A 115,343-nucleotide genomic window follows, 5' to 3' on the forward strand; every position below is an offset into this window, starting at 1 on the left:
AACAAGGCTCATTGCCGATAAACTCTTCGCCGATAATAAATGCCTGTGCCAGACCATCTGGACTCGGTTGTGCCGCATAGCTCAGATTAATACCAAACTCGTCGCCATTACCCAGCAAGCGCTGGAACGACGGCAAATCTTCGGGTGTAGAGATGATCAAGACATCGCGGATCCCGGCCAACATCAGCACTGACAACGGATAATAGATCATCGGCTTATCATAAACCGGAAGCAGTTGCTTAGAGACACCACGGGTGATGGGATGCAGCCTTGTACCGGAGCCACCTGCCAGAATTATGCCTTTCATACGATCTCCTAAGACATACAATGTCTTGAAAACATCATGCAAAATATTGAATGATGCCATCCCAATGATTAATAAACTTCGAACCTATCGTCAATCACCCAGCGAAATACTCTATAGATCTCAAGGTGCAGGAAGGCGGCAAGCAAGGAAATCCCGATGAGCTGACATAAGTCAGTGATTCGGGTGACCGAGCGCAGCCAACACATCTGCAACTTGAAAGATGAAGAGTATCAGTCGCTCAAGCCCAGACGCTCACCCGCGTAGGAACCATCCTGAACACGACGCCACCAAGATTCGTTGTTCAAATACCACAATACGGTTTTGCGAATGCCGCTTTCGAAAGTCTCCTGTGGCCGCCAGCCCAACTCCCGCTCAATTTTACCGGCGTCAATGGCATAGCGCATATCATGGCCCGGCCGATCTTTGACAAAGGTAATCAAGTCACGGTACTGAGCAATGCCCGCCGGTTTTGCTGGCACCAATTCGTCCAGTAGCGTGCAGATGGTTTCAACCACTTCAATATTTTTGCGCTCGTTATGACCGCCAATATTGTAAGTTTCACCCACCACACCTTCGGTCACGACCTGATACAGCGCTCGCGCGTGGTCTTCAACATACAACCAGTCACGGACTTGCGCACCATTGCCATACACTGGCAGCGGTTTGCCCGCCAACGCATTCAAAATCACCAGCGGGATCAATTTCTCAGGGAAATGATACGGGCCGTAGTTATTCGAACAGTTGGTCACCAATGTCGGAAAACCATAGGTCCGCAACCAAGCGCGAACTAAATGGTCACTGGATGCCTTAGAGGCCGAATAGGGGCTGCTTGGCGCATAGGGCGTGGTTTCGGTAAACAGATCCTCAGTGCCATGCAGATCGCCATACACTTCATCCGTCGAGATATGGTGGAAGCGAAATGCCAATTTGGCCTCAGCACTCAGTTGCTGCCAATAGTGACGCGCCGCCTCTAACATCAGGTAAGTGCCCACAATATTGGTTTCGATAAAGGCCGCTGGCCCATCAATAGAGCGGTCAACGTGGCTTTCTGCCGCCAGATGCATCACCACATCCGGCTGATATTGTGCAAAAACGCGGTCTAATGCAGCGCGGTCACAAATATCGACCTGCTCAAACGCATAGCGCTCATTTTTTGCGACCACCGCCAGTGACTCCAGATTGCCGGCGTAGGTGAGTTTATCCACCACCACCACGCTATCCGAAGTGCCATCGATAATATGCCTTACCACCGCAGAGCCGATAAAACCGGCCCCGCCTGTGACTAGAATACGTCTCAACGCCAGACTCCTTTGGTGTCCACTATCCACGTTTGCTTCACCTCTTCAGGTTTAATGGCCTTGAATTGGCTGTGATCGACGAGCATCACCAGCACATCAGCCTGCTGCAATGCCGTGGCGGTATCTTTCAGGGTGACATGGCCTGCCAGTGATTTTGGCAATTGCTCAACATTAGGTTCAACCACCAATGTTTCACCCGCGTGCCATTCCGCGATCAAATGGGCGATCTCAACGGCCGGGCTTTCGCGCAGATCGTCGATGTTTGGCTTAAAGGCCAAACCAAAGCAGGCAATTTTCACTTCAGACGCCCGTTTGTCCGTCGCGGCCAGACAGTCAGCCACGGCGGCTTTCACGCGGTCAACCACCCACAGCGGTTTGCCGTCATTCACCAGACGGGCCGTGTGAATCAAGCGCGCCAGCTCTGGGTTCTGCGAAACGATAAACCACGGGTCAACGGCGATACAGTGACCGCCCACGCCCGGGCCGGGTTGCAGAATATTCACGCGCGGATGACGATTCGCCAGACGAATCAGTTCCCACACATTGATGCCCTGTGCATCACAAATCAGTGACAGCTCATTCGCGAAAGCGATGTTCACGTCGCGGAAGCTGTTTTCAGTCAGCTTACACATTTCAGCGGTGCGGGAGTTGGTCACCACACATTCGCCTTCCAAAAAGATTTTGTACAGCTCACTGGCGCGAGCAGAACATTTTGGCGTCATGCCACCAATAACGCGGTCGTTCTGAATCAGCTCAACCATCACCTGACCCGGCAGCACGCGCTCAGGACAATAGGCAACATTGATATCAGCCTCTTCGCCCGCATTTTGCGGGAAACTCAAATCGGGGCGAGCTTCAGCCAGCCATTGTGCCATTTGCTCAGTGGCACCCACTGGCGACGTGGATTCCAGAATGACCAAGTCGCCTTTTTTCAGTACCGGGGCGATCGATCTCGCGGCGGATTCAACATAGACCATATCGGGGTCATGATCGCCTTTAAAGGGAGTAGGCACGGCAATAAGAAACGCATCTGCGGCCAATGGCTTAGTCACTGCCTGAAGGTAGCCCCCTTCAACCGCAATTTTCACCACTTTGTCTAAGTCAGGTTCGACAATATGGATCGCGCCGCGATTAATGGTTTCAACAGCATGGGCGTTGACATCAACACCAATCACTTTCTTCTTGCGCGAGGCGAAAGCCGCCGCCGTTGGCAGACCAATATACCCAAGACCGATAACAGAAATAGTTTCAAAACTCATAGCGTCACCTGATGATTCTTTAAAGCTTCAAGGATGCGTTGACAGGCATGCCCGTCACCGTAAGGATTATGTGCCCGGGTCATCTGATGATAGGCAGATTCATCAGTCAGCAAGCGGGTCACTGCATCGACTATCTTATTAATATTAGTGCCCACCAACAGAACCGTACCTGAATCGACAGCTTCCGGACGTTCGGTGGTGTCCCGCATAACCAGTACCGGCTTACCTAATGAAGGTGCCTCCTCCTGAATACCGCCGGAATCCGTCAAGATCAGGTAGGCGTGGTTCATCAGATAAACGAATGGCAGGTAATCTTGCGGGTCGATCAGAATGATATTATCGATGCCTTTCAAGATGCGGTTGACCGGCTCACTGACGTTAGGGTTGAGATGCACCGGATAGACCACCTGCACTTCAGGGTGTTTACGGGCAATTTCCGCTAACGCGCTGCAAATCCGCTCAAAACCACCACCAAAACTCTCGCGGCGATGGCCGGTGACCAAGATCATCTTTTTACTGGTATCGAGGAACGGATAACGTTGCGCCAAGCTCGATCGCAGTTCCGGGTTATTCATCACCCGATCACGAACCCAGAACAGCGCGTCGATCACCGTATTGCCGGTCACGAAAATGCGGCTATCTGGCACCATCTCACGTAACAAATTTTGCCGAGAGTTCTCGGTCGGCGCAAAATGGTACATCGCAAGATGGCCCGTCAGTTGACGGTTGGCCTCTTCCGGCCAAGGGGAGTAGAGATTCCCGGTGCGCAAACCCGCTTCGACATGGCCGACCGGAATGCGGTGGTAAAAAGCCGCGAGACTGGTCGAGAGTGTCGTGGTGGTATCACCGTGAACTAAGATCACATCTGGCTTAAATTCCGCCAGAACCGGTTTTAACCCCTCCAAAATACGGCAGGTTATCTCCGTCAATCCCTGTCCCGGCTTCATGATATTCAAATCATAGTCCGGCTGAATCTCAAATAAACGCAATACTTGGTCCAACATCTCACGATGCTGAGCCGTCACGCAAACTCGCGATTCAAAGGCTTCATCCTGAGCCAAAGCATGCACCAGAGGAGCCATTTTAATGGCTTCAGGCCGGGTGCCAAAAACAGTCAACACTTTCACAGTGAATCTCTTTAAGGTCAGTTAGCCGCAGACAATGCCTGCAAGTTGGGCGCACAATGCGCCCATTAGCGATTTATTCGCTTCTTACCCAACGCCGCAGCATGACTTTTCTGTCTGGCTGCCACGTCAATTTATCTAGGTATCAATGCGTTATTATGATTGTATGCTGGTGCGACGAACCAAAACCACACCTGCCCCGACCAATGCCCCAATCGCGCCCCACATAATCAACAGGAACACTCGACGCGGACTGTCACGGGTCACTGGATCTTCCGGCGTACGCAAGTAACGGTACGTTTGGAAGGTTTTATCCAGTGTCGGGCCGACGTTCAAGGTTGCCAGCATGGCGCGGTTCTGATCGTAATCGATATCAAAACTTGGGCCGGTCGCCTCTAATGTCTCTAGGCGAGCTTCGAGCATCGGCTTGCCTAACATAAACATTTTGGAGTCTGGCAACTGCTCAGCCGGCGTATCCGTTTGATTACGGTTAATCCCTTGTTGATCAGCGACTTTCAATGCTTGCCTCACCGCAGCGACTTCACGATTGAACACCGCCTGCGCGACGGCTTCCTGCCGTTTGACTTGGGCTTTCATGGATTGAGTACGCACAGCCCATGCCCCTTCAATCTCATCATTCAGGTGGCTGGCTGCTCGCTGGCTGGCAAAATCAATATAACCACGCAGTAATTGATTGGCGTCCGTCGCGGTTTCTGCCGTCAGCTTAATGCTGTCGTTGAGCATTTTTTTGTCATCACGCGGGGTGAAAACAATATTATTCACCAGCTCATCCAGTAATGCCGCGTCTGCTTTGGCATCACCCTCCAACCGCTGCTTGTAGTAATCACTTTGCAGCCAGAAGTCACGACGGGTGTCGTAGGCCGCTAACTGGGTAATAAACTCGCTGTAGGCTTCGTCAGAAATCCCCGGCTGCTCACTGGCAACACCGCTATTAATCCGGGTATCCAGATTACGCAAAAATTGCTGCTGAGAATAAAAACCGCCCAGATTATTGACTGTGGGTCTATCAGTAATTGCCGTTGCGCTCCACTGCTGTTTCACCAAATAGGAAACACCCACCGCGAGTGCAGCGAAAAGAATGGCCATACCGATAATCCACACTTTGCCACGCCAAAGCGTGCGGCACAGACTACGGATATCTAATTCGTTATCCACAGTAGGCTCATTATGGGTAGATCCTGTTTTATCCGACGACATAGATTCTGATTTCATCACTGCCTAAAAGCCTCTGATTAAGATTCATGCTTATTTTGCGATGCACGACGCATCCGGCGCTTCATACGCTTGATAAAACGCGCCACTCGCCATGCCCGTTTGATGCAGTAGTCGTACAATAGAAATGCAAGCAAGAATAATGCCAACATGACCCATTCAGGGATAAATGTTAGCCGTTCGCCGATAACACCTACCGCCGCTAATAATGCCGCAGCCAGAGTAATTAAGACAAAAGCCTGCCGTGAGGTAAAACCCGCACGCATAATTAAGTGATGGATATGCTGACGGTCGGGGGAGAAAGGGCTCATCCCTTTACGTAAACGCCGATACATGATGGCGATCATATCCATCAATGGAATGGCGATAATCCATAATGCGGTCACCGGATTGATAGGATGCGAATTCCCTTGCGTGGTTTGCAGCAGCATCCAAATCGCTGTGAAACCAATCAACGTGCTGCCCGCATCACCCATAAAGACTTTATAGCGACGCCCTAACAGCCCGAGGTTAAGCAAGATATAGGGTAGAATTGCGGCAATCATGGCGAAACACCATAAAGCCAATGCCATCTGCCCGCTTTGATATAGCAAAATCCCCATCGCGCCGAAAGAGACGCAGGAGAGGCCACCGAGCAAGCCATCGATGCCATCCACCATATTGAAGGCATTGATGGCCGCCCATACCGCGAATAACGTGACGACATAACCAAACGGCCCTAATACCATTTCCCATGGGCCAAAAGTATGCCCTAGGCTGCGTAAATAAAGCCCTGCCACCGCCATCATGGCGATGCCGACCAGTGCTTGAACAAAGGCTCGAATTTTTACGCTGATATCAAAACGATCATCTAGCGCACCGACGAATACCAATAAACCGGCGCAGCCAAGATATAAACGGAAATGGGGGATTTGCTGATTGGTGATCAGAAAAGTAAAGCAAATACCCGCAAACACGGATATTCCACCCACTAATGGGATCAACCCTTGATGGCGTTTGCGATAATTAGGTTTATCGACTAATCCAATTCTCTTGGCAACTTTGCGAGCAACAAATAAAAATGCCAGAGAAAACAGGAATATAACAAATATTTCAGTACTCATAGTGAGTAAGTTCACGTTTAACCGCTCTCTGCAAATAGATACAACAGCTTAGCATGTGGGTTGGCGCAAACCATGCCTTCGCCACGCTTTCAGTTATTTCTGAATATGATGACAGCCTTGCTTGTTATTCCCAACTCTAATTTTGGTATTTTCTCGCGAGTAGTGAGAATAAAGACCAAAATAACCGTGAGTTCGTTCTTGTCACCCACTCAGTGAATAGCAAACCCGACTATCGTATATTCCAAAAGCAAAAAACGCCACGACTGAGCGTGGCGTTTTGACTAATTCCGAGAAACTTACGAACGTCTCATATTATCGAAGAACTGATCGTTAGTTTTCGCTGTTGCCAGTTTGCTGATGAGGAACTCCATCGCATCGATTTCACCCATTGGATGAAGGATACGGCGCAAGATCCACATTTTTTGCAGCTCTTCAGTGGTCGTCAGCAGCTCTTCTTTACGTGTACCAGAGCGGTTGAAATCAATGGCTGGGAAGACACGCTTTTCCGCAATTTTGCGGGACAGGTGCAGTTCCATGTTGCCGGTACCTTTAAATTCTTCATAGATAACTTCATCCATTTTAGAACCGGTATCCACCAACGCGGTAGCAATGATGGTCAGGCTACCGCCCTCTTCAACATTACGTGCCGCACCAAAGAAACGTTTAGGACGATGTAAGGCATTCGCATCCACACCACCGGTCAATACTTTGCCTGAGGCAGGTACAACGGTGTTATAGGCACGCGCTAAACGGGTAATGGAGTCCAGCAGAATGATAACGTCTTTTTTGTGCTCAACCAGACGTTTTGCTTTTTCAATCACCATTTCAGCGACTTGGACGTGACGAGACGCTGGCTCATCAAAGGTAGAAGCAATGACTTCACCTTTAACTAGACGTTGCATCTCGGTCACTTCTTCCGGACGCTCGTCAATCAGCAGTACCATCAATACGCAATCAGGGTGGTTGTAAGCGATGCTGGTAGCAATATTCTGCAACAGCATGGTTTTACCCGCTTTAGGCGGTGCCACAATCAGACCACGTTGACCGCGACCGATTGGCGATGCCAAATCCAGCACACGGGCAGTTAAATCTTCCGTCGAACCATTACCACGTTCCATGCGCAGACGAGAGTTGGCATGTAATGGGGTTAAGTTTTCGAACAGGATTTTGTTACGGGCGTTTTCCGGTTTGTCATAGTTAACTTCGTTAACTTTCAACAATGCAAAATAACGCTCACCCTCTTTAGGCGGACGAATCTTACCGGCGACGGTATCACCAGTACGGAGGTTGAAACGGCGAATTTGGCTTGGGGATACATAGATGTCGTCGGGACCGGCGAGGTAGGAGCTGTCTGCAGAGCGGAGGAAACCAAATCCATCCTGCAATATCTCCAACACACCGTCACCGAAGATATCTTCTCCACTTTTCGCGTGCTGCTTAAGAATAGAGAAAATAATATCTTGTTTACGCATCCGGGCTAGGTTTTCCAGCCCCATATTTTCGCCAAGTGTTATCAGATCAGAAACCGGCGTGTTCTTTAATTCGGTAAGATTCATAATGGTGGGTTCTTAAACTCGGGGTATGTCTCGAACTATGGTCGTGAATGGTATGGCAGCGTCATCCGTGCCTGTTTAATGGGACATTCAATCACCGGCCTTAGGCAAACTACGTAAGTCATCACTTACGCGAGTTTTGCGCGACACAACGGTAAAAAGATTGAAGGTGCCTTCGACTGATTTTGTAAAGCCGTTAGACTGTCAAAAAACTGATTGAGTTCATAATCATTCTCAACACACATTGTTTCGACATAGAGTAAAACTTTAGATTTAAACTTTTTAGGTGCTACAGACTATTCATTAGATACGACAGACTATTTATTAGATACTAAAGAATAAGCTAGATGCTACAAACCCGGACTCAGTACACAGGAATGTTTTATGCGCAGTGGGGTAAACTTAACACGCTTCTTTGCAGGCGTCTAGCGGTCAGTGTGAGAAATCACCGCTGCCACTAAACTCCCCTGCGCCCTTGACACCACAGCTAGGCTGGCGGCGCTAACTGACCCGAATCACTGACCTGAGTCAGCTCATCGGGCTTTGTTCGTTTGCTACCTAGCCGTAGACTACAAACGGCTCATGCCGCTTACAGATTAGCATCCAAGAAGGCTTTTAGCTGACCTTTAGACAATGCACCCACCTTGGTGGCAACCACTTCACCGTCACGGAATAACAACAATGTTGGGATACCACGGATACCATACTTAGGTGCCGTGCCCTGATTGTCATCAATATTCAGTTTAGTGATAGTCAGTCTGCCTTCGTACTCTTCAGCAATTTCATCCAAAATCGGAGCAATCATCTTGCACGGACCACACCATTCAGCCCAGAAATCGACCAGAACCAGGCCGCTGGCTTTTAGCACGTCAGTGTCGAAACTTTCGTCACTCAGGTGAATAATTTTATCGCTCATGTTCTACTCCAAAGGATTGTGTCTACCTCGTTGGTGTAGCATTAACCAACAATAGGATGACTTTATTTCACCGGATACGCTTTCGTAAAGCAATAGTTAGCTGATATTCTACCACACTATGAGCAAAACACACTTGACCGAACAGAAGTTTTCCGACTTCGCCCTGCACCCGCTAGTTACTCAAGCCCTTGAAAGCAAAGGTTTTGAGTATTGCACGCCGATTCAGGCGTTAGCATTGCCACTCACCCTATCCGGGCGTGATGTAGCGGGTCAGGCGCAAACAGGAACCGGCAAGACGCTGGCTTTCTTAGCGTCTACTTTCCATTATTTGCTTTCTAACCCCGCAGAAGAGGGTCGCCAGACTAATCAGCCACGCGCTTTGATTATGGCACCAACGCGTGAATTAGCGGTGCAAATCCACTCCGATGCAGAATCACTTTCCCAGACCACCGGGCTGAAATTAGGCTTGGCTTATGGGGGTGATGGCTACGACAAACAGCTTAAAGTGCTGGAAAGTGGCGTCGACATTCTGATCGGGACCACGGGTCGTTTAATCGATTACGCTAAGCAAAATTACATTAACCTCGGGGCGATTCAGGTGGTGGTCTTGGATGAAGCCGATCGTATGTACGATTTGGGCTTTATCAAAGATATCCGCTGGCTGTTCCGCCGTATGCCTTCCGTTGATAAGCGCTTAAACATGCTGTTCTCTGCCACTCTCTCGTACCGGGTACGCGAATTGGCCTTCGAACAGATGAATAATGCTGAATATGTTGAAGTGGAACCGTTACAAAAAACCGGCCACCGCATTCAGGAAGAGCTGTTCTACCCTTCAAATGAAGAAAAAATGCGTCTGCTTCAGACGTTGATTGAAGAAGAGTGGCCAGACCGCTGCATTATTTTTGCCAATACCAAGCATCGTTGCGAAGAGATCTGGGGCCATCTGGCTGCGGATGGTCATCGTGTCGGTTTGCTGACCGGTGACGTCGCGCAGAAAAAACGCCTGCGGATTCTGGAAGATTTCACCAAAGGTGATTTGGACATTCTGGTCGCGACTGACGTTGCCGCCCGTGGTCTGCACATTCCACTGGTCACCCACGTCTTCAACTATGACCTGCCTGACGATTGCGAAGACTATGTTCACCGCATTGGCCGTACCGGTCGTGCTGGCGAAAGTGGTCACTCCATCAGCTTGGCCTGTGAAGAGTACGCGTTAAACTTACCGGCGATCGAGACCTACACTGGTCATAGCATTCCGGTCAGTAAATATAATAGCGATGCGCTATTAACTGATTTGCCAGCACCAAAACGTCTGGCTCGCACCCGTACTGGGAATGGTCCACGCCGTAACTCTGCCCCACGTCGTAGTGGTGCACCACGGAATAATAACCGTAAGCGACCGAGCTGATAAAACGATGCTAAGTTCCACCTCACTTTATGCTGCCATCGATCTTGGCTCCAACAGTTTCCATATGTTGGTGGTACGTGAGGTGGCAGGGAGTATCCAGACACTGGCCAGAATCAAACGGAAAGTCCGTCTGGCGGCAGGTCTGGATAGCCAGAATCACTTATCACAAGACGCGATGGAACGCGGCTGGCAATGTTTGAAGCTTTTCTCAGAGCGTTTACAGGACATTCCTCGGGATCAGATCCGCGTGGTCGCCACGGCAACCCTGCGTTTGGCCTCTAACGCTGAGGAGTTCCTGCAAACAGCCACCGAGATCCTCGGCTGTCCGATTCAAGTCATCAGCGGCGAAGAAGAAGCTCGGCTGATTTATCACGGGGTAGCCCATACCACCGGGGGGCCGGATCAGCGTCTAGTGGTCGATATTGGCGGTGGCAGCACAGAGCTGGTGACAGGCAATGGCGCTCAGGCTAATATTTTAGTTAGTTTATCAATGGGTTGTGTCACTTGGCTTGAGCGTTATTTTGGCGACCGCACTCTGGAAAAAGAGAATTTTGAACGCGCTGAACTGGCCGCACGTGAGATGATCAAACCGGTCGCGGCGCGTTTTCGTGAGCACGGCTGGCAAATCTGTGTCGGTGCTTCGGGCACAGTACAGGCCCTGCAAGAGATCATGGTCGCCCAAGGTATGGATGAGCTGATCACCCTACCCAAATTGCAGCAACTCAAGCAAAGAGCCATTCAGTGCGGCAAATTGGAAGAGTTGGAAATCCCCGGTTTAACACTGGAACGGGCGCTGGTTTTCCCCAGTGGCTTGTCTATCTTGATTGCAATATTCCAAGAATTGGCGATTGAAAGTATGACACTGGCTGGCGGCGCACTGCGCGAAGGGCTGGTCTACGGCATGCTTCACTTACCGGTTGAGCAGGATATTCGCGGCCGCACCATCCGAAATTTGCAGCGTCGCTATTTACTCGATACCGAGCAAGCCAAGCGTGTGAGCAAACTGGCGGATAACTTTTTACTACAGGTAGAAAAAGAGTGGCATCTCGACCGTCGATGTCGGGAGTTATTGCAAAATACCTGTTTGATTCATGAAATTGGCCTTAGTGTCGATTTTAAGCGCGCTCCCCAACATGCAGCTTACCTGATTCGAAATCTGGATCTCCCCGGTTTTACCCCCGCGCAAAAGTTACTGCTCTCTGCGCTGCTACAAAATCAGTGCGATACCCTCGATCTGACATTATTGAATCAGCAAAATGCCTTGCCAGTCGATATGGCGCAGCATCTGTGCCGTTTGCTGCGCTTGGCGATTATTTTCGCCAGTCGTCGGCGGGACGATACACTGCCTGCGGTCAGATTGTCGGCCAAAGGAGAAGCGCTCTATGTGCTGTTACCTCATGGCTGGCTGCAACAGCACCCTTATCGCGCGGAAGCCTTGGAACAAGAAAGTCACTGGCAGAGCTATGTCCAGTGGCCCCTCTTCCTCGAAGAGTTTAACTAATTTTTTTGCTGTTGGGCGGCTCCGGTCGCCCCTCTCACTCTTTTCTCTCTCACTCTCTCCTCCCACTCTCTTTTTAGTCACCTCCCCATAAAACCATCAGATTGTGATCACCTTCAGTTTTAAAAAGAAACATTGTGTGTATTTTTATAAAACATCGTTTCTAATTATAATAAGGGATCACAATGCGATTACAGTTTCAAACCGGTATGCTGGTGATGATGACCAGTCTGATGGTCAGCGCACCGCTAGCCATGGCGGCTAAATCAAGTCACCACGACGCCCCTCAGCAGCTACAAGTCCCTACTCTCGCTTATGACGAGAGCACGATTGTTCTGGTGTGGAAAGCCCCGGAAGATACTCGGAAAATTGTCGATTATCACATTTATTCTGCGGGTAAATTGCTGGGTAAAGCCAGTGATAACAATGATAAATTCTCACCTGCCAAGCCCTATATCGACAACTTCTATGCTAACGATAAAGAAGATTTCCAGCATAAAATTGTGCTACAGAACTTCACCGTTGATGGCCTGAAACCCAATACCCGCTATCAATTTACGGTCAAAGCCCAATACGCCGATGGCTCGTTATCTGCGGCCAGTCATCCGATTAATGCCAAAACCAGTGTTAAGCCACAGATTGTGAATGTGCGTGACTTTGGTGCCATCGCTGATGGCAAGACATTGAACACCCAAGCTATCCAGCAAGCCATTGATAGCTGCAAGCCGGGTTGTCGGGTCGAGATCCCCTCCGGCACTTACAAAAGTGGCGCATTGTGGCTGAAAAGTGATATGACCCTCCATCTACAAGCGGGGGCGACACTGCTCGGTTCAGAAAATCCTGATGATTATCCCGCAGGTTACCGCCTCTATCCCTACTCCACGATTGAGCGCCCAGCGTCACTGATCAATGCCATCGACCCCAATAACAGCAAGCCCGGCACATTCCGCAATATTCGCATCACGGGTTCGGGGATCATTGATGGCAATGGCTGGCAACGAGCCAAAACCGCTGAAATAACCGATGAGTTAGGCCGCCCACTGCCGCAATATGTGGCCAGCAAAAACAGTAAAGTGCATGAAGATGGCATTCTGGCGAAGAATCAGGTTGAGAAGGCCGTTTCTGCCGGTATGGATCTGAAAAATGCCTATGGTCAACGGCGCTCGAGCCTGATGACACTGCGCGGGGTAGAAAATGTCTATCTGGCCGGTTTCACCGTCCGTAACCCCGCTTTCCACGGCATTATGAATCTGGAAAACCACAATGTGGTGGCGAACGGTTTAATCCATCAAACCTATGACGCCAATAACGGCGATGGCATTGAGTTCGGCAATAGCCAGAATGTGATGGTGTTTAATAACTTTTTTGACACCGGTGATGATTGCATCAACTTTGCCGCCGGCACTGGGGAGAAAGCGCAGCAACAAGAGCCGATGAAAGGGGCATGGCTGTTCAATAACTACTTCCGGATGGGGCACGGGGCCATTGTCACGGGCAGCCATACCGGCGCTTGGATTGAAGATATTCTGGCTGAGAATAATGTGATGTACCTGACGGACATCGGCCTGCGCGCCAAGAGCACCAGCACCATTGGCGGCGGGGCGCGCAATGTCACATTCCGCAATAATGCGATGCGTGATCTGGCGAAACAAGTGATGGTGATGACACTGGATTATGCCGACAGCAATGCCAACATTGATTACCCCCCCGCCAAGGTCCCTGCTCAATTCTATGATTTCACACTAAAAAATGTGACAGTGGATAGCACCACGGGCAAAAGTGCCTCCATTGAGATCAAAGGAGATACGGCGAATCAAGCCTGGCACCGCTTAGTCCACGTCAATAATGTGCAGCTAAAACAGGTCGCCCCAACAGCTATCAGCGACTTACGCGACAGTGAATTTAACCATGTGACCTTCACGGAGCTGCGCGGTGAGACGCCGTGGCACTTCAGCGACGTGAAAAACGTCACAGTGGATGGCAAACCGGTCGCCCCTTAATCAGCAACACTGGGCAGCACACCGCCCATTACTGCTTTTTGGCGTTCGCTAACTGAGCACGAATATTGGCCAGATGACTCTGGCCTTTTTGCATCCGCTCTTGGGGGCTAACCACTGCAATGACTCCAGCCCCCCGCTTCGATACAACAGGTTACGCGGCTCTCAGGTCTGCCGGATTCAAGCGCTGTACCGGCATGAGCATCCTGAAACAAGGGAAATTTGGGTTAAGTTGTGATTCATGTATGATGCGTGAGTGAACATAACGATCATAAACAAATTATGCCCCTCCACCGGTTTCGCGGTGAACTTAGGGTGAACGGACACATCTAACCCCATCATTATGTTGTAAAATTTCAGCCCCACTCTTTTCTTGGGCTGCAAATTACGTTGAGAGTCTCAGTGGCGGTTTTATCAAGTGTTTTACGGAGGATAATCTTATCAAATGCAAGGAGTTAGCATGGAAACCATTGGTGACAACACCTGTATAACCAGCATAAACCCCAAAGGAAAGGTGGTTTACTGTCGTAGAGAGCAGCGTAAATACTGGCTGGAATTGCAGTTTGTCGATGAGAACAACACACCCGTCACCGGGCTGAATATCCTGCTGGAGTATCACCCGCTTGCCTCTGCGCAGGAGGTGGCCGTGATGAGGCGAACCGGCTACGACTTCAATCCCACCCCGCCTCTCAATCCCCCTGCTGGTGTCACCGACAGTCAGGGATTGGTTCGGTTCGACGATCTGTACTGGGTGGCGGTCAGTGTGAAAACCGACGGCCAGCGACTGGCCGACGAGATGGAAACCCGTCCGTTGGGTATCAAACGTAATCCGAACAGCCAGCCAGTGAGTAAAAACGCCTTCCGGCGGGAAACGCGCGACAAAAGTTGGCGCTCAGAGGTGCAGGAAAAAGCCGAAGCGGCTGGCCACATCCATCACTATGTGACTATCGGCGAGCTGTGCGACCGCCTTCCGCAAATGGAGGGCTGGGATGAACCGGAGCCACCTGAGTTTCACTTTCCTCCCGGTCGTTCACTGAAAGGCACGGAGGTTACGCGAGAGGCGCTAGATAAGCGGCACGTCATCGAAATCTGCCCCTTCCGGGCGTGGGTGCTGGCGCTGCATGACACCAAAGAATACGACCTTGCCAACGGGCTTAACCTCGGCATTATGGCGGATCTGGCCTATGCAAATGAAAAAGAAGATCAAACCGTTGCCTATTTCTTCCAGAAAAAGTGCCAGGATCTGTCCGCTATCCCGCAGTTTGCCGAATATCCGTCTTACTTTCACACGCTGGCAGTGGATGTGCCTTTTCGTGAGCGCTACCGCGATTCGGTATACATGAATACTCAGGAAAGTGAACCACCGGAAGGCGATACCCGCCTGTTCAGCGTGGAATGTGCCCAACACATTATCGTGGCGTGGTGTGGCACCGACAGTATGCTCAATATCCTGACTGATGTCTCCTTTGCACCTAAAAAGGCTCCTCCGCAACTTGTCGAAACAGGCAATATTCATGGTGGTTTTTGGGGAGCCTATAATCTGGCAAAACAAAGATTTACTGATAAATTTGATGTAATTGAAGCATCTTTAGCCGAAGCTAAAGGCAAGAAAAAACTCTTTATCTGCGGCCACAGCCTCGGTGGAGCGCTCGCGCTGACCTATGCTGCTGAGATGAAAAGCAGTCACCCAGTACTTTACACTTATGGTATGCCACGCACTTTCACTCGCACCGCAGTACAGTGCCTGAATACCGTCACCCACTATCGCCACGTCAATGATAACGACACGGTAACTCAGGTTCCCCCGGATGCTGACCTCGACAATACGTTCTACCAGAAGTGGGGGCCGCTGGGCGACAAACTGGGGTTTGACTGGTCAATCACAACACTTTCGGGGCTTGGCGTTTCCGCTGCGCAGACCGTCTGGCAGTCCGTAGGAGTGCAAGATAAAAAAGACCCCTACTGGCATCACGGTAACACGGTGATATTTTTTCAGGCACAGCAGTGTGTCATGAAGGCGCGGCCTCAGAACGTGCCGTGGATAGGCGGTGGCGGTCATGATAATCCGGCCCCCGGTGTGATTTACTCCCGCAGCACGGTGGCGGTGAAGCTTTTTTTGGTGCCATCGCTCAACAATGAATGCCTGCAAGCCACCGGAGAACATCAGGCGAAGTTTATTCAGTGTCTGGATACGACTAGCTTGGAAAAAACCTTCCCGAGGAATACCAACCCCTCTTTGGATAGTATTTTCTCCAATCCTTTCAGTCATTCAATGGCGCATCGCTATCTGCCCTATATTCACAATCAGTTGCTGGAACTGGCAGACCCAGCCCGTCCCATGAGAAGAAAAGAGATGCGGGGGGGGGTCCAACGGGAAATCGAGCTGTCAGCAACCTCTGGTAGGGGCAATAAGGACGAAATCCAGCGGAACAGAGAGTTCATTTCGCTGCAGAATATGCTCTCTGTCACTCTAAATCAGACAATGGCAGAGGAAATCAGTAAGAACGCCCTTATACGCTTTGCTGAAATCACGGAGGAAGAAGTTGAACTGTCTAAATAAGGTTGTTGTACTGCTTCTCCCCGTCATTGTGCTGCTTTCCGCGTGCGGTGACCGTACGGATCAGACACTGTCTCCACCGGAGAATGCACATCGGGTGACGGTGGAATTTAAGGTTCCCAACGGCACCACACTGCTGCCCATGCAGGTGCTGTACCGTTCTGATATCTGTAAGAGCAAGAGCTATAACTCGAGTAACGAAGCCTATGAGGTTCGCGGGTATAACGGTTTTAAGCAGGCTTTTAGTCAGCAGGGTAACAGTAATATCTGGCAAACCCGTATTGCTGTTGACGGAGGCGGCTCTTGCAAATGGCATCTCAATTCTATCAAAGTCAGCTTTACGCTGGCGGATGATAACCCTCTGGTGCAAGGGAAAAATCTCATCGAGACCAATTATATTTTTGATTTTGATGATTACGGGTTCAGCGATGGCTATGGAACTGGAAAAGCGAAGGAAACCAGTGGTGACCTTGATTTAAAAACAAACTTTTTCCCGATGGTATTCATCAATCACCTTTTCAATAAAACTTCTCTGAAGTTTTTTGGCGGGGATACTGATGATGAGAAATGGAGCAGGCGTTACAGGTTACATGATACCAAAAAGATAGCCATAGAGCCGATATTACATCTCGGCAAGGTTGTCACACTTGAAAGCCCTAAATCTCAATCTGATAGTATGGCTACAACCTACCCTGATGGGAGTGTTGAACATGAAAGCAAAATCAAGCCTGATTATGAAAAGCTGCTTTCGATGAAATAATGATGTATTCGTTGAACTCAAAGGATCTTCTTGAGATCCTTTTTTTGCATGAAATTTCGTTGGTGAAGAAACCATACCTCGAACATCAATAGGATTAAAATTCACTCTTAACGAGGTTCAGCAGAACTGCGGGCCCATCGCGCTGCAGAATATGCTGCCGGTGGTGCTGCAACGAACGGAGGCAAAAGAGACCGGGAAAAATACGCTGCTCCGCTTTGCAGCGGTCACGGAGGAAGAAGTTGAACTGTCTAAATAAGGTTGTTGTACTGCTTCTCCCCGTCATTGTGCTGCTTTCCGCGTGCGGTGACCGTACGGATCAGACACTGTCTCCACCGGAGAATGCACATCGGGTGACGGTGGAATTTAAGGTTCCCAACGGCACCACACTGCTGCCAATGCAGGTGCTGTACCGTTCTGATATCTGTAAGAGCAAGAGCTATAACTCGAGTAACGAAGCCTATGAGGTTCGCGGGTATAACGGTTTTAAGCAGGCTTTTAGTCAGCAGGGTAACAGTAATATCTGGCAGCAGCGTATTGCTATTGACGGCGGTGGTCCCTGCCAGTGGCAGCTTAATTCCCTCAAAGTCAGCTTTAAGATTGCCGATGACCATCCTTTGCTTCAGGGAAAAGAAGTTATTGAAACTAATTATATTTTTGATTTTGATGATTACGGGTTCAGCGATGGCTACGGTACCGGAAGGGCGAAAGAGGCCAGCGGCGATCTTGATTTAAAAACGGATTTTTTCCCAGAGGTATATATAAGCCACTTGTTTAATAAAACGACAGTGAAATTATTCGGTGGTAATACTAATTATAAGAAATGGAGTCGGCGTTACAAGCTTAGTGAAACTCAAAAAATAGTCATAGAGCCTGTCGTACATATAAATAAGGTGGTGATTCTTGAAGGTCCCAATCCTCCACCAGGGAAGATTACAGGAACCTATCCTGATGGTAGCAGTGAAGAAATCCCACGCATCTATCCGGATTATGAAAAACTGCTTTCGATGAAATGACTCTATAAAGCCATTTGATGGCAAGCCGCTACCTGCCCTATATCCATAATCAGAAAGACGGCGGCGGCCAGCAGGATAATCCTGATGAGGTTCAGCGCAACCGGGAGTTTCTGGCGCTACAGAATATGCTGCCAGTCGCACTGCAACGAACGCAGGCAGAGGAGACAGGGAAGAATGCTTTGATCCGTTTTGCAGCGGTCACGGAGGAAGAAATTGAACTTTCTAACTAAAACGACTGTACTTGTGCCCCTTATCGCGCTGCTTTACGGGTGTGGTGACCACACCGATCGCGCGTTGGATCCGCCACCCGATGCGAAATGGGTGAATGTGGCTTTCCGGGTACCGGAGGGAACCACGCTTTTGCCAATGGAGGTGTTGTATCGTTCAGAACGGTGCAAAACAGTCCGCTATAATTCGAGCAATGAGCCTCATGATATTCTGGGCTATAACAATTTTGAGAAGCCATACAGCCAACAGGGAAGCAGCAATATCTGGCAAACCCGTATCGCTGTTGACGGAGGCGGCTCTTGCAAATGGCAGCTTAACTCCCTCAAAGTCAGCTTTAAGATTGCCGATGACAATCCTTTGGTGCAGGGAAAAGAGGTTATCGAAACCAATTATATTTTTGATTTTGGTGATTATGGGTTCAGCGATGGCTACGGTACCGGAAGGGCGAAAGAGGCCAGCGGCGATCTTGACTTAAAAACGGATTTTTTCCCGAGAATTTTTATAAATCATGTGCTCAAAAAAACGTCGTTGAAATTTTTTGGTGGTGATACAAAATACGAAAAATGGAGTCGGCGTTACAGGCTTTATGATACTCAAAAGATAGTCATCGAGCCGGTAGTCCATCTGAATAAGCTGGTTGTTCTTGAAAGTCCTAACCCGCCATCAGGAGATATTATGGCAACCTATCCAGACGGGAGTAGTGGAAAAGTCCAACATATTGATCCAAATTATGAAAAGCTGCTTTCGATGAAATAATGATGTATTCGTTGAACTCAAAGGATCCTCTGGAGGTCCTTCAGACTGATGACAAAGTCAAATTAAGGGGAATCGCGCCGTTGGGGCCACTCTTAGTTTCAAATACCAGTGGCGTGCGCCACCGGAGTGCTCCTAGGTGCGGTAAACCCTTCACTCACTGAGCTATCAGCCGCTTTGTCAACAAACTCACTGGGCAGCGCACCGCCCATTACTGCTTTTTGGCGTTCGCTAACTGAGCACGAATATTGGCCAGATGACTCTGGCCTTTTTGCATCCGCTCTTGAGGGCTAACCACTTGGCGCTCATTGTCCCATTTCAAATCATCCTGTGGTAACTCCATCAGGAAACGGCTCGGTTCCGGGCGAATCAGCTCACCATACTGCCGCCGCTCTTTGCACAGGGTAAAGAACAGCTCCCGCTGGGCGCGGGTGATCCCCACATACGCCAACCGCCGCTCTTCATCGACATTATCTTCGTCGATGCTACTTTGGTGCGGCAGCAACCCCTCCTCCATGCCGACTAAGAACACATAAGGGAACTCCAACCCTTTGGAGGCGTGCAGTGTCATTAATTGCACTTGATCCAGCTCGCCATCACTCTCCCCCCGCTCCATCATGTCGCGCAGGGTAAAGCGTGTCACCACCTGCGTCAGCGACATCGGCTCATTCAGCTCAGACCCCTCCAACATTTCCGTCATCCAACTGAAGAGCAGATTGACGTTCTTCATCCGCATTTCAGCCGCTTTTGGGCTAGGCGAGGTTTCGAACAGCCAGCTCTCGTAGTCGATACCGTGGATCAGATCCCGCACCGCCGCCACCGGCTCCCGCTCGACCAGCCGAATAATGGCCTCCATCCAGTGGGTAAACCGCTGCAATGACTCCAGCCCCCGGCCTTTGAGATGCTCGCCCAATCCCAGATCGAAGCTGGCACGAAACAGGCTTTTATTGCGCACGTTAGCCCACTCCCCCAGCTTCTGAATGGTCGTCGACCCGATCTCGCGCTTTGGTGTATTCACGATGCGCATAAATGCGCTGTCATCATCCTGATTGGTCAAGACGCGCAAATAGGCCAGTAAGTCTTTGATCTCGGGCCGCGAGAAAAACGAATCGCCACCGGAGATACGATAAGGGATGCGGTTTTGCATCAGCAGCTTTTCAAACAGCCGCGACTGGTGGTTGCCGCGATACAAAATGGCATAGTCACTGTACTGCGTCTTTTTGACAAAGTGATGGGCGATCAGCTCACCGACGACGCGTTCGGCCTCATGATCTTCATTATTAGCCGTGATGACTTTTAACTCATCACCATACTCCAGCTCAGAAAAAAGCTTTTTTTCAAAAACATGGGGATTGTTGGCGATCAGGATATTCGCGGCTTTCAGAATCCGGCCCGAGGAGCGGTAATTCTGCTCCAGCTTAATCACCTGCAACTGTGGGAAATCTTCATTCAGCAGCACCAAATTCTGTGGCCGCGCACCACGCCATGAATAGATCGATTGGTCATCATCACCCACCACGGTAAAGCGCGCCCGACTCCCCACCAGCAATTTCACCATATGATATTGGCTAGTGTTAGTATCTTGGTATTCATCAACCAACAAGTAACGCAGGCGATTTTGCCAACGCTCTCGCACTTCCAGATTATTTTGCAGCAGTAACGTCGGCAGGGAGATGAGGTCATCGAAGTCCAGCACATTACAGGCTTTCAAATGGGCGTCATATAAGCCATAACAATGTACGAACAACTTATCGCGTTCGGATCGAGCCTGTGCGGCAGCGGCGGCGGGATCAAGCAGATCATTCTTCCAGTTGGAGATCGCCGAGATCAGTTGTTGCAGTAATGTCTTATCGTCCTCCAACCACTTGTGGGTCAGATCTTTCAATAACCCCAGTTGGTCCTGCGCATCAAACAGTGAGAAGTTCGATTTCATTCCCAATGCCGCATACTCTTTTTTGATGATTTCCAGCCCCAAGGTATGGAAGGTGGCAATCATCAAACCCCGCGACTCCTTGCGCCCCAGCGTCTGAGCCACGCGCTCTTTCATCTCACGCGCGGCTTTATTGGTAAAGGTCACCGCCGCAATGTGTTTTGGCTGATAACCGCACTGGCGGATCAAATGGGCGATCTTGTTGGTGATCACGCGGGTTTTACCTGATCCCGCTCCGGCCAGCACCAGGCAGGGTCCGGTGACAAATTCGACGGCTTGTTGTTGGCTGGGATTTAATCGCATGGGCGCAGAGTCGCTCTGTGGGTTATCAGGGGAACAGGATTGTAGCAGAAAGCGGCCGCTGACAAAAAATCACCTGTGCTTTTGAATTGTAAAACACGCGCCACGGTGGCCCCATCGCCAGAAAAATAGGCTACACTGGCGCGCTTCTAGACCCTATTGAAGATAATCTTCGTTCAAATAACATTGTGGTGATTGTGACTATGGCAAACAAAGCTTCTGCGCTGCACATTCTGGTAGATGATGAAAAGCAGGCAAACGATATTCTGGCACAGTTGAATAACGGTGCAGATTTCCAAGAGTTGGCGAAGAAATTCTCCAACTGCCCGTCGAAACGTAATGGCGGCGATCTGGGTGAATTCAATAAAGGGGATATGGTCCCAGCATTCGATAAAGCGGTATTCAGCTGCGAACTGCTGCAACCTTATGGCCCGGTAAAAACTCAGTTCGGTTATCACATTATTAAAGTGCTCTATCGTAACTAAGTTAGACATGCGCCACCTTAATCGGTGGCGCAAATAACACCCTATCAGAATCACGATTAACAAAATCACTCAATATTAATAACATAATAATATTCCTACGCTAAATCCCTCTCCTGAATTTTCTATACAAAGCCTTTACTTAACTCTATATAAGAGCAGGTAGATTAATACCGAAATACCCTGCTTTTATGTGTCGCAAACAGCGATAAACGCAGCATTTTCAACATAACAACAAGAAAGATCTCATTCATCGCTTTTTTCATTACTAAAAAAATACTTTAAATACAATATGTTAATCTTTTTTTACCCCTAAATGGATTTAGGTAGGAATTTTCCCACATAAATTGGTTCTCTTATCTCATGTGCAATGAGTACTGCCTTCTATATTATTGTCGTCATCAAGTAAGGGATGCAGCGGAAATAATAAATACCGAATTCCTTTAAATGAAAACCCCAGTGGAACGCTGACGAATATAATCGAATACCCTTCGCCATATAGTCATTAACCACTTCATCTTTATTAAGTTAAGTTCTCAGCGGTAATTAGATACTCATGAGAGTCTTACCTATTTTAAATTATCATATTGGAGTTTCAAATGAATAAGATTACTTTGGCTATGGCATTATTCGCGGCATCTACTACTGCTTCAATGGCAGCTAGCAATAATACAATTACTTTCCAAGGTGAAGTCACAGGGCAAACATGTTCTGTTACCGTAAATGGCCTTGAAGCTAACCCAATGGTTTTATTGCCGACAGTATCAAGCACGGATCTGGATGCTTCAGGTAAAACAGCAGGTAAAACAACCTTCACTCTGGGTGTTTCTGGTTGTACTGCCGATGCCGCTGATGTTGATATCAAAACTGTTTTCGTTGGTAACCAAGTCTCTGCTTCTGGTAACTTAAAAAATACCGGCACCGCAGCCAATGTTGAGCTTCAATTATTGAAAGATGCGACAACAACAACCGGTATCGATTTAAATAGTGGTTTGGCGCAAGATGGTATTGTATTGGAAGCAGGCAAAACTTCAGCAGAGCATGATTTTGCCGTTCAGTACTTTGCTACTGGGCAAACAGCACCAGGTACTGTAGTGGCATCTGTACAATATGCGGTTTCTTACCTGTAATATCTGTACTATCGGGTGGGAGATCCCACCCGATAAATTTCTACAGAGGATATACCCATCATGTTTAATACACACAGCCACAGCTATCGTTATCTGTTCGCCACTCTATTCATGTTTATGGGTATATCTTTTGCCAACGCCAGTGTCGTCATGGGCGGCAGCCGTATTATCTATTCGGCAGGTGAAAAAGAGCACACGGTACAATTAACCAATAATGACAACTTTCCTAATGCTGTTCAGGTTTGGTTAGACAGTGGGGATGCTAAATCCACCCCTGACACGGGCAAAGCGCCGTTTCTCGTCACGCCTCCCTTCTTTCGTATGGAAGCCAACGCTGGCCAAACATTACGACTGAAATATACCGGCAGTGGCCTACCGACAAATAAAGAATCCATATTTTATTTGAATTTTTTGCAGGTGCCCCCCGTCAATAAAGCAGAGAAAAACAATAAAATGTTAGTCCTGCTGCGTAACCGTATTAAAGTATTTTATCGTCCAGAAGGTATTGCAGGTCGAGTTGACCAAGTTCCCAGCGCACTGACGTTCAGTGTCCGTCAACAAGGCAGCAATGTGGTTGTTACCGGGAAAAACCCAACCGGTTTCTTTGCCACCATTGCCAGCGGTGAAGTGGTTGGCAGTGGTAAAAATCTTAAAATGAAATCAGAGATGATCCCACCGATGTCTCAGGTTGAATGGGTTATTCCAAATTCATCAGCACCTTCTAATCCAGTGATTAATTTTCGGCTAGTGAATGACTTCGGCGGGCAAGATTCCGGTAGTTACCGGACTTAATAACCAATTTCCGGTAAAGGAATATTTATGGGTTTTGCACACGCCACGCTGAAAAATAAATTTTCTGGTCGTAAAAAAACGTTAGCACTCTGTATCACTTTAATCCTACATGTCGATACTGTTTTAGCTCAGGACGATTCAAAAAACTTGGAGTTTGATGAATCGCTCTTTTTAGGCACTAACTTTGCCTCTGGGTTGAATCAACTGAATAAAGAGAATTCGGTTACAGAAGGGAATTACGATGCTGTCGATGTCTTAATCAATAACAAACAGTACAAACGCACCACCATTAAATTTGTTAAAGATGCTGACTCTTCAGAGGTTTACCCCTGTCTGAGCGATGAGTTCTTAACCGCCGCTGGCATTGAATTAACCCGTCAAGATGGCTCTGTGGCGAAAGAACCTACGGCTGCCGAAACAGAATCATTACCTTCAGAGACCGCAACTCACTCCCCAGCAGAGCAATGTGTGCCGCTGGCGACACGGGTCAAAGGGGCTTCGTTCCACTTTGATCAGGCTAAACTGCGTCTGGAACTCTCTATTCCACAAGCCGTATTAAAAAAGCGCCCTCGGGGCTATATCGAGCGGACGGAGTGGGAAGAGGGAGAGAAACTCGCCTTTATTAACTACAGCACCAACTTTTATCGTAGCGAAACCAGTGGCCAACAGAGTAATACCTCTGATTACGGCTTTATTGGCCTAAAGGGCGGCTTGAACTTAGGGTTGTGGCAATTACGTCAACAATCAAACGTGCGCTATGCCAGTAATACCAATACCAGCGATACGCAATGGAATAATATCCGTACCTATTTGCAGCGCCCTATCCCACAATTGGATAGTCAATTAACGCTGGGCGAAACCTTCACCGACAGCACCTTATTCGGCACCATGTCATTTCGTGGCGCGAAAATGGCGACTGACCAACGTATGTGGCCAGAGTCAATGCGCGGCTTTGCACCCGAAGTTCGTGGTGTTGCCAGCACCAATGCCCGCGTGGTTATTCGCCAGAATGGGCAGGAAATATATGAAACCAACGTCGCCCCCGGCCCCTTTGTTATTAATGATCTCTACAGCACCACCAGCCAAGGCGATCTCAATGTTGAGGTTATAGAAGCAAACGGTAGCCGCTCAACATTTACCGTGCCCTTTAGCGCCGTGCCAGATTCAATGCGCCCTGGGGTGAGTCGTTATAATGCCGTTATTGGGGAATCACGTGATTTCACCGATATTGATAATTATTTCACCGACTTTACCTATGAGCGCGGTATTACCAATCAGTTAACGGCGAATAGTGGTGTGCGGTTAGCGCAAGATTATACGGCACTCCTCGTCGGCGGTGTTATTGGCACCTCGGTCGGCGCTTTTGGCCTGAACACCACTTATTCCCATGCCAAAGTTGAAGATAATAAAACCCAAGATGGCTGGCGGATGCAAGCGACCTATAGCCAGACCTTCAGTGAGACGGGAACCACATTTTCATTGGCGGGATATCGCTATTCCACCAAAGGCTATCGCGATTTAAATGATGTTTTCGGCGTGCGTTCAATGGAAAAGAGTGGCGGGAGTTGGGATTCATCAACTTATCAACAGCGCAGCCAATTTACCACCACGGTTAATCAGAATTTAGGTAATTTTGGTCAATTGTATGCCTCGGCCTCAACCAATGATTATTATAACGATACGCAGCGCGATACACAGTTACAGTTGGGCTACTCAAATAACTACCGAGATATCAGTTATAATGTGGCAATTAGTCGCCAGCGCACGGTTTATACCTCAACACTCTATAATTGGGATACCGACGAGACTAATCCAACCACCACCGCCACGCGCTACGGCAATACCGAGAATATCGCGACATTAACCGTCTCTATTCCGCTGAATATTGGCAGCAAGAATCAATATTTATCCATGTCAGCCAGCCGTAATCCGAAAAGTGGTAATAGTTATCAGTCGGCGTTATCAGGCACTTTGGGTGAACGGAATAACTTTAACTACTCCGTCAATGCGGGTTATGACGATAGTAATTTCGGTGGCAGCTCCAATACTTGGGGGGTGAATATGCAGCAGCAATTCCCTAATGCGACCGTTAATGGGAACTATTCTCGCGGCAATAATTACACCCAATATGGGGCAGGCGCTCGCGGCGCGGCAGTTATTCATAGCCAAGGTCTGACACTGGGTCCGTATTTGGGTGAAACCTTTGGTTTAATTGAGGCGGATGGTGCTCAGGGCGCAGCAGTGCGTAATGCGCAAGGGGCGAGAATTGACAGTAATGGCTTTGCCTTGGTGCCTTCGTTAACACCGTATAATTACAATACCATTGGTTTGGATACTAAAGGCATTAACCGCAATACTGAGCTGAAAGAGAATCAGGGCCGGGTCGTCCCTTATGCTGGGGCTGCCGTGAAAGTGAAATTTGAAACGCTAACCGGTTATGCGGTGCTGATTCAAACTCAAACCAGCGGGGATGAGGGCTTGCCGCTCGGTGCTGATGTCTATAACAGCAAAGACGAACTGGTCGGCATGGTGGGTCAGGGGAATCAGATCTATGCACGAGTCAAAGACAAAAAAGGTTCGCTTTATGTTCGCTGGGGTGAAAACAGCAGTGACCAGTGCGAATTACCTTATGCTTTTGATACTCAAGAGACTGAGCAAGATATTATCCATTTAACAGGCAGTTGCCGCCGTTAACGATGTGAGAAAAATAATGTTAAGACCAACAGAACCATTAATCTCTTACGACGTTTCGCGGCCATCAATCGCTGCCTGTTATCGTCGTCCGCGTCTGCTGTCCGGGATGCTATTGCTGATAGGATTTTGCAGCACCTCGGCGTGGTCCGCCTGTACCAAAATTACGGCACAAAGCCAGTTGACTGCGGGTGATGGTACGGCAGGCGCTTGGGCTGGCTCAACGGATACCAACAATGGGTCACTCGGCCTACCGGGTATTATTGACCTCAGCACCAATGCCAACTTTCAACCGGATGGCACGTTATTAGCCGCCGCCACCTCTAACTTTACCACCTTTGCCCTGAATACCGGATATGACCCCGATAGAGTCCTGTTTCGCTGTGCGGCGGCGGATGTTGATCAACTCTTCGAGATGTATGCCACTAACGGCGATAATGATTTTGGTGGCAAGAATGAAGATGGTGCCATTGCCGGTAATGTCCCCTCAGGTTTTGCCACCTATGTACGCAATGTTGTGATCAGACTGACCAACCTCTCCACTGGTGAGTATTACTCTCGCCTATGGAAAGGGCGGCGCTTAACTGATTTGGATACCGACAGCACTGGCCGTATTTTAGTCAAAGCCAAAAACTTCAGTAATCTGTATACCGAACTGTTTCGTGTTGATTATGCCCGTACCAGCACCAATAATGCGGCATCCTATACTTATGCTTACACCCAACCGAATGCCTATATCGCTTTTAAAGGACCGGGCATCACTGGCCCTGTCGAAGGTACGGATTCACTCTCCAACTGGCCCGGTTGGTATGGCACTTGGCCAGCCTCGATTGGGTTGTACAACTATGTGACTTTCCGTCGAACCACCATTTGTGCGGTCACTAATTTTACCCCGACCGTGGTATTACCCCGGATTTCGGTAGCAGAACTGAACACCGGGCATACCAGCTCCGCTGATTTTAATGTCGATTTTCAGTGTCAGACTGGCGTGACCTCAGGTGTCACTGCGGGCACAGTGGCGATGGGCTTTTTGGTGCCCGCCGCCAATGCCGCAAAAGCGCAGGCGTTGGGGTTAATGAACGGCAGCGGAGGCATCAGCCATTTAGTGTCTGATAATTATGGCGCTCCCGGTATGGCGAGCGGTGTGGGTATTCGCATCTACCGTAATAATAATCCCATTTATTTGCTGTCAAAAAATGTCACTCAAACGGGGAATAGTGGTGGCTGGTATGGTATTTTCCAAGGCGCACAACAACAGACGGGCAGTGTGACGGGGGGGAATAGCTACACGGAGAATTTTCGGGCTGAGTTAAGTAAGATCAGCGGGCAAACTGTGACGGCGGGAGCAGTGAATGCACATGCGCAAGTGGTTATTCGTGTCCAATAATGTGCTTTTAAGATGGGTCAATAGCAGGATCAGCACCTTGCTATTGTTGCTTATGATGGCCAGTAGCACATCGGCGATAGCCAGTGTGATTGCGGAGAGAACACGGGTTATCTTCAGCGAAGGTAGCACGGAGGAGTCGTTGCAACTGGTGAACAGCAATAAATATCCGGTCGCGGTGCAGGTCTGGGTGGATGATGGCGATTTGATGGCGACGCCGGAGAAAGCAATTTCGCCTGTCTTAGTGTTGCCGCCCGTATTTCGGCTGCAACCACAGGCACAGCGCAGTTTGCGGTTAATCCTATCGGGTGCCAGTAAATTGCCGGTGGATAGAGAGTCTGCATTTTGGCTCAATGTTTACGAAATTCCGCCAAAATCGACCACTAAAGTGGAGGATGAATCATTCGTCACTTTGGGTTTGCGGATGCAATATAAAGTTTTTTACCGCCCGAAAAGTATACCCGCGCCGGGAGAGACTCTGGGTAAAGCGCTCACCTTTACTTTAGTGCGTAGCGGCGATAGCGCCCTGATTAAAGTGAATAACCCGACACCCTATTATGCCTCATTAGCCTCGCTGACATTAGGCTCAGCAGAAGCATTGCCGGATATGGTCGCTCCTTTTTCGACACTCGACTTTCCACTCAATCACTCGCCAACCGCTGGCAATCCCACTCTCAATTTTGTCTTAATCGATGATTTAGGTAACAGTAAGGCTCTGAGCAGCAATCTGAAATAAGGCGAAGAGTTTGGAATCAATAAGATAATATAACCGCCATAAAAGACGGTTATATTATTGGCTAGTTATTTAAACTACGCTTTTATGCGACAGCACCTCATAACTATCCCATGACAATATCGGCGTTTGTCCTGAAGAATAAATCATAGCATCATTGAGTATATACTCTACATCCTTGCCAATAATTGCTGCATTATGGTGACTTTCATTGCCCCCTTGTCCTAGTGATACTAACCAATGAGAAATGACCTGAGATAGCGCTGTTGCATCCATGGTTTCAAGAGCCGCGATTAAATCTAATGTCATTTGTGGTGTTGCATATAGCCCGGAGAGATCTAATGAATACTCACCGAGGACAATATAATTACCATGATTCTGACTATCAGATAGTTTGGTAAGATATTTTCTGTATATTAGATAATTAATATCAAGGTCTGAGAATTTCAGCATATCATTCATTAAATAAAGAGGGCCATGCTGTGAACGACGTGTTAATCGCAACTCAGTTTTTTTATTAAATACAGATTGATTATTAACAGTTCTGATGACGGCCGGAATATAATTAAAAAACTGTCTCTCGGGGAAAACAAAAGACGTATTTCCTTGGTAACCGATAATAACAAAAACATAAGCCATTTTTTGGGGGAATTCGAAAGGACGCATTTCATAGCATAGGCCAGATAGGCCGGTAAAACTAATGACGCCATCCTCCCGTTTTAACGCGCTGACGACATCATCTAGCTTAAAGTACTGATTTATTGTATTAATGATAGCTTCGCTGTCAATGATTGCACTAATAATAATGTCATTAACAGTCACAGCCTGCTTGTTAGTAAAATTCATCAGTAATTGTAGGTTGGGATTGATTGCATTAGCGATTTTAATAATGCTGCTTTTGCCATACTGGATCACTAAGTCAGCATCTACCTGCTGAAAACGCTCTTTAAAGAAATCAGTCTCATTGAGTGTTAAGGTCAATGAGCCACTTTCAGATGTCTGTATAAAGACGGTTGAATAGCGACTTGCTTGTATCGGCAGTGTGACTGATGCTGAAGGGTGGTTAATATTCATAATCATTTCAGTTTTTACATCACACCAGCGACAGTCAATATCTTCGGCACTCAGATTAAGTTCAGGTATATTATTGGCATTAGCAATAAGCACCGGTGAGCCGAATTGGCGTGTGTATTCAAAAATACAGTTTTTTGCTGACCAGTTGGCACTGTTGAGAATAAAATGGCCTGTCGTGGTGGTGTCACTGTGATAAACAAAGGTGAATTGTTTGTTGGCATGCGTTTTTATTGACAAAACAGTGCTATTGCTAAGCTGCATTACTGCGGCAGCATATAAATGCTGAGCATAGCTGTTCAACCAGTTGATTAACTTATTAGTCTCAAACGTCATATCCAGCAATGGCTCGAGGGCATTAACTGCAGCGTTATCATCGCAATACAGTTGTTGCAATTCATGGCTAAAACCTGAAGCTTGATAAGAGGGTTGAGTAATAAATTTAATTATACCTTGAGGGAGATTAATACTGCCTGCCAGTAAAATATGCTGCTCATTTGCCAGGATCTGTACAGTGCTAGGCAGCGTGAAAACACAGGATAAGGTGCCTTGACTTAACCTAAACGTATTTTTGGTCGGATCTTCTTGCCAAACAGCCATATCACCCTGACTATCAAGGAGCCCCTGCTGACCATTGATAGACAGTGGAACAATACCCGATAACTGTAATGAATGGGCTAACCCGGTTAAGGTTGTCGCTTTCAGTGAATCCCCATTATCATGATAGCTGATAAGAAAACTTTGTTGCTTACCACTTTCTAAATTAACATTGACACCTAAACTTACGCCAGACTCATCCAATTTGGCGATGAGTAATACCTGCTTTGGCGGATTGCTGGTGAACGCAATAGTTTGTGCTCCGATAGTTATCCCTGTTCGCGTAATGGTCATACCACGCAATACCTGCGGTTGCACAGCGCCCAAGATAACATTATCGTGCTCAATCGTGCTGCTTTTGAGCACAGATTCAATATCAATGGTCCAATGCTCATCGGAAGCAGTGCTGCCCGCTATCTCTAGTCTTAATGCTTTACTGGGTAGTACGAGTGTGTATTTTCCGCCATTCCCAGCAATAGAATAAGATAGATGATTACGTGAACTTTCTTCGGTTATGGTGGGAATAACCAGAGTACGATCATGATTATCTAACAGCACCTGCACCTGTGTTGAAAATAAGGTGGCGGTCAAATGGCTCACAGCATAGTCGGAGACAAAGGCATTAAAGTGCCAGAGAAATTCTCTTTTATAGTATTCACTCAATTTTCGCAGGGCAGGCGCTTTTGCCCCACGGTGGAATGAATAAAAGTCATAATCGAAGCTGTAGTGTTTATTGATGCCTGAGGGTAAATAAAATAATTGGGCTTGGCTCAACTCGACGGGCTGTTGCTTCCTGCTCAATCCTAATCCCAAATAGATATCCAGTTTCATTTTTGTATCAAGGTTTGGCCCAGAGAAAAAGCTATCAAAACCACCGACACGGGTATGACCAGAGCCAGAATTAGGATCGGTGCCAATCATTGTCACGTTGCCATAGGTGACGCTGTTCTGTTGAAAATCCACAATAGAGACCACTGCCCCAGAGCCAAGGCTGAGTAAGGGATTATTTGTCTCTTTTGGCGTCAAATTTTGTAATTGTGTTGGATTTTCAATCCCTTTCTGCACAAAATCGAATGCTTTAAAAGTCGATTCGCACGACTGCGCAATAGTACTAAACCCTTCAACTAATGCGGGCAATCCCGCAGCGATACCGGCTAAGGGAACTGCAACTAGGCCAAGAACAGCACTGGCACCCGCTGCTGCGGGGATAAAACTGGTGACTAACGCTGCAACATTGACACCCGTCGTTAACGTAGCCATGGTCAAATTGGTGCTGGCAACAGCAATTTCAATAGGATTATCAGTGGTCGCCAATTGAGCAATAATACCCGTAAGATTGGCGGCATCCAGTAGCAGCCCAGGCAATGCTGGCATCACAGACCCTAAAGTGGGGGAAGCATGTAAGGCTGAGAGTGTTTGTGCCAGAGGCTTTAACTCTACACCCGCGATGGCTTGGGTGACCAATCCCCCTAAGTGAACAGCATCTTCTGCCAGCCCAATGGTCGGTTGTATTAGCCCCACATAGTTTTGTAATTGCATTGGCCAGCTTAGCGCATCGGAAGAGCCTTGCTGTTGTGGGCGTTGCCCCATTAACGCTTGCAGTAAAAATGCGGCATTAAGTGTATGTACTGCATCACCCTCAAACACATTGGGTTTCGCTGTGGCCTCGCCAGTATGTGGGTCAAAAGAGAGTGTGTTACTCAGTTGTGTCGTGAGTGTCTGATACTGCTCACCGAAGGTATGAAAGATCTCTTTTTCAGTGTTTATCCATTTTTTCTCACCCGTACTTTCATGGATAAACAGTACCTCATGGCCTTGTTCGAGTGGTCGGGTAGTAAAACTGGTATGCCAATGCTCATCCAAGCCACTGCTGGCATGTAGCTCTAGAGCGGCAGTGTTCCACTCTTGGCTGAGATTGGTCAGCTTTAACGCCTGTATGACTTTTTGTTCTATTTCTATACTGTGTTCCGTGGGACGTTTTTGTTGATAGAGCGCTTCTCGTAATTGCTGACTGGTTTGTTCATGCAGTTCGAGCAATTGTTGTTGTGATAGTGTGCCCAACTGACCATAGGATTTCATAGCACTATCGATAGTTTGAGCTGCGCTGGTGATTTCTGGTAGGCTGAGCTTGCGTTTCACCAGCGTATTGCTCTCATTATCCCAACCCAACACTGTTTTATTGAGTTGATTATTGATGGCAGCGATTTCTTTATTAATCCATTCACCCTTAACGAAAATCTCTTTCTTACCATTCTCGACAGCACGCAATGGATATTCGTAAGCCACTACGGATAATTGCTCAGGCTTAAGACCCCAGAAATCAGCTCTCTCATTCATCCAAATAGCGAGCTGCCCTGGGAACGTTTGCTCTAGCGGTAAATAGGTATCGAATAACGAACAGCCCGCCATATTCAGTTTAATGTTGTTAAATTTTGTAGCGCCTTGCTTGCTAATTTTATCAAACACTTTACCAAGCGTAGCACCCACTTGTACTGCACTCATGCCGGCAAATTGTTTGCTGTCGCCATGTCCAACCAGAATAATACGTACAGCACCAGATTTTTCGAGTGCTAATGGTTTGTCGGTATATTGATAATGATTGTCGGATGTTGACCAAGTGAAAACATCATTTATGTTGCCATCAGTTAATTGCAACCATTCACTCTGTTTTGGGTGTTTAGCAAAAAACGCTTGTGCGGATTTGAAACAGGTCTCGTCCCCTTGTAATTGTATAATAAGTTGTTTTTCGTAACCAAAACTGCTCTCTACATGACCTTCATCTAATAATGTCAAAAAGTGTTCTTTCGACGGTTTTTCCCAGAGTTCAATACCCAATTGCTTATCTGCCAGTGTTGCAAGCGTTTTGTATTGATCAGAAAATTCAGATGCTTTTATTAGCAACTCAAGCTGTTTCCATGTGAAATTATTAAGGCTTTCAAGAAACTTTATGGCTATATCCGGCAAATGTGTGGCTTGCTCTTTGCTTTGTTGAATTACATCGAAGCAACTATCACGTAATATTCCCTCCTCAGCACTATTTAAGGATATGTCAAACTTGACTTTATCTAAATAGAATGCTGCTTTATCATAAAATTGACTAATAGACCATGAACTAAAGGTTTCCTCAACTGTGTATAAACTGGCAATCGCCTCCTTTTTGACAATACCTCGTCTAACAGCTTCCTCAACTCTTATCACCGTGTCTAGTACTGTGGGTCCTGTCATAAAGAGAGTCGCCGTTGCCTGTGGCGAATTAGGCACAATTGAGTCTTTATAATAATTTGCTAAGCTTGGGATGAAACTCCCTTCATGCTCTGCATTCAGTCCGAATTGGGCTGACATTTTTTCTGTGAAATTTAACATCTCACCATCTGTCACTATATTTGATATTATGAACTCATCAAGGATTGTATAGTTTAGAATTATCCTGTCCATTAACGCGTTCATAAAGCCATTGTTTTCATTACAGGCAAGCATCGCATTGGTCCAGCCACGCACTGAATTATCACTATAAAAACAATTCTTTTCTAATTCATTGAGGTGTTTGAATAAATTATTTTCTTCAGTCAGCCTTTGGATTTCATTTATTTGACTTTTAGTCAAACCGCTGCGTATTTTGTTAGTTTTTGATCCTGTGAGTTGTTTGTATTTTTCAATCTCAAGATAAATTTCTTTGCTATAAACTCGTTCAACAGAGTTATTGTCATTCATTAAAAAAAGCTTTGTACTTTCAATAAGATCCCAGTCGATGTGTGGAAGCAAATCTGTATCAATATAGACACCCCCCTGAGTTTGTAAGGCAACCAACCTGAGTATATCCGAGGCAGCGGCTAAATTACCTCTATCATTAATTTCTCTTTCATATATTTGTTTTAGCGCAGTGGCTCTTAGATTATCCATTTCACTAAATTGTTCAAATAATGCTGAAACATGCTGGTAATGGCCTTGTTGACCATCAATCATTTCTACAAAACTACTTTCAATAGTCTCTATTTTTGTACGGTATTCCTGGACTTTATTATCGCCTAAAGAACCGGCAATTTTTTTTATTGTTTTAATTCTTTCAATATCATTGCCATGAGGCAAGTAAACATTTTCTCTTACACCACGTTCAATCTGGACTGCCTGATCATAATAATCATTTGCTGTGGCATTAGAATCACCAACAAGATACTGCTTAAGTGTATATTCGCGTAATTCTTTAACCGCATTGTTATATAATGCAACAAACTTATTATCAGTGTCTATCCAGGTGATATGAGTATAATCTGGATTGATATCACGCCATACCTTCAGATATGATTTTGTGATATCAGGGAGAGGGCCACCTATCCATACAGTATGAAGGTTGTGCGTAATAAAATTATTGTTTTTGTTCGATTTAGGTAGATCAGTGCTCATTTTAAATGCCTTGTAAAAGATAAGTATTATGTAATGATGAATTAGTTGGCGGCCTAAAAAAACGGTAATGCTTCTCTAGCTGATCTCACCTCGTTAATGCGACAAAACTGTATATTTATCACTCTAGTTCAATAATAGGTTGGACGTCAAATCTAATCCCTTTCACAAATAGATTTCGGCGCAGCATGACATTTGTCATACATTATAATAATGATGGATTTTGATTTCTTTAAATTGATTGAACATTGAATATAATATAAATTGCCTCTATTTACATAGTCTCCCACTCAGTTTCAATAAAAGGGTGATGATATAGAATGCATTGGAAGTATAAAAATGGAATGCTTTAAAAATAGATATTCTCAATTGAAGAAAAACTTCAAGCTAGGTCATATTATATATGGCCTTTCGGTTGACACTTCCTCAGCCTTGGAGGCACTCTCAAATATTGGTTTTCATCGTAGAGAGAATCGTAAGGATAATATACTTGTACAGAATTCATTAACAAATGCAGTATTCGGCCTTGTTCCTTCCCCAGGCGTATGGAGGTCAGATGATGAGATTCAAAGAGATCTGAACGATGGACAACGTGGTTTAGATTTTAAAGCTAATGCATTTAATGCTGGAATTTTTTCTAGAATTGAGTGGAAAGATAAAAATCCTGAAGAGTTTACAAACAAACTTTGGGGGCGAACGAGTAAACAAGGAATTTCTTTTCAAATTTTTGAAAGAGATTTGCCCGTACATCTTATTGTGGATACGTCATTTTCAGCTTTACTGCATATTGTAAGAAAAGACGGCATAGAAGGACGATGTGTTACTGCGTCAGAAATCCGCTATATCTATAGAAGAAAACATTTATTTAGAGTTCGGAAAAATATAAAAATCTATACAGCTGATCGTGAAGTTAGGTTTGAAGAATTCTTCGAACATGAGTACTGGAGTCAATATAACCAAAAATCTTCGTGGTTTTAGACTGTATATCAATAAGTCGGATCGATTGAGTTTACGTTGGCAGTATATTTAAATAAGATAATATAACCGCCATAAAAGACGGTTATATTATTGCTCAGCTATTTAAACTACGCTTTAAAACCGGGCTTGCCGTTTTCGGCCCGCCATTTTTTAATGGTTTCAAGTATTTTTTCTGGCGTACATTCAGAATCAGAAGGAGCATAGTATATTATATCTGTTCCTTCTGGATGTTCAGTAATACGCTCAAAATGCTCTAACAACTCATCCAAATAATCATCTGTATCAGCAATATTTTCCTCAAAAATCAATTTTATAAAGTCAATAAACTCATCTTCTGTATATTCAGTTATACTGTTTTTCAATTCCATTATTTGCCTCCCTTCTTTGAGTGAATTTCTATATGCCGCCTTGGTGTTACTACTCGTAAGTTATCTATATTGTAAACCTCACCCCCATCCTTAATAAACTTAATGTGATGAATTTCAAAGGATGTGCGCAGGTCCATAGAATCAATTTTCCTAGCTTTTGGGGCTTTACTCGCCCTCATTCGCTCGCGATTACTAATAATAAACTGCTCAGACAGCTCAGGATCATGCCCAACCATGACCCAAAATGCCTCTCTAAATGTATCAAAAGTACTGAACCGTCTGCCACGCAATTGATCCGCAATATGTGCGGGTATCGGTGCGCCTAAATCCTTACCCGCCCCCGCCAGTGCAGCGCTCAATTTTATCTTAATCGATGATTTAGGTAACAGTAAGGCTCTGAGCCGCAATCTTAAATAAGGCGAAGAGTTTGGAATTAAAAAATAATATAACCGCCATAAAAGACGGTTATATTATTGGTTAGAAAAAAATGACTATTTCAATCTAAAGTTACCATTCATCTCGATAATCGAAAGATATCTGATAATCATATTTCGATATATCTATATGATGAGAGAAATATTTTTGTAATATCGGTATCCAATGATCCTCAATATCAAACCCACCATTATTAATGTTATCTTCTAATGGTAAGCCTAGTTGTTCAATAACTGAACCATCAGTTTGTAGATCTACAGAGTACTCCTCCCCTTTACATAATTCTGTTTTTTTATCAAACCAATCTAAATGTAGTTTTAGTCCCATAAATTACCTCATAAATACTTTTTAATGTTACGGTTGGCATCGGCAGGTTTAAGTTGAGTACCTGTTTTATAATCGAACGCGCCTAAATGTTGGCCATCACTAACTCTATAACCCTCTAACTCACCATGCTGTGAATCCCATTCATATATTTTACGGCCTTTTTGATCAATCCAGCGCTCTCTTTTCCCTGAACCACCCTGTTTAGGAGTTTTTCGTTTACTTCTATTAAGATTTATAAAACCAGTAATATCTTCAGTCTTAGGCGCAGGATGATAATCATGGCCAGCCTCCGCCACCCCTTTCCTCGGTTTATTAAAATAAACATACACCGGCTCCAGCCCTGAGTCTGCTGGGAACCAGATAACGTAGTCGTGGAAATCCTGCTCCTCCAGCGCGGGCTGGGGGAATACCGTATGGATCACCGCATGTCGGATTACAATCTCACCGGTATGCAGCGGGGTGACGGGTACACTGATGGGCTGTGGCAACACCGGGCTAATATCTGTTCCCGGCGGAGTCACTGGCGTAAACATAAATGTGCGGGGTGGCACGTTATCCGTGGTGAAAGTATAAGCCCCCTTAGCGGCATCATATTGTGCGCCAACCAGTTTTACCTTGGCGGACACCCCGCCGACTCCGGTTTTTACTGCATGGGCCTCCATCAATCCATCAGTGTCAGTGATTAACATTCGAACCGGGAGTTCAATATCAGCACGCCTTGCTGACCAGCTCCCATGTGATAACCACATACTATGAAGAGGAATAGCCCCGGCTAACCGTGGGCGATCCCAATCCGAGGGGCGCGTTGACCCCTCCCCCGCCATCAGCGGATTGAAAGCGGCAGTAACAACCGCAGAAACAGCTGCTGCCGCTATTGGATCGGCAACCAGATAGTTAATCAGACGAAGAGTGCTGGCTAAGGGTAGGCGATCCCAGCCCAACGGTCGAAATGACTCGCCCTCCTCCTTCAGCGGATTGAAAGCAGCGGCAACAGTCACTGCCATTGGGCCTGCTACTGGGGTGGCTGCAACAGCATCGAGTCTGACCAGTGCCATTCGCAGTGAATCAATCAATCCCTGTGTGACCTCTTGCCCTAGCGTGATAGACCCCTTTCCAGCGACGGCAAGACCCGGCGGGTAGTAACTCCCCATAGAATAAGCGGGTAAAGAGTAAGTATCCTGACGAGTCGCTTCCTGCTGTCTGGCGTGTGCTTTTACTGCTTCTGCTGCTAGCCGTTCATTTTCAATACGTTGCCGCTCAGCCATTTCTGCCGCCAGCCGTTCGTTTTCAATACGTTGCCTTTCAGCCACTTCGGCCGCCTCTCGCTCCCTCCGCGCCTCCTCCCTAAGTTCATGAGTACTGACTATTCGAATCATCGAAATATACAGCGGCTCAATGCCTGATGTTTCGGGAAAGACAATGATGGCATCGTGGGTATGACGACCCGAAGGGGAGGTCACTGCTTTAATCGGGGCATTTTCAACTGGCGTCGCCGTGGGTTTTCCCGCCACTGTCGGCTGCGTTTGATGGCTGGGTTCGATACTCTCAACCACATTGATATGTATCGGCGTGACACCGGGAACAGGCGCGGTATAGACATTCGGTGTCGCCGTGGGCACCGCCTTAACCACCGGAACCCGCTGTGTCACTGTCGGATTTTTGATGAGCACCGCCTGTTGCACCCCCTCTTGCGTTACATCACTGATGCGGACATTAACCGCAACCTCATCAACCGTTTTTAACGTCTCTTTCGGTATATCGGTGACTCTGTCAGCGGGCAACACCGGGGTGGTAAAGTAATTTCCCATCGGGGGATCCGGAGCAATCGAGGAGGGCATCATGCCCATCACCACCACCCCAATGGGGCTGGTGCGCATCGCCCATGACCCGATGCGGGCTAAGTTACTTTCGACAAATGCCGCCACCACCGACAGTCGGCTTAAGGTGATCCCCCAGCCCCCATCAATTAAGGTAATCACCGCCGGCACACCGCCCACCGCCATATAAGCCTGCATATCGGGCCGCTGTGCCAGACTCGGCGCATGACCGACATTTTGTGACGGGTTATTTCCTCCCCGGCCCCCGCCACGATTGCTATTACCAAACTGGCTTGGGCTATAGTGATGAACCTTGCCGTAGGGCGTATTTGAAGTGCCCCAGCCACTGCCGCGATTCGAATTGTGACTACTCCCCCCGGTTGGCCCACCTTTAACGCCACCGGTGGGGCCTCGGCTACCGTGGCCCGTCACATTACTGTGTCCTTCACCCATAATTAATTTCCTTATTTAGAGTTGAGTTTCACCATTAATAAAAATATTTATTAGTCTATTTTCCTTTCCTACCTCCTGATATTGATCCGCCATTGAATTTATTTCTTGTGCATCTCCAGCACGATATTGGATTGCGTCATACACCCATCAATAAAACTCTCGGCGATTTGCAATTGACGCCTAATTTCTCGCTCATTACATTTTTTCAGTCGGGCAATTGAGGCTTTAGATTGCCCATAGACATAATGACGAATAATAAGCTCCAGCTCTTTTTCTCTGGCCGCCCGTTGTAAATTCCCGACTGTCATATCAATTGCCAAACCATCATTATCACTACAGGACTCAAGCTGTTTCCCTCTCAGGGATATTCCTCTAAATCCACTGGCGATATGGGGATAGTCGAGACGACTATTATCTCTGGCCCACACGCCCCATCGAGCGAGAACAGTTTGTATATCAGCCATAACATCTCTCCTTGTTATACCCACCATGTTTAAATTTGCAGGCAGGCGGCAACTTGAAATCTATTGGGTGTATATTTAAAATCCTTTTTATTTGTTTCTAATATAGACAGCAGCAACACCCATAAATAAAAAGACCTCACTAATTAGCAAGGTCTTTTATTATGAGAGAAATTATTTTATGACTGCGGGAATTAAAAGAGTCGGTTCTTCGCGATGAACTTAACCACGATTAACACCTTACAGGAGTTTTTTCGGGCCGTGATAGCATTAATTGAATCATCTTTACGACTCTGGACACAGAATTGTGTACAGAGTCTATAACCGCCATAAAAGACAGTTATATTATTGCTCAGCTATTTAAACTACGCTTTAAAACCGGGCTTGCCGTTTTCGGCACGCCATTTTTTTACAGTTTGAAGTATTCCTTCAGGACTCTCATCGGCTCCAGCGTCTGGATAGTAAATCAAATCAGAGCCATCAGGATGCTCAATGACTTTGGTGAAGTTTCTGACCCAAATATTGTGTAACGCTTCACTTTCAGTATTGGCATCGCAAATATTCAGAATAAGATCTAAAAATTCAGATTCGGTATAATCTTCATACTTATCTTTAAGTTCCATTTATTCACCTTTGTTCCTGGATTGAATTTTAATATAGCGCTTCGGCGTGGCGATACGCAGATTATCCATGTCGTAAACCGCCCCTCCTTCTTTCATCGTATTAACATGATGGCACTCGAATTTATCGCGCCCGTTAATTTTTTCTGATGCTGGAGTGAATGGGGAGAACCTTTTTTTCATCAATGAAATGTTGTGTCGTTTGAACTGCCGGGATAATTCAGGGTCATGCCCGACAACGGCCCAGAACGCCTCACTGAATTTATCAAAAGTACTGAACCGCCTGCCGCGTAATTGGTCTGCAATAGCAGTGGGAATAGCGGCACCTAATCCCCTTGCCGCCCCCGCGAACCAAAGACCAGACACCGTTTTCCCCTGCCCAGAGACAGTACCCGACTCATATCGTGGGTTTTTAAAATAAACATAAACCGGCTCTAATCCCGAATTGGCGGGGAACCCGATGATGTAATCGTGGAAATCCCGATCTTCCCATGTGGGCTGGGGGAGCACAGTATGAATGACGGCATGTCGAATCACCACGCCACCGGTATGTCGCGAGGCGGGTGCTGTACTTGCCGCTGCTGGCACCCCCATGCTGATATCCGCGCCTGACGAGGTGAAGGTAAAAGTACGGGGCAGCCGATGATCCGTGGTGAAAGTATAGGTCTCTTGGTGTGCATCATATTGTGCAGCAACCACTTTGACCTTGGCGGAGATACCAGCAACCCCCGTTTTTACTGCATGGATCTCCATAAAGCCATCCGCATCAGCGATTAACATTCGAATCGGGAGTTCAATGTCATCTTGCTTTGCTGACCCCGTTGCAGGTGAAATCCCTAGGTTGCTGAGGGGGATACTGCCCGCTAAAGGGGGGCGATCCCAGCAGGGTGATTGATGTAAGCCTTTATCTACCTTTACGGGGTAGAAAGCCGCAGCCACTGTCACCGCCAGCGGGCCTGCCATCGAAGCGGCAGTCCCCGTGCTGAGTTTGAACAGTGCCATTCGCAATGAGGCACCTAATCCCTGCGTCACCTCTGGCTCAAGCGCGATAGCCCCCTTTCCGGCAACGGCAAAACCCGGCGGATACAAATTCCCCACCGGGTGCGCGGATAGAGAGTAGGTATTTTGACGAATCGCTTCCTGCTGTTCAGCCTGTGCTTTCGACGCCTCGACAACCAACCTTTGGTGTTCAACACGTTGCCGCTCTGCTGTTTCTGCGACCCATCGCTCATAGGTAATACGATGTTGCTCTGCGGTTTCATCAATCTGTCGTGCGCTTTCATCAACCTGTAGTTCGGTTTCATCAACCTGTCGTGCGCTTTCAACAAGTGGTGTCTTGACTGCCTCAACAGCCATATCGGCGCTCAATGTCACCTCTGTGGGTAAATTGTCGGCAACGACGACCGCCTCCTCCTCCGCAGCAGCGGGATTAGGGCTATCCGTCCCAGCGGGGATAGGCTCCCATACCCAGCGTCCTTTGCGGTGGTTGCGATGACCGCGCCCCTCTCCCGCCGAATTTTTCCCCCGATGACGACGACCCAATCCGGTTAACTCTCGGCGGCCATAAATGACTTCACGGTGGAGTATCTCACTCATACTTAATTTCCTTATTTAGAGTTGAATTCTATAATTAATGAGAATGGTTATTACGCTATTGTGTTTCACACCTCCTAATATTGCTGCTCTATCGGAGTTTGTTTTTATGCATTTCCAATGTGATATGGGATTGTGTGAAGCACCCATCAATAAAACTCTCGGCGATTTGTAATTGACGCCGAATCTCCCGTTCATTGCATTTTTTTAATCGGGCAATTGAGGCTTTAGATTGCCCATAGACATAATGACGAATAATAAGATCCAGCTCTTTCTCTCTGGCCGCGCGCTTTAAATACCCGACGGTAGTATCAATCGCCAAACCATCATTATCACTACAGGACTCAAGCTGCTTCCCTCCTGAGGTTATCCCCCTAAATCCACTGGCGATATGGGGATAGTCCAGATGTGCATTATCTCTGGCCCAGACTCCCCAACGTGTGAGAACAGTTTGTATATCAGCCATAACATCTCTCCTTGTTATATTTGAGTCCTTTTGATTTACTTTTAATATAAGTAGCAACCCTACCCACAAACAGAAAGACCTCACTAATTAGCGAGGTCTTTTATTATTGGGAATAATTCTTTATCACTGAGGGAATAAAAAGAATAGGTTCTTCGCGATGGACTTAATCACGATTAACACCTTACAAGAGTTTTTTCGGGCCGTGATAGCATTAATTTAAAATTTTTTTCGGCAAGAAATAGATAAAATATGAGATAAAAAAAACCGCTGCCATTCATTAATGGCAGCGGTCTCAAAGATGAAGAGCGATTATTATCCAGCGACAGCAATACGTTTCATATCGGTCATATACCCACGCAGCTTATGGCCTACCGCTTCGATCGGATGATTACGGATAGCTTCATTGGCATCACGCAGTTGGGCATTATCTACCGCAGTACCGGCAACACTTTTACCCAAATCACCCGCTTGCAGTGAATCCATAAATTTACCTTTCAACAACGGAACAGCGGCGTTAGCGAACAGGTAGTTACCATATTCTGCGGTATCAGAGATCACCACGTTCATTTCATACAGGCGCTTACGAGCAATGGTATTCGCAATCAGTGGCAGTTCATGCAGAGATTCGTAATAAGCTGACTCTTCGATAATGCCGGAATCAACCATAGTTTCGAATGCCAACTCAACCCCAGCTTTTACCATAGCAATCATCAATACACCGTGGTCGAAATACTCTTGCTCAGAGATTTTACCTTCAAACTGTGGCGCATTCTCAAAGGCTGTTCTGCCCGTCTCTTCACGCCAGCCCAGCAATTTCGCATCATCGTTAGCCCAGTCAGCCATCATGCCACTAGAGAACTCACCGGAAATGATGTCATCCATGTGCTTCTGGAACAGCGGTGCCATGATCTCTTTCAGTTGCTCAGACAAAGCATAAGCACGCAGTTTCGCTGGGTTAGATAAGCGATCCATCATCAGCGTGATGCCACCTTGTTTCAGTGCTTCGGTGATGGTTTCCCAGCCGAATTGAACCAGTTTTTCAGCGTATGCCGCGTCGGTACCTTCAGAAACCAGCTTGTCGAAACACAGCAGTGAACCGGCCTGCAACATACCACAGAGGATAGTTTGCTCGCCCATCAAGTCAGATTTTACTTCCGCAACAAAAGAAGATTCCAGAACACCAGCACGGTGGCCGCCCGTGGCTGCCGCCCAAGCTTTAGCGATTGCCATGCCTTCGCCTTTAGGGTCGTTTTCTGGGTGAACCGCGATCAGTGTCGGCACACCAAAACCCCGTTTGTACTCTTCGCGAACTTCAGTCCCGGGGCATTTTGGCGCAACCATCACCACGGTGATGTCTTTACGCACTTGCTCGCCCACTTCAACAATGTTGAAACCATGGGAGTAACCCAGCGCTGCGCCATCCTTCATCAGTGGCTGAACCGCCTGAACCACTGCGGAGTGCTGTTTGTCTGGAGTCAAGTTAACCACCAAATCTGCCTGTGGGATCAACTCTTCGTAAGTGCCGACTTTGAAGCCATTTTCAGTCGCTTTGCGCCATGAAGCCCGCTTCTCGGCAATGGCTTCTTTACGCAGAGCGTAAGCTACGTCCAGACCGGAGTCGCGCATGTTTAAGCCCTGATTCAGCCCTTGTGCGCCACAGCCCACGATCACCACTTTTTTCCCTTTCAGGTAGCCCGCTTCATCGGCGAATTCGTCACGTGCCATAAAACGACACTTACCTAATTGTGCCAACTGCTGACGCAGGTTCAATGTGTTGAAATAGTTAGCCATGGTATTACTCCGTTCAGATTCTGTTTTGTGGGTGTAGGGGATAACCTTGGATTCACTATATGACAGGAAACACATTGCTGAAATTGATATATTAACAATGTCATATTGCAGATTCTGCAATACAGCCTATTCCTGATGCAATACAATGGATATTCTCCCCCAAGAGGCTGTCTGTGATGGATTTACGTGATCTAAAATTATTCCTGCATTTGGCTGAAAGCCGCCATTTTGGCCGTACCGCCAAAGCCATGCACGTCAGCCCATCCACCCTTTCGCGCCAGATCCAGCGGCTGGAAGAGACGATCGGCCAGCCACTCTTTTTACGTGATAATCGCACCGTCCAACTGACGGATGCGGGAAACCAACTGAAATCCTTTGCGCAGCAGACCTTGCTGCAATATCAGCAATTGCGCCATGCTTTAGGCCAACACGGGCCATCACTGAGTGGCGAACTGCGGCTATTTTGCTCAGTGACGGCCGCTTATAGCCATCTACCCCCGATTTTGGATCGCTTCCGGGCGCGACATCCACTGGTTGAAATCAAACTCACTACCGGTGATGCGGCCGATGCGGTCGATAAAGTGCAATCTAATGAGGCTGATCTCGGGATTGCGGGCCGCCCTGAAGTGCTCCCCAACAGCGTGGCCTTTACCCAGATTGGCGAAATCCCGTTGGTGCTCATTGCGCCTGCACTCCCTTGCGCGGTACGGTCGCAGATCTCGGTTGATCAGCCCGATTGGGCCACGATCCCGTTTATTTTGCCGGAGCACGGGCCATCACGAAAACGCATTGATTTGTGGTTCCGCCGCCAACGCATCTCTAACCCATTAATTTACGCTACGGTTTCCGGTCATGAGGCGATTGTGTCGATGGTCGCATTGGGCTGTGGAGTGGCACTGATTCCGTCAGTGGTGGTGGATAACAGCCCAGAACCGGTGCGCAACCGTATCTCCCTGCTGGATGATGTCTCACTGGTGGAGCCGTTTGAATTGGGGGTTTGTGTCACCAAAAAACGGCTCAATGAGCCGTTGATTGAAGCCTTTTGGGGGCTGCTGTAATGCTAAATCCGGCCATGACTGGCTGGGCAATAGTTTATAGCGGGGTCACCAGCGTATCCGACGCCATATTTGGAATGATCATTTTACTCACAAGAGTAGGAATACAGGACTCAATATTGAAACCACCCATCGCACTGACCAGTTGATCTGATGTCACATAATTGTGGTCATGGGGACCCGTTAAACTCTCAATGAGGTTTCCGCTAGCATCATACTTATGGCTAGCGCAGGAAGTCAGCTCGCCTTCGGCATTAAATTTTTGAGATATTTCAACGAAATCAATAATATTACCGTTAATATCAACATCGTAAGTGCTTTCAGTTCTATTCTTTAGTACACGATGGGAATAGTCAAAATCCAGCGAGATTTCAACGGCACGAATAAGTGCTCCATTAGCACCATAAATACTCATATTGTCTTCATACATCAGTCCATCGTGAAACCGTCTATTTTCTTCAACCTTTGATTGTAACTTACCAGAAGAATCAAACTTTTGGCGCACTGTGGTCATTTCACGACCATCAGCACTACTTTCATGATTAAAAATGACATTACCGGCAGAGTCAAAGCTCTTATCCACTGTTTTAATGGGTTTTTCATTCCTTAACTCCTCTTCCGAGTCGTATACCTCTTCTGTGAGTTCACTCACATCCCCATTATCATCAAGATATTGGGATATATCAGCAATATCAATTAGCTCATTATTACTGTTATAACTTCTTTCTTCAAAAGCAATCCATCGATTTCCATTACCATAACGGAAATTACTTTTTTCTGATCTAATAATTAACTGGCCTAAATCATCATGACGCTCTTTAGTACTGAGAGTCAGTTTTCGATTAGAATCAAAAATATTTCTTAATTCTTCCCTCTCAGTTAATCTATTATCGTCATAGATCGATTTCGTGCTTAAAACAACATCCCCATGAGAGCTAAATAGCTGTTCCACTTTATTCACTATTTTATGACGGAAATTTAATGTGGTTTCAAATTTCGAATAAAAACGTCCATCTTGGTATTCATACTCAGATTTATTGGTCATGGCAGATTTACCACGCCCTGTCCTGATAAGCTCATTACACTTAACTAACTCTCCAGATGTGTTATAAGTTGCATCATGGCGGTTAATGATTCGCCCCGTTTCGGTACGACCAAACGTCGTTATCACCGTTGAGGTCAATTCACCTTTTTTATTATGCACCATCCGTTCACGCCAAATGACCTTGCCATTATCATCCAGTTTATCCAACAACATATCACCATTGACACCTTGATGTTTTTTAAGCAGCGGGTCATTCACATTAACGTCATTATCGTTAACCGTATGCTGATCATAAGAGTTTTTATTATTCATATAGGTACCTATATTATTTGCCAGATTAACCCAATAATAATTATTGGCATATCTTATCTAAAGGCATAATAAGTAAAAATGATTATCACTTTAGCAATACAGAGAGCTATTGATTGCATTTAGATGATAGTAATTTTATCTTGAAATATCTCATGGTGTGATAGTCAATAAGCAAACATACGAATAACGTATGGAACAAGTAAAATAAATAATAATGAATATGAAATTAATCTCTTATCTTCAGGCAATACTGATATATGCGTTACTCATTTATAGATTAAGATTATTTGATTGGAGGGCAATGTTGAGCGGCTGGTGATTACTCCGCTGACCCCACGGCCATTTCGTCGATTGAAGCGGTGATGGAATCTAACAGTGATTTCCGGCGGCGTGTCCGGTGCAACGGCTAATCAATTTCGACTAGAGTCGCAAATTTCAGCAGGGCGTCATTGATTACAACTTCATCAAGCGGTTCCACGAAGCGGGCATTTCGCGCCATAAGATCGATCATTCGGGCTTGATTAAGTAAAACTACACCTTGCGTTGCACATCCTGTGCCCGATAGCGACACTGTAAAACCAGCATGACGCGCATAATTACCCCCCTGAGTTATTGGGGCAACAAGAGCCATACCGAGGTTATTAAATAGTTTTTTTGTCAATACCAGCGCCGGGCGGGCATCTCGCTGCTCACTCCCAATTGCTGGGTTAAAGTCTACTAAAACGATATCGCCACGATCCCATCCCTGCTTACGCTTCACCATATTTCATTCCCTGTCGGTGCGTCGTTACCCCAAACATCTTCTTCTGCCATCATTGGCGCATTTTTATCACACTGTGCGACCAACTCTTCAAGCGTATAACGGCGTTGTGTTGGAGTCAGAATTAATGACCCATTTTTTATTTCTGCATCAAGATGTTGCCCGGTGGTAACACCTAGTTTTTTCAACAATAATGAAGGCAAGACAACGCCACTACTGTTACCCCATTTTTTGATTGCTATAGTCATAATATTATCTCCCGCAAGAAATTATACAAAGTATAAACTTAAGTGCGAAAGAGAACAATGGGAAATTATACATTGTATATACGCGATTGCCCTTTTTATCTACGTCGCAAGGGAACCATCACCATCTTGGCGGGACTGTTCTTCCAACTGCACACAACATTCTGCTAGAAGATACCTCTGATATTGAAGTGAATGATCAATAAACTTCACCCGCTTCCGGTAAAATTGCCTTTAGCAGAAGTGGTACAAATACCTCTCAATGAAAAATGTAACTCATTGCTTTAACAAGAAAAAAATTTGTCCTAAAGTAGCTGTGAGTAATTGCTCACACTAATACCCCTGACTATCATCGCCCGATGAAAACGACCCCGACACCCCATGATGCTATTTTTAAACAATTTCTAACCCATCAACAAACTGCCCGTGACTTTTTGGAGATCCATTTACCGTCTGAATTCCGAAAAATTTGTGACCTCAATACCCTGCAACTGGAATCCGGTAGTTTTATCGAGAATGACCTGCGGGCTTACTATTCTGACGTACTTTACTCGCTAAAAACGCAGACCCATGATGGGTATGTTTACGCGCTGATCGAGCATCAAAGCTCACCCGATAAGCATATGGCCTTTCGGTTAATGCGCTATGCCATCGCTGCGATGCAGCGTCATCTGGATGCGGGCAACGACCAGCTTCCTCTGGTCATCCCCATCCTGTTCTATCATGGAATGGTCACGCCATACCCTTATCCCATGTGCTGGCTGCACGCGTTCAGCGAACCCAAACTTGCCGGACAACTGTATGGCGGCAACTTTCCGTTGATTGATGTGACCGTTATCCCCGATGACGAAATCATGACACACAGGCATATCGCCGTGTTGGAGCTGTTGCAGAAGCACATCCGCCGACGAGACGTGTCCGAACTGTTGAAACCCATGGTGACTCAGATCTCAAAAGGTTACATGACCAAAGATCAGCTCATTTCTGTGATACATTACATACTACAGAATGGTGAAACGGCCGAGCCGGAAAGGTTTATCCTAGATCTGGTCCACTACCTGCCACAGTACGAGGAGGAACTTATGACGATTGCACAGAAATTGGAACAAAATGGCGAAGCTAGAGGCGAAAAGAAAGCAACCCTTAAAATTGCCCGCTCCTTACTGGCTAAAGGTGTTGATCGTATTACGGTAATGGAATCAACGGGCCTGAGTGATAAAGATTTGGCCCAAATTTGCCATTGATACACCCGCTAAATTCATTCTTCTAACAGTCGATGTGGCCCTAAACATCGTCTATTTACGCTATTCCTCACACCTTTCTCCTTGCTGACTTATCATTTATCTCCTTTCTTTTTCTGTAAGTTATCATTTTGATAAATAGATTCTTTTTATCAAAAAAGGTTTATCCTAAAGTGGCTGTGAGTAATTGCTCACACTGATACCCCTGACTATCATCGCCCGATGAAAACGACCCCGACACCCCATGATGCTATTTTTAAACAATTTCTAACCCATCAACAGACTGCCCGTGACTTTTTGGAGATCCATTTACCGTCTGAATTCCGAAAAATTTGTGACCTCAATACCCTGCAACTGGAATCCGGTAGTTTTATCGAGAATGACCTGCGGGCTTACTATTCTGACGTACTTTACTCGCTAAAAACGCAGACCCATGATGGGTATGTTTACGCGCTGATCGAGCATCAAAGCTCACCCGATAAGCATATGGCCTTTCGGTTAATGCGCTATGCCATCGCCGCAATGCAGCGTCATCTCGATGCGGGCAACGACCAGCTTCCTCTGGTCATCCCCATCCTGTTCTATCATGGGATGGTCACGCCATACCCTTACCCCATGTGCTGGCTGCACGCATTCAGTGAACCCAAACTTGCCGGACAACTGTATGGCGGCAACTTTCCGTTGATTGATGTGACCGTTATCCCCGATGACGAAATCATGACACACAAGCATATCGCCGTGTTGGAGCTGTTGCAGAAGCACATCCGCCGACGAGACGTGTCCGAACTGCTGAAACCGATGGTGACTCAGATCTCGAAAGGTTACATGACCAAAGTTCAGCTCATTTCTGTGATACATTACATACTACAGAATGGTGAAACGGCCGAGCCGGAAAGGTTTATCCTAGATCTGGTCCACTACCTGCCACAGTACGAGGAGGAACTTATGACGATTGCACAGAAACTGGAACAAAATGGCGAGAAGAAAGCTACCCTTAAAATTGCCTGTACTATGCTAACCAATGGTCTTGACCGTGCCACTGTAATGAAAATGACGGGTCTAAGTGAAAAAGAACTGACTCAAATCCAGCATTAATCAATCAGCTAGGTCCATAATTTTAACACCGGAAAGGTTTATCCTAGATCTGGTCCACCACCTGCCACAGTACGAGGAGGAACTCATGACAATTGCTCAAAAACTGGAACAAAATGGCCTCCAAAAAGGTATTCAAAAAGGAATACTGATCGGCGAGGCTAATGGGCTTAAGAAAGCGGCTCTTAAAATTGCCTGTACTATGCTAGCCAATGGTCTTGACCGTGCCACTGTAATGAAAATGACGGGCCTGAGCGACAAAGATTTGGCCCAAATTTGCCATTGAAACACCCGCTAAATTCATTCTTCTAACACTCGATGCGCCCTTACCGACATGAAAGCACTCCTCAGTGCGCAGTCTGTTACTGGCGTGTGTCCGCGTATTTTCGGCGTACCGTTGGATAATTTGGTGGTATCTACTGCATTGGCAACGACTTGCCAGCAATGAGCAAAAACGGCTCAATGAGCCGTTGATTGAAGTCTTTTGGGACTGCGGTAAAGGTGATGAGTCATCCGCTGCCAATGGTTTTTTGTACCTGATCTTATTAAGGCATACAGATAACGGCGCTCACGAGTGCTGCTCCCGCCATGATATTGCTTGCAAGAAGAACACTCACGACGTCCTCGCCATAGAGAGGGAAGCTATTGATAGATTCAATTAACTGGTTCTCTTTCCCTGCTGAAGGATCAGTCACCGTCTGAGGCACTATTTCGCCTTCAGAAGGATCAGTCACCGTCTGAGGCACTATTTCGCCTTCAGAAGGATTAGTCACAACCTTAGGCACTATTTCGCCTTCAGGAGGATTAGTCACAACCTGAGGCGCTACTTCGCCTTCAGGAGGATTAGTGACAACCTGAGGTGCGACTTCGCCTTCAGGAGGATTAGTCACAACCTGAGGCACCACTTCGCTTTCAGTCTTATTGAGGCCAACTGCTGGGTCATCATTAGGGAGGTCGATAGTCGTGCCATCTGCATCCAATTTGCTCTCTACACTCCCCAATATATTTCCTGTCATATCGGACTCAGTATATTTGATCGTGTAACCACTAATGTTACCTGCGCTATATTCCGCCTCAACATAGATTTTCATCTTATTAGTGCTACCGACTTTCATCTCTTCGATAGAATAGGAGTGAAAAGTCCCATCGCTATTTTCTTGATAACTCCCCGGCAACTGACCGATAACCGATTTATCATTCCCTCTGATTTTATTTAGATCAGAAAGAATACGTTCTAATTGCCCTTCATTCATTTTTATAGCAGGAATTTCAATGGGTAATGTTATTGAACCTATATCAGGATTAACATTCTCAACGTGATCATTTATTATGTTCATAAATAGCCTCCATCGTTAATCATCAGTTTTACTGCTCGATTTTTACTGCTCGCGTGAGCACTGAAATGAATAACACAAAGCCGTTATTACTCAATAAACAGCAATAAAGTAAAATGAAAATAAGATTATTCAGGTGATGAGGAGGATTGATGGAGTGGCTGCCGAACAAAGTGGCTAGAGCCGCTATCAATAATACGATAGCGGCTCAAATATGAGGGCGTTACTTAGCCTGCAAGGAAAAACTTAAATGCTGGGTTGTTGGTTTCATCGTGGCAATCGTAGCCCAGCGCGGTCAGATGCTGTTCAAATTCCGGCTCGGTGGCCGATAACTCAAACCCTGCCAAAACTCGGCCAAAATCAGTGCCGTGGCTACGGTAGTGGAACAGCGAAATATTCCAGTGTGTGCCTAAGGTATGCAGGAACTTCAGCAATGCGCCCGGTGACTCTGGGAATTCAAAACTGTAGAGGCGCTCACGTAGCGGTTTCGACGGACGTCCCCCCACCATATAACGCACATGGAGTTTAGCCATTTCGTCATCGGAGAGATCCACCACCTGATAGCCTTTCTCCTGTAGCTCGGACAAGATCTCAGCCCGCTCAGCATAACCGCGCGTCAAACGTACCCCGACAAAAATACAGGCGTTTTTCTCATCGGCATAGCGGTAGTTAAACTCCGTCACGGAACGGCCGCCTAGCAGCTCGCAGAAACGCAAGAAGCTGCCTTTTTGCTCAGGAATAGTGACCGCCAACAGAGCTTCGCGCTGCTCGCCCAGCTCACAACGCTCTGATACATAACGTAAACCATGAAAGTTGACGTTAGCACCAGAGAGCACATGGGCCAGTCGTTCACCCTGAATATTATGCTGCTGCACATATTTTTTTAGCCCTGCCAGCGCTAAAGCGCCTGAAGGTTCAGCAATCGCGCGCACATCTTCAAATAGGTCTTTGACTGCCGCGCAGATGGCATCACTGTCAACAGTGATCACCTCGTCCAGATACTCTTGGCACAGGCGGAAAGGCTCATCGCCAATGCGTTTCACCGCCACGCCCTCGGCAAACAGGCCGACACGGGCCAGATCCACCGGCTGGCCCGCATCCAACGCCGCACGTAAACAGGCCGAATCTTCCGCCTCAACCCCGATCACTTTAATCTGCGGCATCAATTGCTTGATCAGCACCGCTACCCCCGCCACCAGCCCGCCGCCGCCGACCGGCACAAATATCCGGTCCAGATGCGCGTCTTGCTGGAGCAGTTCCATTGCCAATGTTCCCTGCCCGGCAATCACTGCGGGGTGGTCAAAAGGGGGAACGAAGGTATAACCCTGCTGCTGGGAGAGTGCGATAGCTTTGCCTTTGGCTTCATCGAAATTGGCACCAAACAGCAGCACCTCGCCACCAAAACCCCGCACGGCATCCACTTTGATGTCAGCGGTGGCCACGGGCATCACAATCAGCGCTTTAATCCCCAGTTTACTGGCCGACAGCGCCACGCCTTGTGCATGGTTGCCCGCAGACGCGGTGATCACGCCACAGGCTTTCTGCTCTTCTGTCAGACCCGCCAGCATGGCGTAAGCCCCACGCAGTTTAAAGCTGTGTACCGGTTGCCGATCTTCTCGCTTCACCAAAATCGTGTTACCCAAACGGGCAGAGATTTTTTCCATCACTTGCAGCGGGGTGACTTGCGCCACCTCATACACTGGCGCGCGGAGTATCGCACGCAGGTATTCTGCCCCACAGGGGGCAGCGGATAAGGGTTGTGATACCGCCATGGAGATTAGCCTCCCAGCTTACTTTTGTCGCGCACCGCACCTTTGTCAGCGCTGGTTGCCAATAGGGCATAAGCGCGCAGTGCATAAGAGACCTGACGTTCGCGGGCTTTCGGCGACCAGGCAGCAGCGCCACGGGCCTCTTCCGTTTCACGACGGGCAGCCAGTTCAGACTCACTCACATCCAATACGATGCCACGATTCGGAATATCGATATTGATGAAATCGCCATCCTGTACCAAACCAATCAAGCCACCACTGGCAGCTTCTGGCGAGACATGACCAATCGACAAGCCCGAGGTGCCGCCGGAGAAACGGCCATCCGTCAACAAGGCGCAGCTCTTGCCCAATCCCATGGATTTCAGGTAGGTGGTCGGGTAGAGCATCTCCTGCATCCCCGGCCCGCCTTTCGGCCCTTCGTAGCGGATAACCACTACGTCACCGGCCACCACTTTGCCGCCAAGAATCGCGGCGACCGCATCATCCTGACTCTCATAAACTTTGGCCGGGCCACGGAAGATCAGACTCTCTTTATCCACGCCCGCCGTTTTTACGATACTGCCATTCTCGGCGATATTGCCGTATAACACCGCCAAACCGCCGTCTTGGCTGTAGGCGTGTTCACGGGTGCGGATACAACCCTCTTCGCGATCAGTATCCAGTGACGGGAAACGGCAATCTTGCGAGAACGCTTTGGTGGTGCGAATACCGGCCGGACCTGCGGCGTACATCTGCTTCACGCCCTCATCTTGGGTCAGCATCACGTCATAGGCTGACAACGTTTGGGTCAGATTCAGCCCCAAGACGTTTTTTACTTCGCGATTCAGCAGGTTAGCACGGTCCAACTCACCTAAAATACCCATCACCCCACCCGCGCGGTGTACATCTTCCATATGATATTTTTGTGTGCTCGGCGCGACTTTGCACAAATGCGGCACTTGGCGAGATAGACGGTCAATATCGCTAATATCGAAATCAACATCCCCTTCCTGCGCCGCCGCCAGCAAGTGCAGTACGGTGTTGGTCGAGCCGCCCATCGCGATATCCAGCGTCATGGCGTTTTCAAATGCCGCTTTGTTGGCGATGCTGCGCGGCAAGGCCGTGACATCATCCTGCTCGTAATAGCGTTTGGTCAGCTCAACGATATGCTTACCGGCATCAAGGAACAGCTGTTTGCGGTCAGCATGAGTCGCCAGCAGAGAACCATTGCCCGGCAAGGCCAAGCCCAGCGCCTCATTCAGGCAGTTCATCGAGTTGGCGGTAAACATCCCTGAGCAGGAGCCGCAGGTTGGGCACGCTGAGCGCTCAATTTGCTCACTGTCGGCATCGCTGACATTGGGGTTGGCCCCCTGAATCATGGCATCCACCAGATCCAGTTTGATGATTTTATCGGACAGCTTGGTTTTACCCGCTTCCATCGGGCCACCGGAGACAAAGATCACCGGAATATTCAGTCGCAGAGAGGCCATCAGCATCCCTGGGGTAATTTTGTCGCAGTTAGAGATACAGACCATGGCATCCGCGCAGTGGGCGTTCACCATGTACTCAACCGAGTCGGCAATCAATTCGCGCGAAGGCAGAGAGTAGAGCATACCGCCGTGCCCCATAGCGATACCATCATCCACCGCAATGGTGTTGAACTCTTTCGCCACACCACCCGAGGCTTCAATTTGCTCCGCGACCAGTTTGCCTAAGTCGCGCAAATGAACGTGGCCCGGTACAAACTGGGTAAATGAGTTAACCACGGCAATAATCGGTTTGCCGAAGTCATCATCGGTCATACCGGTAGCGCGCCACAGTGCGCGGGCGCCGGCCATATTGCGGCCATGAGTGGTGGTATGGGAACGGTACTTAGGCATTGTCTCTTCACTCCAGATTTTTGTATTGCAAATCAATTTGTTGTTGCGGATATAATCTGTTGCAGGTGGCGAACGAACCACCTGCTGATCCTGTCTGTCAGTTTCTATTTATTATTGATTGATCGGGTCCAACCAGCCCCACTTGTCTTCGGTTTCACCGGTGAACAGGCCGAAGAAGGCTTGCTGAATTTTGGCCGTAATCGGGCCACGTTTACCAATGCCGACCTGAATGCCATCAACACTGCGCACTGGCGTGATCTCTGCCGCAGTCCCAGACATAAACACTTCATCCGCCAGATAGAGCGACTCACGCGACAGCACTTGCTCACGCACTTCCAGCCCCATATCTTTCGCCAGTTTGATAATGGCGTCGCGGGTAATACCCGGCAGCGCGGAAGAGGTAAATGGCGGCGTGAACAGGATGCCATCTTTCACTTCAAACAGGTTCTCGCCGGCACCTTCAGACAGGAAGCCGTGGATATCCAGCGCAATCCCTTCCTGATAGCCATGGCGGCGTGCTTCACTGCCCACCAGCAAGGAAGAGAGATAGTTGCCCCCAGCTTTAGCCGCTGTTGGGATGGTGTTAGGAGCAACACGGTTCCATGAGGAGACCATCGCATCAATACCTTGCTCCAGCGCTTCTGGGCCAAGGTACGCACCCCAAGGGAAGGCCGCGATAATCACATCTGTCTTATAGCCATCTGGCGGGTTCACACCCATGCCAACATCACCGATAAACACTAATGGGCGGATATAGGCGCTGGTCAGCTTATTGGTCCGCAGTGTCTCGCGACAAGCTTCCATCAACTCATCAACCGACTGAGATACTGGCATACGGTAAATTTTGGCCGAGTCATGCAAACGCTGCATGTGTTCGCGGTGACGGAAGACCACTGGCCCTTTATGGGAGTCGTAGCAACGAACACCTTCGAAGACTGACGTGCCGTAGTGTAACGCGTGAGACATTACGTGAACTTTGGCCTCTGCCCACGGAACCATTTCACCGTTAAACCAAATAAAATCAGCTTTCTTCGTCATTCTTTTCTTTCCTTGTGGCGCATCAGGCGCGTATCTGTAATGAATTAGGTTGTAGGATCTCGACGCAGGCGACATCCATAAGCTTACTCAGCTGAGAAGACAGTAAATCGACAGGGCGTTGGCTGGCAACGGTCAATTCAATATTAATATTCTCAGCATTAATCATTGGTGACATATTCATAGCACAAACCTGAAAGCCACGGTGCCGCACCACCCGCAATACGCGCTCTAACATCTCAGGGCGGAAGCGGGCTTGAATAGAGAGTTGATGTTGTATCATGAGACTTTCTCCAGCATGGTTTCATTACCTGCACCTGGCGGCACTAACGGCCAAACGTTTTCGAGTTCGTCGATAGAAACATGAAGCAAATAAGGGCCTTCGCTGTTAAACAGCGCATCCAGTGCGGCATCGACTTGGTCTTTTCGAGTGATACGTTGGCCGGGGATATTGAAAGCACTGGCCAGAGTGATAAAGTCGGGGTTATCAGAAAGATTGGTTTCGCTATAACGGCCATCAAAAAAGAGCTGCTGCCACTGTCGAACCATGCCCAATCGCTGGTTATCCAACAGCACGATCTTCAGCGGTAACTGTTTTCGTTTTATCGTGCCCAGCTCCTGCACATTCATCATAAACGAGCCATCACCAGAGACACAGATAACCATGTCATCAGGGCGGGCCATTTGTGCCCCCACTGCGGCTGGCACGCCGAAACCCATGGTGCCCAAGCCGCTGGAGGTGATGAAATTCTCAGGGCGGGTAAAGCTCATATGTTGCGCCGTCCACATCTGATGCTGGCCCACATCTGTGGTCACCACGGTTTGCGGCGCTTTACGCTCAGAGATCTGCTTCAGTAACAACGGGGCATAAATCGCCTGCCCAGGGTGGTCGTAACGCCAGCTATACCGCTGTTTTAACGCCATAACCTCATCGCGCCACGGTTGGATATTCAGCGGCTGCTGTAAGGCGGGTAACAATACGTTCAAATTACCCTGCAAGGCCACGTGCACCTGACGTAATTTACCCAGTTCCGCCGGGTCGATATCCATATGGATAACTTTTGCTTTCGGGGCGAATGTATTCAGCTTGCCGGTTACGCGGTCATCAAAACGTGCGCCCACCGCGATCAATAAATCACAATCCTGTACCGCAAAGTTCGCCGCTTTGGTGCCATGCATCCCCAACATCCCCAGATAGCAAGGGTGCTCAGTATCCGGTGCGCCCAAGCCTTTCAGGGTCGCCACCGCAGGCATACCTGTGGCCTCAATAAAATCACGCAGCGCGGGAACCGCTTGCGCCATACCGACGCCACCGCCGACATACAGCATCGGTTTTTTCGCGGTCGCCAGCATATCCCAAGCTTGTTGCAACTCAGCGGCTGAATCAACCAAGTGCTCTTCAACCGGCATCAGGTGCGGGGTCAACTCTCCCACTGCCAACTGAATATCTTTCGGAATATCAATTAAAACCGGCCCGGGGCGGCCACTGGTGGCGATGGCAAAGGCTTCAGCCATAATACCCGGCAGCGCATCCAGTGATTCAACGAGGAAACTGTGTTTGGTGCAGGCCAGTGACAAGCCCAGTACGTCGATCTCCTGAAAAGCATCAGTGCCGATCAGCGCGGAACCCACTTGACCGGTGATCGCGATGACAGGAACAGAGTCCAGCAAGGCATCAGCCAAACCGGTGATCAGATTAGTGGCCCCCGGACCGGAAGTGGCGATACACACCCCGACTTTGCCGGTAGCACGTGCATAACCAATCGCGGCAATCGCTGCGCCCTGCTCATGGCGGCAGAGCAGATGCTCGACACCCCCATCATACAGTGCGTCGTACACTGGCATAATCGCCCCACCCGGGTAGCCGAATACCGTATCAACACCCTGTGCACGCAACGCTTGAACCACCCACTGAGCACCATTCATAGTTATTTCCCCGACCTTTTGCGGGAGGCACAGGATTTTATTCTGTTGTGCATTTTATGTTCCTCGCGTCTTTAACGGACCAATAAAAAAACCCCCGGACCTTTCGGTGCGGGGGTTCTCTTGAGATTAAGGCTTGATTTTTATGCCTTTCTTCGTCCAAGTGCAGCCCCGCACGGTGGGATAATAATCACCACCACGCTAATTAGGACTAGGTTAATCACTTGGACAATCGCTTTCATAATTAGGTTGTTCATCTGTCTAGTGTCGAACGAATACCTACAGAGTTATCACAGTTATTGGTTATCTGACAATATTTATTTAATTTATTATTTTGTGAGCCTACACACGAAACGCCACAAACATATTATTTATCAATCAGTAAAACCCTCATCGGCGAGCGGGTCTTTTTTTGCAGGCCGGGCCGCAATTTTTACTTTTAGTGCAGCCATTGCACCGAAACTTTTCGCGATATTTCGCAACTCCGCTCTTTTCCTGTGTACAGAAAAAAAACTTGAGGCACTCTCTGGCTGGCGGCAATGACAGCAAAGGAGTGCATTATGTCACTGGCAACAATTCACACTCGCGCCACTCTGGGTATCCAAGCCCCCAATGTCACGGTAGAAGTCCACATCAGTAATGGGCTACCCGGACTCGTCTTGGTTGGCTTACCAGAGACCACAGTAAAAGAGGCACGGGATAGGGTTCGGAGCGCATTAATCAACAGCGGTTTTAGTTTTCCCGCTAAACGGATCACCGTCAGTCTGGCTCCGGCAGACTTACCCAAAGAGGGCGGTCGTTATGATCTGCCGATTGCATTAGCGATACTGGCGGCGTCAGAACAGATTCCTGCGGATAAGTTAACGCAGTATGAGTTCTTGGGTGAACTCGCCCTGTCAGGGGCGCTAAGGCGGGTTAGCGGCGCAATTCCGGCCGCACTTGCCAGCCGGGCGGCCCAGCGGCAACTTATCCTCCCGACCGCCAACCATCTTGAGATAGGCTTGATCCCGCAAGGTAACAGTTGGGTCGCCGATCACTTATTAGCGGTGTGTGGCTTTTTGCAGGGTGAAAACAGCCTCGCTCAGGGCCAGCCCCTTGAGTCGGCCCCCTCTTGGGATAGCGACCTCGATCTGCAAGATATCATCGGCCAGTCACAGGCTAAACGCGCCTTGGAAATTGCCGCCGCGGGCGGCCATAACCTGTTGCTGCTCGGGCCACCGGGGACCGGCAAAACCATGCTAGCTAATCGGTTAACCGGATTACTGCCGCCGCTCACCGATCAAGAGGCACTGGAGGCCGCCGCCATCAACGGCCTGCTGCACAGTAACGAACTGCCTGCCCAGTGGCGCTGCCGCGCTTTTCGCGCACCGCATCACAGCGCATCCATGGCGGCACTGATTGGCGGCGGCTCCATCCCCCGCCCCGGTGAGATATCACTGGCCCACAACGGGGTGCTGTTTCTGGATGAACTGCCGGAGTTTGAGCGTCGGGTACTGGATTCTCTGCGCGAGCCGCTGGAGTCAGGCGAAATAATTATCTCCCGCGCAGCAGCCAAAGTGTGCTTCCCGGCAAAAGTGCAACTGATCGCCGCGATGAATCCTAGCCCCAGTGGCCATTATCAGGGTATTCATAACCGGACACCGCCACAGCAAATTCTGCGCTATTTAGCAAAACTGTCTGGCCCGTTTCTGGACCGATTTGATCTCTCGATAGAAGTGCCACTGCTCCCCGCAGGTATGCTCGGCACACAGAAAAATCAGGGGGAGCGCAGTGAAACCGTCAGGCGGCGGGTATTACAGGCGAGACAGAGGCAACTGGATAGAGCGGGAAAGATAAATACCCAACTGAGTAGCCAAGAAGTGGCCGAACATTGCTATTTAGCACCAGAGAACGCCGCCTTTCTGGAGCAAGTTCTGCTGACATTGGGGTTGTCGGTGCGCGCTTGGCACCATATTTTGAAAGTCGCCCGCACGATCGCGGATCTGGCTCAGGAAGAGAGCATCCAAAAAAGTCATCTTTCAGAAGCTTTAAGCTATCGTTGCATGGATCGATTGCTGTTACAGCTACATAAGAGCCTAATGTGAAATAGGGAGCAAAGCCCCCTATTATCAAGTGTCGCAGCTAACAACCTTGCGGCGTCAAGGCCGAAGGGAATACCCAAAGCCATTGGCGTCACAATTAGTCGTCGCTATCGGTATAATCTTCCACCGCATCCATCTGCGGCTTACCGCCGGACAGCGTATGGAAACGTTTAGGACGACGAGTTCGGGTCACATATTTTGACCAGACTTTCTCCTCGGCACTGACCGGTTCACGTTCGCCACGACAAACAGCCACAAACTGCTGCTCTTCTTCTGTTGCAGGCTCGCGCTTGCCAAGGTCGAGTTCGTTGAAAGCGTAGCCAAAGCGCTCTAGTAATTGCGCCTCTTTAATGGTGAAATCGCCGTGACGCGAGAACCCGCGAGGATAATGTTTATTATCAAAAAAACGATTGGTCGTGATGAAGCTATCCGCCATCTGACACGCTCCTAATTCTCTCATGGTCGTGCTGTTTATGGCGCGGAGTATTAGATAGGCTTGACATCGTGTAAAACAAAACATTTAAATCTTAACGATAAAAAAAATTGGAGATGGGTGTGGATACTGAATTACTGAAAACCTTTTTGGAAGTCAGTAGAACTCGCCACTTTGGTCGCGCGGCTGAATCTTTGTACTTAACGCAGTCGGCGGTGAGTTTTCGTATCCGTCAGTTGGAAAATCAATTAGGTGCAAATTTATTCACTCGTCACCGCAATAATATTCGTCTAACACCCGCAGGTGAGCGGCTGGTTCCCTATGCTGAAACATTGATGAGCACTTGGCAGTTGGCTAAAAAAGAGGTTGCCCACTCGCTGCAACATACTGAATTGTCTATTGGTGCAACCGCGTCCCTGTGGGAGGCTTACCTCACCCCATGGTTGCAACAATTATACAAACAACGAGGCTCATTGCGCCTTGAGGCACGTATTGCCCTGCGACAATCGCTGGTGAAACAGCTGCACGAACGGCAACTGGATTTGCTGATTACCACCGAGCCACCGAAGATGGACGAGTTAGCCAGCCAGTTGTTAGGGCATTTTTCGCTGCGGCTTTTCTCGGCAATGGCCCTTGATTCGTCGAAAGAAACTGACGTCGAGAATGAGCATGAAAATGCAAACGAAGTGCCCTACATCAAACTTGAGTGGGGGGCTGATTTTCATCTGCAAGAGAACCGACTGCTGGATAGCGAGCAGATGCCGGTATTAACCACCACCTCAGCCCATTTGACCCGGCAGCTATTGGAAACCACTGGGGGCTGCGCATTCCTGCCGGAACATTGGCAAAAAGAGTACCCTCAGTTGGTGATTAGCACTGATATACCCGCGATCGTGCGGCCACTGTATGCCGTTTGGTTGCAAAACAGTGACCAGCAACCCTTGATCCGACAACTGTTAAAAACCCCGATGAATAACGCCACCCAGAGCGCTATACCGGATTAAGAGGTGGTGACTGAGGGCGAGCCCGGCGATTCAAATAAAAGGCACTCATCATCTTCTGAATCGCAATAAAGCTAAACAGCAGAATTCCGATAACTATCTTGGTCCACCATGAGCTGAGCGTACCATCGAATGTGATGTAACTCTGTATCAGCCCCTGAATCAACACCCCAAACAGAGTCCCGAAGACAGTTCCGATACCGCCAGTGAGTAGTGTGCCGCCGATAACGACAGCCGCAATCGCATCTAACTCGACACCACTGGCCGCCAACGCATAACCCGCAGAGGTGTAGAGTGAGAAGACAATACCCGACAGCGCCGCGAGTGTGCTCGATAACATGTAGATTTTAATGGTGGTTTTTCTAACAGGAACGCCCATCAACGCAGCAGAAACACTGTTGCCTCCGATGGCATAGACGTTATGACCGAAACGGGTACGGTGGGCCAGCAGTACACCAAACACCACCACCATCAGCATGATGAAGGCAAGTAGCGTAAATCGCCCCCCGCCGGGGACTTTCCAGGCATAATTGGCTAGCGTGGCATAAATAGGGTGGTCGATGGGAATGGACTCTTCAGAGACGATAAAACTCATGCCCCGCACAAAGAACATCCCGGCCAGAGTGATGATGAACGCCGGGAGTTTCAGGGAATCAATAATCCATCCCATTAATGCACCAAACATCGCCCCCATAAATAAGACTATGGCAAAGGCGTAGACTGGATGAATCCCATAAGTGCCGATTAATTTCGCCAGCAGTACGCCCGTAAAAGCAATGACTGAGCCGACAGAGAGGTCGATCCCACCCGAGAGAATGACGAAAGTCATGCCCACGGCAACAATGCCTAGAAAGGCATTATCCGTCAGTAAATCACACCATACGCGAGTGGATGAAAAGCTAGGGAACTGGCTGAGACAAAAAGCATATCCCAGAATAAAAACGGCGATAGTAATCAGCAAAGGAATATTACGCTTTAACATTATTTTCGCCTCTGGAAGATATGGCTCAATGAGATCATCGGTGACTGCACCACCAAGACGGCTAAGACCACCACGGCTTTAAGCACCAGATTAAATTCCGGCTGATAACCTGAGAGTAAGATCCCAGTATTCATCCCTTGGATAATCAAAGCGCCGATCACTGAGAGCAGAAGATTAAAACGCCCCCCCATCAAGGATGCACCCCCAATCACCACCGCCAGAATCGCATCCAACTCCAGCCATAAACCGGCGTTGTTTGCATCCGCACCACGGATATCTGCGGTCACAATAATGCCCGCGACGGCGGCACAGATACCACAAATCACATAGACCGCAATCAGTACTAATCGCGTGCTCACCCCCGCATTGCGCGCTGAACGTAAGTTAATACCCACTGACTCAATAAATAACCCCAGTGCTGTTTTGCGGGTCAATAACCACACAATAATCAGCATACTCAATGCGATGACGATCGACATCGGCAAGTACATCAGCGTACTGCTGCCTAACTCCGCCAGCCCCCCACTATCAAAGGTAACAATTTGCCCTTCCGTAATAAGCTGGGCAATGCCTCGCCCAGCCACCATTAACATCAACGTGGCAACAATGGGCTGGATTTGTAATACCGCGACCAAGAAGCCGTTCCATAATCCGCATAACGCACCCACCGCGAGCGCAGCGGCTAATACCGTCGGTAAAGGGTGCCCGGCACTGGTTAATGTCGCCGCTGTTGCTCCGGCGATGGCCATCACCGCCCCGACCGACAGATCAATGCCGCCAGTGGCAATCACTAAGGTCATTCCCAGAGCCAATAATGCGACAGGCGCACCTCGGTTTAAAATATCAATGACACTGCCAAACAGTCGTCCATCCTGAATATGAATCGAGAAAAAGTGTGGGGCGACCAAACTATCAATGAATAAAATGACCGCCAGAGCCCCAAATTGAGTGGCCCCTTTCGGTAAGACCCAGTTAACTTTGCGCGGTCGCTGCGGCATTGATAGGCTCCTATTGACCATGAGGTAACTCCTTATTACTCCGCAATCGCCTGCATAATGGCAGGAACGGAAATCTCACCGTGCTCAAGTTGTGCAATATGCCGACGATCACGCAGCACAATGACGCGATCGGCATAGCCAGCCAACTCTTCTAATTCGGATGAGATAATTAACAGTGCCAAACCTTCGTCGCACAGTTTCTCAATCAATCGAATAATCTCAGCATGCGCCCCCACGTCAATTCCGCGCGTTGGCTCATCCAAAATTAAAAATCGTGGTTTTGTGGCCAGCCAGCGGGCGAGTAGCACCTTTTGCTGGTTTCCACCGGAGAGATACTGAATTTGCTGTTCGGGGCCGGGGGTACGAATACCCAGTTGCTGAATAAACGCTTCCGCGATTTGAGTTTGTTCGCGCATCGGGAGGGGGCGGAGCCAGCCGCGTTGTGCTTGTAAGGCCAGAATAATATTTTCGCGCACCGTTGCCGCACCGACGATACCATCCGTTTTGCGATCTTCGGGGCAATAGCCAAAACCGAGTTTTGATGCTTTACGGGGGGTTCTGATTTTGACGGGCTTACCCTGAATTTTGGCTTCGCCGGTATCCGGGGTGGTGACACCAAAAATTAACTGTGCGGTTTCGGTGCGCCCTGAGCCTAGCAGTCCCGCCAGTCCGACAATTTCACCGGGAGAAACCGATAAATCAAAACTCTCGACAACACCCCGCCGACCATAGTTTTTAAACTCAACCAGTGGGTGACTTGCCGCAATATTATGTTCACCGCGCTTCAGTAATTGCTCATCAAAACTGTGGCCCAACATCATCTGTACCAACTCAATGCGGGGGAGTTCTGCGGTGGTTTTTGTGCCGACGAGTTTGCCATTACGAAAAACAGTAATGCGATCACTGATCCGATAGACCTGATCGAGGAAGTGAGTCACAAATACCATGCCGATACCTTGGTCTCGTAACTGGCGTAAAATATCCAGTAGCATACTGACTTCTTTGGCATCCAGACTGGCGGTCGGCTCATCCAAAATCAGCACTTTTGCTGAGAGATCGACGGCTCGGGCAATCGCGACAATTTGTTGTATCGCAATAGAAAAGTTTGCTAAGGGATGCTGCACATCTAATACTAAGCCATAACCCGTCAGTAGTTTTTCCGCTTGCTGGTTCATCGTCCGGTGATCAATCATTCCCCAGCGTAATGGCTCACGACCAATAAAGAGATTTGCTGCAACCGATATGTTAGGCAGTAAATTCACCTCTTGATAAACAGTACCGATACCCATTTTTTGAGCATCAGCTGTATCAATCGGACAAATAGCCTTGCCGTCCAAATAAACTTCACCGGCGCTGCGTTTATAGACCCCGGTTAATGCTTTGATTAATGTCGATTTCCCTGCGCCATTCTCTCCCAGCAAAGCGACGACCTCACCGCGATGCAGAGAAAAATCCACAGAATCCAATGCCTTAACACCCGGAAATTCAACTGACAAGCCACGGACTTCTAGCAGTGTTTCCATCAGATGTACCTATGCTCAAAAACGACTCAGATATTGCCCAAATACAGGTGACGAAAGTAGGCGGAGCAAGCCCCGCCTTTTGAATCAATAACCTAGGCTTTTCTTGGACTCATATTCCTGTTTAGCCGTATCTGGCTGTAACAGGCGGGATTCTGTCTGGATAAATTTAGGTGGTTGAGTGCCGTCTTTTTTCAGCGCAATTAAGGCGTCGAAAGCCGGGCCAGCCATATTGGGGGTTAACTCAACGGTAGCGTTTGCTTCACCACTACTCATTGCTTTGAATATGTCAGGAACGCCGTCGATAGAGACGATTTTAATTTCTGTGCCGGGTTTCAGACCCGCTTCTTTAATGGCTTGAATGGCACCAATCGCCATGTCATCGTTATGTGCATAAACGGCGCAGATATTCTTGCCATTTTGTTCAGCCTTAATGAAGCTCTCCATAACTTCTTTACCTTTACTACGCGTGAAATCCCCTGATTGAGAACGGATAATTTTCACGTTAGGTGCCGAAGCTATTCCATCAGCGAAGCCTTTTTTGCGGTTAATTGCCACACTGGAACCGACGGTGCCTTGCAGCTCAACGACGTTACACGGTTTTCCTGCCACATCTTTCAGGAGCCATTCCCCCGCAACCTTGCCTTCATAAACACTATCTGAAGCCACCGCTGCGGTGTATAGAGAAGGGTCATTCACTTCAATCATACGATCGAGCAGGAATACCGGAATTTTAGCTTCTTTCGCTTCCTGTAAAACTGGCGTCCAACCCGTTGCAACCACTGGCGCGATAAAAATGGCATCAACACCCTGAGCGATAAACGATCTCACTGCTTTTATTTGGTTTTCTTGTTTTTGTTGAGCATCCGCTATTTTTAAGGTTATCCCGCGCTTTTCCGCTTCTTGTTTAGAAACCTTTGTTTCCGCAGAGCGCCAACCGGATTCTGAACCAATTTGAGAGAAACCCACGACTAACGGAGCCGCCTGAACTGCACTACACATTGCTGCTGTTACAGCTGCTGCTAACAGTAAACGCCTGTACATATTTATCTCCTCACTTGCCATCGTCGGGCCGTTGATTCACTACCATTCTCAGGAACAGTTAAGATCATCATTCAGGTTATTCACTGCCCTGAAGTTCGGCCAATTTGCAGATAATGTCGTTCGAAAAACAGATGATGTTTTTTAAGGTGAGCTTCCTGATAGCTAAAATGTTAATTAGTTTTAGTACATTTTGTAAAAGTAATAATGAGCAACGTCACACCACAGAATAACAATCATTTTGTACATAAATTCAGCTAAATAGGTATGCATTGGGAACGTTACCTTTTGCAATTTCGTGAGGGCTAAAAAAGAAATGGGGTCAATAAGAGGAATATTTGTACAGAAGATATTGGTTGGATTAACAGAGTAACGGAGGAGATTAGACAAAAAGAGAAGAATGGATGCTATTGCAGTGACGGGGAAATAAGTAAAAACACTGAGAAGGTATGACCAGCGATGAAACAACCGTTTTTGTGTCTATGCCGAAATTGATGTCATTAACTGGTGTCAAAGAGTCTAATTAAGCATCAAAAACAGGTGTAATTTTGGACGAAGAAACTGAAGATTCATGTTTCTAGCCGTTAATTTGGAACAGGCGATGGTGAAATACTGCATATTGACTCTGATTTTTTAACATAAAAAAACCCCTCGCTTTCGCGAAGGGTTATTTATATGGCAGGGGCGGAGAGACTCGAACTCGCGACACCCGGTTTTGGAGACCGGTGCTCTACCAACTGAGCTACGCCCCTAAATTACGCTTAACATTATGCCTGCTAAGATAAGCAGGCATAATTTAAATAAGTGGCGGAACGGACGGGGCTCGAACCCGCGACCCCCTGCGTGACAGGCAGGTATTCTAACCAACTGAACTACCGCTCCACCGATTCTTTTACGTGTATCTTCCCGATACTTACCCCTAAGGGCCAGCGCTCCGCGCTGTGCAAAACCGCCTTTGGCGATTTTTCAGTTATCAGATGTCACTCTGATAACTCGTGTTTGATGCCTGGCAGTGTCCTACTCTCGCATGGGGAGACCCCACACTACCATCGGCGCTACGGCGTTTCACTTCTGAGTTCGGCATGGGATCAGGTGGGACCACCGCGCTAAGGCCGCCAGGCAAATTCTGTTTCAATTAACTCGCTCACGATAAACTCTCGTCAGCCAGCCAATCCAATCTCGGAACATTCGCTGAAAATCTACTCTCAAATCACCAAAACACCTTTGGTGTTGTAAGGTTAAGCCTCACGGATCATTAGTACTGGTTAGCTCAATGCATCGCTGCACTTACACACCCAGCCTATCAACGTCATAGTCTTTAACGTTCCTTCAGGGGGCTTAAAGCCCCAGGGAAGACTCATCTCGAGGCAAGTTTCCCGCTTAGATGCTTTCAGCGGTTATCTCTTCCGAATTTAGCTACCGGGCAATGCCATTGGCATGACAACCCGAACACCAGTGATTCGTCCACTCCGGTCCTCTCGTACTAGGAGCAGCCCCTCTCAATCTTCCAACGCCCACGGCAGATAGGGACCGAACTGTCTCACGACGTTCTAAACCCAGCTCGCGTACCACTTTAAATGGCGAACAGCCATACCCTTGGGACCTACTTCAGCCCCAGGATGTGATGAGCCGACATCGAGGTGCCAAACACCGCCGTCGATATGAACTCTTGGGCGGTATCAGCCTGTTATCCCCGGAGTACCTTTTATCCGTTGAGCGATGGCCCTTCCATTCAGAACCACCGGATCACTAAGACCTACTTTCGTACCTGCTCGAGCCGTCACTCTCGCAGTCAAGCTAGCTTATGCCTTTGCACTAACCTCACGATGTCCGACCGTGATTAGCTAACCTTCGTGCTCCTCCGTTACTCTTTGGGAGGAGACCGCCCCAGTCAAACTACCCACCAGACACTGTCCTCACCCCAGATTATGGGGCCGAGTTAGAACATCAAACATTAAAGGGTGGTATTTCAAGGTTGGCTCCATGCAGACTGGCGTCCACACTTCGATGCCTCCCACCTATCCTACACATCAAGGCTCAATGTTCAGTGTCAAGCTATAGTAAAGGTTCACGGGGTCTTTCCGTCTTGCCGCGGGTACACTGCATCTTCACAGCGAGTTCAATTTCACTGAGTCTCGGGTGGAGACAGCCTGGCCATCATTACGCCATTCGTGCAGGTCGGAACTTACCCGACAAGGAATTTCGCTACCTTAGGACCGTTATAGTTACGGCCGCCGTTTACTGGGGCTTCGATCAAGAGCTTCGCCTTGCGGCTGACCCCATCAATTAACCTTCCAGCACCGGGCAGGCGTCACACCGTATACGTCCACTTTCGTGTTTGCACAGTGCTGTGTTTTTATTAAACAGTTGCAGCCAGCTGGTATCTGCGACTGGCTTCGGCGCCGAGAGCAAGTCTCTTTACCTAATGCCAGCGTGCCTTCTCCCGAAGTTACGGCACCATTTTGCCTAGTTCCTTCACCCGAGTTCTCTCAAGCGCCTGAGTATTCTCTACCTGACCACCTGTGTCGGTTTGGGGTACGATTCAATGTTACCTGATGCTTAGAGGCTTTTCCTGGAAGCTTGGCATCAACTACTTCTGCACCGTAGTGCATCGTCATCACACCTCAGCGTTGATAAGCAACCGGATTTACCAAGTCGCTCCGCCTACATGCTTAAACCGGGACAACCGTCGCCCGGCTAGCCTAGCCTTCTCCGTCCCCCCTTCGCAGTAACACCAAGTACAGGAATATTAACCTGTTTCCCATCGACTACGCTTTTCAGCCTCGCCTTAGGGGTCGACTCACCCTGCCCCGATTAACGTTGGACAGGAACCCTTGGTCTTCCGGCGTGCGGGTTTTTCACCCGCATTATCGTTACTTATGTCAGCATTCGCACTTCTGATACCTCCAGCAGCCCTCACAGGCCACCTTCAACGGCTTACAGAACGCTCCCCTACCCAACAACGCCTAAGCGTCGCTGCCGCAGCTTCGGTGCATGGTTTAGCCCCGTTACATCTTCCGCGCAGGCCGACTCGACCAGTGAGCTATTACGCTTTCTTTAAATGATGGCTGCTTCTAAGCCAACATCCTGGCTGTCTATGCCTTCCCACATCGTTTCCCACTTAACCATGACTTTGGGACCTTAGCTGGCGGTCTGGGTTGTTTCCCTCTTCACGACGGACGTTAGCACCCGCCGTGTGTCTCCCGTGATAACATTCTTCGGTATTCGGAGTTTGCATCGGTTTGGTAAGTCGGGATGACCCCCTAGCCGAAACAGTGCTCTACCCCCGAAGATGAGTTCACGAGGCGCTACCTAAATAGCTTTCGGGGAGAACCAGCTATCTCCCGGTTTGATTGGCCTTTCACCCCCAGCCACAAGTCATCCGCTAATTTTTCAACATTAGTCGGTTCGGTCCTCCAGTTAGTGTTACCCAACCTTCAACCTGCCCATGGCTAGATCACCGGGTTTCGGGTCTATACCTTGCAACTAGACGCCCAGTTAAGACTCGGTTTCCCTACGGCTCCCCTATTCGGTTAACCTTGCTACAAAATATAAGTCGCTGACCCATTATACAAAAGGTACGCAGTCACACCACGAAGGTGCTCCCACTGCTTGTACGTACACGGTTTCAGGTTCTATTTCACTCCCCTCGCCGGGGTTCTTTTCGCCTTTCCCTCACGGTACTGGTTCACTATCGGTCAGTCAGGAGTATTTAGCCTTGGAGGATGGTCCCCCCATATTCAGACAGGATGTCACGTGTCCCGCCCTACTCATCGAGTTCACAGAAGGTGTATTTTTGTGTACGGGACTATCACCCTGTACCGTGCGACTTTCCAGACGCTTCCACTAACACACAAACTGATTCAGACTCTGGGCTCTTCCCCGTTCGCTCGCCGCTACTGGGGGAATCTCGGTTGATTTCTTTTCCTCGGGGTACTTAGATGTTTCAGTTCCCCCGGTTCGCCTTGCATGGCTATGTATTCACCATGCAATAGTGCAACGAATTGCACTGGGTTTCCCCATTCGGGTATCGTCGGTTGTAACGGTTCATATCACCTTACCGACGCTTATCGCAGATTAGCACGCCCTTCATCGCCTCTGACTGCCTAGGCATCCACCGTGTACGCTTAGTCGCTTAACCTCACAACCCGAAGGTGTTTCTGTGCTCAAAGTGGTTGCGCGTTCACAAATGCGGTGTTGTTCCGTGCGCGCAATCCTCATGAACGTTAAGTTCACTCCGGTTGCTGTGCGCGGTACGCCTTGCCTTTGCGTCGCTCACTCACTTTTTGACATCGAAAACCTGTCGCATTGCGATTATTTGAGAGACTCTAATACAGGTTACTTCTTATCTCAGTACTGCTACGGAGAGATAAGTTTCAGCTGTATTGTTTCAATTTTCAGCTTGTTCCAGATTGTTAAAGAGCAATATTTCACAACCCACTGTGTCTTGCGACCGCAGTACGTTTTGAAATAGTTTTTTATATGGTGGAGCTAAGCGGGATCGAACCGCTGACCTCCTGCGTGCAAGGCAGGCGCTCTCCCAGCTGAGCTATAGCCCCATATAAAAAGCAAATCACCTTATTGCTGCAACTCAACAGGGAATGGTGAGTTGGTGGGTCTGAGTGGACTTGAACCACCGACCTCACCCTTATCAGGGGTGCGCTCTAACCACCTGAGCTACAGACCCAACAAGGTACTAAAGCCCGACTAATTTCTCAGTCCGGCCTTATTTGCTCGTTACTTTCTATCAGACAATCTGTGTGGACACTGCGCAATGCGTATCGTTAGGTAAGGAGGTGATCCAACCGCAGGTTCCCCTACGGTTACCTTGTTACGACTTCACCCCAGTCATGAATCACAAAGTGGTAAGCGCCCTCCCGAAGGTTAAGCTACCTACTTCTTTTGCAACCCACTCCCATGGTGTGACGGGCGGTGTGTACAAGGCCCGGGAACGTATTCACCGTAGCATTCTGATCTACGATTACTAGCGATTCCGACTTCATGGAGTCGAGTTGCAGACTCCAATCCGGACTACGACAGACTTTATGTGGTCCGCTGGCTCTCGCGAGTTCGCTTCACTTTGTATCTGCCATTGTAGCACGTGTGTAGCCCTACTCGTAAGGGCCATGATGACTTGACGTCATCCCCACCTTCCTCCGGTTTGTCACCGGCAGTCTCCCTTGAGTTCCCACCATTACGTGCTGGCAACAAAGGATAAGGGTTGCGCTCGTTGCGGGACTTAACCCAACATTTCACAACACGAGCTGACGACAGCCATGCAGCACCTGTCTCACAGTTCCCGAAGGCACCGAAGCATCTCTGCTAAGTTCTGTGGATGTCAAGAGTAGGTAAGGTTCTTCGCGTTGCATCGAATTAAACCACATGCTCCACCGCTTGTGCGGGCCCCCGTCAATTCATTTGAGTTTTAACCTTGCGGCCGTACTCCCCAGGCGGTCGACTTAACGCGTTAGCTCCGGAAGCCACGCCTCAAGGGCACAACCTCCAAGTCGACATCGTTTACAGCGTGGACTACCAGGGTATCTAATCCTGTTTGCTCCCCACGCTTTCGCACCTGAGCGTCAGTCTTTGTCCAGGGGGCCGCCTTCGCCACCGGTATTCCTCCAGATCTCTACGCATTTCACCGCTACACCTGGAATTCTACCCCCCTCTACAAGACTCTAGCTTGCCAGTTTCAAATGCAGTTCCCACGTTAAGCGCGGGGATTTCACATCTGACTTAACAAACCGCCTGCGTGCGCTTTACGCCCAGTAATTCCGATTAACGCTTGCACCCTCCGTATTACCGCGGCTGCTGGCACGGAGTTAGCCGGTGCTTCTTCTGCGAGTAACGTCAATCAATCGTGCTATTAACACGACTGCCTTCCTCCTCGCTGAAAGTGCTTTACAACCCGAAGGCCTTCTTCACACACGCGGCATGGCTGCATCAGGCTTGCGCCCATTGTGCAATATTCCCCACTGCTGCCTCCCGTAGGAGTCTGGACCGTGTCTCAGTTCCAGTGTGGCTGGTCATCCTCTCAGACCAGCTAGGGATCGTCGCCTAGGTGAGCCATTACCTCACCTACTAGCTAATCCCATCTGGGCACATCCGATGGCGTGAGGCCCGAAGGTCCCCCACTTTGCTCTTGCGAGGTCATGCGGTATTAGCTACCGTTTCCAGTAGTTATCCCCCTCCATCAGGCAGTTTCCCAGACATTACTCACCCGTCCGCCGCTCGCCGGCAAAGTAGCAAGCTACTTTCCGCTGCCGCTCGACTTGCATGTGTTAGGCCTGCCGCCAGCGTTCAATCTGAGCCATGATCAAACTCTTCAATTTAAGATTTGTTTGATTTGCTACTAATGAAAGTAGCGATGCTCAAAGATTACTTTCTGCAAATATGCATTCGAACCGAAGTTCAAATGTGTACTGCTTTGGTCACTCTTCAAGACTTTGATATTGCTTCTGCCTGCCGAAACAGGCTTCGATATCGTCTTGCGAGTGCCCACACAGATTGTCTGATAAATTGTTAAAGAGCGTTCGTTACCCGTTTGCCTTGCGGCGAATCTTACGGTAACGCGGGAGGCAGATAATACGCTTTCCCGCTGAAGAGTCAAGGTTTTATTTGGTTTCTTTCGAACTCAAACGTCTTCTTTTCTCTTCCTGACCCGGCGAAGTGTGTTTCGTTGTTCCCGGTCAGTGGAGGCGCATTATAGGGAGTTCCTGACAGGCTGCAACCCCTAATTTGAAAAAACTTTTCAACCGCTGTTTCTTTAGTCAAAACGCCGTTAAATTGGCAGTTTTTGCAGCGTTGGGAAGCCATAACCCTGTAAAACGGGCAATAAAGCGTCAGTGTCCACGTTCAGCGCCATGCAATACGCCATGTTTTCATCTTGAGAAGAAACCACATTTTCCTGAGAAGAGATCAGCCAAGCGGTGCGGCGAGCAATTGCGGCTCCGGAATCGACCATGCGGGTGCCTTCCGGCAAGACTTGCGCTAACTCTTCTGTTAATAGAGGGAAATGAGTGCAACCCAATACGATGGTGTCGGGTGGTTCACGCATTGCCAACCATGGATGAAGGATTTTCTTTAATGCTTCGACTGGAACGACGCCACCGTGCAACTTGGTTTCTGCCAGTTCCACCAGCTCAGATGAACCCAATAGCTCAATTTTGCAATCTGTGGCAAAGCGCGCAATGAGGTCCAGAGTATAAGAGGCATGAACGGTACCGCGAGTCGCCAGTAAGCCAACAACCCCATTGCGGGTGAGCCGCACCGCAGGTTTGATAGCCGGAACCACGCCAACGACCGGGAAGGCGAAGCGCTCACGTAAGGCAGGAAGAGAGACAGTGCTGGCGGTGTTACATGCAATGACCACAATCGCCAGTGGGTGGCGTTGTTGTACGGCGGTGACAATATCCAAGACACGTTCAACGATGAATTCGCCGGACTTCTCTCCATAAGGGAAGGCAACGTTGTCGAAAGCATAGATATAGTGGAGATCCGGCAGTAACTGCCGAATCTCTTGATAGACAGACAGCCCGCCAACACCTGAGTCGAAAATCAGCGCTGTCGGGCGAGGAGCCGTATTAGCCTTAGAAGTTATAGCTTCCTGTGAGGTAATACTCTCGTCCAGCGGTTTTATAGCCATAAGCCGTTTCGTAATCTTTATCAAACAGGTTAGCAATTCTACCACGAACTGTTAGATGAGAAGTAACGGGATAAGCAATCGACGTGTCTACTGTGCTGTAACTCGGCAATTCACGCTGAGTAACACTATATAGAGAGGTGTTATTGTCGTAGCGCTTGCCGTAATACTGGTAAGAGATATCTATATCAAAATTGAACATTGTCCAGTCCAACTGATACTTGGCTTGATGTTTAGAGCGGCGGGCTAAGACTTCGTTATTGAGATCATTGCGCGGGTCAATATATTGCAATGTGACCTGATGGGTGAAGATGCCCGTATCGAGGTTGCCGGTCCACTCCAGACCTTTAATTGTTGCGGAGTTAACATTGTAATACTGCCCAATGCCGGTCATTGGGTCAGAGTCGTAGTCGATTAGGTTTTCAATTTTGTTGTGATAAGCAGACAAACGCCAGTCAAGCGGCCCGGTCACCCCTTCTAACCCAGCTTCCCATTGGCGAGACTCCTCTGGCTTAAGGTTGCTGTTTGACTCAATCGGAGGACTGAAGCGCTGTGCGCCATACTGTTGACCTAATGACGGTGCCAGGAAACCTGTGCCGTAAGATAAGGTTACGCGATAGTCAGGGACGAATTCCCAGCCCGCCGCCGTTTGCCATGTCTCATGCCAACCAAATTGCTCATCTTTGTCTGCACGGCCAGAGGCTTCTAGCGTCACAGAATCAAATTTCTGCTGCCCGCTGAGATATAAGCCGGTGTTATCCCGCTTATACGAGTCAGAAATCGTGGTGTTGGATGAGGTCAAACGTTGCTGCTGCCAGTCAATCCCTGCGCTCAGGGTCGCACTTTCGAAGCTATAGGTGTTGCCCCATTGCAGATTACGCTGTTCCATATCATCCAGCGTGGTCGCCACCCCATAGCGGCCATATTGGCTGCTGTAGTTATAATCTTTATATTTCTGGTAGCTAGCAATTAATTGGGAGGAGTAAGCGCCCGCTGCATAGCGCAGGCCGGTATCATAAGTGTGGTTGTATAACCGCTCTTTATCACCACTGTATTCAGGGAGGTAAGGTGTGCTGCCGACATCGTAATCCGTGCTGTTGGTATATCCGTAACCTCGCACAAATCCGGAGAAGGCTTGGTTGAACTGATGATCCAGCCCTGCCCAGAAATTTTTATTGCGGAAGCCGTCGCGGTCACTGTCTACCGAGTAATTTGATCCCGGTTTGATATTAAAGCCGTTCGTGGTTTGATACCCCCCGGCGACCGTCGCCAATGTATCGCCAAAGCGCTGACGGACACTGCCATCATATTGCTGATAGCCTTTGGAACCGACACCCGCATTAATCTGTGCCCCCTCTTTATCTGATTGCGTAATCACGTTAATGACGCCGCCAATCGCACCGGACCCATACACCGCAGAGCGCGGCCCACGAATATATTCAACGCGTTGTACCAAGGAGATCGGTATTTGATTGAAGTCAACGCTGTTGACGATACCCGTACGCGCAAGGGGAATCCCATCAACCAACACCAGTACATGCCGGGCTTCGGTGCCACGGATATAGAGAGAAGAGCCTTGTCCTAAACCACCAAATTGCGAGATATCCACGCCCGGTAATCGGCGCATCACTTCATTGAGGCTTTTGGCCTGCCAGCGATCGATATCATCCCGAGTCACGACGTCAGTGGGGGCTAACACAGTGGAAACGGGCTGTTTAAAACGGCTGGCCGTCACCACCATTTCGTCATTATTACCGGTGGTGGAGTTGCCCTGCGCCCAGCCAGAAAATGCCGTCACAGAGAGTGCCGTGAGCAGCGTGTATTTTTTTATTGTGATTGTATTTTTAGTGATCATTAGGAAAGCATCCAAACTCAAATAGCGGATGCCGCAGTGCCATGGTCGGTAGTACGCGACGACCACGAATATTGCGACGTAATACCGGCAGGTCTTCGGGCTTGGGATCTCTGAGAACAGAGCGGGCGATGACTTCCCATCCTTGCGGACAGTGTCTGGTTGAAACCTATCGCCGTAACTTCCCCTTACCGCTGCGCGTCAGCTCCGGATTTACACCGGATTCCCTTTTAACTCTTAGGTGTTTAAGTACAGCTTGAGGCCGGACCGCAATGTTACGATTAAGTAAAATGGATGTCTAGACTTCCATTACTGTAACAAGGGATAATGACGACAAAACTGGACATCAGAACCACTTTCCCTACAATCCGCAGGAATAACCCTCTTTTATTATGCCCAGACGAGAAGAAACATGACTCCCAACATCCTGCCGACTGACGGCTATGAAAACCAATTGGCGGAGAAATCTGCCCGTCTTCAGGCCATGATGTTGCCGTTTCAGGCCCCCGCGCCGGAAATATTCCGCTCTCCGGCTGAGCACTACCGGATGCGCGCGGAGTTCCGTGTTTGGCACGATGAGGACGATCTGTATCACATCATGTTTGACCAACAGACCAAGCAGCGTATTCGGGTCGAGCAATTCCCGGTAGCCAGTCTGTTAATCAATCGCCTAATGAGCGCCCTGATGACCGCCATCCGGGCCGAGCCAATCTTGCGCCGTAAGCTGTTCCAGATTGATTATTTATCGACGCTGAGCGGTAAACTGATCGCCTCTTTGCTGTATCACCGCCCATTAGATGAAGAGTGGCAGCAGAAGGCGCGGGAATTACGTGATCAGTTGCGCGAGCAAGGTTTTGATCTGCAATTGATTGGGCGGGCATCGAAAACCAAAATCATGCTGGATCACGACTACATTGATGAAGTGTTGCCGGTCGCCGGTCGCGAGATGATTTATCGTCAGGTTGAGAATAGCTTCACCCAACCGAATGCGGCGGTGAATATTCATATGTTGGAGTGGGCGATTGATGTCACCCAACAGGCGAGTGGGGATTTACTGGAGCTGTATTGCGGTAATGGTAACTTCTCATTGGCACTGGCGCGTAATTTTGATCGCGTGCTGGCAACGGAAATCGCCAAACCGTCAGTAGCGGCGGCGCAATACAATATTGCCGCGAATAATATCGATAACGTGCAGATCATTCGGATGTCGGCGGAAGAGTTCACTCAGGCCATGCAGGGTGCTCGTGAGTTTAATCGCCTGAAGGGCATTGATTTGAGCAGCTATAACTGTGAGACGATTTTTGTCGATCCGCCGCGCAGTGGGCTGGATGACGAAACCGTCAAGCTGGTGCAGGCTTATCCGCGCATCCTTTATATCTCTTGCAACCCAGAGACGCTGTGCGCCAATCTGGAACAGTTGCAGCACACTCATAAAATCAGCCGATTAGCACTCTTCGATCAGTTCCCGTACACCCATCATATGGAGTGTGGAGTGTGGCTGGAAAAGCGGGAGTGACGGCTCGCTTGAATTACAGATAACGACTTGAATTGCAGATAAATAAAAGGGCAACGCTATGTTGCCCTGAAGTTATTGACAGAGTGCCAGCGGCGGAGAGAACAGGCGGATCGTAAAGACGCCGTAAACCCCTCCATGGGGGCTCGAGCCGCGCCCTCCCTGGCGCGGACGCTTTACTCTTCCGACTGTCCTCACCGTTCCAGATCGAGTCATCTCCTCTAGAAAGCTACTGTGTCTGTTGGTTATCGCTATTATCCGATTCCAGTTCTTCGTTCGCTTGCGCCGATTTACGCGCTTTCAGCTTGAACAAGATCCAGAACACCAGCGCCACGCTAAGAATAGAGGGAACAAAGTTCGAACCAATCGCCGGATGCTCAACTCGCACAATCGCGCTGTAGAGCAAAATGCCCAGCAAGAAACAGGCTGAAGCCAGCACTGGCAAGCCCTGTGGCATGGCAAAATTGAGGTAGCGTTGGTGCAGACAATAAACCGCCAATATTAATGCCAGCAGCGGAAAAATTGAAAAAGGGACGAACGCGCTAAAGAGTGCGTTAAATGAACCATTTACGGCCAACCCTGTTATCAACGCCAGTAGCAGAGTGCCGATTTCACGGCGAGGCTGTTTTTCAGCGTGAGACGGTTTTTCAGAGTAAGACTGCTTTTCAGCGTGAGACGGTTTCTCTGGATTCATTGGCGTTTCAGGATCAGCGTGTTTTTCTGGGTTAGAGTGTTCCATCATTTTCCTTTCCTTATGACGTGCGGGAAACGGCGAGCTTCTCCTGCTCGCGACGATACCAATAATAAGCGCCCTTGGAGATCATCCGCAGTTGCAAGACCAAGCGTTCTTCTAACTGTCGCCGCTGTTCAATATCCACGTCCAGCACTTCTGCACCGGCACTGAAGACAATTGTGACCATGGCCTCAGCTTGCGCTTCGGTGAAGCTGCGCGGCATGTGATTTTCCAGCTCAAGGTAATCGGCCAGCTCGGCAATAAAATGCTGAATTTCACGCGCAACCGCTGCACGGAAAGCCGCAGAGGTGCCGGAACGCTCCCGCAGCAATAAGCGGAAAGCATTGGGGTTATTGCCGATAAATTCCATAAATGTAGAAACTGACGTGCGGATAACACTGCCGCCCTTGGCAATTCGCTGGCGTGCCTGACGCATCAGTTGGCGTAACATCAGGCCGCTTTCATCGACCATCGTCAAGCCAAGCTCGTCAACATCACGGAAATGCCGATAAAAAGAAGTCGGCGCAATGCCAGCTTCACGAGAGACCTCCCGCAAACTTAAGCTGGCAAAACTCCGCTCAGCACTTAGCTGACTGAACGCCGCTTCGATAAGGGAACGACGAGTCCGCTCTTTTTGTTGTGCTCTGACGCCCATAATCGTGCCCAAGGGATATCCAAATTCTCAATCTAAGACATATAGTCAGCAATATACCAAACTTTATAGTAACAACCGTTATACAAACGCATCATCCCAAGACGGAATTGCTGCTTTACAGCATCCATCACAATGATTTACCCATTGTTGATTGGGTTATACCGGGAATGATGTTAATATCTCGTTGTAATTTTGTATAATAATAGGTCTCTCCTACATGCAACAGCACTTCCATTTTGATGCCATTGTGATTGGCTCGGGTCCTGGCGGTGAAGGTGCCGCTATGGGGTTGGTCAAGCAAGGCGCCCGCGTTGCCGTGATTGAGCGGTACAATAATGTGGGCGGTGGATGTACCCATTGGGGCACCATCCCGTCCAAAGCATTGCGCCACGCCGTTAGCCGTATTATCGAATTCAACCAAAACCCACTCTACAGCGACAATGCCCGAACCATCAGCTCCTCTTTCGCTGATATTTTAAGCCATGCGGATCGCGTGATTAACCAGCAAACCCGTATGCGCCAAGGCTTTTACGATCGCAACCACTGCCAGATGTTCTCCGGCGATGCCAGCTTCATTGATGCCAATACAATCAATGTCCGTTATGCCGATGGCACCAACGATACACTGCGCGCCGATAATATCGTCATTGCGACCGGTTCACGCCCCTATCGCCCGGCAGGCGTTGATTTCACCCATGAACGTATTTATGACAGTGATACTATTTTGCAGCTCAGCCATGAGCCACAACACGTCATTATTTATGGCGCGGGGGTGATTGGCTGTGAATATGCGTCAATCTTCCGTGGCCTGAGTGTCAAAGTGGATTTGATTAATACCCGTGACCGCTTGCTGGCTTTCCTTGATCAGGAGATGTCAGATGCCCTCTCTTACCACTTCTGGAATAACGGCGTGGTTATCCGCCACAACGAAGAGTTTGAGCAGATTGAAGGGACGGTTGATGGGGTTATCGTTCATTTGAAATCAGGCAAGAAAGTCAAAGCGGACTGTTTGTTGTACGCCAATGGCCGCACGGGGAATACCAGCGGCTTAGGGCTGGAAAAAATTGGTTTGGAAGCGGATAGCCGTGGCCTGCTGAAGGTCAACAGCATGTACCAGACCGCGCTACCCCATGTGTATGCCGTCGGCGACGTGATTGGTTATCCGAGTCTGGCCTCTGCGGCCTATGATCAGGGGCGGATTGCCGCACAAGCAATGATCAAAGGTGAAGCCAATGTTCACTTGATCGAAGATATCCCGACTGGCATTTATACCATTCCTGAGATCAGTTCTGTCGGTAAAACCGAGCAGGATCTGACCGCAATGAAAGTGCCTTACGAGGTGGGCCGGGCGCAGTTTAAACACTTGGCGCGCGCACAAATTGTTGGGATGAATACCGGCAGCTTGAAAATCCTATTCCATCGGGAGACCAAACAGATCCTCGGCATTCACTGCTTTGGTGAACGCGCGGCTGAGATTATCCACATTGGACAGGCCATCATGGAGCAAAAAGGCGAAGGTAATACCATCGAGTATTTCGTCAATACTACCTTCAACTATCCCACCATGGCTGAAGCCTATCGTGTGGCGGCGCTCAATGGTTTAAACCGCCTGTTTTAGTTCTTCGCTCATGCGTGGTTGCATGTGCTCACGTATCGCCTCGGCAAGTTGCTCATAGCGGCCACGTAATGGGGAGCCGGGGCGGTAGACCAAAGCAATGGTGCGCTTGGGGACGGGCTTGTAGCATTCCAGATAGCATACGCCGTCACGCTTTCTTTCATTCGGCACCGCCAATGAAGGCAACAGCGTGATGCCGCTGCCTGCGGCGACCATGTTGCGCAAGGTCTCTAAACTGGTGGCACGGAAATGCGTGTCCTCTTCAGCGCCCGCTTGGAAGCAAAAACCCATCGCCTGATCGCGCAAACAGTGACCATCTTCCAGCATCAGCAATTTCTCGCCAGCCAGTTCATGCATCTGCACTCGATCACGATCTGCCCACGGATGATCGGCGTAAATCGCCAGTTGCATGGGTTCGTCAAACAGCGGAACTTCAATAAACGCCTCAGTCTCTTTGACCAGTGCCAGAATGGCACAATCCAGCTTGCCACTGTCTAGCTGGGCTAGCAGGTTTTGGGTCTGCGCTTCATGCAGATACATTTCCAGTTTTGGGAATGCTTGATGCAGCGTAGGAATGATTTGCGGCAACAGATAAGGCCCGACAGTAGGAATCAGCCCGATATGCAGCGGGCCAGACATGCTTTCGCCCTGTAAACTGGCCATCTCTTTCAGTACTTTGACTTCCCGTAGTACCGTTCTGGCCTGCTCCACCAGCAATAATCCGGCCTGCGTAAACAGAACCTTACGGCTGGTGCGCTCTAATAGCATCACACCCAACTCATCTTCCAGTTTACGGATTTGGCCGCTTAACGTGGGTTGGCTGACATGACAAGAGTCGGCAGCACGCCGGAAATGCCTGAATTCAGCCAGCGCCACCAAGTATTCTAGATCTCGAATATTCATCGATACTCCGTTTTATGATAGCCATTGACGATAGATAAGATAGCAACCAGTGATTAGAACTATCAAGCGATAAAATGAATAATGTGTCCCAACGAAGAATGACTTCAAAAAATTTAAATATTTCAGTTTCCAATTAAGGAGTTACACATGTTCGCAAGCCAAGAAGGGAAAAAAGTCCCACAGGTTACTTTCCATACCCGTCAGGGCGACCAGTGGATTGATGTCACCACCGACGAGCTATTCAACAACAAAACGGTGATTGTGTTTTCACTGCCGGGTGCGTTTACTCCGACCTGCTCTTCCAGCCATCTGCCACGTTATAACGAGCTGGCCAGTGTGTTTAAACAGCACGGTGTTGATAGCATTCTCTGTGTGTCCGTCAATGACACTTTCGTGATGAATGCTTGGAAAGCGGATCAGAGTGCTGAAAATATTACCTTTATTCCAGACGGCAACGGTGAATTCACCAAAGGCATGAATATGCTGGTTGAGAAGGCGGATCTGGGCTTCGGGCCACGTTCATGGCGTTACTCCATGCTAGTACGTAATGGCGTGGTTGAGAAAATGTTTGTGGAACCCAACAAGCCGGGCGACCCGTTTGAAGTCTCTGACGCCGACACCATGCTGAAATATCTGGCACCTGATTTTAAAGTACAGGAATCTGTTTCTGTCTTTACCAAACCGGGCTGCCCATTCTGCGCCAAAGCGAAACAAATGCTGCAAGAGCGCGGCATTCAATATGAAGAGATCGTGCTGGGCAAAGATGCAACCACTGTCAGTCTGCGCGCCGTCACTGGCCGTGGCACTGTACCGCAAGTCTTTATCGGCGGACGACACATCGGTGGCAGTGATGATTTAGAGAATTACCTGTCTGCCTAATAACATCAATAAAAATGAAGATAAAGTGAAGTAATTTGGTAGGCTTCGGCCTACCCTTTTTTTCTATTTATTAAATTTTCTATTTTGCTGTTCTTGCTGTTTTCCCTGTTAGGAGTAGACATGAAAACCTTAAACGTTGATGTCGCCGTGATCGGCGGTGGCACGGCTGGACTTGGCGCTTATCGCGCTGCCAAACTATCGACCCCAAGTGTGGTGATGATTGAAGGTGGCGAGTACGGCACCACCTGCGCACGCGTCGGTTGCATGCCATCCAAACTGTTGATTGCGGCAGCTGATGCAGTGCATCACATTGAACAAGCCCCCGGATTCGGTATTCATCCGCAAGGCGAAACCCTGATTAATGGCCGTGAAGTGATGGATCGCGTTAAGCGTGAACGCGACCGTTTTGTCGGCTTCGTACTGGAAGGCGTCGATAACATTCCGGCGGCAGATAAAATTCAGGGCTATGCTCGCTTTATAGATGACAACACCCTGCAAGTGGATGATCACACGCGCATTGTTGCGCAGCGCATCGTGATCGCCACCGGCTCCCGTCCCACTTGGCCCGCCGTCTGGAATGAGCTAGGTGAGCGACTGATTGTGAATGATGATGTGTTTGACTGGGATGATTTACCCGAATCTGTCGCTGTTTTCGGCCCCGGCGTTATCGGGCTGGAGCTGGGTCAAGCACTGCACCGATTGGGAGTTCAGGTAAAAGTGTTCGGTGTGGGCGGGGGTGTTGGCCCGCTGACGGATAGCATTGTGCGCAATTACGCCGCGAAAACGCTGGGTGAAGAGTTCTATCTTGATCCGGATGTGAAAGTTGAAGTGATGCAGCGGGAAGGGGATAAAGTCTTTATTCGTTATCTGGATAAAGCCGATAAGCCGCAAGAGATGATGGTGGATTATGTTTTAGCCGCCACGGGTCGGCGTCCTAATGTTGATAAGCTGGGTTTGGAAAACACCTCGCTGGTGCTTGATGAGCGCGGCGTCCCCCCAGCCGACAAGCTGACGATGCAAACCAGTGTGCCACATATCTTTATTGCCGGTGATGCCAGTAACCAATTGCCATTACTGCATGAAGCGAGCGATCAGGCTCGTATTGCTGGAGTGAATGCCGGAGGGTTCCCAGAAGTGGTGCCCGGCTTACGTCGTAGCCCCATTTCGGTGGTTTTCTCTGATCCACAGATTGCGATGGTAGGCTCTACTTTCCGCGAATTGACGCAAAAATTTAGCGCCTGCGGCTGTTTTGAAATCGGTGAAGTCTCTTTTGAAAATCAGGGTCGCTCGCGGGTGATGCTGAAAAATAAAGGTATTTTGCGGGTTTATGGCGAGCAAGGCACAGGCCGTTTTTTGGGTGCCGAGATGATGGGGCCAAGCGCTGAACATATTGCGCACCTGTTGGCTTGGGCGCATCAACAGCAAATGACCATCGATCAGATGCTCGATATGCCATTCTATCATCCGGTCATTGAGGAGGGATTGCGTACCGCGCTGCGTGATTTGCAGTCCAAACTAAAAGTGGGTGCCGACGAAGCCGAACGCTGTCTGCGCTGCCCGGGCGAATAATATTACTGCTGATTATGACTCTCTGACTAAGCCGGGCTGTTATGCCCGGTTTTTTTATGCCCTTTTTTGCGCACGGCCTCCACGCATTTGAGCATCATGCTTGGCAAGCCAGTCGGTAAGGCTCACTGTTTGCCAAGTTCTAACCGCTTAATCGCGAGTTAAAACGTGAATATTGATTTGATATCGATAGTGATACTAAAATGGAGGCGTAATGAGAGACATGGAGAGTCGGGTTGCTCGGATAAAAGCTAACCCCGCTGGGGTGAAATTCCGCGAACGGGTCAAAATCTGTAATTTCTATTTTGGCTTTCCCAGACATTACTCCAGTAGCCATCATGTTTACGGCACACCTTGGCAGGGTGACCCACGGATTAACATTCAAAAGGATAGCAGTGGGATGGCAAAGTTTTACCAAGTAAAACAGGTGATTGCTGCTTTGGCTAAACTTGAGGAAAGGGATCATGGTTAATATCGAGCATTACACGTACCGCATTACTTGGTCGGCAGAGGATGCTGAGTTCGTTGGTTTATGTGCAGAATTCCCCAGTTTGTCATGGCTGGCAGGGGATCGTATCGAGGCACTGACAGGGATTACCACCTTGGTTGCCGATATCCTGCAAGATATGCAAGCCAATGGTATAACGCCACCAGAGCCCTTAGCCGAAAAGCATTATAGCGGGAAATTGGTCCTTCGCTTACCCCCTGAACAGCATCGGCGTCTGGCAATTAGTGCCTCAGAAGAAGGGGTGAGTCTAAATCGTTATCTGTGCGCGCGATTGGCTGTCTGAATCGGATTTAACGCCACGGGGTGAGCTTTGTCACTCCCGTGGCGTTAAATCACCAACCTCATGAATTGACTTAATTCATAGCAATACTATTCCTAATGACACTCACCGATTTTTATTTTTGAGATCAAAACTAATGGGTAGCGCCAATGTTATCTGCCCATGTGATAGCAACTCGGTAGGGGGTTTAGGTAGAGGCTGCGCACGTTTGAGCAGTGCCAGAGCTTCGTGATCTAAAATAGCGACCCCGCTGCTATTGATCAGTTGAGCCGAGAGAACATCCCCCTGTTTATTGACCACAAAACGAATCGTGGCAGTGCCTTGCTGACGCTGTTTTTTGGCGATAGGTGGATAACGTTTATAGCCCATCAGATGCCCTTGTAAGCGGCTTCTCCAATTCAATTTAATCTGCTGCATATGCAAAGAATCACTGTTGGTCGCGGCGGCAATTTGTTGGTTCTCACCCGACAGTGTGCTGCTGCTGGTTACTGCGGAGGGGGCGGGTTTGCTACGATTCACTGGCGTGTCTTCCATGATGGGCTTGCGCGGCTTAATGACCTCTTTTGGTGTTCGTTTGGCTTTAGTCGGCTCTTTTTTAACTCTCTCTCGCTCTTTTTCAACGATCAGAACTGCATTGGGTTGTTCTGGGGCGGTCAGCAACTCGCTCACTTGCTCTGGCTGACTTTCCGCTGGTTCAACTTCCGGTTCGCTGACTGCCTGAGTGATACCCACCACCGGGTTTTGTTCTACATTGGGGGTGAACTCTGGCTCGGCTGACAACCCGAGCATCACCGCCACCGGATACGGGTAGGGTGGCGTTACCGCGACAGCGGGAGCACTCAACCACCAAAGCAGATATACATGAACACAACTCGCAAATAAGGCACTTCCCAACCAAAGTAGAATGCGGTTGTTATTCTGTTGTATTTTCATCAATTAAATCACTATATTCCTTTATCTTTAATGAGTTATGAAAATAACTCATCGCGACAATTACTCTTCGGCAAACGCGACATACAGACGGTCGGTTAGCGGCTTAAACAGATAATTGAGCAATGATCGCTCCCCAGTACGGATAAAAACATCAACCGACATACCCGGTCGGATTTTTAGCGGGGTTTGATTTGTATCAATCGCGATAGTTAAAGGGTAATAGGGTTCTAAAGTTTGTGGATGCTGTATGCGATCAGCCCCAATACGTAATACCGAGCCGTATAATCGTGGGGTAGTACTTTGATTAAAGGCAGAAAAATTAAGGTCGACCGGTAAGCCCACCATGGCTTTATCAATTAGCGCCACTGGCAACTGGGCTTCAACTAACAAGGGCTGCCCGCTGGGAACCAGCTCCATCAATGTTTGCCCACTACTCACCACACCTCCGACAGTGTGTTGTGCCAGTGCAATAATCGAACCGCTGACGGGGGCGATAATGCGGGTATTGTCCAATTCATACTCCGCAACACTCAAACGTTGCGTTAACTCTTGGGTACTTTGCTGCGCTTTGGCTAATTGCTCGCGATTCTCACTTTGATACTGTTCGTGCCGTTGTGAAATATGCTGTTCCGTTTCATCAATGAGCTTATAAGCCTCCGCGATATCGCTGGCGTCCTGCTCAACTCTGGTACGCAGTGAAATGGCCTGACGCTCCATATCCAATAATTGATTTTTGGCAACATGGCCATTTTTTGCCAACGACTGCACGCCATCCAATTGCTGTTGGAATAGGTCGAGTTGCTGTTGGTTATTATCCCGCAGCACTTGTAATCCACTCTGCCGACTCTGATGGCGCGTAATTTGTGCAGATAAACGTGCAATTTCACTCAGTTGAGCTTGGCGGCGATGCTGAAAAAGTTGTTGCTGCAAAACAGTGATACGTTCAACCACCTGTTGCGCGGGATCCTGAAGCAATGCCTCTGGGAAATGAATCTCAGGTAAATCATGTTGCTCGGCGATTAAGCGGGACTCCTGAGCCAGCGCACTGAGGTACTGATGCTGTAGATTATCCCGATGACTGCGAATCGCAGTATCATCCAGCGTGATGAGTAACTGCCCTTCCGTGACTTCATCCCCCTCGCCGACATGTAATTGCTGAATTCGTCCGCCTTGTAACGGCTGGATCACTTTACGGTTTTCGGCAACGACAATGTGCCCCATAACCGCAATTCCTTTATCCAAAGGTGCCAGCCCGGCCCAAAGTAAAAAACCGATGAAGCCTCCAAAGATCAATAATCCACCTAAGCTAAGATAGCTCCCGCTATCGCTTTGTAATGGGGGTAAGTTTTGCTGTCGGCTGCCCATATCAGTAGTCAGATCACGACCTGTTTCAGGTAACATCGGTTATCTCCCATCCGTGGTATATCTCATTAATGTCATGATTTTTGTGATGCCGTGCGGGCTGATGCGATACCATATGACATGTCGCTACCCCAACTCTTTTTACTATTGAATGCTTTTACATCAGCGTTGACCTTGGACTTGTCCTGCCCCTTAACGCTTTGTAAAACCGCCTCAGTACGATCAAACAGTTCCATTCGGCCATTATTGAGCAATAGCAAATAGTCACTACCGGATAATAACTCTGGCTTATGGGTGATCATCACGATGGTGCTGCCCTGCTGTTTGAGTTGGATGATGCTATTCAGTAAGGCTTTTTCACCCTCTTTATCCAGACTGGCATTGGGTTCATCCAGCACAATAAGTCGTGGTATGCCGTACATGGCCCGCGCCAAAGCAATACGCTGGCGTTGACCGCCGGATAGCCCTTCGCCGCCATCCCCTAGCTGAGTATCATAGCCTTGCGGCATATGCAGAATGAGATCGTGCACATCCGCGAACTGCGCTGCTGCGATCACTTTTTTGGTATCAACCGGGCCAAAGCGCGAGATATTTTCAGCAATCGACCCACGAAATAGCTGGATATCTTGCGGCAGGTAACCAATAAATTCCCCTAAGCGGGTTTTATCCCATTGCGCAAGATTGGCACTGTCTAAGCGAACTGAGCCGCTAAAGGCGGGTTTACATGCTACCAATAGTTTCGCCAAGGTAGATTTACCACTACCCGACGGCCCCAAAACACCAAGGACATCACCGGGTTGCAACTCAAAATTGATGGCCTGTAACACCGGAATATGGGTGCCAGGTTTACAAACGGTTAGCTGTGTCACACTCAATTTCCCCGTTGGGGGAGAGAGATGCATACCCGTCTGTTCGGGTGGGTGCTGCGCCAATAAGTCAGAGAGTCGTTGATAAGCCAATCGGGCATGACTCCACTGTTTCCAGACCGCAATTAATTGATCAATTGGGCTTAATACCCGCCCAATTAAGATAGAACCCGCAATCATGACGCCCGCCGTAATTGCGCCATCAATAACCAACAATGCGCCCAGACCTAGCATCATTGATTGCAGCGCCTGACGGCTGGATTTAGATAAGGCGGTGACGCGACTACTTTTATCGCTGGCAATATTTTGTTGATAGAGGAAATGTGAATGCTGCTTAAGCCAGCGTTCGCGCATGGCTTTTAGCATCCCCATCGCTTCAATGGCATCGGCGTTACGCAAATTCGCATTGGCTTGTTGAGTGGCCTGTGAGGTGATGTTTGATGCTTCTTTCAGTGGTTTTTTACATACCCAATGATTAAGCCATGCCAGAAAAATAAGCATACAAGCACCTGCCGCAGCCAATGCGCCTAACCATGGATGGAGCAGAAAAATGACAAACAGATAAAATGGGAACCAAGGTGCATCGAAGAAGGCGAAAAGTGCGTTGCCGGTGGCAAATTGACGCAAAGCTGTTAGGTCATTCAATGCTTGAGCTGCTGGAGTTTTATGACCCATCAGTTGTGAGGCAAATGCAGCATTAAATACCTGCTGATTAAGTTGCATATCAATGCGAGTTCCCAAACGGATAACCACCGCACTTCGAACCCACTCTAAAAGCCCAATAAATACAAATATACCCAGCACCAATATAGTGAGCATCAATAATGTCATGGTATTCGCTGACGCAAGAACACGGTCATAAACCTGCAACATATAAATAGCAGGGGCAAGCATCAATAAATTTATTACCGCTGTAAATAACCCAATACCCCAAAGGTTTTTTTTGTGATGGGTGAGAACGGAGAGAATAGTCGGTGAAGATGATGAAAAACCGGTATTATTACTTGATTCCATGGCGTCCATTTCCATACAAATACAGAGGCTTTCGTGATTGATTTAACTTTATGCATAATGTCTATTTGATTTATTAGAATGCAATATTTATCAGAGCACACTCATTTTCAGTCTTAATGAGCTCAGAGGGAGAATATTAATCACCGCCAATAAAAAAATTAATATCCCCAAAAAAACATGGCGGTGATATTTTGCCCAACTCAATAGCATTTAATCTGAAGATCATTTCCTGATGACTATTTTAGGCAACCTATAAGATATTTTAGGCGGCTAATAAGATAATAGTGACGTCAGTTCCATCAGCCATACCTACAGTGTTAATAATGATTGGCGCATCGGCTAAAACTTCACTCGTCATATCGAACTGACTAGCGATAGCCATATCTTTCAGTGGTGTATTGATATCAATACCTTTGGCTTGGAGCACGTCCAGCAATGGGGTTGCATTGCCACACATCAACCCATAGATGACCTTGTGTGTCTCACCCTGTTGGTTCTCTGCCATCGTTTTGGTGGCATCATATTCACCAATAATATCTAGCCCGCTTAATATCAGTTGCCGCTCATCAAGCTGTTGACTATTAACGCCAAAGTCATAGTGATCACCCAGATCCAAGTTTTCAATTTTACCGTAGAAAATACAGGGCTGGGCAGCGCAACGTATACTCCCTTGGACAACCATTGCCGCCTCAGTTCCATGAGAGCTACCCACGGTATATTGATTGTGAGAATCACCAACAAAGTCGCCCGTAAAGGTGCCATAATCTTTCCATTCTGCCTGCCTTATATCACCATTTTTCGTCGCCCATGCTTGAGTATAAGAAGAGAGGGTAGAATCAGCGAACTTACTATTATATTGAATTGTTACTGTCATAATAAAATCCTCTTCTGTCTTTGCCGTTTAGGCCGCTATTAACATTGCCGAGTCGAAATCATCAGTCATACCAATTGTGCCAATAATTGGCGCATCAGCTTGAACTTCACTCGGAGAATCAAATAGACTGGCGATAGCCAGATCTTTCAGTGGCGTATTGATATCAATACCTTTGGTCTGGAGTATTTCCAGCAATGGGGTGGCATTACCGCACATTAAGCCATAAATAATCTTGTGTGTTTCACCCTGTTCATTCTCTGCCATCGTTTTAGTAGCATCATATTCGCTGGTAATATCAAGCCCACTTAATTTCAGTTGCCGCTCATCAAGCTGCTGACTAACAATATCAAAATCATAGTGATCACCCAGTTCCAAGTTTTCAATTTTGCCATAATAAACGACAGCAGAACGTATATTACCTTGCACAATCATTGCAGCCTCAGTTCCATGAGAGCTACCCACTACATATTGGTTCTGAAAATCACTAACAAAATCACCATAAAAAGAGCCAAGATATTTATGTTCTATCTCTCTTATATCACCATTTCTCGTCGTCCACATTTGAGTATAAGAAGAGAGGGTAGAATCAGCGAATTCGCTACTATATTGAATAGTGACTGTCATAATAAAATCCTTTTCTGTTTTTACCGTTTAGGCCGCCATTAACATGGCCGAGTCAAAATCATCAGTAATACCAATTGCATCAATGACTGGTGCATCAGTCAGAACTTCACTCGTCGTATCAAACGGACTAGCAATCGCCATCTCTTTCAGTGGGGTATTGATCTTAATACCTTTGCTCTTGAGTATTTCCAGTAATGGATCAGCATCGCCCCGCATCAAACCATCAATGACCTTATGCACCTCACCTTGTTGGTTCTCTGCCGTTGTCTTGTTCGAATCAAACTCACTGGTAATATCCAACCCGCTCAATTTCAGTCTCGCTACCTCAACCTGTTTAATAAACTCTCCAGGAATTGGCATCAAGCCGTCACCCAATGTCACGCTATCTATTTTTCCTGAGAAAGTCTTATTATGACGATAACTCAGTATCGATGACTTTAGATCTCCTTCCACTATCGTCACTGCATCATTTACCGTTACTGCGTCATTTTCAGTAGCACTATCAACTAATATATATTGGTACCCGCTGTAATCACCGCTGTTAACAGTTGCAGTGAAGTCAACATACATTTTAGCTAATACTTGTGGCTGTGTTGTCTCTGTTATATTACCTATGTTTACACTACTATTCTTAACACAATTAGCGAGTGTACAATTTTCGTGATCTGAACTGCTATATTTGATCGATATATTGGTCATAAAAATATCCTTTTCTATCTGACTTTATTAACTCATTAGGCCGCCATTAATATTTCGGCGCTATCAGATGTGCCGACGGTATCAACGACGGGTATATCGGCCATAACTTCGTTAGTCGCACTAAATTGGCTGGCGATTGCCAGATCTTTCAGTGGCGTATTGATATCAACACCTCTGGCCTGAAGTATTTCTAGTAATGGTTCGGCATTACCCCGAATCAAACCATCAATGACTTTATGAACCTCACCCTGGTGGTTCTCTGTTATTGTTTTGCCTGCATCAAATTCACTGGAAATGCCCAACCCGCTCAATTTTAGTTGCGATTCATCAAGCTGTTTACCCATTCCATCAGGATTAGGGTTCAAGTCTTTACCCAGCATCAAACTCTCTATCTTGCCGTAAAAGGTATACTGAGGTGTATGGGAGTAGAATAAACTCCCTTCGACAATAATATCAGTGTTACTTTTGCAACTGGTGCCTGCATCAATGCCAATAAAATCGTAACCTACCGCATCGTCAGAAGAGTCATCACACATGCTGGCTAATGCCTGTGCTTCTTTTGTCTCCGTTGTATCATTACTTATTGTCTCTTTTCTATTCTTTACTTTCAGGGTCTGACTATAACTCGCGAGGGTAGCACTTCCTAATGGAGCATTAAATTGAATGCTTACGGTCATAAATAATATCCTTTTTAAATAAAAAATATTACTCGTTGCTGAGTAATACCCCGATATTCATATTTAAAAACAATATAGATAACACAATCACAATTAGGTATTAAATAATGTGAGCCACCGCCGTAGCCAATATACCAGAGTGCGGCGGTGGCGCATTTACTACCTAGTCAGAAAATCCTTTTCTGTCTGGCTTTCTTAGGCACTTAGGCCGCCATCAATATTTCAACATTGTCAGATGCACCAACTGTATCAACGACAGGTGAATCAGCCATGACGTCACTGGTGGTATCAAGCTGGCTGGCGATATCCAGATCTTTAAACTTGGTATCCACATCAATGCCTTTGGCTTTGAGGATGTCCAACATTGGATCGGCATTGCCTTTCATTAAGCCATGTACCGATTTCTGCATATCAGTATCACGATTTTCGGCCACTGACTTGGCAGCATCAAATTCACCAGAAATATCCAGACCGTTAAAGGTGACTTGCACATCTGCAAAAGCTTTACCCACACCATTAGAATTAGCAATTAATTCATGACCAAACTGCATGCCAGTTATTTGACCATGGAAAGCATGGGCTGCAAAAGCATAGCTTAAAGTCCCTTCAACAATCATCCCCATATCAGTACCGTGAGAACTGCCTATGGAATATTGGGTACCATCAAGCATTCCCCCGCCAGCAAACTGACCACGATCTTTGGTTGCCGCTTGATCTATATCACCGAAGTTCTCAGCCCAGTTATTAAGATAAGAAGTGATGCTGTGATCAGCAAACTCGCTGTTATATTTAATGGTTGTACTCATAATAATATCCTTTTAATTAATGATTACCACTCCGAAATATAGCTTATTGCTAAGCTATTCACTCAATAGGTAAATAATATATTCACCTAAAGACTTTATAACTCAAAATTTATACTCAAAACCACCCTGAATAGTTCTACCACGATTCGGGGCAAAAGAGAGTGTATCTCCATAGCTGACTAAATATGCACGATTAGTTATATTTTCTATTGAACTTCGTAGCGTTAAACTATTAGTCACCTTATAGCTAGTATAGAGATCTAATATTATATACTCGGGCCAATCTGCCACATAAACAACATTGGGCAACCCATATTTATTAAGCACCGACTTATCCTGATGTCCTTTGTTATAACGGATAACAGTGCCGAGATCCAGCTTTTGATCAAATATTCTTCCGCCGAAATTAAAGCTACCACGATCGCCGGGCAAATAAGCTGATGAGCCAAATGACGCACTTGCCGCATAACATTCAATTCTATTATTCATGTCAGGATCATCAACTGGATAACGCTCTTTTTTATTGATTCGTTTACCTTTTTGCACTCCACCTAACCAAGCCACTTTTGAACATATATTATTTTCACCAATCATTCTGGTATAATTTATATTTGTATAAAATAACCCAGCATCATAACTTAATTGATATTCCAGACCACGAAAATAAGTTTGCAGTAAATTATTTACATAGGTTACATCAGTGAAAGATCCGCCACCCAATTTTGGTCTCGTCTTGGATAATTGAAGATTGGCATAATTACTCACTCGGGTATCAAAATATGCCACCTTAGCCACAAAGCGATCTTCACTGATAAACAGACCCGTTTGTTGAATATTAACACCCAGCTCCCATGCTTTAGAATGCTCCGCTGCCAACAAAGGGTTGGGTAAAACCCACCCATGACCGTGTGCACTGCCCGTCGCCAACGCCTCCGTCATTGCCGGTGGTCGCCAGGATTTACCATAAGTGCCAAAAAACTCTAGCCACTGTGCGCCGGGCTTAATACCAACCGCCGCCGTGGGTGAAAGTTGCCGTTCATGGCGATCCACATCCCAAGTCATCATTGATAGAACAGTAGATGAACATCGTGTGTTTGCTCTTTCGGATTGCTCATCTCGTTTGGGGTCACAAGGGTTCTCAAGGGTATAGGGTTTGCGGAACCCTTTGACATACATCCAGGTATTACCCTGCAAACGAAACTGGTCATAACGCAACCCCCCTTCCAGCCGCAGCCAATCAGCATAATCGTAATTAAGCTGGGCAAAAGTACTGGTGATTGTCCGCTTACCCGGGGGGGTTAACCCATTCACACTCATGCCCACAGGGGTACGTTCAATCATATAGTCGTTGGTTGTATTGCCTCTGGAGCGGTCACTAAACCACTCAAGGCCATAGTTGATGCGTAATTGATGTTGGTCGTCGGGGGTAAATAAACTGCTGTTTTGCAGTTGTAGACCTTGGGTTGTTAAACGGGTTTGAGTCCAGAATGGTTTTCGAAAAATAGTGTTTGCATTATGTGTATCGGTTATATCATCAGTATCAACGTAATAGATTTTTGCTGTTAGATCCAGCCAGGCAATGTGCTCCGGCTTTAAGCTATAATCTAGCCCAATATTACGGTTGTTCACTTCAGTCATACTGCTGCTCAGCCAACCGTATATCGGGGTTGACATATTAAGACCTACCTCGGTAAATATACCCGCATTGGGGCTGTCTACTTGGGTTTGTAGATAACTGAATGCCAAGCGCTGATCAGCGGATACATTCCAACCTATTTTTGCCAACTGCGAATGCATTTTAAAATCAGTAAATGAGACTTTTTTCTTTTTCAGGGCAGTATCAAATATTGTATGGTTATATTTAGATCCAATGCGAATTTCACCAAGTTCTCCCTTATTACCCGGCCAGTAATCTTTCAAATTACGTTCACTGGTCGCTAATAATATATCACCATACTCATTACCCACCGCCAGCATTGCGCTGCCAATAAACTGGGTGCCATTATCTCCGGTCATGGCGCGTACTTTACCGCCAATCTCTTTTCCCGGCTCAAGAAAATCGCTGGCATTGATGGTATTAAAGGTGGCAATCCCGCCAATCATACCCGCACCGCCAATACCACTGATCGCGCCTTTCTCTATTATGACGTTACTCAGAATTTCCGGATCAATATACATTACGCCATTGCGTTGACCGTGGCCGCTTTTCATAAAATTCTGTCGCATCCCGTCAATATTCATATTCACGCGGCCAAAATCTTGCATACCACGGATATTGATCGATAACCCTGGCTCTTGCTGGCTAACACTAGAGTAGACTCCCGGCGTTTGCTCTAATATATCCGCTGCATGGCGCGCGGGTCGGTTATCCATTTGTTCACGGGAGATTTCGCTAACCGAGCGTATTTCATCATAGACCCAGTCGCCCTCATAAGCATGGCTCGCCTCTTCGACTTTGAGCTTATCCAGCACCATGTCATTTTTATTCGGTGGTGCCACTGCGGTTTCAGCTTTAGCACTCTCTGAATAGCTTTGCGCCGTCAGAGCTAAAAATATACCGAGGGCGATTTTATTCAGCGCGTTTATTGTTTCTTTTTTATCTCTAACCATACTATCCATTTATGAGAACCCATCCTTATTAATACAAAAAACAATATGTATACTCATTATTGTTACTTCATGACATGCACGATAATTTTGGCAATAGTTACCCACACCGAATAATAGAAATTATCGGATAATTAATATGTTGTGACTTTCTATAAAATAGGGAAATAAATTAACCCACACAGAGGGAGGTTAAATTGAAAAAATAAAAACAATTATTTTATTAGTCGGTAAATTAATATTTCTGATTAACCTCTTCAGTTATTAGAATTGACTTAAATTTCTTTAATTCCTTAATGCTAGTAGAGGTTTTACCACAACGCCACCATTTGATAATGATTATCATAATCATTTGCGGATATAAACTCAATGCCATTCCAGTATAAAACAGTATGTGTCTGAGAATATTGATTTTATAGAAATTTTAAATAACCGTGGAATAAGGATTGCTGTAACGTGAGTTAATTTTTTCTGAATGAGATGATTAGCGAGGGGAAAATATAATTCAGTTTTTATAATGAAAAATGGGCCACTTGTTGAAGTGACCCATTATCGATATGACGGCTTGGCGAACTACAGTAGGCGCGCTTTAGCCTCAGCAATAGCAAAAGCCACTTGCTGTGGTGAAACCCCACCTTTAGCGACGCGTTTATCCAGACAGGATTGCAGCGCCAAAATCGGATAGACATCATCACCAATGACTGCACTGAATTTCTGCAAGTCACTGAGCGATAACGCCTCCAGTGCTTTGCCCTGCCGAATAGCCTCAACCACCGCTTCACCCACAATGTGGTGCGCTTCGCGGAACGGCACACCTTTAGCGACCAAATAGTCAGCCAGCTCTGTGGCATTGGCATAGCCCTGCTCTGCCGCTTCTTTACAACGTAGGCGTTTTACTTGAATGCCATCCAACACCAGTGCGGCCATATGCAGGCAGTCTAGCCAAGTGTCGAGCGCATCAAACAGCCCTTCTTTGTCTTCCTGCATGTCTTTGTTATAAGCCAGAGGCAAGCCTTTCAGCGTCATCATCATCCCGGTCAATGCGCCTTGTACCCGACCACACTTACCACGGATTAATTCTAATGCATCTGGGTTTTTCTTTTGCGGCATCAGGGAGGAGCCTGAGGTCACGCGATCAGATAAGTCAACAAACGCCGCTTCGCCACTGTTGAAGAAGATGAGGTCTTCCGCAAAACGAGACAGATGCACCATGCCGATGCTGGCATCGGACAGCAGTTCCAGCACATGGTCGCGGTCAGAGACACTGTCGAGACTGTTGCGTGTCGCCGAGGCAAAACCTAGCCAGCTCGCCAGTTGTTCACGGTCGATAGCATAGGCTGTCCCCGCCAATGCGCCAGAACCCAATGGGCTGACATCAAGGCGTTTTAGGGTATCTTGCAGACGACTTTCATCACGCGCGAGCATTTCAACATAAGCCAGACACCAGTGCGCAAAAGTCACCGGTTGGGCGCGTTGCAAGTGGGTATAACCCGGCATCACCGCATCCTGATTGGCTTCGGCAGTGATCACCAGCGCTTGCTGCAACTGCTGCACAGCGGTTTTTAATTCAGTTATCTGGAATTTGCACCACAATTTTAGGTCCGTCGCCACTTGGTCGTTACGGCTCCGACCCGTGTGCAGTTTTTTGCCTAAATCGCCCACTTTGCCAATCAGTTTGGTCTCTACCCAACTGTGGATATCTTCCGCATCACTGGTCAAAATGGCCTGTGGATCGGCCTGTACTTCTTCCAACAAAACAGAGAGTGCCTGCTCAAGTTGCTGCTGCTCGGTAGCCGTTAATACACCCACCGTGACCAGTGCTTTCGACCAAGCAACAGAACCTATAATGTCCTGCTCTGCCAGTCGGTAATCAAACCGCAGGGAGTCATTGAATTGCTTAAAACGCTGATCTGCTGCCTGACTAAACCGTCCGCCCCACAATGCCATAATCTTGCTTCCCTAAGTCTAAGTTCTGAATACAAATCGTTTTGATATGGAGATAATAGCCCGTTACGCCAGAATCCGCGTCCCAATCGGCACACCATTAAACAGCGCCGGCAATTGATCTGCATGACGCCAACTGGCGATATCCACTGGGCGACCCAATGAGCGAGCGGCATCCAGCGCGGCATTCACTTTAACAATCATGCCATCAGTAATAATGCCCTGAGCAATTAATTGCTCGGCTTTCTGGGCGGTCATTTCTGCAATCCGCTGGCCTTTGCCATCCAGAATACCGCTCACGTCAGAGAGCAAAATCAGATCGGCCCCCAGTGTCGCCGCCAGTGCGGTTGCAGCCTGATCGGCATTCACATTCATCAATTTGCCATCTGCGGTAATACCAATTGAGCTGATGATTGGCATGTAATCCGCTGCCAGCAGGGTTTGCACCAAGGCGGGTGAGCCGGGTTGCGCTTTCCCTACATGCCCCAGCTCTGCATCCAGTGGTGTCACCGAAACTGTATTGCCATCGCCCAGACAGAGGCCCACAGCATTGATCTGGTGTTTCACCGCCCAAGAGAGCAGCGTTTTGTTGGCGGTTCCCGCCAGTGCGCCAGTGATAATATCAATCTGGTCAGCCGGAGTGACCCGCAAGCCGTTTTTCTTCACCACTGGCAGCGCGAGTTTTTTCATCAGCTCATCTACCAGACAGCCACCACCGTGCATAATCACAAGCGGGCGCTCATGCTTCTCACGATAGGTCACCAATGCAGTAAACAGGCGTTCCAGCGCTTCTTCGCTGTCCAGCAACACGCCACCTAATTTAATGACCAACGGGTTCATCATGTTTCGCCTCAATATAATTGGATAAAGTATCAGTTTCTGCCCATTTTGACTCAGTTATCGCCCTTTGGTGACTCACAATAGGGACTGAGTTTCCGTAAAGCCAAAACGGATATTCATGCATTGTACCGCCTGTGCCGCAGCACCTTTCAGCAGGTTATCTTCCGTCGCAACAATGATTAAATGCTCGCCCTGCACTGAGAAACCAATGTCACAGAAAGGCAGGCCGACGACCGCTTTAAGCGCCGGTACGCCTTGCTGATATAACCGCACCAGCGGCTTATCTTGATACGCGTTATGGTACGCCTCGGCGATATCTTCCGCCGTGACACCGGCGTTCAGGCGGCAAGTGATGGTCGCCAAAATGCCGCGCGCGAAATTGCCCAAGTGCGGGGTGAAAATCACGGGGGTGCCAAGGTGAGCAACAATCTCCGGCTGATGACGGTGATTAAACAGGCCATACGGCTGCAAGCTCACTTCGCAAAAACTGTTGCCGATGCTGGCCTTACGCCCCGCCCCGCTAACGCCACTGACGGCGTTAATCACAGGCCATTGCGCCTGATTGAGTAAACCGCCCTCGACCAGTGGCTTCAATGCCAATTGTGAAGCGGTTGGATAGCAGCCGGGAACCGCAATCAATTGGGCCTGCTTAATTTCTTCGGCCTGCCATTCAGCCAGCCCATAAACCGCTTTGTCCAACCAATCAGCGTGCTGGTGTTCAAAACCGTAGTATTGGCTATAAAAATTAGCGTCCTGAACCCGGAATGCGCCAGAGAGATCAAACACCACGCAGCCCGCCGCTAAAAACTGCGGAGCCAAATCATGGCTGACTTCATGGGCGGTGGCGAGGAACACCACATCAACGCCTTTTGCCGCCTGCGCCACGTCTACCAAGGGTTGCAGCGGAAGATCAATGATGCTTTTGAGTTGCGGATGCAGGTCGGACAGTAATTTTCCTGCATCTGTACTTTGCGCTGAAACCGCTAAAGCGGTTATGTTCATATGTGGGTGACGATTGAGGTAAGCCGTAAGTTCCGCTCCGGCATAGCCGCTGGCACCAACAATTAGCGTATTTAGCATGGGTTCAGTTCACCTTACCCTTCTTACTGCGCGTTGCGGCGAGATTGGCTCGCGGGCGACAACACTCAGTACTTTGGGTATAACATTTAATGGGTATAAAGACATAAGTAGTCAAAATCGGCATTTGGGTGGTCAGCAAGGTTTCACTGTCCCCCATGTGATTGAGCATTGACATTTTCGTAAATTTAAGGGTGTTTTTAGGTTCCCTTACACTTAAGCTTAATGTATTTTTATTCATAATTATTGCATGAATATTGATACTATCCTAACCAAAGGCTGTCAACAGTGAAGATGAAATTACCTCCATTTATTGAGCTGTATCGGGCGTTAATCGCCACGCCATCGATCAGCGCGACCGATAGCGCCCTCGATCAAAGCAATGAGGCGTTAATCAACTTGTTAGCCGGATGGTTTGCCGATTTGGGTTTTCGTATTGAAATCCAACCCGTACCCGATACACGCCACAAATTTAATCTATTAGCCAGCATCGGCGAAGGCAATGGCGGATTACTGCTAGCGGGTCATACCGACACCGTCCCTTACGATGAGGGGCGCTGGACGCGTGATCCCTTCACGCTGACCGAGCACGACAATAAGTTATATGGTTTGGGCACTGCCGACATGAAAGGCTTTTTTGCTTTTATTCTCGATGCGGTGCGCGATATCGACGCCAGCAAGCTGAGTAAACCGCTCTATATTCTGGCGACCGCCGATGAAGAGACGACCATGGCAGGCGCGCGCTACTTTGCCGCCTCTACCCAATTGCGCCCTGACTTTGCCATTATTGGCGAGCCAACCTCACTGCAACCGGTGCGGGCGCACAAAGGGCATATCTCCAGCGCGATCCGCATTACTGGCCAGTCCGGTCATTCCAGTGATCCCGCGCGCGGCGTCAATGCGATTGATTTGATGCATGAATCCATTACCGAGCTAATGAAGCTGCGCACCACACTGCAAACGCGTTATAACAACCCAGCTTTTGCTATCCCTTATCCGACGATGAATTTCGGTCATATCAGTGGCGGTGATGCAGCAAACCGTATCTGTGCTTGCTGTGAATTACATATGGATATACGCCCGTTGCCGGGTCTGACATTAAGTGATCTGGATGAGTTGATGACTGAAGCGCTAGCGCCAGTCAGCCAGCGCTGGCCGGGCCGCCTGAGCATTGATGAACTGCATCCGCCGATTCCTGGCTATGAATGCCCGACAGATCACCATATGGTGGGGGTTATCGAAAAATTATTGGGTGAGCGCACGGCGGTGGTGAACTACTGCACCGAAGCGCCATTTATCCAGCAAATTTGCCCAACATTGGTATTGGGGCCAGGCTCAATCAATCAGGCCCACCAGCCGGATGAGTTTATTGATATGGCCTTTATCGAACCAACCCGCGAGCTGATTGGTCAGTTAGTTGACCATTTCTGCCAACAGAAATAACCCTAATGGGGTAGGCGGATCAATATTGTCCATAAGCCAGACTGATAACCTGAGTCTGGTAATTAAATTTCAGCAATATCCCTAAAATTGATGTTTTTTTGCTAAAAATAGTGTCAATTGGGGTATGGAATTGAACGTGGCGAGTGGAATTGTCCATCTCAGCCTTTTGGGTGAAACTAATTTACAAAAAGAAACCATAAAAATTTATACCCAAAGCCATTGGCGTTGCAGGTAGGCGTCAAGGGCGAAGGGGATATGGGTCAGGGGTCATATGAACGAACAATATTCCGCAATGCGAAGTAACGTCAGTATGCTCGGCAAACTACTCGGGGATACCATCAAGGAAGCGCTCGGCGAACACATTCTTGATCGAGTAGAAACCATCCGTAAATTATCCAAATCTTCGCGTGCTGGTAATGAAGCGAGCCGTCAGGAGTTGTTGACGACACTGCAAAATCTCTCCAACGACGAGCTGCTGCCGGTGGCCCGTGCTTTTAGCCAATTCCTCAATCTGACGAATACGGCGGAGCAATACCACAGCATTTCGCCACACGGTGAAGCGGCAAGTAACCCGGAAGCCCTGGCCCAACTGTTCACCCGCTTAAAAGACAAAAAACTGAGCGAGCAAGATATGCGTAGCGCGGTTGATGAGTTATCCATCGAACTGGTGCTGACCGCTCACCCAACCGAGATTACCCGCCGCACCCTGATCCATAAACTGGTGGAAGTGAATACCTGCCTGAGCCAGTTGGATCACAATGATTTAGCCGATTACGAACGCAACAAGATCATGCGTCGTTTGCGGCAGTTGGTTGCACAATCATGGCATACCGACGAAATTCGTAAAATTCGCCCCTCCCCAGTGGATGAAGCCAAATGGGGCTTTGCCGTGGTCGAAAACAGCTTATGGGAAGGGGTGCCCGCGTTCTTGCGCGAGTTTAACGAGCAGTTGCAAAACTCCCTCGACTACCGCTTGCCAGTAGAAGCCGTGCCGATTCGCTTTACGTCATGGATGGGCGGCGACCGCGACGGTAACCCGAATGTGACCGCTGAAATCACCCGCCATGTGCTGCTGCTTAGCCGCTGGAAAGCCACCGATCTGTTCCTGCGTGATATTCAAGTGCTGGTGTCAGAGCTATCGATGTCGGAATGCACGCCGGAACTGCGTGAGCTGGCGGGTGGCGACGAGATACCGGAACCTTATCGCGAGCTGATGAAGCGCGTCCGTACCCAGTTGACCAACACTCAGGTTTACTTAGAAAAACGCCTGAAAGGCGAGCGTGTCTTGCCACCGACTGATTTGCTGGTTAGCAATGACCAACTGTGGGACCCGCTCTACGCCTGCTATCAATCACTGAAAGCCTGCGGCATGGAGATTATTGCCAACGGCCAGTTGTTGGATACCCTGCGCCGGGTTCGCTGCTTTGGCGTGCCATTGGTGCGTATCGATGTGCGCCAAGAAAGTACTCGCCACACCGATGCCATTGCTGAGCTAACCCGCTATCTGGGCCTCGGCGATTATGAGAGCTGGTCTGAAGCGGACAAACAAGCCTTCCTGATCCGCGAATTGAACTCCAAGCGCCCACTGGTCCCACTGAAATGGGAACCGAGCGCTGATACACAAGAAGTGCTGGAAACCTGTCGGGTGATCGCCGAAGCGCCGGAAGGCTCTATCGCGGCCTATGTTATCTCGATGGCGAAAGTGCCATCGGATGTACTGGCGGTGCATTTGCTGCTGAAAGAGGCGGGCTGCCCGTTCACCCTGCCAGTGGCCCCACTGTTCGAAACCCTTGATGACCTGAACAACGCCGATGACGTGATGACGCAGTTGCTGAACATCGATTGGTATCGCGGCCTGATTCAAGGCAAGCAGATGGTGATGATTGGCTATTCTGACTCGGCGAAAGATGCCGGTGTGATGGCGGCTTCTTGGGCGCAATATCGCGCACAGGATTCGTTGATCAAAACCTGCGAGAAAGCAGGGATCACCCTGACGCTGTTCCATGGCCGTGGCGGTTCTATTGGTCGTGGTGGCGCACCTGCTCACGCCGCACTGCTCTCTCAGCCTCCAGGTAGCCTGAAAGGTGGCTTACGTGTGACGGAGCAAGGCGAGATGATTCGCTTTAAGTTTGGTCTGCCGGAAGTCACCATCAGCAGTCTGGCGCTCTATGCTGGCGCGATTCTGGAAGCCAATCTGCTCCCACCACCGGAACCAAAGAAAGAGTGGGTTGAGGTGATGGATATTCTGTCGAACGCATCCTGCGATATGTATCGCGGCTATGTGCGCGAAAATCCAGAGTTCGTCCCTTACTTCCGCTCCGCCACCCCAGAGCTGGAATTAGGCAAGCTGCCGTTGGGTTCACGGCCAGCCAAACGTCGCCCAAATGGCGGTGTGGAGAGCTTGCGGGCGATTCCGTGGATCTTCGCCTGGACACAAAACCGTCTGATGCTACCTGCCTGGTTAGGTGCCGGGGCTGGGTTGCAGAAAGCGATTGATGCTGGCAAGCGCGATGTCCTCGCCACCATGTGCCGTGACTGGCCGTTCTTCTCGACCCGTATCGGCATGCTGGAGATGGTGTTCGCCAAAGCCGATTTGTGGCTGGCAGAGTATTATGATCAGCGTTTAGTGGATAAATCTTTGTGGCCGTTGGGTCAGCAACTGCGTGATCAATTGGCAGCGGACATTAACGTGGTGCTGGCGATTGCCAATGATGATCACTTGATGGCTGATTTGCCGTGGATTGCGGAGTCTATCGCGTTACGTAACGTGTACACCGACCCGCTGAACGTCTTGCAAGCAGAGCTGTTGCACCGTTCGCGTCAGCAAGAGCACCCCGATGCCCGTGTTGAGCAGGCGTTAATGGTGACCATCGCGGGTGTCGCGGCGGGAATGCGCAATACTGGCTAGCCGTTAGCTCGAGGGTGAGGTCGGTTGGCAGGCAATTTACGTCCAACCGACCGCCAATGCTTCAATTGTCTATCGGCGCATGCGCTGATTCATTGATATAAAGCGAATCCTACCAGTACTGTTCGCTGGTCATATGCCCCGGTTTACGGCGCAAATGTTTACGCATTTCGCGTTGCTCTTTCAGTAATTGCTGGGTGTCTCGCACCATTTGCGGGTTACCGCACAGCATCACATGACTGTCCTTCGCATCAATGTTCAACCCCACCGCCGCCTCCAGTGAGCCATTTTCAATCAATGCGGGTACCCTGCCCGTCAACGAACCGGGAGAGCGCTCGCGACTCACCACCGTCTGGATACGCAACTTGCCGTTATAGCGCTGTTCTAGCTGTTGCATCAATGGCAAGTAGCTGAGATCACGGGCAAAACGTGCGGCATGAACTAACACCACATGCTTAAAGCGCTCCAGATCGCGCCCCTCCTGCAAGATAGAGAGATAGGGGCCAATAGCGGTGCCCGTTGCCAGCATCCATAAGGTATCGCAATCCGGTATCTCTTCCAGCACAAAGAAGCCAGCAGCCTGCTTGGTCACCATCACTTCATCGCCCACCGCCAGTTGATCTAACCGTGGGCTGAGTTTTCCTTCCGGCACCGTGACCAGATAGAACTCCAGATTGTCGTCACTCGGGGCATTGACGTAAGAGTAGGCCCGCTGCACCCGCTCGCCGTTAATATCTAATGCCAGCTTGGCAAATTGACCCGCAGTAAAGGGATCGACGGGTGCACTGACCCGAATACTGAACAGCGCGTCTGTCCAGTGCTCGACGTGAGTAATCTTGCCACTAACCCATTCAGCCATCGTTATGGTCCCTCCGTCATCTTTCAAATTGCAGGTGTATTAGAAATCGAGCCAAAAGCGCAGGCGATATCTTAGGGGATCTGGCTGGAAAGTATTATCGATTAAATGTTATGGCGCTGTTTTGCTTAGCAGATTCACGTCGCCACCGTGAATATGGACACTTTAGTTTACGTGGGTGGTGGTTTTATCTGCCAGTTGACCATTTGGCAATATGTCGTGCTGTCTCGCTAAAAATTTTAAATTTGTTAGCTTATGCGCAAATAGTGAGGTGTGTCGCAAAACGGCACGAGTTACAGCTAATTGACACGTTAAGATAATGAAAAAAATAGAGAATTTTCACCTGCTGGTGATGTTAATCCTGTTAGTTGCCGTGGGTCAGATGGCGCAGACAATCTATGTGCCGGTTATCGCGGATATCGCCCGTGATTTATCCGTGCGTACCGGTGTGGTACAGCGCGTGATGGCGGCCTATTTGTTGACCTATGGCTTCTCACAACTGATTTATGGCCCGCTATCAGACCGGATTGGCCGTCGCCCCGTCATTCTGGCGGGCATGATGATTTTTATGTTAGGCGCATTGGGGGCATGGCTGGCAGGTAGCCTGGCCATGCTGGTGGCAGCCAGCGCTTTGCAAGGCATGGGGACGGGAGTTGCGGGTGTGATGGCGCGAACCATGCCTCGGGATCTCTACTCCGGCTCCACATTACGTTACGCCAACAGCATGTTAAACATGGGGATTCTGGTTAGCCCGCTCATGGCTCCAGTGATTGGCGGGGTGCTGGCGAGTCTGTTTGGCTGGCGCGCTTGCTACGCATTTCTGCTGTTTTTATGCGGCGGCGTGGCATTTTGTATGTTCCGCTGGCTGCCGGAAACCCGTCCGCAGCAGACTGAAAAACGGCGAATGCTCGCCAGCTTCCGTCTGTTGTTATCTGACCGCGCCTTTAGCTGCTATCTGGTGATGCTGATTGGCGCACTGGCTGGAATTGCGGTCTTTGAGGCCAGTGCTGGCGTGTTAATGGGCGGCGTGCTTGGGCTGAGTGGGGTAACCGTCAGTATTCTGTTTATCCTGCCAATTCCAGCGGCATTCTTTGGCGCATGGTATGCCGGTCGCGACGGTAAAAGCTTCCACAGTCTGATGTGGCATTCAGTGATCAGTTGCCTGCTGGCAGGGTTGATGATGTGGATACCGGGCTGGTTTGGCGTGATGAATATCTGGACGCTAGTCATTCCGGCAGCACTATTCTTCTTTGGGGCGGGGATGTTATTCCCACTGGCAACCACCGGAGCAATGGAGCCATTCCCTTATCTGGCAGGTGCGGCAGGGGCACTGGTCGGCGGGCTACAGAATGTGGGGTCAGGATTGGCGACATGGTTGTCCGCTATGCTGCCGCAGACCGGGCAATTTAGTCTGGGGTTGCTGATGTTCGCCATGGCGATATTGATTTTGCTCTGCTGGTGGCCGTTATCCCATCGGATGCAGCCACAAGAACACCGCGTTTAAGCGAGGCTGAGCATACTAAGACTAAAATGGGTACTGAATGCAGTACCCGTTTTTATTGATGCCGACCAAGTTACAGTAAGAATTCGTGCAGTGACGGGTCTTTGCGATCCAAGAAATGGGTGGAACGGATGCGGCGAATGGTCCGAGATTTGCCCCGGATCAGTAGTGTTTCGGTGGTCGCCATGTTCCCTTTGCGGTAAATCCCCTCCAGCAGATCACCTTTGGTAATTCCGGTGGCGGAGAAAATGACATTGTCATTGCGCGCCATATCCCCCAATAACAGAACTTTACCTGCTTCGATGCCCATGGATTTACAGCGCGCCAGCTCTTGCTCACCGATTCGACGGTTATCTTCGTTATCCCCCTTCACTTGATGGCGCGGCAACAAACGGCCTTGCATATCGCCGTCTAATGCACGAATCACCGCAGCCGAAATCACCCCTTCAGGTGCACCGCCGATGCAGTACATCACATCCACTTCGCTCTCTGGCATACAGGTTAAAATGGATGCCGCGACATCGCCATCTGGAATGGCGAAGACTTTAACGCCCAGTTGCTGCATTTCAGCAATGATGCCGTCATGACGCGGTTTGGCTAGCGTGATCACGGTTAAATCAACTAACGGTTTATTCAGCTTGCTGGCAACATTACGCAGGTTTTGCTCGAGCGACAGGTTAAGGTCGATAGCGCCTTTCGCACCGGGGCCAACCACCAGCTTCTCCATATACATATCCGGCGCATGTAAAAATGTGCCTTTATCGCCCACCGCCAACACCGCCAACGCATTGGCCTGCCCCATGGCGGTCATGCGGGTGCCTTCAATGGGATCAACCGCAATATCAACAGCATCCCCTTGCCCCGTACCGACGCGCTCACCGATAAACAGCATCGGTGCTTCATCAATTTCGCCTTCACCGATAACAATCTGCCCATCGATATTGACCTGATTGAGCATAATGCGCATAGCCCGTACCGCAGCGCCGTCGGCGGCATTTTTATCGCCCCGACCCAGCCACTTATAACCTGCTAGCGCGGCAGCTTCGGTAACACGGGAGAACTCGATGGCTAATTCACGTTTCATGGTTAGACCTGTTGATTGCGAAATGGAGGAACGATATATGGGCGGGAATTCTAGCACTCTTCGTCCTTGAAGGCGCAGCGGTGAGCGCATAAAAAAACGCGCTATCGGGGGGCGATAGCGCGTTGATGACAAAAACACGTTCAGCGTAAAACAGGTAGGCCGTTACTCTTCGTGGTCTTCCCATGCCTGAGCACGGGCGACGGCTTTCTTCCAACCTTTGTAGCGGAAATCGCGCTCAGTGGTCTCAATCCCTGGGCGGAATTCGCGCTCAATGGTTGCCTTGCTCTTCACTTCATCCAGATCATTCCAGAAGCCTGTCGCCAGACCTGCCAAGAATGCCGCACCCAACGCGGTGCTTTCACGCACAGCCGGGCGCTCAACACGCGTGCCCAGAATGTCGGCTTGGAACTGCATCAGGAAGTTGTTCGCCACCGCGCCGCCATCGACACGCAGTGATTTCAGGCGGGCACCGGAATCCGCTTGCATCGCATCCAGTACGTCACGAGTTTGGTATGCAATCGACTCCAGTGTTGCGCGGATAATATGGTTGCTGTTCACACCACGCGTCAGACCGAAAATTGCACCACGGGCATACGGGTCCCAATAAGGAGCACCTAAGCCAGTAAAGGCAGGCACGACATAGACGCCATTGCTGTCTTTCACTTTAGTCGCGAAGTATTCGGAGTCGGTAGCATCACTGATCAGTTTCAGCTCATCACGCAGCCATTGGATAGAGGCACCGCCAATAAACACCGCGCCCTCCAGTGCATAGTTAACTTCACCGCGCGGGCCACAGGCGATAGTGGTCAGCAGCCCATGGTTAGACTGAACCGCTTCTTCACCAGTATTCATCAGCAGGAAGCAGCCCGTGCCGTAGGTGTTTTTCGCCATACCCGGTTGTACACAAAGCTGGCCGAACAGCGCCGCTTGTTGGTCACCCGCGATCCCCGCGATAGGAATACGCGTGCCACCTTTACCCCCGATATTGGTCTGACCGTAGACTTCAGAGGATGGGCGAACTTCAGGCAGCATGGCACGCGGGATATTCAGCGCCGCCAGCATACGTTCATCCCACTCTTTGGTGCGGATATTAAACATCATGGTACGTGATGCGTTGGTGTAATCCGTAACGTGTACACGGCCCTGTGTCATGTTCCACACCAGCCAAGTATCCACTGTACCAAACAGCAACTCGCCGCGCTCAGCACGGTCACGCGCGCCTTCCACGTTATCGAGGATCCATTTCACTTTGGTGCCAGAGAAGTAAGGGTCAACGACTAAGCCCGTGTTGTGGCGGATGTACTCTTCCAGCCCCTCTTTCTTCAATTTTTCGCAGATATCAGCAGTGCGGCGACATTGCCAGACAATGGCGTTATACACCGGTTTGCCGGTCGCTTTATCCCAAACAATGGTGGTTTCGCGTTGGTTAGTGATGCCGATGCCAGCTATCTCATCAGAACTGATACCCGCTTTTGCCAGCACCTCAACCAGAGTCGAACTTTGGGTTGCCCAGATCTCCATGGGATCATGTTCGACCCAACCCGCTTTCGGGTAAATCTGGGTGAATTCGCGCTGAGACACACTCACGATATTAGCATCATGATCCAGCACCACCGCTCTGGAGCTGGTGGTACCCTGATCAAGCGCAACAATATATTTTTTTGGAGTCGTATTTTCAGTTGTCATAATAAGCTCACATTTTAAGTTGCCATTTATACCCATCGTCCTTGAGGCCACAGGGGTGTTAGTGACACTCACTTACCCGCAACGGCAATTTCTTTGGGTATATTACAATCTATTATTTATGTTTTATGCTTTACGTTCTGTGGCCGTGACCGTGTTTTCGTCTTCATCGGCGGCACACACATCACATGGCAAGTGGCGGCCAATCAGCGCACGATAACCAAATGCACCGAGCAATGCGCCGACAATTGGCCCGAAGATTGGCACCAAGAAGTAAGGAATATCACGTCCGCCAGTGAAGGCGATTTCACCCCAGCCAGCCAGATAAGCAAATGCTTTTGGACCAAAGTCACGTGCTGGGTTTAATGCGAAGCCGGTCAATGGCCCCATTGATGCACCGATAACGGCGATCAGAATACCAATCAGCAGAGGAGCCAGCGGACCACGTGGAATACCGTTACCATCATCAGTCAGTGCCAAAATCAGGCACATCAGAATGGCAGTAATTACTGTTTCAACCAAGAAAGCTTGGAAAACAGAGATATGCGGATTTGGATAGGTAGAGAAGATACCCGCCAAATTTAGGCTCTCGGCACTGCCGCGAACCATTTGATGAGTTTGCTCAAAATCGACGAACAGGTTGTAGTACAGGCCGTACACTAATGCCGCAGCACAAAATGCGCCCGCAACCTGCGCCACAATGTAAGGGATAACTTTACGGCGATCAAAGCAAGCGAATAACCACAATGCGATGGTGACTGCCGGATTAAGGTGTGCACCTGAGATTGCTGCTGTTAAGTAGATGGCCATGGCAACACCCAAGCCCCAAATGATACTAATTTCCCATTGCCCGAAACTGGCGCCGGCCAACTTCAACGCAGCAACACAACCCACACCAAAAAAGATTAGCAGACCGGTACCGAGGAACTCTGCGATACACTGGCCCTTCAAGGTCGAACTAGCGGTTTGGCTCATAGTAGATGTCCTACAGACAGAGATTTATAGGGTATTTCTTATTTTTGCCCTTCGTACCGCGAAGGGAGTGATGTAAATTTATCGTTAACGAGCACAAACGAGAAATAGCGAAATCAAAATGTGTGTAGTGCGTCATAAAAATGAGCGATTTCGCGTTATTCGTGGCTGTTAAGGGACTTTAAAAGTGTGATCAGACCAGTGGTTTCTTATCTGCTTGTTAAGAGAATGTAGAGTTTTACAGTATAGGCCGTCACCGTCTTTCAGTTTTTGCCGATATCTCCTGATACGAAATTGCTACAGAGTGTGGTTTGTGCCGTATGGCGCTAGACAGGGGGAGACTGGCTACATACAATCGGTTTATCAAGAGCATCGTTTTTATCAAGCTGCGTTGCCTTTACGAAGGGACGCGTTAGAACATAGCGCTTGTTACACTCGTTCGATGGATATATAGCGCGATAAGTATTCACAGCAGTTTCATCTACCGAGGGTTGCTTTAGTCGATAAGGTTATGTCGTGCATAGGGTAACTTCGGTGAAGAGTGATGACTGCGACTAAAAGTTGTACGCCTTGCTACCAGAAGGGGACCGAAGAATGTCATTTGAAGTATTTGAGAAATTGGAAGTTAAAGTTCAGCAGGCGATTGATACCATCACTTTGTTACAGATGGAAATTGAAGAGCTGAAAGAGAAAAATAACACCCTGTCCCAAGAAGTTCAGGATGTAGCGGGTGGCCGTGAAGCCTTAGTGCGTGAAAATGAGCAACTAAAGCAAGAGCAACACGTCTGGCAGGATCGTCTGCGGGCACTGTTGGGAAAGATGGAAGAAGTCTAACGACTGACTGGCTTTCATCGACTCTTCCTGCTTGAAGTAGCAGGAATGCAAAAGGGCGATATCAATATCGCCCTTTTTTAGGTTTTTCGCTGAAAGGTACGTGGTATATTATTCAATATCCAAGGGTTCTTCTGACAGAATGATACCTGTGTTGTCAGCGTACAAATGGTCACCGGAGAAGAAGGTTACGCCGCCAAAATTAACGCGGATATCACTCTCGCCAATGCCCTCATCGGCAGCTCCAACAGGGATAGCAGCCATCGCCTGAATCCCGATATCCAACTCAGCCAGTTCATCAACCTGACGGACGGCACCGTAAACAACAATCCCTTCCCACTCGTTTTTCAGCGCCAAATCAGCAAGTTCAGCATTGATTAATGCACGGCGCACAGAGCCACCACCATCGACGACCAAAACGCGGCCCAGACCATTTTCTTCAAGCAGGTCAAACAACAAGCCGTTATCTTCGAAACATTTTACAGTAGTAATCTTGCCACCAAATGAAGTACGTCCGCCAAAATTGGAGAACAGGGGTTCTACCACATTTACCTCTTCATGATAGATATCGCAGAGATCGGAAGTATCATATTTCATAGGATTAACGTCTGGTTGCGGCTGGGATGCTAAGTATATCCCTTTCTGGTCGCTGTTGGCAAAAGCATCAATTGTTAAATTTACCCAAGCGGACCTTCACGCCAGCCCGCTAGGGTAAAGAGAGCGGTGGGATTAACTCAATACCAAGCCGACGGCAAACAGGATATTGGTCAGCAGCGCGGCTTTTACCATATGTTCAAGCATCGGGCGCATGCCCGCCGCCGTTGGGTCGCGCAGGACAAACAGGGCATGTTTAGCCAACAGTGGGACAGCCAAAATAAAGATCCATCCAGCCCAACTATGCAGATTCAAAAAGCTAAATAGCGCCAGACAGAAGATAGCAGCAGCAATCAGCAGCACATGATAGTAACGCGCAACCACTGGGCCGAGTCGCACTGCCAGTGTGTTTTTGCCATTTGCTCTGTCATTTTCAATATCACGCAAATTATTAATATTCAAAACAGCGGTAGCCAGTAAACCACAGGCCGTGGCAGGCAGCATGACAATGCTATCAAAGTGCCCAGCCTGAAGGTAATAAGTCCCGGCGACACTCAGCCAGCCAAAGAATACCAACACGGATATATCGCCCAACCCCATATAACCATAGGGTTTATTACCCACGGTGTAGGTAATGGCGGCCACAATAGCCATCAGGCCGAGCAGCAGGAAGCCTAAAACGTCACTGGGTTTTTCACAGGCGATGGCGATAAGTGAGATACCGGAAACGACCGTCAGGGTCACGGTGATAATCAGCGCAACTTTCATCTGATGGCGAGTAATCATCCCTTTTTGCATGCCGCGCAACGGCCCGATACGCTCTTCAGTATCACTGCCCTTAATAGCATCGCCGTAATCATTGGCCAGATTGGAGAGAATTTGCAGCAGGCCAGCCGTCAATAAGGCGAGTAAAGCGACGGCGGGTTTAAAACTATCGAGCCAGACAGCCAATGCTGAGCCAGTGACGATAGAGGCAAAAGCCAGAGGTAGGGTTCGTGGCCGTAGGCTTTCCAGCCAAGCCTGAGTTTGGCTGGTGTTAGTTGATAGGCTCATTTTTCGCTTCATTTTATAGGGGTCTGGTCCGCCCATATTGGCGCGTTAAAAAGATTCATGTCTGCCAAGAATAATAGTCAAAAACATGTTGATGAAAACAAGAGTGGGAGGCGATGCCTCCCACTCGATATTTATTGGCGGACCATTTTATCCAGCATGGGACTATAAAGCGAATTATAGGATAAAACGGCTCAGATCTTCATCTGCAACCAGTTCATCCAAATGCTTACCGACATAGGCCGCGTCAATGGTGATGGATTGACCATGACTTTCGCTGGCGTCATAGGAGATATCCTCCATCAGGCGCTCCAGCACGGTATGCAAACGACGTGCGCCGATATTTTCGGTGCGTTCATTCACCTGCCATGCCGCTTCAGCGATTTTGCGGATACCTTCGCGGGTAAACTCAACAGTCACACCTTCGGTCGCCATCAGCGCCTTGTACTGCTCGGTTAACGAGGCACTCGGCTCCGTCAGAATACGCTCGAAATCATCCGTAGTCAGCGCCTGCAACTCTACGCGGATAGGTAAGCGACCTTGCAATTCCGGAATAAGGTCTGACGGGCTGGAGACCTGAAATGCGCCGGAAGCAATAAACAGAATATGGTCAGTTTTTACCATGCCGTGTTTGGTGGAAACCGTGCAACCTTCAACCAATGGCAGCAAATCACGCTGCACCCCTTCACGGGAAACATCTGGGCCAGAGGTCTGGCCGCGTTTACAGATTTTATCGATTTCATCGATGAACACGATCCCGTGTTGCTCCACCGCATCAATCGCCTGCTGCTTCAGTTCTTCTGGGTTAACCAGCTTCGCGCCCTCTTCCTCAATCAGCAGTTTGAATGCATCTTTGATTTTGATTTTGCGCGGTTTTTGTTTCTGACCTGCAATGTTCTGGAACATCGATTGCAACTGGTTGGTCATCTCTTCCATGCCCGGAGGAGCCATAATTTCAACCCCCATCGGCGAGGCAGCCAGATCGATCTCAATCTCTTTGTCATCTAACTGACCTTCACGCAATTTTTTGCGGAAAGCCTGACGGGTGGCAGATGGCTCTTGTGTTTCATCCGGCTGACCCCAGTTATTTTTGGCTGGCGGGATGAGCACGTCCAGAATGCGCTCTTCAGCTAACTCTTCCGCCCGATAACGCATTTTCTCAATGGATTGATGGCGAACCATTTTAACGGCAGCATCAGTCAGATCGCGGATAATTGAGTCCACTTCTTTACCAACATAGCCAACTTCGGTGAATTTCGTGGCTTCAACTTTGATGAATGGCGCATTAGCCAGTTTTGCCAAGCGGCGGGCAATTTCAGTTTTACCCACACCGGTTGGGCCGATCATCAAAATATTTTTAGGAGTAACTTCGTGGCGCAACTCTTCGTTGAGCTGCATCCGACGCCAGCGATTGCGCAGAGCAATGGCCACTGCACGTTTAGCTTTATCTTGGCCGATAATATAGCTATCAAGTTCGCTGACGATTTCGCGTGGGGTCATTTCAGACATGTTTCTCTATCCTTACGCTTTGTACGTTAATTCTTCAATGGTTTGGAAGCGGTTGGTATAGATACAAATATCCCCCGCAATGCTCAGTGATTTCTCAACGATATCCCGCGCACCTAACTCGGTATTGTCCAGCAGTGCACGCGCGGCAGACTGAGCGTAAGGCCCACCGGAGCCGATAGCAATCAGGTCATCTTCAGGCTGAACAACATCGCCATTACCGGTAATGATGAGTGAGGCGGTTTCATCAGCAACAGCCAGCAGCGCCTCGAGCTTGCGCAGCATGCGGTCTGTGCGCCAATCTTTGGCTAACTCAACTGCCGCTTTCGTCAGATGGCCTTGGTGCATCTCCAGTTTACGCTCAAACAGTTCAAACAGCGTAAAGGCATCAGCGGTCCCCCCTGCAAAACCAGCAATGACTTGATTGTTATAAAGGCGGCGAACTTTTTTCGCATTGCCTTTCATGACGGTGTTGCCCAGAGTGACCTGACCATCACCACCGATAACAACATGACCATTACGGCGAACACTTACAATTGTTGTCACGAGCGAACCCTCGTTGCAGACTGAATGGACCCCCATGCTGCCTTTCAGAAAAACAGCATGGGGTATATTGAGATTATAAATGGGGGAGGATTACTGCTTTTCAACCCCCGACAGCGAGGGGAATGCATCCTGATTGACCAGCATCTTTCAAACGCTGCAAGGTTTTATCGGCCGCAGCTTTGGTGCTGTAAGGACCGAGCACCACGCGATTCCAGCCACCACCTGCGGTAATGCGGCTTTCAATACCACCAAATGCCAGTTGGGCGCGGATAGATTCAGCCTGATCGACGGCTTTGAATGAGCCACATTGCACCATCCAACGTTGCGCTTTTTCTTTCTCTTTTTCCGGTTTTGGCGGTGTCACTGCCGGTGCTGCTGGTTGGGTACGCGGTAGCGTAGAGACCTGCGGCGCTATTTGTGTTTGTGACTGAATTTGCGTTTGTGACTGAATTGGCGTTTGTGCCGGTATCGGCGCAGTTGCCTGACGCGGCGGCTGCATATTAGCCGGTGGCGGAGTGATAGTCACCGCAGAACGTGGCACCGATATCCCTTGGTTATAAGGCACCTCTGACAGCTGTGTCGGCTGCTGGCGCATATCCGCCTGCATCTGCTCAAGCAATTGCCGCTGCTCATTCGTCAGTTGAGTCTTGGAATTCACTTCGCCACCCGCAGAAGGCTCTGTCGGTGTCGGCACGCCAATTTGGCGATTTTCCAGCTCTTTAATGTAGCGCCAGCGCTCTTCCGGTTTTGGGGGTAAGCCATTGCCAGTTCGAGGGTCATGGCTGGGCAGTAACGGAAGGTCACCCGGTTTGTTATGGGTGATGAAATAGAGGCCACCAACAAATACCACTAATAGCGCGACGGCCAGTGCCACCACGGTTTTAGATATTGCTGGAGCACTACGTTTTTTCCGGCTGGGGCTTTTGCGCCGCGCTCCTGAGCGCCCTCGGCTTACATAATCTCTTTGTGCCACTATCGTTTCGCTGCGTCGTAATGATGGAATAAGTCCGTCATGTTACTGAACCCCTGAATATTTGCCTAGCTTTTAGGCGCAGCAGTACTTTCCCTGACAATTAATTCGGTGTCTAACAAGCGGGAGCCACTTTGTACTGAATGCCCTTGTAACTGCTCAAGTAATAGTAACATGGCTTGCTGACCAATTTGATAACGAGGTTGCGCCACCGTGGTTAAAGGCGGATCGCAATATTGCGACAGTTTCAGATCGTCAAACCCCACCAACGAGACATCCTGCGGCACACTCAGCCCCATTCTCTTCGCCTGCCACATAGCGCCTATCGCCATGACATCATTGTGACAAAATATTGCCGTGGGTGGATTAGGTAGCGCCATCAGCGTGGCAAAGGTTTCAGCACCCGCTTCGTAGCTGAAATCGCCCCGCAAAATATAGTCGTTATCAACCGCAATACCATTACGGCGTAGCGCTTGAATATAGCCCTGTAGCCGATAGTGACTCAGCGGCAACGTCTCAGGCCCCGCCACACAAGCGATACGTTTGTGCCCCAATTCATGCAGATAGTTTACTGCTTCATAGGCCGCGGTCAGGTTATCGATATGGACAGTGGGTAATTCCAGTTCAGGCGAGAATTCGTTTGCCATCACCATCGGTGGCAAATTGCGCTGCTCCTCTTTGCTAGCATCAAACGGCAGATTAGAGCCTAGCAACAACATGCCGTCGATCTGCTTGGTAATGATCAGGTTGACGAAGGTGCGCTCTTGCTGAGTTTGTTGTGCGCAGTCGCCAATCAAGATCAGATAATCTTGCTGGGCTGCGGCATGCTCAATGCCCTGAATAATGTCAGCAAAAAACGGATCGCTGATATCCGGCACGATAACTAGGATGGTGCGCGATTCATTACGTTTAATGTTTCGAGACAAAGCGTGAGGAGAGTAGCCCACAGCCAGAACAGCTTGTTCCACCTTTTGTCGGGTCACTGCTGAAACCTTTTCTGGGTTCATCAATGCGCGTGACACCGTCGCAGTGGAAACACCTGCCATTCCCGCAACATCTTTCATGGTGGCCACTGTGAATTCTTTCTTCTGTTCCAACGCCTTTCTCCTTGCTCTGGCTCCATGCCAGCACTGATTGCTTTGAGATATCCCGAGGCCAATGGCTCAGGATATTAACGAGTTGTCACACGTCAACCGGGGTAACCGGTCAGCCGCGCTCATATCCTTTCATGGCAATGTAGTTTCGGTTAAATAGAGACTTTGCAACATTCTATACAGATAGTGGGGGCAATTTGTTACCTAATTTGCATTAAAAGTGTGACATAAGTAGGTTTTTTCGAACTGGCTCGCAGAATACCGGGTAAACGATTGCTTTGAGATACCG

Annotated in this window: 92 protein-coding genes, 4 tRNA genes, 3 rRNA genes, 1 pseudogene and 1 riboswitch (1 of these 101 cut by a window edge); of the genes and pseudogenes, 31 read left to right on the plus strand and 69 right to left on the minus strand. The window is 48.5% G+C overall.

What is annotated here, in order from left to right; translation table 11 throughout:
* From rfbA to trxA, 8 genes are all read right to left on the minus strand, one after another.
* On the minus strand, positions 1-307 hold the 5' end (the start) of the coding sequence (rfbA, locus tag HRD69_RS04315) for a glucose-1-phosphate thymidylyltransferase RfbA (RefSeq protein ID WP_004877089.1). The gene continues 575 nt to the left of window position 1, outside the view; 307 of the gene's 882 nt are visible here — the first part of the coding sequence; the start codon lies at positions 305-307; its stop codon lies beyond the left edge, outside the window.
* A gap of 230 nt (positions 308-537) precedes the next feature.
* Positions 538-1,605: a dTDP-glucose 4,6-dehydratase gene (gene rffG / locus HRD69_RS04320; RefSeq protein ID WP_032815344.1), complete on the minus strand. Its 1,068-nt coding sequence runs from the start codon at positions 1,603-1,605 to the stop codon at positions 538-540.
* Positions 1,602-2,864 carry a UDP-N-acetyl-D-mannosamine dehydrogenase gene (wecC, locus tag HRD69_RS04325; RefSeq protein WP_032815342.1) on the minus strand — a complete coding sequence of 421 codons (1,263 nt, stop codon included), beginning with the start codon at positions 2,862-2,864 and terminating at the stop codon, positions 1,602-1,604. Before wecC ends, rffG begins: the two co-directional genes overlap by 4 nt.
* Positions 2,861-3,991 carry a non-hydrolyzing UDP-N-acetylglucosamine 2-epimerase gene (gene wecB, locus HRD69_RS04330; protein WP_004877083.1) on the minus strand — a complete coding sequence of 377 codons (1,131 nt, stop codon included), beginning with the start codon at positions 3,989-3,991 and terminating at the stop codon, positions 2,861-2,863. Before wecB ends, wecC begins: the two co-directional genes overlap by 4 nt.
* Positions 3,992-4,144: 153 nt before the next feature.
* Entirely contained in the window at positions 4,145-5,221 is a 1,077-nt protein-coding gene (wzzE, locus tag HRD69_RS04335; RefSeq protein ID WP_004877081.1) for an ECA polysaccharide chain length modulation protein, read from the minus strand.
* Between the two features lie 20 nt (positions 5,222-5,241).
* Positions 5,242-6,339 carry a UDP-N-acetylglucosamine--undecaprenyl-phosphate N-acetylglucosaminephosphotransferase gene (gene wecA, locus HRD69_RS04340; RefSeq protein WP_072099514.1) on the minus strand — a complete coding sequence of 366 codons (1,098 nt, stop codon included), beginning with the start codon at positions 6,337-6,339 and terminating at the stop codon, positions 5,242-5,244.
* Between the two features lie 281 nt (positions 6,340-6,620).
* Positions 6,621-7,880 (minus strand): transcription termination factor Rho, encoded by a 1,260-nt coding sequence (gene rho / locus HRD69_RS04345; protein ID WP_004704159.1) that lies wholly within the window; start codon positions 7,878-7,880, stop codon positions 6,621-6,623.
* Between the two features lie 586 nt (positions 7,881-8,466).
* Positions 8,467-8,793, minus strand: coding sequence for a thioredoxin TrxA (gene trxA, locus HRD69_RS04350; RefSeq protein ID WP_004877077.1), 327 nt, complete (start codon positions 8,791-8,793; stop codon positions 8,467-8,469).
* A 118-nt stretch (positions 8,794-8,911) separates the two neighbouring features.
* On the opposite strand from trxA, the gene rhlB reads away from it, so the two are divergent.
* The 8 genes from rhlB to HRD69_RS20565 all read left to right on the plus strand — a co-directional run bounded on the left by rhlB (position 8,912) and on the right by HRD69_RS20565 (position 19,010).
* Positions 8,912-10,201 (plus strand): ATP-dependent RNA helicase RhlB, encoded by a 1,290-nt coding sequence (rhlB, locus tag HRD69_RS04355; RefSeq protein ID WP_004877075.1) that lies wholly within the window; start codon positions 8,912-8,914, stop codon positions 10,199-10,201.
* A 7-nt stretch (positions 10,202-10,208) separates the two neighbouring features.
* Positions 10,209-11,702, plus strand: a complete 1,494-nt coding sequence (gene ppx, locus HRD69_RS04360; protein ID WP_004877073.1) for an exopolyphosphatase — start codon at positions 10,209-10,211, stop codon at positions 11,700-11,702.
* Between the two features lie 182 nt (positions 11,703-11,884).
* Entirely contained in the window at positions 11,885-13,699 is a 1,815-nt protein-coding gene (locus tag HRD69_RS04365) for a glycosyl hydrolase family 28 protein (RefSeq protein WP_004877071.1), read from the plus strand.
* A 457-nt stretch (positions 13,700-14,156) separates the two neighbouring features.
* On the plus strand, positions 14,157-16,256 hold the full coding sequence (locus HRD69_RS04370) for a lipase family protein (RefSeq protein ID WP_172984598.1): 2,100 nt from the start codon (positions 14,157-14,159) through the stop codon (positions 16,254-16,256).
* Positions 16,240-17,013 carry a hypothetical protein gene (locus tag HRD69_RS20560; RefSeq protein ID WP_244953507.1) on the plus strand — a complete coding sequence of 258 codons (774 nt, stop codon included), beginning with the start codon at positions 16,240-16,242 and terminating at the stop codon, positions 17,011-17,013. Before HRD69_RS04370 ends, HRD69_RS20560 begins: the two co-directional genes overlap by 17 nt.
* A gap of 239 nt (positions 17,014-17,252) precedes the next feature.
* Positions 17,253-18,026, plus strand: a complete 774-nt coding sequence (locus HRD69_RS04380; RefSeq protein WP_172984599.1) for a hypothetical protein — start codon at positions 17,253-17,255, stop codon at positions 18,024-18,026.
* A 17-nt stretch (positions 18,027-18,043) separates the two neighbouring features.
* Complete coding sequence (locus HRD69_RS04385; protein ID WP_004877008.1) at positions 18,044-18,256, plus strand: hypothetical protein; 213 nt, start codon at positions 18,044-18,046, stop codon at positions 18,254-18,256.
* The gene (locus HRD69_RS20565) at positions 18,240-19,010 is read left to right on the plus strand and encodes a hypothetical protein (protein WP_244263002.1); all 771 of its coding nucleotides are present in this window, start codon (positions 18,240-18,242) and stop codon (positions 19,008-19,010) included. Before HRD69_RS04385 ends, HRD69_RS20565 begins: the two co-directional genes overlap by 17 nt.
* 208 nt (positions 19,011-19,218) lie before the next feature.
* Here the strand turns inward: HRD69_RS20565 and rep are convergent, their stop codons facing one another.
* Complete coding sequence (gene rep / locus HRD69_RS04395; RefSeq protein ID WP_004877004.1) at positions 19,219-21,240, minus strand: DNA helicase Rep; 2,022 nt, start codon at positions 21,238-21,240, stop codon at positions 19,219-19,221.
* A 200-nt stretch (positions 21,241-21,440) separates the two neighbouring features.
* Between rep and ppiC the strand changes: the two genes are divergently transcribed.
* From ppiC to HRD69_RS04425, 6 genes are all read left to right on the plus strand, one after another.
* A complete protein-coding gene (gene ppiC, locus HRD69_RS04400; protein ID WP_005275718.1) occupies positions 21,441-21,722 on the plus strand; it encodes a peptidylprolyl isomerase PpiC in 282 nt (93 codons plus the stop codon).
* A gap of 596 nt (positions 21,723-22,318) precedes the next feature.
* Entirely contained in the window at positions 22,319-22,849 is a 531-nt protein-coding gene (locus tag HRD69_RS04405) for a fimbrial protein (RefSeq protein ID WP_004876999.1), read from the plus strand.
* A gap of 60 nt (positions 22,850-22,909) precedes the next feature.
* Positions 22,910-23,641, plus strand: a complete 732-nt coding sequence (locus HRD69_RS04410) for a fimbrial biogenesis chaperone (RefSeq protein WP_004876997.1) — start codon at positions 22,910-22,912, stop codon at positions 23,639-23,641.
* 27 nt (positions 23,642-23,668) lie between these two features.
* Positions 23,669-26,335, plus strand: a complete 2,667-nt coding sequence (locus tag HRD69_RS04415; RefSeq protein WP_004876995.1) for a fimbria/pilus outer membrane usher protein — start codon at positions 23,669-23,671, stop codon at positions 26,333-26,335.
* Between the two features lie 106 nt (positions 26,336-26,441).
* On the plus strand, positions 26,442-27,719 hold the full coding sequence (stbD, locus tag HRD69_RS04420; protein WP_004876992.1) for a fimbrial usher protein StbD: 1,278 nt from the start codon (positions 26,442-26,444) through the stop codon (positions 27,717-27,719).
* Positions 27,685-28,452, plus strand: a complete 768-nt coding sequence (locus tag HRD69_RS04425) for a fimbrial biogenesis chaperone (protein ID WP_032815315.1) — start codon at positions 27,685-27,687, stop codon at positions 28,450-28,452. Before stbD ends, HRD69_RS04425 begins: the two co-directional genes overlap by 35 nt.
* A 69-nt stretch (positions 28,453-28,521) precedes the next feature.
* On the opposite strand, the gene HRD69_RS04430 is transcribed toward HRD69_RS04425, so the two are convergent.
* A complete protein-coding gene (locus HRD69_RS04430; protein WP_004876989.1) occupies positions 28,522-34,518 on the minus strand; it encodes a TcdA/TcdB pore-forming domain-containing protein in 5,997 nt (1,998 codons plus the stop codon).
* Positions 34,519-34,854: 336 nt separating this feature from the next.
* Here HRD69_RS04430 and HRD69_RS04435 point away from each other — a divergent pair, with 336 nt between their 5' ends.
* Complete coding sequence (locus HRD69_RS04435; protein ID WP_032815314.1) at positions 34,855-35,493, plus strand: hypothetical protein; 639 nt, start codon at positions 34,855-34,857, stop codon at positions 35,491-35,493.
* Positions 35,494-35,600: 107 nt separating this feature from the next.
* Here HRD69_RS04435 and HRD69_RS04440 read toward each other — a convergent pair whose 3' ends face one another.
* The 9 genes from HRD69_RS04440 to ilvC form a co-directional block, all read right to left on the minus strand.
* Entirely contained in the window at positions 35,601-35,861 is a 261-nt protein-coding gene (locus HRD69_RS04440; protein WP_004876986.1) for a bacteriocin immunity protein, read from the minus strand.
* The gene (locus HRD69_RS04445; RefSeq protein WP_172984600.1) at positions 35,861-36,220 is read right to left on the minus strand and encodes an HNH endonuclease signature motif containing protein; all 360 of its coding nucleotides are present in this window, start codon (positions 36,218-36,220) and stop codon (positions 35,861-35,863) included. The genes HRD69_RS04440 and HRD69_RS04445 overlap by 1 nt, the downstream gene beginning before the upstream one ends.
* A 148-nt stretch (positions 36,221-36,368) precedes the next feature.
* Positions 36,369-36,623, minus strand: coding sequence for a colicin E3-like toxin immunity protein (locus tag HRD69_RS04450; protein ID WP_004876984.1), 255 nt, complete (start codon positions 36,621-36,623; stop codon positions 36,369-36,371).
* 8 nt (positions 36,624-36,631) lie between these two features.
* Complete coding sequence (locus tag HRD69_RS04455; protein WP_004876982.1) at positions 36,632-38,893, minus strand: S-type pyocin domain-containing protein; 2,262 nt, start codon at positions 38,891-38,893, stop codon at positions 36,632-36,634.
* A gap of 98 nt (positions 38,894-38,991) precedes the next feature.
* Positions 38,992-39,357, minus strand: coding sequence for an antiterminator Q family protein (locus HRD69_RS04460; RefSeq protein WP_032815313.1), 366 nt, complete (start codon positions 39,355-39,357; stop codon positions 38,992-38,994).
* 362 nt (positions 39,358-39,719) lie between these two features.
* Positions 39,720-39,977: a bacteriocin immunity protein gene (locus HRD69_RS04465; protein ID WP_004876976.1), complete on the minus strand. Its 258-nt coding sequence runs from the start codon at positions 39,975-39,977 to the stop codon at positions 39,720-39,722.
* On the minus strand, positions 39,978-41,570 hold the full coding sequence (locus HRD69_RS04470; RefSeq protein ID WP_004876972.1) for an S-type pyocin domain-containing protein: 1,593 nt from the start codon (positions 41,568-41,570) through the stop codon (positions 39,978-39,980). It lies immediately after the preceding gene.
* 88 nt (positions 41,571-41,658) lie between these two features.
* Positions 41,659-42,033, minus strand: a complete 375-nt coding sequence (locus HRD69_RS04475) for an antiterminator Q family protein (protein ID WP_004876970.1) — start codon at positions 42,031-42,033, stop codon at positions 41,659-41,661.
* Between the two features lie 312 nt (positions 42,034-42,345).
* A complete protein-coding gene (gene ilvC, locus HRD69_RS04480) occupies positions 42,346-43,824 on the minus strand; it encodes a ketol-acid reductoisomerase (protein ID WP_032815311.1) in 1,479 nt (492 codons plus the stop codon).
* Positions 43,825-44,000: 176 nt separating this feature from the next.
* On the opposite strand from ilvC, the gene ilvY reads away from it, so the two are divergent.
* On the plus strand, positions 44,001-44,882 hold the full coding sequence (gene ilvY, locus HRD69_RS04485; RefSeq protein ID WP_004876966.1) for an HTH-type transcriptional activator IlvY: 882 nt from the start codon (positions 44,001-44,003) through the stop codon (positions 44,880-44,882).
* Positions 44,883-44,916: 34 nt separating this feature from the next.
* Here ilvY and HRD69_RS04490 read toward each other — a convergent pair whose 3' ends face one another.
* The 3 genes from HRD69_RS04490 to HRD69_RS04500 all read right to left on the minus strand — a co-directional run bounded on the left by HRD69_RS04490 (position 44,917) and on the right by HRD69_RS04500 (position 47,244).
* Positions 44,917-46,236, minus strand: coding sequence for a hypothetical protein (locus HRD69_RS04490; protein WP_004876964.1), 1,320 nt, complete (start codon positions 46,234-46,236; stop codon positions 44,917-44,919).
* Between the two features lie 406 nt (positions 46,237-46,642).
* Positions 46,643-46,999 (minus strand): type II toxin-antitoxin system ChpB family toxin, encoded by a 357-nt coding sequence (locus HRD69_RS04495; RefSeq protein WP_145569604.1) that lies wholly within the window; start codon positions 46,997-46,999, stop codon positions 46,643-46,645.
* On the minus strand, positions 46,993-47,244 hold the full coding sequence (locus tag HRD69_RS04500; RefSeq protein WP_004876962.1) for an AbrB/MazE/SpoVT family DNA-binding domain-containing protein: 252 nt from the start codon (positions 47,242-47,244) through the stop codon (positions 46,993-46,995). The genes HRD69_RS04495 and HRD69_RS04500 overlap by 7 nt, the downstream gene beginning before the upstream one ends.
* Positions 47,245-47,600: 356 nt before the next feature.
* On the opposite strand from HRD69_RS04500, the gene HRD69_RS04505 reads away from it, so the two are divergent.
* The 3 genes from HRD69_RS04505 (at position 47,601) to HRD69_RS04515 (ending at position 49,860) form a co-directional block, all read left to right on the plus strand.
* A complete protein-coding gene (locus tag HRD69_RS04505) occupies positions 47,601-48,485 on the plus strand; it encodes an Rpn family recombination-promoting nuclease/putative transposase (protein WP_172984601.1) in 885 nt (294 codons plus the stop codon).
* Positions 48,486-48,704: 219 nt separating this feature from the next.
* A complete protein-coding gene (locus HRD69_RS04510; RefSeq protein WP_172984602.1) occupies positions 48,705-49,577 on the plus strand; it encodes an Rpn family recombination-promoting nuclease/putative transposase in 873 nt (290 codons plus the stop codon).
* Between the two features lie 85 nt (positions 49,578-49,662).
* Complete coding sequence (locus tag HRD69_RS04515) at positions 49,663-49,860, plus strand: RpnC/YadD family protein (protein WP_004877662.1); 198 nt, start codon at positions 49,663-49,665, stop codon at positions 49,858-49,860.
* 259 nt (positions 49,861-50,119) lie between these two features.
* Here HRD69_RS04515 and HRD69_RS04525 read toward each other — a convergent pair whose 3' ends face one another.
* From HRD69_RS04525 to ilvL, 7 genes are all read right to left on the minus strand, one after another.
* Entirely contained in the window at positions 50,120-50,911 is a 792-nt protein-coding gene (locus HRD69_RS04525; RefSeq protein ID WP_004877660.1) for a hypothetical protein, read from the minus strand.
* Positions 50,912-51,135: 224 nt separating this feature from the next.
* On the minus strand, positions 51,136-52,680 hold the full coding sequence (gene ilvA, locus HRD69_RS04530; RefSeq protein ID WP_004877658.1) for a threonine ammonia-lyase, biosynthetic: 1,545 nt from the start codon (positions 52,678-52,680) through the stop codon (positions 51,136-51,138).
* Positions 52,681-52,685: 5 nt separating this feature from the next.
* Positions 52,686-54,536 (minus strand): dihydroxy-acid dehydratase, encoded by a 1,851-nt coding sequence (ilvD, locus tag HRD69_RS04535; protein ID WP_032815499.1) that lies wholly within the window; start codon positions 54,534-54,536, stop codon positions 52,686-52,688.
* Between the two features lie 111 nt (positions 54,537-54,647).
* Positions 54,648-55,574: a branched-chain amino acid transaminase gene (locus tag HRD69_RS04540; protein ID WP_004877653.1), complete on the minus strand. Its 927-nt coding sequence runs from the start codon at positions 55,572-55,574 to the stop codon at positions 54,648-54,650.
* A 22-nt stretch (positions 55,575-55,596) separates the two neighbouring features.
* A complete protein-coding gene (gene ilvM / locus HRD69_RS04545; RefSeq protein ID WP_032815498.1) occupies positions 55,597-55,854 on the minus strand; it encodes an acetolactate synthase 2 small subunit in 258 nt (85 codons plus the stop codon).
* Positions 55,851-57,497, minus strand: coding sequence for an acetolactate synthase 2 catalytic subunit (ilvG, locus tag HRD69_RS04550; RefSeq protein WP_004877649.1), 1,647 nt, complete (start codon positions 57,495-57,497; stop codon positions 55,851-55,853). Before ilvG ends, ilvM begins: the two co-directional genes overlap by 4 nt.
* 140 nt (positions 57,498-57,637) lie before the next feature.
* Positions 57,638-57,736: an ilv operon leader peptide gene (ilvL, locus tag HRD69_RS04555; RefSeq protein WP_071822504.1), complete on the minus strand. Its 99-nt coding sequence runs from the start codon at positions 57,734-57,736 to the stop codon at positions 57,638-57,640.
* 318 nt (positions 57,737-58,054) lie between these two features.
* Between ilvL and HRD69_RS04560 the strand changes: the two genes are divergently transcribed.
* On the plus strand, positions 58,055-59,578 hold the full coding sequence (locus HRD69_RS04560; RefSeq protein WP_172984603.1) for a YifB family Mg chelatase-like AAA ATPase: 1,524 nt from the start codon (positions 58,055-58,057) through the stop codon (positions 59,576-59,578).
* Positions 59,579-59,672: 94 nt separating this feature from the next.
* Here the strand turns inward: HRD69_RS04560 and HRD69_RS04565 are convergent, their stop codons facing one another.
* Complete coding sequence (locus HRD69_RS04565) at positions 59,673-60,011, minus strand: MaoP family protein (RefSeq protein ID WP_004877645.1); 339 nt, start codon at positions 60,009-60,011, stop codon at positions 59,673-59,675.
* 119 nt (positions 60,012-60,130) lie between these two features.
* Between HRD69_RS04565 and hdfR the strand changes: the two genes are divergently transcribed.
* Positions 60,131-61,012 carry an HTH-type transcriptional regulator HdfR gene (gene hdfR / locus HRD69_RS04570; protein ID WP_032815501.1) on the plus strand — a complete coding sequence of 294 codons (882 nt, stop codon included), beginning with the start codon at positions 60,131-60,133 and terminating at the stop codon, positions 61,010-61,012.
* Here hdfR and yjfF read toward each other — a convergent pair.
* The 13 genes from yjfF to btuB all read right to left on the minus strand — a co-directional run bounded on the left by yjfF (position 60,999) and on the right by btuB (position 75,047).
* Positions 60,999-61,991 carry a galactofuranose ABC transporter, permease protein YjfF gene (gene yjfF, locus HRD69_RS04575; protein ID WP_048618796.1) on the minus strand — a complete coding sequence of 331 codons (993 nt, stop codon included), beginning with the start codon at positions 61,989-61,991 and terminating at the stop codon, positions 60,999-61,001. The two genes, hdfR and yjfF, sit on opposite strands and share 14 nt — an antisense overlap.
* Positions 61,991-62,989 (minus strand): galactofuranose ABC transporter, ATP-binding protein YtfT, encoded by a 999-nt coding sequence (ytfT, locus tag HRD69_RS04580; RefSeq protein WP_004877643.1) that lies wholly within the window; start codon positions 62,987-62,989, stop codon positions 61,991-61,993. Before ytfT ends, yjfF begins: the two co-directional genes overlap by 1 nt.
* 35 nt (positions 62,990-63,024) lie before the next feature.
* On the minus strand, positions 63,025-64,512 hold the full coding sequence (gene ytfR, locus HRD69_RS04585) for a galactofuranose ABC transporter, ATP-binding protein YtfR (protein ID WP_004877641.1): 1,488 nt from the start codon (positions 64,510-64,512) through the stop codon (positions 63,025-63,027).
* An 84-nt stretch (positions 64,513-64,596) separates the two neighbouring features.
* Complete coding sequence (gene ytfQ / locus HRD69_RS04590) at positions 64,597-65,553, minus strand: galactofuranose ABC transporter, galactofuranose-binding protein YtfQ (RefSeq protein WP_019213113.1); 957 nt, start codon at positions 65,551-65,553, stop codon at positions 64,597-64,599.
* Between the two features lie 673 nt (positions 65,554-66,226).
* Positions 66,227-66,302 (minus strand) — tRNA-Trp (locus HRD69_RS04595).
* Between the two features lie 53 nt (positions 66,303-66,355).
* Positions 66,356-66,432: transfer RNA gene (locus HRD69_RS04600), tRNA-Asp, on the minus strand.
* A gap of 122 nt (positions 66,433-66,554) precedes the next feature.
* Positions 66,555-66,670, minus strand: a 5S ribosomal RNA gene (gene rrf / locus HRD69_RS04605).
* A 114-nt stretch (positions 66,671-66,784) separates the two neighbouring features.
* A 23S ribosomal RNA gene (locus HRD69_RS04610) occupies positions 66,785-69,691 on the minus strand.
* Positions 69,692-70,033: 342 nt separating this feature from the next.
* Positions 70,034-70,109 (minus strand) — tRNA-Ala (locus HRD69_RS04615).
* Between the two features lie 51 nt (positions 70,110-70,160).
* Positions 70,161-70,237: transfer RNA gene (locus HRD69_RS04620), tRNA-Ile, on the minus strand.
* A 102-nt stretch (positions 70,238-70,339) separates the two neighbouring features.
* Positions 70,340-71,882 (minus strand): 16S ribosomal RNA (locus HRD69_RS04625).
* Together the 16S, 23S and 5S rRNA genes with 4 tRNA genes alongside form the textbook arrangement of a ribosomal RNA operon.
* Before the next feature lie 449 nt (positions 71,883-72,331).
* A complete protein-coding gene (murI, locus tag HRD69_RS04630) occupies positions 72,332-73,195 on the minus strand; it encodes a glutamate racemase (protein WP_032815652.1) in 864 nt (287 codons plus the stop codon).
* Positions 73,140-75,047 carry a TonB-dependent vitamin B12 receptor BtuB gene (btuB, locus tag HRD69_RS04635; protein WP_004878229.1) on the minus strand — a complete coding sequence of 636 codons (1,908 nt, stop codon included), beginning with the start codon at positions 75,045-75,047 and terminating at the stop codon, positions 73,140-73,142. Before btuB ends, murI begins: the two co-directional genes overlap by 56 nt.
* A 69-nt stretch (positions 75,048-75,116) precedes the next feature.
* Positions 75,117-75,326, minus strand: a riboswitch (cobalamin riboswitch).
* A 130-nt stretch (positions 75,327-75,456) separates the two neighbouring features.
* Between btuB and trmA the strand changes: the two genes are divergently transcribed.
* Entirely contained in the window at positions 75,457-76,560 is a 1,104-nt protein-coding gene (gene trmA / locus HRD69_RS04640; protein WP_004878231.1) for a tRNA (uridine(54)-C5)-methyltransferase TrmA, read from the plus strand.
* 71 nt (positions 76,561-76,631) lie between these two features.
* Here trmA and HRD69_RS20770 read toward each other — a convergent pair.
* The 3 genes and pseudogenes from HRD69_RS20770 to fabR form a co-directional block, all read right to left on the minus strand.
* Positions 76,632-76,697 (minus strand): annotated as a pseudogene (locus HRD69_RS20770) (gluconate 5-dehydrogenase); the annotation flags it as partial.
* 89 nt (positions 76,698-76,786) lie between these two features.
* The gene (locus HRD69_RS04645) at positions 76,787-77,251 is read right to left on the minus strand and encodes a YijD family membrane protein (protein WP_072099572.1); all 465 of its coding nucleotides are present in this window, start codon (positions 77,249-77,251) and stop codon (positions 76,787-76,789) included.
* 58 nt (positions 77,252-77,309) lie between these two features.
* Positions 77,310-77,945 (minus strand): HTH-type transcriptional repressor FabR, encoded by a 636-nt coding sequence (gene fabR / locus HRD69_RS04650; RefSeq protein WP_004876152.1) that lies wholly within the window; start codon positions 77,943-77,945, stop codon positions 77,310-77,312.
* Between the two features lie 217 nt (positions 77,946-78,162).
* Here fabR and sthA point away from each other — a divergent pair, with 217 nt between their 5' ends.
* Complete coding sequence (gene sthA, locus HRD69_RS04655; protein WP_004876151.1) at positions 78,163-79,563, plus strand: Si-specific NAD(P)(+) transhydrogenase; 1,401 nt, start codon at positions 78,163-78,165, stop codon at positions 79,561-79,563.
* On the opposite strand, the gene oxyR is transcribed toward sthA, so the two are convergent.
* Entirely contained in the window at positions 79,546-80,463 is a 918-nt protein-coding gene (gene oxyR, locus HRD69_RS04660; protein ID WP_032815056.1) for a DNA-binding transcriptional regulator OxyR, read from the minus strand. The two genes, sthA and oxyR, sit on opposite strands and share 18 nt — an antisense overlap.
* Positions 80,464-80,610: 147 nt before the next feature.
* Here oxyR and HRD69_RS04665 point away from each other — a divergent pair, with 147 nt between their 5' ends.
* From HRD69_RS04665 to HRD69_RS04680, 4 genes are all read left to right on the plus strand, one after another.
* Positions 80,611-81,342, plus strand: a complete 732-nt coding sequence (locus tag HRD69_RS04665) for a glutathione peroxidase (RefSeq protein ID WP_004876150.1) — start codon at positions 80,611-80,613, stop codon at positions 81,340-81,342.
* A gap of 120 nt (positions 81,343-81,462) precedes the next feature.
* Complete coding sequence (locus HRD69_RS04670) at positions 81,463-82,911, plus strand: dihydrolipoyl dehydrogenase (RefSeq protein WP_032815055.1); 1,449 nt, start codon at positions 81,463-81,465, stop codon at positions 82,909-82,911.
* 211 nt (positions 82,912-83,122) lie between these two features.
* Positions 83,123-83,380 carry a hypothetical protein gene (locus tag HRD69_RS04675; RefSeq protein ID WP_032815054.1) on the plus strand — a complete coding sequence of 86 codons (258 nt, stop codon included), beginning with the start codon at positions 83,123-83,125 and terminating at the stop codon, positions 83,378-83,380.
* Complete coding sequence (locus HRD69_RS04680) at positions 83,373-83,699, plus strand: type II toxin-antitoxin system HicB family antitoxin (RefSeq protein ID WP_032815053.1); 327 nt, start codon at positions 83,373-83,375, stop codon at positions 83,697-83,699. The genes HRD69_RS04675 and HRD69_RS04680 overlap by 8 nt, the downstream gene beginning before the upstream one ends.
* Positions 83,700-83,801: 102 nt before the next feature.
* Here the strand turns inward: HRD69_RS04680 and HRD69_RS04685 are convergent, their stop codons facing one another.
* From HRD69_RS04685 to argC, 12 genes are all read right to left on the minus strand, one after another.
* Positions 83,802-84,632 (minus strand): TonB family protein, encoded by an 831-nt coding sequence (locus tag HRD69_RS04685; protein WP_032815052.1) that lies wholly within the window; start codon positions 84,630-84,632, stop codon positions 83,802-83,804.
* A 57-nt stretch (positions 84,633-84,689) separates the two neighbouring features.
* Complete coding sequence (locus HRD69_RS04690; RefSeq protein ID WP_004876145.1) at positions 84,690-86,030, minus strand: HlyD family type I secretion periplasmic adaptor subunit; 1,341 nt, start codon at positions 86,028-86,030, stop codon at positions 84,690-84,692.
* A gap of 35 nt (positions 86,031-86,065) precedes the next feature.
* Positions 86,066-87,886 (minus strand): type I secretion system permease/ATPase, encoded by a 1,821-nt coding sequence (locus tag HRD69_RS04695; protein ID WP_004876144.1) that lies wholly within the window; start codon positions 87,884-87,886, stop codon positions 86,066-86,068.
* Between the two features lie 247 nt (positions 87,887-88,133).
* On the minus strand, positions 88,134-88,745 hold the full coding sequence (locus HRD69_RS04700) for a heme acquisition protein HasA (protein WP_004876142.1): 612 nt from the start codon (positions 88,743-88,745) through the stop codon (positions 88,134-88,136).
* Between the two features lie 27 nt (positions 88,746-88,772).
* On the minus strand, positions 88,773-89,369 hold the full coding sequence (locus HRD69_RS04705) for a heme acquisition protein HasA (RefSeq protein ID WP_032815049.1): 597 nt from the start codon (positions 89,367-89,369) through the stop codon (positions 88,773-88,775).
* A 27-nt stretch (positions 89,370-89,396) separates the two neighbouring features.
* Positions 89,397-90,068, minus strand: a complete 672-nt coding sequence (locus HRD69_RS04710; protein ID WP_032815047.1) for a heme acquisition protein HasA — start codon at positions 90,066-90,068, stop codon at positions 89,397-89,399.
* A gap of 35 nt (positions 90,069-90,103) precedes the next feature.
* Entirely contained in the window at positions 90,104-90,745 is a 642-nt protein-coding gene (locus HRD69_RS04715) for a heme acquisition protein HasA (RefSeq protein ID WP_032815046.1), read from the minus strand.
* A 203-nt stretch (positions 90,746-90,948) separates the two neighbouring features.
* Complete coding sequence (locus tag HRD69_RS04720; protein ID WP_004876138.1) at positions 90,949-91,551, minus strand: heme acquisition protein HasA; 603 nt, start codon at positions 91,549-91,551, stop codon at positions 90,949-90,951.
* Between the two features lie 102 nt (positions 91,552-91,653).
* Positions 91,654-94,170 (minus strand): TonB-dependent hemoglobin/transferrin/lactoferrin family receptor, encoded by a 2,517-nt coding sequence (locus tag HRD69_RS04725; RefSeq protein WP_032815045.1) that lies wholly within the window; start codon positions 94,168-94,170, stop codon positions 91,654-91,656.
* 561 nt (positions 94,171-94,731) lie between these two features.
* Positions 94,732-96,105, minus strand: coding sequence for an argininosuccinate lyase (gene argH, locus HRD69_RS04730; protein ID WP_004876135.1), 1,374 nt, complete (start codon positions 96,103-96,105; stop codon positions 94,732-94,734).
* Positions 96,106-96,168: 63 nt separating this feature from the next.
* Positions 96,169-96,942, minus strand: a complete 774-nt coding sequence (argB, locus tag HRD69_RS04735) for an acetylglutamate kinase (protein WP_032815058.1) — start codon at positions 96,940-96,942, stop codon at positions 96,169-96,171.
* Positions 96,943-97,017: 75 nt separating this feature from the next.
* A complete protein-coding gene (gene argC, locus HRD69_RS04740; RefSeq protein WP_004876133.1) occupies positions 97,018-98,022 on the minus strand; it encodes an N-acetyl-gamma-glutamyl-phosphate reductase in 1,005 nt (334 codons plus the stop codon).
* A 291-nt stretch (positions 98,023-98,313) separates the two neighbouring features.
* Here argC and argE point away from each other — a divergent pair, with 291 nt between their 5' ends.
* A complete protein-coding gene (argE, locus tag HRD69_RS04745) occupies positions 98,314-99,462 on the plus strand; it encodes an acetylornithine deacetylase (protein WP_004876132.1) in 1,149 nt (382 codons plus the stop codon).
* A 271-nt stretch (positions 99,463-99,733) separates the two neighbouring features.
* Positions 99,734-102,370 carry a phosphoenolpyruvate carboxylase gene (gene ppc, locus HRD69_RS04750; protein ID WP_032815044.1) on the plus strand — a complete coding sequence of 879 codons (2,637 nt, stop codon included), beginning with the start codon at positions 99,734-99,736 and terminating at the stop codon, positions 102,368-102,370.
* A 109-nt stretch (positions 102,371-102,479) separates the two neighbouring features.
* Here ppc and fpr read toward each other — a convergent pair whose 3' ends face one another.
* Entirely contained in the window at positions 102,480-103,226 is a 747-nt protein-coding gene (gene fpr, locus HRD69_RS04755; protein ID WP_004876129.1) for a ferredoxin--NADP(+) reductase, read from the minus strand.
* 316 nt (positions 103,227-103,542) lie between these two features.
* Between fpr and emrD the strand changes: the two genes are divergently transcribed.
* Entirely contained in the window at positions 103,543-104,727 is a 1,185-nt protein-coding gene (emrD, locus tag HRD69_RS04760) for a multidrug efflux MFS transporter EmrD (protein ID WP_004876128.1), read from the plus strand.
* Positions 104,728-104,797: 70 nt separating this feature from the next.
* On the opposite strand, the gene glpX is transcribed toward emrD, so the two are convergent.
* The 3 genes from glpX to HRD69_RS04775 all read right to left on the minus strand — a co-directional run bounded on the left by glpX (position 104,798) and on the right by HRD69_RS04775 (position 108,466).
* On the minus strand, positions 104,798-105,808 hold the full coding sequence (gene glpX / locus HRD69_RS04765; RefSeq protein WP_004876127.1) for a class II fructose-bisphosphatase: 1,011 nt from the start codon (positions 105,806-105,808) through the stop codon (positions 104,798-104,800).
* Between the two features lie 162 nt (positions 105,809-105,970).
* A complete protein-coding gene (gene glpK / locus HRD69_RS04770) occupies positions 105,971-107,494 on the minus strand; it encodes a glycerol kinase GlpK (RefSeq protein WP_032815057.1) in 1,524 nt (507 codons plus the stop codon).
* A 123-nt stretch (positions 107,495-107,617) separates the two neighbouring features.
* Positions 107,618-108,466: an MIP/aquaporin family protein gene (locus tag HRD69_RS04775; protein ID WP_004876125.1), complete on the minus strand. Its 849-nt coding sequence runs from the start codon at positions 108,464-108,466 to the stop codon at positions 107,618-107,620.
* A 591-nt stretch (positions 108,467-109,057) separates the two neighbouring features.
* Between HRD69_RS04775 and zapB the strand changes: the two genes are divergently transcribed.
* On the plus strand, positions 109,058-109,297 hold the full coding sequence (gene zapB, locus HRD69_RS04780) for a cell division protein ZapB (RefSeq protein WP_004876124.1): 240 nt from the start codon (positions 109,058-109,060) through the stop codon (positions 109,295-109,297).
* Between the two features lie 108 nt (positions 109,298-109,405).
* Here the strand turns inward: zapB and rraA are convergent, their stop codons facing one another.
* From rraA to cytR, 6 genes are all read right to left on the minus strand, one after another.
* Positions 109,406-109,891, minus strand: coding sequence for a ribonuclease E activity regulator RraA (rraA, locus tag HRD69_RS04785; protein WP_004714419.1), 486 nt, complete (start codon positions 109,889-109,891; stop codon positions 109,406-109,408).
* Positions 109,892-110,023: 132 nt separating this feature from the next.
* Complete coding sequence (locus tag HRD69_RS04790; RefSeq protein WP_032815043.1) at positions 110,024-110,941, minus strand: 1,4-dihydroxy-2-naphthoate polyprenyltransferase; 918 nt, start codon at positions 110,939-110,941, stop codon at positions 110,024-110,026.
* Between the two features lie 174 nt (positions 110,942-111,115).
* Positions 111,116-112,447: an ATP-dependent protease ATPase subunit HslU gene (hslU, locus tag HRD69_RS04795; RefSeq protein WP_004876122.1), complete on the minus strand. Its 1,332-nt coding sequence runs from the start codon at positions 112,445-112,447 to the stop codon at positions 111,116-111,118.
* Positions 112,448-112,459: 12 nt separating this feature from the next.
* The gene (gene hslV / locus HRD69_RS04800) at positions 112,460-112,990 is read right to left on the minus strand and encodes an ATP-dependent protease subunit HslV (RefSeq protein WP_004876121.1); all 531 of its coding nucleotides are present in this window, start codon (positions 112,988-112,990) and stop codon (positions 112,460-112,462) included.
* Between the two features lie 100 nt (positions 112,991-113,090).
* Complete coding sequence (gene ftsN / locus HRD69_RS04805) at positions 113,091-113,963, minus strand: cell division protein FtsN (RefSeq protein WP_004876120.1); 873 nt, start codon at positions 113,961-113,963, stop codon at positions 113,091-113,093.
* Between the two features lie 65 nt (positions 113,964-114,028).
* On the minus strand, positions 114,029-115,057 hold the full coding sequence (gene cytR / locus HRD69_RS04810) for a DNA-binding transcriptional regulator CytR (protein WP_032815042.1): 1,029 nt from the start codon (positions 115,055-115,057) through the stop codon (positions 114,029-114,031).
* Positions 115,058-115,343: the final 286 nt, after the last annotated feature.

This window comes from Yersinia mollaretii ATCC 43969 (assembly GCF_013282725.1).
In the GTDB taxonomy this organism is placed as follows: Bacteria; Pseudomonadota; Gammaproteobacteria; order Enterobacterales; family Enterobacteriaceae; genus Yersinia; species Yersinia mollaretii.

Bases quoted from the DNA above. Each gene is read 5' to 3' on its own strand.
- HRD69_RS04495 (WP_145569604.1), bottom strand. From the start codon at position 46,999: ATGGTGAAGCGTAAGCAGGGATGGGATCGTGGCGATATCGTTTTAGTA.
- HRD69_RS04560 (WP_172984603.1), top strand. From the start codon at position 58,055: ATGTCACTGGCAACAATTCACACTCGCGCCACTCTGGGTATCCAAGCC.
- HRD69_RS04565 (WP_004877645.1), bottom strand. From the start codon at position 60,011: ATGGCGGATAGCTTCATCACGACCAATCGTTTTTTTGATAATAAACAT.
- HRD69_RS04775 (WP_004876125.1), bottom strand. From the start codon at position 108,466: ATGAGCCAAACCGCTAGTTCGACCTTGAAGGGCCAGTGTATCGCAGAG.
- HRD69_RS04475 (WP_004876970.1), bottom strand. From the start codon at position 42,033: ATGGCTGATATACAAACTGTTCTCACACGTTGGGGAGTCTGGGCCAGA.
- HRD69_RS04665 (WP_004876150.1), top strand. From the start codon at position 80,611: ATGTTCGCAAGCCAAGAAGGGAAAAAAGTCCCACAGGTTACTTTCCAT.
- ilvL (WP_071822504.1), bottom strand. From the start codon at position 57,736: ATGAAAGCGATTGTCCAAGTGATTAACCTAGTCCTAATTAGCGTGGTG.
- HRD69_RS04410 (WP_004876997.1), top strand. From the start codon at position 22,910: ATGTTTAATACACACAGCCACAGCTATCGTTATCTGTTCGCCACTCTA.
- HRD69_RS04720 (WP_004876138.1), bottom strand. From the start codon at position 91,551: ATGAGTACAACCATTAAATATAACAGCGAGTTTGCTGATCACAGCATC.
- HRD69_RS04675 (WP_032815054.1), top strand. From the start codon at position 83,123: ATGAGAGACATGGAGAGTCGGGTTGCTCGGATAAAAGCTAACCCCGCT.
- trxA (WP_004877077.1), bottom strand. From the start codon at position 8,793: ATGAGCGATAAAATTATTCACCTGAGTGACGAAAGTTTCGACACTGAC.
- sthA (WP_004876151.1), top strand. From the start codon at position 78,163: ATGCAACAGCACTTCCATTTTGATGCCATTGTGATTGGCTCGGGTCCT.
- ilvM (WP_032815498.1), bottom strand. From the start codon at position 55,854: ATGATACAACATCAACTCTCTATTCAAGCCCGCTTCCGCCCTGAGATG.
- stbD (WP_004876992.1), top strand. From the start codon at position 26,442: ATGCTATTGCTGATAGGATTTTGCAGCACCTCGGCGTGGTCCGCCTGT.
- murI (WP_032815652.1), bottom strand. From the start codon at position 73,195: ATGGCTATAAAACCGCTGGACGAGAGTATTACCTCACAGGAAGCTATA.
- HRD69_RS04385 (WP_004877008.1), top strand. From the start codon at position 18,044: ATGGCAAGCCGCTACCTGCCCTATATCCATAATCAGAAAGACGGCGGC.
- HRD69_RS04460 (WP_032815313.1), bottom strand. From the start codon at position 39,357: ATGGCTGATATACAAACTGTTCTCGCTCGATGGGGCGTGTGGGCCAGA.
- glpK (WP_032815057.1), bottom strand. From the start codon at position 107,494: ATGACAACTGAAAATACGACTCCAAAAAAATATATTGTTGCGCTTGAT.
- HRD69_RS04425 (WP_032815315.1), top strand. From the start codon at position 27,685: ATGCACATGCGCAAGTGGTTATTCGTGTCCAATAATGTGCTTTTAAGA.
- wzzE (WP_004877081.1), bottom strand. From the start codon at position 5,221: ATGAAATCAGAATCTATGTCGTCGGATAAAACAGGATCTACCCATAAT.
- HRD69_RS04715 (WP_032815046.1), bottom strand. From the start codon at position 90,745: ATGACCGTAAGCATTCAATTTAATGCTCCATTAGGAAGTGCTACCCTC.
- ytfT (WP_004877643.1), bottom strand. From the start codon at position 62,989: ATGCCGCAGCGACCGCGCAAAGTTAACTGGGTCTTACCGAAAGGGGCC.
- fabR (WP_004876152.1), bottom strand. From the start codon at position 77,945: ATGGGCGTCAGAGCACAACAAAAAGAGCGGACTCGTCGTTCCCTTATC.
- argE (WP_004876132.1), top strand. From the start codon at position 98,314: ATGAAATTACCTCCATTTATTGAGCTGTATCGGGCGTTAATCGCCACG.
- HRD69_RS04710 (WP_032815047.1), bottom strand. From the start codon at position 90,068: ATGACCAATATATCGATCAAATATAGCAGTTCAGATCACGAAAATTGT.
- HRD69_RS04430 (WP_004876989.1), bottom strand. From the start codon at position 34,518: ATGAGCACTGATCTACCTAAATCGAACAAAAACAATAATTTTATTACG.
- HRD69_RS04695 (WP_004876144.1), bottom strand. From the start codon at position 87,886: ATGGAAATGGACGCCATGGAATCAAGTAATAATACCGGTTTTTCATCA.
- HRD69_RS04490 (WP_004876964.1), bottom strand. From the start codon at position 46,236: ATGAATAATAAAAACTCTTATGATCAGCATACGGTTAACGATAATGAC.
- ilvA (WP_004877658.1), bottom strand. From the start codon at position 52,680: ATGGCGGTATCACAACCCTTATCCGCTGCCCCCTGTGGGGCAGAATAC.
- oxyR (WP_032815056.1), bottom strand. From the start codon at position 80,463: ATGAATATTCGAGATCTAGAATACTTGGTGGCGCTGGCTGAATTCAGG.
- ytfR (WP_004877641.1), bottom strand. From the start codon at position 64,512: ATGGAAACACTGCTAGAAGTCCGTGGCTTGTCAGTTGAATTTCCGGGT.
- zapB (WP_004876124.1), top strand. From the start codon at position 109,058: ATGTCATTTGAAGTATTTGAGAAATTGGAAGTTAAAGTTCAGCAGGCG.
- HRD69_RS04725 (WP_032815045.1), bottom strand. From the start codon at position 94,170: ATGGATAGTATGGTTAGAGATAAAAAAGAAACAATAAACGCGCTGAAT.
- HRD69_RS04505 (WP_172984601.1), top strand. From the start codon at position 47,601: ATGAAAACGACCCCGACACCCCATGATGCTATTTTTAAACAATTTCTA.
- trmA (WP_004878231.1), top strand. From the start codon at position 75,457: ATGACTCCCAACATCCTGCCGACTGACGGCTATGAAAACCAATTGGCG.
- ilvD (WP_032815499.1), bottom strand. From the start codon at position 54,536: ATGCCTAAGTACCGTTCCCATACCACCACTCATGGCCGCAATATGGCC.
- argB (WP_032815058.1), bottom strand. From the start codon at position 96,942: ATGAACCCGTTGGTCATTAAATTAGGTGGCGTGTTGCTGGACAGCGAA.
- argH (WP_004876135.1), bottom strand. From the start codon at position 96,105: ATGGCATTGTGGGGCGGACGGTTTAGTCAGGCAGCAGATCAGCGTTTT.
- rraA (WP_004714419.1), bottom strand. From the start codon at position 109,891: ATGAAATATGATACTTCCGATCTCTGCGATATCTATCATGAAGAGGTA.
- HRD69_RS04370 (WP_172984598.1), top strand. From the start codon at position 14,157: ATGGAAACCATTGGTGACAACACCTGTATAACCAGCATAAACCCCAAA.
- HRD69_RS04455 (WP_004876982.1), bottom strand. From the start codon at position 38,893: ATGGGTGAAGGACACAGTAATGTGACGGGCCACGGTAGCCGAGGCCCC.
- HRD69_RS04435 (WP_032815314.1), top strand. From the start codon at position 34,855: ATGGAATGCTTTAAAAATAGATATTCTCAATTGAAGAAAAACTTCAAG.
- HRD69_RS04465 (WP_004876976.1), bottom strand. From the start codon at position 39,977: ATGGAACTTAAAGATAAGTATGAAGATTATACCGAATCTGAATTTTTA.
- HRD69_RS04405 (WP_004876999.1), top strand. From the start codon at position 22,319: ATGAATAAGATTACTTTGGCTATGGCATTATTCGCGGCATCTACTACT.
- rho (WP_004704159.1), bottom strand. From the start codon at position 7,880: ATGAATCTTACCGAATTAAAGAACACGCCGGTTTCTGATCTGATAACA.
- HRD69_RS04365 (WP_004877071.1), top strand. From the start codon at position 11,885: ATGCGATTACAGTTTCAAACCGGTATGCTGGTGATGATGACCAGTCTG.
- rep (WP_004877004.1), bottom strand. From the start codon at position 21,240: ATGCGATTAAATCCCAGCCAACAACAAGCCGTCGAATTTGTCACCGGA.
- hslU (WP_004876122.1), bottom strand. From the start codon at position 112,447: ATGTCTGAAATGACCCCACGCGAAATCGTCAGCGAACTTGATAGCTAT.
- yjfF (WP_048618796.1), bottom strand. From the start codon at position 61,991: ATGTTAAAGCGTAATATTCCTTTGCTGATTACTATCGCCGTTTTTATT.
- HRD69_RS04500 (WP_004876962.1), bottom strand. From the start codon at position 47,244: ATGACTATAGCAATCAAAAAATGGGGTAACAGTAGTGGCGTTGTCTTG.
- HRD69_RS04690 (WP_004876145.1), bottom strand. From the start codon at position 86,030: ATGTTACCTGAAACAGGTCGTGATCTGACTACTGATATGGGCAGCCGA.
- glpX (WP_004876127.1), bottom strand. From the start codon at position 105,808: ATGAAACGTGAATTAGCCATCGAGTTCTCCCGTGTTACCGAAGCTGCC.
- HRD69_RS04705 (WP_032815049.1), bottom strand. From the start codon at position 89,369: ATGACAGTCACTATTCAATATAGTAGCGAATTCGCTGATTCTACCCTC.
- ytfQ (WP_019213113.1), bottom strand. From the start codon at position 65,553: ATGTACAGGCGTTTACTGTTAGCAGCAGCTGTAACAGCAGCAATGTGT.
- HRD69_RS04645 (WP_072099572.1), bottom strand. From the start codon at position 77,251: ATGAATCCAGAGAAACCGTCTCACGCTGAAAAGCAGTCTTACTCTGAA.
- ppiC (WP_005275718.1), top strand. From the start codon at position 21,441: ATGGCAAACAAAGCTTCTGCGCTGCACATTCTGGTAGATGATGAAAAG.
- HRD69_RS04700 (WP_004876142.1), bottom strand. From the start codon at position 88,745: ATGACAGTAACAATTCAATATAATAGTAAGTTCGCTGATTCTACCCTC.
- btuB (WP_004878229.1), bottom strand. From the start codon at position 75,047: ATGATCACTAAAAATACAATCACAATAAAAAAATACACGCTGCTCACG.
- HRD69_RS04415 (WP_004876995.1), top strand. From the start codon at position 23,669: ATGGGTTTTGCACACGCCACGCTGAAAAATAAATTTTCTGGTCGTAAA.
- HRD69_RS04670 (WP_032815055.1), top strand. From the start codon at position 81,463: ATGAAAACCTTAAACGTTGATGTCGCCGTGATCGGCGGTGGCACGGCT.
- fpr (WP_004876129.1), bottom strand. From the start codon at position 103,226: ATGGCTGAATGGGTTAGTGGCAAGATTACTCACGTCGAGCACTGGACA.
- HRD69_RS04790 (WP_032815043.1), bottom strand. From the start codon at position 110,941: ATGAGCCTATCAACTAACACCAGCCAAACTCAGGCTTGGCTGGAAAGC.
- HRD69_RS04510 (WP_172984602.1), top strand. From the start codon at position 48,705: ATGAAAACGACCCCGACACCCCATGATGCTATTTTTAAACAATTTCTA.
- emrD (WP_004876128.1), top strand. From the start codon at position 103,543: ATGAAAAAAATAGAGAATTTTCACCTGCTGGTGATGTTAATCCTGTTA.
- HRD69_RS04440 (WP_004876986.1), bottom strand. From the start codon at position 35,861: ATGGAATTGAAAAACAGTATAACTGAATATACAGAAGATGAGTTTATT.
- rhlB (WP_004877075.1), top strand. From the start codon at position 8,912: ATGAGCAAAACACACTTGACCGAACAGAAGTTTTCCGACTTCGCCCTG.
- HRD69_RS04450 (WP_004876984.1), bottom strand. From the start codon at position 36,623: ATGGGACTAAAACTACATTTAGATTGGTTTGATAAAAAAACAGAATTA.
- ppx (WP_004877073.1), top strand. From the start codon at position 10,209: ATGCTAAGTTCCACCTCACTTTATGCTGCCATCGATCTTGGCTCCAAC.
- ilvC (WP_032815311.1), bottom strand. From the start codon at position 43,824: ATGGCTAACTATTTCAACACATTGAACCTGCGTCAGCAGTTGGCACAA.
- ilvG (WP_004877649.1), bottom strand. From the start codon at position 57,497: ATGAATGGTGCTCAGTGGGTGGTTCAAGCGTTGCGTGCACAGGGTGTT.
- wecC (WP_032815342.1), bottom strand. From the start codon at position 2,864: ATGAGTTTTGAAACTATTTCTGTTATCGGTCTTGGGTATATTGGTCTG.
- ppc (WP_032815044.1), top strand. From the start codon at position 99,734: ATGAACGAACAATATTCCGCAATGCGAAGTAACGTCAGTATGCTCGGC.
- argC (WP_004876133.1), bottom strand. From the start codon at position 98,022: ATGCTAAATACGCTAATTGTTGGTGCCAGCGGCTATGCCGGAGCGGAA.
- HRD69_RS04515 (WP_004877662.1), top strand. From the start codon at position 49,663: ATGACAATTGCTCAAAAACTGGAACAAAATGGCCTCCAAAAAGGTATT.
- HRD69_RS04680 (WP_032815053.1), top strand. From the start codon at position 83,373: ATGGTTAATATCGAGCATTACACGTACCGCATTACTTGGTCGGCAGAG.
- HRD69_RS04540 (WP_004877653.1), bottom strand. From the start codon at position 55,574: ATGACGAAGAAAGCTGATTTTATTTGGTTTAACGGTGAAATGGTTCCG.
- ilvY (WP_004876966.1), top strand. From the start codon at position 44,001: ATGGATTTACGTGATCTAAAATTATTCCTGCATTTGGCTGAAAGCCGC.
- HRD69_RS04470 (WP_004876972.1), bottom strand. From the start codon at position 41,570: ATGAGTGAGATACTCCACCGTGAAGTCATTTATGGCCGCCGAGAGTTA.
- HRD69_RS04525 (WP_004877660.1), bottom strand. From the start codon at position 50,911: ATGAACATAATAAATGATCACGTTGAGAATGTTAATCCTGATATAGGT.